Consider the following 115,343-nt stretch of genomic DNA (forward strand, 5'->3'; position numbering starts at 1 on the left):
GACAATTGCTGGAATTGCGAAAAAAAAGCGATAAAATGTCGCTGTTTAGCGAGTGCTCACAAAACCCTAACATTGTTAATAGACCTTGCAGCAAAATATTAGCGAAAAGCCGATTGTGAGGTTAGGACAAATGACAGATAAAAAAACTGTTCTTGTCGTCGAGGACGAGGAAGATATCCTGGCGCTGCTGCATTTCAACCTGGTGAAAGCAGGCTACCAGGTCGAGTGCGCGTCTGACGGCGAAGAGGGCCTGCGCAAGATTGCCGAGAAGCAGCCGGACCTGATACTGCTCGATCTGATGCTGCCCGGTATTGGCGGTCTCGACATCTGCCGGCAGTTGCGCCTGGAGGAGGCGACCGCCAAGTTGCCGATTATCATGCTGACTGCGCGCGGTGAAGAGGCCGACGTGGTGCAGGGGCTGGAGCTTGGTGCTGATGATTACATGACCAAGCCGTTCAGCATCAAGGTGCTGCTGGCACGGATTCAAACGGTTCTTCGCCGCAACAGTGAAGAAGATATCGTCAAACCGGGAGAAGAGATCGTCTGTGGTGAGCTGCAGATCCACCCTGGCCGCAACACGGTGAAAGTTGCTGGCGACAACGTCGATCTGACCTATACCGAGTTCCGCGTTCTGGTCGCCCTGGCCAGCCGGCCCGGCTGGGTTTTCACCCGCTACCAGATTGTCAACGCCGTGCGCGGTGAAGATTATGCCGTTACCGATCGTGCCGTTGATGTGCAGATCGCCGGTTTGCGTAAAAAGCTGGGCGTTTGTGGGTCCTACATAGAAACCGTCCGTGGTGTCGGTTACCGCTTCAGGGAAGCTGCAATATGAAGTTAAGGCGCCGTCGTCTTGTCTGGCAACTTTATCCAAGTTTTCTTTTTCTCATTCTGCTGCTGATTCTGACCGTCAGCTGGTTTGTGCTGGAGGAGGTGCGTGATTTCCACTACCACCAGACCAGTAAAGACCTGCGGGCCCGTACCGCTTTGGTTTCTGAACAGCTGATCGGTGATATCAAGGAAGAGCAACAGCTCTGGTTGATGAACATGGTGGCCCGGTTGAGCGAAAGTTCCGCAACCCGGATCACTATTGTGCTGGCCGATGGCCGGGTCCTCGCTGATTCCGATGAGGATCCGCGCTACATGGATAATCATGGTCAGCGGCCGGAAATTTTGCAGGCTTTTGCCGGTGAGACAGGGGTTTCGACCCGTTTCAGCAACACCCTTGGTCAGACCCTGATGTATGTTGCCTTGCCGATCTATCAAGACGATCAGTTGGCCGGCTGCGTCCGCTCCGCCATGCCGCTTTCCGATATCGACCGCACTTTTCAGGGGATTTACTGGGAACTGCTCGGCGGCGGTGTGTTGATCGCTCTGCTGACGGCGCCGCTTTGCTGGTACCTGGCGCGGCGTATCAGCCGACCGCTGGAACAGATGACCGTTGGAGCACAGCGGTTTGCCCAGGGTGATTTCGCTGTCACCTTGGAAGAGGCCGGCTCGGAAGAGAGTTGCCGTCTGGCGGCGGCGATGAACCGGATGGCTGTACAGCTGTCAGGGCTGATCGAGCGTGAGACTGGTCAGCGTGCCGAGATTGAGGCGATCCTCGGTTGTATGGTGGAAGGTTTGGTTGCCGTCGACAACGATGAACAGGTGATCCGTATGAACAAGGCGGCTGCCGACCTGTTCGAGGTTGCCGTCGATAGCCAGCCTGAGCGGCCGATTCAAGAGGTGATCCGCCAATCGGAGCTGCAGCACTTTGTTCAGCGAGCCCTGGCGCATGAGAAGCCGATTGAAGAAGAGTTGATTCTGCCAGGGCCGAAACAACGCTACCTGCATGCCCAGGCTGCGCCTTTGACCGGTGTGGGCATTGAGCGGATCGGTGTGTTGATTGTTCTGCATGATTTGACCCGTTTGCGCCAGCTCGAGTCGGTGCGGCGTGATTTTGTCGCCAACGTCTCGCACGAGTTGAAAACGCCGATTACCGCCATCCGTGGAGCGGTGGAGACCCTCATTGATGACGATAGCTCCGACCCGGCACTAAAGCGCTTCCTCGAAATTATCTTCAAACAGAACAACCGCCTCAATGCCCTGGTCGAAGATCTGCTCGATCTCTCCAGGATCGAACAGGGCGTCATCGGCAACAGCTGGGAGCTGCAGTGTGTTTCCCTGCTACCGGTCCTGGAGAGCGCCCGAACCGCCTGTGAAAGCCTGCTGGCGGAGAAGAAGATCGAGCTTAAGCTTTTCTGCTCGGCCGATCTCAAGGCACGCATCAATGCGCCTTTGCTGGAGCAGGCTGTGATCAATCTGCTGACCAACGCGATCAAGTACAGCGATGAAGCTGGGCGAATTGTCATTGAAGTGGCGCAGCTGGAAGAGCAGGTCCGTATCCGGGTGCGGGATTTCGGTTGCGGCATTGAGGAAGAGCATCTGCCGCGCTTGTTTGAACGCTTCTACCGGGTCGATCGCGCCCGCAGCCGGAACCTTGGCGGGACCGGTCTTGGTCTGGCCATCGTTAAGCATGTTGCCCATGCGCATCGCGGTGAAGTGACGGTTGCCAGCACGCCGGGCGAGGGCAGCTCATTTACCATTCTGTTACCACGTCGCGGCGAGTAAAGAGTTCCCTCATGTTTTTTTGTTAGAAGAACATGAGGGAGCTTTTCCACTCTTTTAGCGAACTCCTTACTTTGTCCTAACACAAACCTAACATTGTAAAGCCATTCTCCTTCACATCGTTACGAACGAATCAAATCAATTTTAAGGAGAACTACCAAGATGAAAACTGCACTCAAATGTCTGAGCCTGACACTGCTGGCTCTGGTTGTTGCTACCACCGCAATGGCAAGCCCGCTCAAGGTCGATGTCAATATTTCTGATTATGTCAAGGTTCAAGGCGTTGCCGGCAACCTCAACAGTGTCGGTTCCGACACCCTGAACAACATGATGACCTTCTGGGCTGAAGGTTTCCGTAAGCAGTACCCGAACGTCAATGTTCAGATCGAAGGTAAGGGGTCCTCGACTGCTCCTCCAGCGCTGATCGAAGGCACCAGCCAGCTCGGTCCCATGTCCCGCAAGATGAAATCCAAAGAGTCCCAGAAGTTTGAAGCCAAGTACGGTTTCAAGCCCACCACCATCGGTGTTGCTCTCGACTCTCTGGCTGTTTTTATCAATAAGGACAATCCGGTCAACGGCCTCTCCCTGGAAGAAGTTGATGCAATCTTCTCCAAGACTCACAAAGGCGGCATGGCGGATGTTACCACCTGGGGCCAGCTCGGCCTGTCGGGTGAGTGGGCGAACAAGCCGATCAGCCTCTACGGCCGTAACTCCGCGTCCGGCACCTATGGCTACTTCAAGAGCAAGGCCCTGTTCAAAGGCGACTACAAGGACAGCGTCAAAGAGCAGCCGGGCAGTGCTTCGGTTGTCCTCGGAGTAACCGAAGACAAGGCTGGCATCGGTTACTCCGGTATCGGTTACAAGACCTCCGGTGTTAAAGCAATCTCTCTCGGTAAGAAAAAGGGTGATACCCAGTACGAGCCGACTTATGCCAACGTTATGAACGGAAAATACCCGCTCGGTCGTATGCTCTACATCAACGTCGTCAAAGAGCCGAACAAGCCGCTGCCGACTCTGGTCAAGGAGTTCCTGAAGTTCGCCCTGTCGAAAGAGGGCCAGGAAATCGTTATCAAGGACGGTTACCTGCCGCTGACCGCTGACCTGGTCAAAAAAGAACTGGCAAAGCTTGACTGATAGCTGCTCCACAGCCTGATAAATGAAAAGGCTCTGCCCCGGTTGTATGGGGCAGAGCCTGTTTGCATGTCTGGAAGAGAAAAAATATGAACCCAGCGTTCCGCAAAAAAATAAAACGCAACGACCGCATCGCTTACTGGGTGATCACGCTAGGCGGTATGGCGATTATCTTCAGCGTTATCTTCATCCTGATCCTGATTGCAGAAGTTTCTCTGCCGCTGTTTTTGTCTCCCGATGCCGAACTGCATGCCAGCAACCGGATAGAGAACGCCGAAAAAATGATGGCCGTGGGGATGGACGAGTACATGGAGACGGGTTACACCATCGATGAGGACGGGGAAATTCATTTCTTCAACATCGTCGACGGCTCCGAACTCGATCGCAGTCAGCTGGCCCGCGAAGCGGGGAGAAAGAAGCTGATCGACGTCGACAGCTATGGGCGTTTGAACCACTCCCTGCTGTGGGAAGATGGCTCCCTCACCATCGAGCAGGTTGTTTTCAGGCCCTTCTTCGATGAAGCGAATGACAATAAACGCAGCATCCTGCATCAGGTCGATCGGCTTGCCGAGTTCCCGGCACCGCCTGTTTTGCCGCAGCAGTCACTGGCGCGCGCAGATGATGAGGGCCGCAAGGTCCGGGTCGATCTTTTTGCGGATAACCGGTTGCAACTGCAGCTGCTTGAAGTCACGGAAGACTTTCTCGGCAACGAGGAAGTGACCGAAGCGGAACATCTGCTGGAAGTTCATTTTAAAGGGAAAATTTCTGCCCTCGAGCTGAGCAACAACGGGCGCATGCTCTATGCCGGTTCAGACCAAGGGGAGCTGTGTCGTTGGGATTTGTCCGATGCCGAGGAGCCGGTCCTGCTGGAGACCTTGCAGGGCTTCGCCGACCAGCGGGCGATCAGTTCGCTCGGGTTGGTGTTTGGTGATGTTTCTCTCGCTGTTGGCGATGTTACCGGGCAAGTGACAACCTGGTTTCCGGTTCGCAACGATTCCGGCACCCGCGTTCTGACCCGCATTCACGATTTGTCGCAGCACAGCGGGCCGGTTCAGGCGCTTTCCCCGTCACCGCATGATAAAAGCGTTATCAGCTTCAGTGACGATGGCTTGCACCTCGACCACATGACCAGCGAGCGTTTTCTGTTGGCGCTGGGAGAAAAAGACAGCTTGACCAGCTACGCCATGACGACACGTGGTAACGCCATGATCGGCCTGGCGAAAGATGGTCGACTGATCAGCTGGAAGCTTGATATCCCTCACCCGGAAATCAGCTTCGGCACCCTGTTCGGCAAGGTCTGGTACGAAGGTTACGACGAGCCGACCTACGCCTGGCAGTCGTCGGCGGCGACCGACGACTATGAGCCGAAGCTGAGCCTGACGCCGCTGATCTTCGGTACCCTGAAGGGTACCTTCTACGCCATGCTGTTCGCAGTGCCGCTGGCGATTCTCGGCGCGATTTACACCAGCCAGTTTGCCCGGCCGCGATTACGCGAGTTGATCAAACCGGCGGTCGAGGTCATGGCGGCGATACCGACCGTTATCATCGGTTTCCTCGCCGCGCTCTGGCTGGCCCCGCTGATCGAGCGCTCTCTCGGCTCGATGTTCCTCAGCCTGATTATGGTTCCTGCCGCGCTGATGATCAGCATTGCAATCTGGCAGGCCGCGCGAAAGGTTGAACCGCTCAAGCGGGTCGAGCGCGGGTTTGAATTTCTCGCCATCGCTCCGATTGCGATCATGGCCGTCGCTTTTGCCGCCGTGCTCGGCCCCGGGCTGGAGAACTGGCTGTTCGCCGGCGATCTGAAGCAGTGGCTGTTTACCGAGATGGACACCCGCTACGATCCGCGAAACTGTATCATCATCGCTTTCGCCATGGGCTTTGCCGTCATCCCAATTATCTTCACCATCGCCGAGGATTCACTGTCGAATGTCCCGAACAGTCTCAAAGCGGCGTCTCTGGCGCTGGGTGCCAGCCGCTGGCAGACGGTCTGGCGGGTCATTCTGCCATCAGCGTCGCCCGGTATCTTTGCCGGCACCATGATCGGTTTCGGCCGCGCTGTCGGTGAAACCATGATCGTGCTGATGGCAACCGGTAACACGGCAATCATGGACCTGAGTATCTTCAACGGCATGCGGCCGCTCTCGGCCAACATCGCTGTCGAGATCCCCGAAGCACCGGTAGACGGTTCGCTTTATCGGACCTTGTTCCTTTCGGCGGTCATCCTTTTTGTCATGACTTTTGTCGTCAACACCGTCGCTGAGATCGTCCGTCAACGATTGCGTGCGAAATATGGCCGCTTCTAGAGGTAGTGCAGAGATATGAAAAAAGCATCCAAAGAGATGAACAAATACTGGCGTATCGGTGAGCCGATGGTCTGGCTGTCGGGAGCGGCCTTGTCGCTGACTCTGCTCTCCGCCATCACCCTGCTGATCGTCATCATGGTCAATGGCCTCGGTGTTTTCTGGCCATCAAATATCGAGGAAGTGCACCTGAAAGACGGTGGCAAAATCTTCGGCCAGTTGATCAAGACAGAGGAAAACTACGAAAAAACAGGTCTTCGCCGGCAGTACAAGATTGCCAACCGCGATCTGTACGGGCTTGATTTTCGCTGGATCGACGAAGCGAAGATCGAGGAGTCGGTCTACCCGGATGAACTGATCGTCCTGGAGCGGATCGAGCATGGTGATTTCTATGGCCGGATTAAAGCGATCAATACCGGCCGCACAGATTCTCCGACCGCAAACCTGGCTAACCTGCTGACCGAACTGGATCGGGCCACCATCGCCCTGGACCATTTGTCAGAGCTTGAAGACAAGTTGAATGATGCGAGCTATCGCATGGAACAGATGCGGCTTGAGCAGCTCAAGCTTGATTACAACCAGGTGCCGGCCGATTCGCCCAAACAGGTGCAGCTGAACCTGGAGAAGGCCGAGCTGGATAAAGAGTTCGCCGGGCTGATCGAACTGCAGACCCGCCGCCTGGCCGACGCCCGCAAAGCGAAAGCGATCTTTGTCGATGCCGCCGGACAGGAAAAAGAGATCGCTCTGGTCGATATCTTCCAGGCTTACTCGCCCAACATCATGGGAACCAGCGATAAAATTACCTTCTACTTTTTCAAACTGGTTGAGTTGTTCGTTGGCGAGCCGCGCGAGTCGAACACCGAGGGGGGCCTGTTCCCGGCGATCTTCGGTACCGTCATGCTGATCTTCGTCATGAGCCTGTTCTCCTTTCCGCTTGGCGTTATCGCTGCCATCTACCTGCGCGAGTACGCCAAGGAAGGGCCGCTGGTGCGGGTGGTGCGGATTGCCGTCAACAACCTGGCCGGTATCCCCTCGATCGTCTACGGTATCTTCGGTCTCGGCTTTTTTATCTACGGTATCGGTCACACCATCGACAGCATTTTCTTCCCCGAGCGACTGCCAACCCCGACCTTCGGCACCGGCGGCCTGCTCTGGGCCAGCCTGACATTGGCGCTGTTGACCGTGCCGGTGGTTATCGTCGCCACCGAGGAAGCCCTGGGCGCCATCCCGCGCGAGATGCGCGAAGGGTCCTACGCCCTTGGCGCGACCAAGTTCCAGACCCTCTACCGGGTGCTGTTGCCGATGGCGTCGCCCGGCATCATGACCGGTCTGATCCTGGCGATGGCACGTGCCGCCGGCGAGGTTGCACCGCTGATGATCACCGGCGTGGTCAAGCTGGCGCCGGCGCTTCCGATTGACGGCAACTTTCCGTTTTTCCATCTCGACCGCAAGTTCATGCACCTCGGTTTCCACATCTACGACATCGGTTTCCAGTCGCCGAACGTCGAGGCGGCCAAGCCGATGGTTTTTGTCACCACCTTACTGCTGGTGCTGATCGTGCTGACCATGAGCAGCGTGGCGATCCGTTTGCGCAACAAGATGAAAAAGCGCTACACTTTCGGTACTTTCTAGGAGATAGAGATAAAAAATGAGTGGATTGAAGATTGATAATCCGGTTCTTTCGGTGAAAGACCTGCGTTTTTTCTACGGCGACTCCCGTGCCCTGCATGGCATCGACCTCGATTTTCCGGAAAAGCAGGTCACCGCCTTGATCGGTCCTTCCGGCTGTGGCAAGTCAACACTGTTGCGCTGCTTTAACCGGATGAACGACCTGATCGACATCAGCCGGGTTGAGGGCGAAGTCATCCTCGAGGGCGAGAATATTTACGACAAGAGCACCGACATCATTGAGCTGCGGCGCAAGGTCGGCATGGTGTTTCAGAAGTCGAACCCCTTCCCCAAGTCGATCTATGAGAACGTTATTTACGGTCTGCGCATCGCTGGTGAAAACGAGAAAAGCCTGCTCGACGAGCGGGTCGAGACCAGTTTGAAGGGTGCCGCCCTCTGGGATGAGGTTAAGGACCGATTGCATGATAGTGCATTGGGACTGTCCGGTGGCCAGATGCAGCGTCTCTGTATCGCCCGGGCGATTGCAGTTAACCCGAAGGTCATTCTGATGGACGAGCCCTGCTCCGCCCTCGACCCCAAGTCAACGGCTCGGGTTGAGGAACTGATCGGCGAGCTGCGCGAGAATTTCACCATCATCATCGTCACCCACAACATGCAGCAGGCGGCGCGGGTGTCCGACAATACTGCGTTCCTGTTCGAGGGTAACCTGATTGAGTACGGTCTGACCGACCAGCTGTTCGTCAAGCCGCAGAACAAGCAGACGGAAGATTACATCACTGGCCGTTTTGGCTAAGAAAGGATAAATGCAAATGGCAGTTTTAATGCAGCAGGAACTGGATGTTCTGAAGAAGCAGCTTCTGGCTTTGAGCGCCGAAGTCGAGGGGCGGGTCAAGCAGGCCGTTCAGGCGCTGCTGACCGGTGACCGGGTGCTGGCCGATAAGGTTAAGCGGGGGGACGCGCAAATCGATAACATGGAGATCGAACTGGAGGAGGAATGCCTCAAGGTGCTGGCCCTGCACCAGCCGGTGGCGACCGATCTGCGCTTTATCGTATCGATCCTGAAAATCAACAACGACCTGGAGCGGGTCGCTGATTTTGCCGTAAATATTGCGGAGCGTGCTCTCGATTTAAGTGGTGCCATCAAGATTGATAGCCCCTACGATATCGCGGCCATGGCTGAAAAGGTCGAGAAGATGCTGAAGATGGCTCTCGACGCGTTGGTGGAAAAAGATACCGTGCTGGCACGCAGATGCATCGAACTGGACGAAGAGGTCGACGAGATGCACAAAGGGAACTTCGACAAAGTCAAGGACGCGATCAAGCACGACCCGACCTTTATCGATGGCCTGGTCTACTACCTGTCGATCTCCCGCTACCTCGAGCGGATGGGGGATTTGGCAACCAATATTGCCGAGGACGTTGTTTACCAGGTCGATGGCGAGATCATCCGGCATGGCGGTATCCAGAAAGACTGAGCAGAGCGCCAGCCAGCAACTGACTGCAGGGCCCCTTGAGCTTCACTGATCAAGGGGCCCTGTTTCTTATGGAAAAATAAAGGGCCGCAGTTCGAGCCTAGAGGTAGCTCCTGCCACCGACATAGGCGCGCTTCCAGTAGCGGCTGCCCAGGCTGGCAAAGCGGACCGTTTTACCGGTGCGTGGTGCATGAATAAACTGGTTGTTGCCGGCGTACATGCCGACATGAGTGACCCGCGTTCCGCCTTTGGTAGCAAAGAACACCAGGTCGCCTTTTTGTAGTTTTTGCTTGGCAACCGGTTTTCCGGCTTTGAACTGCATGCGCGAGTTTCGTGGCAGATCAAGGCCGTTGAGCCGGTAGCTGACCATCGTCAAGCCGCTACAGTCGAAACCGTTTTTACGATCCTCACCACCCCAGCGGTAAGGCACACCAAGAAAGCGTTGCGCGGTTTTCACAAGTTCGTGGCGCAGGTTGCCCTTGCCGCTTCTGGCGATCTGGGCGGCCGTGTAGTTCTCCGGGATGACGATAAAGAAGCGGTCGATAATGTCCATCGCCTGCAGTCGTTCAGCCTCATTACGAGCGGCGGCGTATTCATTGTGATTGCCGAAACGGACCTTATACAACCCCTCTTCATGCAGGAAATAATAGGCATCAACCCCCTGCTCTTTCAGCTTTGCTTCCAGCCGCACGGCGTTATCCAGCTGACCGAATGCGCCAACCTGTACCGAAAAGCCCATTTTTTTCAATTGCTCCGCAGGTTCTTTAACCAAAGGGGGGGCTTCTTGCAGAATACTGACGATCGGGTCGTTCTCTGTCTGCGTTGGGCCGCTTGCCTGCTGCGGTGATTTCGACGAGCAGGAGCAGAGCAGCAGGAGCAGTAAACAGGGGAGGAGGCGCTGTAAATTCATGGCGGCAAGCATAGCAGATTGATCAACTCACTGAGAATCGCTTTGTTTGCGGCGCATACTTCGCGTGAAGAAGAGCAGCAGCGCAAAAAGGCAGCAGGCGAAATAGCCGGAGAACCAGGGCAGCGATTCGACGAAGACCAGGTTTTTGATTCCTTCTTCACCCAGTTGCGGCAGTTGGTCACTCAAGGAGCCACGCAGGTTGGCAAGAAGCAGCGCATAAAAGAAACCGATCAGGCCGTATCCCAGATTAAGGAACAGTCCTTTGAAACTGAGGACAGTTGCCCGCTGCTCGGAGCTGGTTGCCTCGTTGAGGTAGTGACTGAGAAAAAAGCCGATCAGAAACATACTGCTGAACAGGAGCAGAGCCGGGACAATACCGACCCAAGGCCAGACGAAACACATGCCGATCAGGCCAAGAAAGATCAGCGCTGCAGTGAACAGCAGGTTGGTCAGCGGGGTATGTTTCTCACTCAAACGACGGGCGAGACCTGGCATGACGAAACCGAACAGCGACAGAGCTGAGCCGAGAATGCCGAGCATCCCCTCTGGAATTCCGATGATGCGGTAGTACTGGCTAGCCATGGTCAGCAGCATCCGTACGACACTGTCGTAGAGCAGGCCGAACAGGATCAGGCCGAGCACAAAGGGGGTGCGGAAAATCCAGCAGCCTGCCTGCCAGACCAAACGGAAGGCCGCGCCGGTGGTCGACTTTTCTGTTGCGGCAACGCCTTCGTCTATTTGCACTTCACGCATTTTCAGGGTTGTCAGCAGGGTGCAGATGGCCGTTGCCAGGGTCAGATAGATCGGGAGCCGTAAGGTGCTGTCGCGGCTGAACTCTAAACTGCTGCCGAGTGTTCCTGCAATCTTCTCCAGCAGAGCCGGATCGTACAGGACGCCACCCAGGGTCATGGCGATGACGAAGCCGGCTGCCTGAAACTGCCCCTGTCGTTCCAGCACATGTGGCCAGTGTTTGGCCAGTCCGGCCGCCTTCATGCTGTCGTAAGCAAGCGCTTCATCGGCGCCACTGGCCGCTGCCTCGGCCATGCCGCTGAGAATCCGGTTCAGCACGAATACCCAGAACAGCAGGGTCAGGTTGTCGGCTGGGACGAAAGACCAGAGACCGATTTCGATCACCATCAAGCTGCCGGCAAACACCAGCAGGTTGCGCCGCCCGATGGTATCAGCCAGCGCACCGGAGGGCACTTCGCAAAGCACGATTGTTGCTGCCCAGACGGCATTGAGTATGGCAAACTGGGACAGTGTCAGGCCGAAATCGAGGAACAGGATAGAGAAGATCGGGTAATAGAAGCGGCAATTGAACAGCACCCGGAAAATAATGAACAGGCGGACGTTGCTGATCTGGTAGGGAGAGCTGGTTGCTGACATTCCTTATCCGTTCATAACTGGTGGTGAAATGAAACCTTACAAGATATTTGCTAAAGATATCGAGAATTCCGCGCTGGAGCAATTTTACTCTGCCATGCGACAGGATTTTGTTGTCCGCGGCGCGCTGATGCCGGATGCCCATACTGGCTACTCGCTACCGATCGGTGCCGTGGTGGCGACTGACAGCTTCGTGCTGCCGTCCTGGGTTGGCTACGATATCGGCTGCGGCATGTGCGCTGTGCCGACCTCCTTTGCCAAAAACGAGATCGAATAACACGCAGAAACTGTCTTTAATCGCATCTATCGTGCAATTCCGGTCGGGTTTAGTCACAATAAAACGGATTCACAGTGGGATTATCAACGGCTGCCGAAGACCGGAGCGCTTGATGCAATCTTCCAGAAAAATGGATTGAAGCAGCTTGGCTCTCTCGGCAGTGGAAATCATTTTATCGAGATCGGCGCTGATGAGAGTGAACAGGTCTGGATTATTATCCATTCCGGCTCGCGCAATATCGGTCATTCGGTGGCGACCCACTACATGAAACTGGCTGCGGGAGGAAAGGCACGCGAGGGGCATTTCGGCTTTTCCACCCGCAGCAAGGAAGGCCGCGATTACCTGAAAGATCTGGCCTTCTGTCTCGAATTTGCGCTGGCCAACCGTTTCGAGATGATCGGCCGGGTGGTACGGGAAATCCAGCATACGTGCGATGGAGAGGCCGATTGGGAGCGTTTGATCAACCGCAACCACAATCACGCTGATGAAAAGGACGGCCTGCTGATCCACCGCAAAGGCGCCACTCACGCCGAAGCCGGCATGCAGGGGGTGATCCCCGGCAACATGCGCGACGGTTCGTTCATCGTCGAAGGCAAGGGCAACAAGGAAGCTCTCTGGTCAAGTTCCCACGGGGCCGGCCGGGTGATGGGCCGAAAAGCGGCGAAACGAAGCATCAAGCTGAAGCAGTTTGTTGACAGCATGTATGGCATCGTCGCCAAAGTCGATCGCCACACCCTCGATGAAGCGCCCTTTGCTTACAAGGATATTGAGCAGGTCATGCGCCTGCAAAAAGATTTAGTCAAGGTGTTGCATCGGGTTAAACCGATTATCAATATCAAAGGCTGAGGAAGTTTTTCAGCCCAGTGAAGAAGATTTGTGCTGCCAGGGCAGAAACGAACAGGCCGGTCAATTTGGTCAGAATGGTCAAACCCTGCTGACCGATGATCTTCTCCAGTCGACCAGCGACAAACAGCAGGCCGCCGACCGCCAGCACGGCACAGAGCAGAGCTGCACTGGCAATGACCTTTTCTGTCAGGTTGTTGTAGTTGGCTCCCATGACCAGCAGGGCGCCGATGGTCCCGGGCCCGACAGTGATCGGAATCGCCAGCGGCACGACGGCAATATCTTCTTTACCGGCTTGCGCTGAAACCGCCGCTTTACCCTGAATCATCGATACAGCAGAAAGGAAAAGAATCGCCCCGGCACCGATGCGAAAAGCATCCAGCGTGATGCCGAACAGGCTGAAAATGTAACTGCCGAAAAGAAACAGAGTAAAACAGATCACCACAACCGCCAGGGTGACTTTGCGGGCAATTTTTTGCCGGTCACTCTGGCTTTCATCTTTGGTCAGCGAAAGAAAGGCCGAAAGAACGAAGAACGGTGTCAGAATGATGAAAATTTTCAGAAAGATGTTAACAAACAGGGGAAGCAATTCTGTCATCTGCAAGCCTTTAGAGAAAAAGAATCGCAGTTATTAATAGCCCTGATAAGGTAAAAGGCCAAGCCGAAATTTATTCTCTTGCCGTATACTTTTTACAGTTTTTGCAACTGCCGATCATGGGCTTTTGCCAGGAAGAGAAGGGCCGCGATCGCGCCGATGAGGGCCAGCAGCATATCGGATTGGGTATCCCAGATATATCCCTGGGTGCCAAGAAAGGCTTCGGCGCCGGTGCCGCTGAGCACCGCGACCCACCATTCGATCAGTTCGTAAAAGGCGCTGAATGCAAGGCAGAAGCAGCAGATGAAAAAATTTCTCCATCCGGCGGCAGTGATCACCCGTTTTCGAATCACAATTTCCCGCGCGATGATGGCCGGGACAAAGCCTTGAGCAAAGTGGCCGACCTTGTCGTAATTGTTGCGTTGCAGCTCGAAGCTGTCTCGAATCCAGTCAAACAGCGGAACCTCGGCGTACGTGTAATGGCCACCGACCATCAGGATGACGCAGTGAAGCAGAATCAGAAAGTAGCACAGAGGGGTCAGCGGAAACTTTTTGCGGCTCAGCGCCAAGATAACGATACCGATCAGCGCCGGCAGTACTTCCAGAAACCAGGTCGGATAATCTTTCGGCGCAATGGCTGACCAGATGAAGGTCGCAGAAAAAATGGTCAGCCAGAGGATCTTAAGCATCACAAGCTATTCTTTCGGCAGGCTTTTTTTCAGGACCAGAAAACCGACCACGCCTGAAAGTAATGAACCGATGATAATCCCGAGCCGTTCGTCGAACAGCTGGTTGGTGCCAGTTTCCTCAAATGCGAGGGAGCCAATAAACAGGCTCATGGTGAAGCCGATACCGCAGAGAATGGCGGTGCCGTAAAGGGTCGACTGGTTCATTCCGTTAGGCAGACGGGTCAGGCCGAGCTTGATGCCGGCCCAGCAGAAGGCAAAGATGCCGAGCTGCTTGCCGAGGAACAGGCCGACCGCGATGCCGACCGGAACCCCGTGCAGCAGAAAGTCGAAACCGATGCCACGGAGATTAATCCCGGAGTTGGCGAAAGCAAAAAGGGGCAGGATGGCATATGCCACCAGCCCGTGAAGTTCGTGCTCCAGTTCGTAGAGCAGTGAAACGCCGCTTTCAGGGTTCTCGCGGATTGGGATGAACAGCGCCAGTAACACGCCTGCCAGGGTCGCATGTACCCCCGACTTAAGCAGCGCAATCCACATGATCAGGCCGAGCATAAAGTAGGGGGAACGGAACTGGACACCGAAACGATTGATAAAGAACAGGCCGACCAGGCAGAGGCCGGCAACAATCAGCATCCCGAGGGAAATGTTGGAGGTGTAAAACAGGGCGATAATCAGGATTGCTCCGATGTCATCGAAGATCGCCAGCGAGGTCAGGAAAACTTTGACGCTGGTCGGGACGCGGGAGCCGAGCAGTGAAAGTACGCCGAGAGCGAAGGCGATATCGGTTGCCGCAGGAACCGCCCAGCCCTGGCGGGCGGCAGGGTCCTGCCAGTTGAAGATCAGGTAGAAAAGAGCCGGAACCAGCATGCCGCCGACAGCTCCAAGTCCGGGCAAAACCATGTTGCTCAGCTGTGAAAGTTCGCCGCGGAGAACCTCCCGTTTAAGCTCCAGCCCCACCAGCAGAAAGAAGATGGCCATCATGCCATCGTTGACCCAGAGCAGCAGGGGTTTTGCAATATCCAGGGCACCAACGCGAACTTGAACCGGGGTGCTGATAAGCAGGTTGTAGTAATGTTCTAATGGTGAGTTGGCGAGAATGATGGCAGCCAGAGCCGAGATGATCAGCAGAATGCCACCAGTCGACTCCCGTTTGAAAAAATCAGCGAATTGTTTTTGTAAAGAGTCCATGGTCCTTAATCTTTCGTTTCATGAATGAGCGGCGAATCGATTTGATTCTAGCACAAATTTTCGTAAAATTTCTGTTTGGCTCGATGCCATCTTAGCAGGCTGCATATAAAGTTTTGGCCAAAATCACCAGCACCGTGACGAAATGGAATCATACTCAATCCTTTACCGGCACCGGAGAGTTGCATGGAAATGGAATATTTTTACCGCTTGTACGAACAGCTGGAGCGTTGCGCTCCGAGCAGTGATGAAGAAACCCTCAAGGCACTGAAGTCATTACCCCAGCTGCCGAAGCAGCCGCGGGTACTCGATATTGGCTGCGGTAACGGTGCACAGACCTTGGCGCTGGCGGGACAACTGGGCGGTGAGATAGTCGCCATCGATAATTATCAGCCGTTTATCGATCGCCTGGCTGCCGAAGCAAAATCCCGCCTATTAAAGGCCGATATTTTCCCGCAGTGCGTTTCGATGTTCGAATTGCCCTTTGCCGCGCAGAGCTTCGACCTGATCTGGTCTGAAGGGGCGATTTATATCATCGGTTTCAGTGAAGGTTTGCGACAGTGGAAACCTTTGCTCAAGCCGGGAGGCTATATCGTGCTGACCGACATGGTCTGGCTGCAGGAAGATCCGCCGCAGGAGATTGCCGACTACTGGGGGGAGAACAACCCGAATATGACCGACACGAAGGAGCGTCTGGCGCAGGCCGAAGCGGCCGGCTATCAACTGATCGATCATTTTACTTTATCGCCCGAAGCCTGGACCGAGGGTTATTACCGGCCACTGCGGGAACGGATTGCATTGATGCGACAGGAACTGGCCGGCAATGAAACAGCGGAAAAGGTCTTCAGCATGACCGAGGAGGAGGCCGATATGTACGACCGCTTCGGTGAGTGGTATGGCTATGAGTTCATCCTGCTGCAGAAAAAAGCTTAACGCCGCAGCATCTGCAACTGGAAGTGTGAACTCAGCGATCCCTGGAAGGACTGCACCACTTCCAGCGCCACTTTCAGGCGGCCACGCTCGACCCGATTGAGGGAGGAGGGAGCCAGGTAATTATCGGGGTCGCGTCCAGAGGCGGCCGAGGCAATCTGGCTGCGCAGCCGGAAGAACGTCAGCAGGTTGAAGGCGGCTTCCAGGTCCCCAACCTGTTTCGCGTTCAGCACCTCTTGTTTCAGCAGCACCTGAAGTTTTTCAGTTGTACTCCCTTCCAGGATCCCGGCCTCCAGTGCCAGCGTCTTGACACCTTCGGTGATAGCAAAAATCCCGCTCTTTTTCAGATCGATTTTGCCGACGTGTGGGCCACTTTTTTCCGGCTTTATACGACCGAAAAGCCCTAGAGGAGGTGGGAAAAGACAGACATTGGCTGCCATGTGGGCGAGGAAGATGCCGTTTTCACTGGCACGCTGGATGACATGCTTACGCAGCTCCTGCTCAAGTGAAGTGTCACCCCAGAGAGTGCGCATGTCAGAGAACATGCTGAAATTCAGAATATTCTCGCCACTCGGTGTCGCGATCCAGCCGTCGATAGCATCTTTCCAGTCGCTGATGTTGCGACGCCAGAACTCGTTTTTTGCCATGATGCCGCCCGGGCATTCCGGCACACCAATCTCGATCAGCGAGTCGATCAGAACCTGAGAAAAGTTTTTCAGCTTGGCAATATCGGTCGCTGACAAGTCATCGGCGTAGATGATGGCGTTGTCCTGATCGGTTTTCAGCGTCTGCTCGCGCCGCCCTTCACTGCCAAGCACCAGGTAGGCACATTTTTCCGGCAAATCCGGGAATTGCGAGTTCTGCAGGATTTCAATAAGACGCAACGCCATCTGGTCGTTCAAAAGCGAAATCAGGCGCACCAAGTCACGGGTGGAGACACCGTTGCCACGCAGAAAAGCGATCAGCTCTTTCATGTGGTCGTGGATCTCTTTCAGTGCGGGGATATCCTCCGCTTCATCGATGGAGCGCAGCAGCTTCTGGGGGGAACGGTTCTGCAGGCGGATGATGTCAGATTCATTGATGATGCCGATCAGCCGATTTTTTTCATCCACCACGCCGAGGCGATGAATCCGGTGGCGCGACATCTGGTAGAGCACTTCAAACAGGGTGTCTTCTTCTTTGACCGAGAGGACCGGCGAGGTCATGACTTCCCGCACCACCGATTTTTCCGGATCAACTCGACCGGCAACGACTTTGATGCGCAGGTCACGGTCGGTCATGATGCCGACCGGCTCACCCTTGTCGTCACAGGCGATGATGCTGGAAATACTTTTCTCGCGCATGACAATGGCTGCATCGACAATTCGATCTTCGATATGACAGGTGATCAGGTCACGATGGCAGTAATCTTTGACCGCGAGGAAAAATGTATTCTCTTCGGGCATGTTTGGCTCCCGGGAAGAAGGCTCTGCTGAGAGTGTTACTCGAACTTGCCCGACTGTCAATCTTTAGCGGGAAAATAAAGATTTGCCCGGTTGAGGGAACCCTATTGAATCAGACGCTGATATTCTCGGTAAAAATCTTCGCTGTGTACTTGCCCATCAATGCGCACCCATTTGCCGCTTTCCGTCGAACGCAGCAGCAGCGAGGAGTCGAGGGTGATCATGTCTGAGGGCTTGATCCCGAAGGCGTTCATCACCAGCTTGATATCTTTTTTGCTGCCGGTCAAAAACTCCCAACCGGGTTGTGCCTGGTATTGCTTCAGGTAGTGAAGAAGAACTTCGGGGGTATCGGTTTCCGGGTCGACGGTTATCGACACCAAACGAACCTGTTCGGTATCTGGTGCCAATCGTTTCTGGAAGTTTGAGAACTTGACCGATTGGTTCGGGCAGAGGGTGGTGCAGGAGGTAAAGATAAATTCCAGCATCAGCGGTTTGTCCGGTGCCAGAAAAGTCCGCAATGGGACCGGCTGGTTGTGCTGGTTGACCAGGGTCACATCCGGGACCTGATAGCTGGTATAGGTGCGCTGATAGCTGTTTTTTTCCCGCGTCAGGCCGAAAAACAGCAGGGCCAGGAGGATACAGCCAATCAGCGGTAGGATGGTTTTGCTTTTACGCATCAGTAACTCAGCAGAATGAATGGGCTGAACAGAATCGGCCAGGCGACAATCGCCAGAAAAACCACTATAGCGAAAAATGCCAGCAGCAACCAGTGTCGTTCACGTTTTTCGATTTCCCGCTTCAAACTGGGATTTTTCTTCAACGGCTGGCAGAGGCCGGGCAGCAGGCCGAAAAAACAGCCGCCAAACAAGGCAATATAGAGCGGGTAGCCAATGTAGCCGTAGTTTTGTTGCAGCATGTCGAAGGGGCAATGGTGAGTCGGCATCTGGTAAATGTAAAGCGAGATAAAGGAAATGATCGACAGCAGCGAGATGAAAAAAAACAGGACAGAGGCGAAAAAAAGCAGGTAGCGGAAGATCGCCTGCCTGGAACCGAGGCTGAGCACCAGGGTGATCAGGAACAGGCCGCCACAGATGAAAAACGCAATCATCGTCGGTGCCGGCGGCAATCCGGCGATATCGCTGGCGACGCTGTCGTTGCCGAGGCTGAACAGAGATCCGCAGCAGGAAGTGATGATCTCTGGCTGCAGACCGCTGAAGTAGCTGTATTGCAACAACAGATCGAGTCCGACCAGTGGCGTGAGCAGCAGCAGACCGATATACTTGGGCCGTACCAGGGGGGTGTCTTCGGTGCACTGGTCGAGCCGGTTCAAACTGACCCAGAGGGCGGCGGCGAAAAACAGGATAATTTTCACCAGCAGCACCAGCCAGCCGATTTCGTTGGCGTTCAGGGCCCCGGTCGCGCACATGGCGCCGATGAACAGACGGTGAATATCCTCCACCGTGTAGATGAACAGCAGCCCGGAGAGAACCACGAAGCCGAAGGCGTAATTGACAATCGTCGAAACCAGCCAGGTTTTGCGCTCCAGTAGCAGTTGCTGCTCCGAGCTGCTCTGTGGATCCCAGGCGGAAAGGATTTTCAGCCCCAGCCCGGCGGCGTAAAGCAGCATGAGAAAGGCGATGCTGCTGCCGAGCAGCAGGGCGAGAATGCCGGGATTCAGAATCACAGCCGCTCAACCTCCAGCAGGTTTCCGTCATGCATCAGGTAAGATCGGTCAATCAGCTCCTGCTGCTGATAAATAGCTGGGTCGTGAGTGGCGATGATGATGGTCTTCCCGTTTTGTTTCAGCCGCGCCAGAATCGTCAGCAACTCTTCCGTCAGCGCCCTGTCCAGGTGCGCTGTCGGTTCATCGGCGATAATGATTTCCGGCTGGTTGATCAGCGCCCGGGCGATCGCCACCCGTTGCTGTTCGCCACCGGAGAGCTGTTTCACTTTCTGTTGTTTGCGATCGCCCAGCTCCAGCTGGCGGAGAATTTCATCGGCGCGGGACTTCATCTCTTTACCGGATATTTCGGTCGGGTAGAGCGGCAGCAGGATGTTGTCGAACAGGCTCAGCTCACGCATCAGGTTGAACTGCTGGAAGATAAAACCGAACAGGTCGCGGCGCAGCTCAGCGAGAAAGCGCTCCGGCAGTTTGGCGACATCTTTATCAGCCAGGCGGATGCTGCCGGAGGTCGGCCGTGCCATGCAGCCGATCAGGCTGAGCAGCGATGTTTTGCCAGAACCACTCGGTCCTTTCAGTACCGCGACCTGCCCCTGATCGATGGAGAAGGCGACATCGCTCAACGCTTGCAGCTCGTCCGGTTTGTGACGGTTGTAGATTTTGCAGAGGTCTTTTGTCTCGATCAAGGTCGGCATCGCTCAGCTCCTCATCACGCTGTCCGGGTCAGTGACCGCGGTTTTCCAGGCTGGAACGATGGTGCAGGCGATATAAGGCACGATGGTCAAAAGTGCCAGCACGAACAGCTGATAAAGATCGATGGCCGGGGTCAGGTTGAACTGCGGAAACAGCACCGACCAGCCCTGCAGGACCGGCGCCAGCAAACCGGCACCGTAAAAAAAGACGTGCAGGTAAGCGATGATCGCGCCGAGCAGGAAAGCGGTCAGTGAAATTGCCAGCCCCTCCCAGAATTTCAGCAGCAGCACGTCATTGGTGTCCCAGCCGATCGCTTTGAGAATGCCGATCTCCCGTTTTTCGTCGGCGCTGATTCCGGTCGCCTTGTCCCAGGCGAGGATACAGAAGGCGATCAGAGCCGAGGCGAACAGGGTCAGCATGATGCCGCTGCGCCAGTTGAAGACAGTGTCGTAGGTGTGCAGGATTTCCGTTTTGCCGATCGGGCGACTGTCAGGTAGAGCCAGCTTGATCTTTTTGGCTAGAGTCGCAACTTCGCGCTGGTTGTAAACCTCCACCGCAAGATCGGTGGCGCGTCCATCGGGAAGCTTGAAGAAGCGGCGCAGTTCGGCTTCTTGCAGCAGGATCAGGTCGTTGGTGAGCAGCTCCGAATCGGCGATAAAAAGCCCGCTGACCTGGTAAAGCTTGCTGCTGTTGCTACTGTCGACCAGCACCAGGCTGTCGCCGATGGTGACGCCGTAGGCCTCGGCAATCCCTTTGCCAAGGGTGCATTGCTCGTTATTTGCGGGGAAAGTTCCCTGCAGTAGCGGCAGGTTTGTCGGAGAATCCTTCACCCCCATCAAGGTAAAGTTGACCTTTTTCAGGCTGTCGTAATAGTAGCCCCAGACCCGTGGTTCGACTTTGCCGACACCCGGCATCCGCCGGATCTGCTCGGCGTCGGCGATCGGAATCAGGTCATGCCGTCCGGCTGCAAGCCGCTGCACCACGATATCGGGCGCGGCAGCAAGCACGTTGACCGCTTCGCTGCGCAATGACTGGGTGAGGAAAAGCACCGAGGCAATGGTGGCAACGGTCAGGGTGTAGACGACGATGATCGCCAGGTTCTTCTGTTTGCGTCGCAGCAGGGACGAGAGCGCATGCTCAAGAATATTCAGTCGACGTGCCATCACTGCTCTCCCCGTTGCTTAAAGCTGAGGGTCGTTTGTGGTTTCGGTTGGCCGGGGGCGATGATCGACCCGGCCGGGAAGTGATCGAAGGCACCGGGGTAGTCCTGAAAGGGTGTGAACAGGTCGGCTTGAGACGGATGCCGGGTGTAGCGGGCTTCACTCCAGATGGACAGATCAGTCAGCCCGAGCGTTGCGACCAGCGCTTTTTTCTCAGCCCTCTGGCTGAATGAAGGGTTTGCCGCCTGTCGTATTCCCTGTGCCAGCAGCACCGCAAGCAGCAGTGTCAAAGCCGTGATAAAGAGAACAAACAGCCGCGTGCGGGGCATTAGTCTTCCGGCAGCAGCTGGGGCGTGAGCTGCTCGAAACGGATGATTTTTGTTCCGCCGTGGTCTTTGGCGAAACTTTTGGCGATCTCTTCGCCGGCAACCGGGACCAGTTCGTGCCCCATCGGTCCGTAGACGTCGCTGCCGAGGACCAGGTAAAGATCATCGATCGGCAGCAGCCGGGTGCTGTAATATTCGGTCAGGTAAATTTGCGCGATATCCTCGCGGGTGCGCGAATCGTTAGTGTTCGGCAGCGAGAAATAATAACGGAACAGATCCTTGGCACCGTCAAAAAACAGCTGCGAATTGTCCCGGAACTGGATGGTGGCGATCCAGTCCGGGTAGGGCGCGACAAACATGCCGCAGACCGGACAGCGATCCCGCTTGCTCGGCATCTGTGGCTCCAGCGCCAGAGCTGGCAAAGCCAGCCCCAGCAGCAGAAACAGGATGATTGCGCGACGCAGATGGTTCATTTACATCTCGCCTTTTTTCATCTGCTGTATCTTCATCTTCTTCATTTGGCGCTTTTTGCGGATCATGGTGGTGTCTTTGTACATATCCTCGTAAGCGGCACGCATGGCGTGATCGAAGTCGATGATGATGCCGCCGTTTTCAGCAACGAACGCTTCAGCCGCTTTTTTATCAGCGAAGGCCCACTTGGCGCGCATGGTCATAACGCCCTTCTTTTTCCCGCCGACCACCCAGTGGGCGCTCTCAGCGTCGATCAGCTGGTGGCTGTTGTAATCCGCAACCTGGATCTTTTTAGGCGTTTTTTCAATACCGACGGCCAGGTCGATGGCGCTGCAGTGAATGCTGCAGGTGGCAACCGGATCGGCCTTTTCGTACTCGATCAGCATGCGGCTGTGGGCGAACTTGACCCGGTTCATGCCGCAGTAGCTGCAGGATTTGTGTTCATGCTGATCTGCAAACTGTTCGGCGATAGCCGGCAGGACAGCAAGCATCAACAGGGAGAAAAGAACAAGCAGCTTTTTCATCATCAGACCTCTTTATCTCAGGGGTTGTTAGTTATGTGTTGAAAATAACAAATCCTGACGAAAAGTGTTAAGCCGATAATTGTTAGAAATTATTCTTTAGCGGAATAATCGTCAGTTCCCCTGTGCGCCTTCAGCAGCTTTTTCAGTCAATAACGTCAAAATTATAGTAATTTGCCGACCGGATCAGGGATCCTTCGATTCTGCTGAGAATGTACCTCAAACTGAGGGTGCATTTTCTGCAACGTTGTTGGAGGAGCAGCTATGCAGCTATCTTTTAACAATGAGATGACTTTTACAGCCCCACATCGGAACGTACGCGCAAGAAACTAGGGAACTTGGGAATACCGGATTTATAGGTTCCATAGTATTTGAACGTAATGATGGCGCCGAGTGGCGGTGGCGATTCCCGTTCGGCGTCGCTGAAGCCACTGCCGATTTTGAACCTGGTTCCTTCCCCGAGTTCGACCAGCAGGGCGCCCAGTCGATTCTGGTTTCGTCCTTTCCCAGGCAGGTGGGCGACAACCGTTGCTTCAGCATCGCGGTAGTTTTTCACCTTGAGGATCTCCGCGCTGCGTCCGGCGCTATAAAGAGCTGCGGGGTTGCGCACAATCAGTCCTTCGCCACCAAGCTGCTCGATACGTTGTAACTCGTCCAGCAGATGCTCCTGGCTGCGTACCGGAGTTTGCGCAATGACGAAGGCGTGCTCCGAGGGATGGGATCGGAACCACTCTATGGCCCGTTCGATCCGGGCGCTGAATCCGCCGTCGGCTTCGGGGACATCGAAGATAGCGAATTTGAGATGCAACCAGCCGTCGGATTGTTGCCGTTTGACAATGGAAACAGTGCGTTGAAAACGACCCCGCCCACCCCAAAGTTCTCCCTCCAGTGCAAAGGGGGGCAGGTCGCGGATAAATTCAGCCGGCGGGGAAAAGGCTATCCCGTTTTTCGACAACAGCTGTTTGCCGTTCCAATAGCCACGCACCCCATCCAGCTTTTCACTCATCAGCCAGCCCGAAACCGGCTGGGCAGATTGCAGGTTGTAGCTCTGTGGCAGCATCAGCTCCAGAGCAAATCCCGGAGAGATCGCAAGGAATAAAAGGCAGGACAGTAAAACAGCCAGCAATGCTGTTGTTGATTTCAACGCGGTTCGAGTGCTCACCCTGTTTCCTTGTCGTGAGTTTGCCCTTCGGGTCAAACCATCTTACGGTCGAAACCGCGATACTGGATCGCCTCGGCCAGATGCTCTCTTTTTATCCTTTTCTCGTCGGCGAGATCAGCGATGGTTCGGGCGAGCTTGAGAATGCGTGTGTAACTGCGCGCGGACAAGCCAAGGCGGCAGGTGACCTGTTCCAACAGCATCTCTCCGGCCGGGTCGAGCTGGCAGAATTTGCCGATGTGACGGGTCTGCATCTGGGCGTTGGTGTGCAAGCCGAATTCACACAGCCGCTCACGTTGAACCTGGCGCGTCCGGGTGACCCGCTGGCGGATGTCGGCACTGCTCTCGGCCGGTTCGACCTCAGTCAGGTCTTTGTGCGGCACGCGCGGAACCTCGATGTGCAGGTCGATACGATCGAGCAGCGGGCCGGACAACTTGCTGCGGTAGCGCTGAATCATTGCCGGAGTACAGCTGCAGGGGTTTTGCTGATGCGGATCACCCAGGTAGCCGCAGGGGCAAGGATTCATTGCCGCAATCAGCATGAAGTTGGCCGGGTAGGTCAAACTCAGCGCTGCCCGACTGATGCTGACCTGACCATCCTCTAGCGGTTGCCGCAGCATTTCCAGCACGTTTTTTTTGAATTCTGGCAATTCGTCAAGAAAAAGGACGCCGTTGGTGGCCAAGCTCACTTCGCCAGGGCGCGGATAGCTGCTGTCGGTTTTAATAGTTAGCGCTACAAATGAAAATATCTAGAAAGAATATTTGTAACTGTATTTTCAATAAATTAACTGTTTTTTGCCCTCACTTTTTAGAATATTGTAATTTCAGTAGTTAGTGCTACAATCACAAAAGTTGCTGCTACAGCCCCGAAGGTTTCAAAACTTAATGCTACAAAATTGACAGAGATATATGCCCGTCAGAAAAATCCCCAAAAGTTTCCGTGCTGTTACCGGTCGATTCCCTAGTGTCGTTAATGGCCGTTGTATTGGTTATGAATCAAAGCTTGAGTACGATTATTTTTTACGGCTTGAGTTTGACCCTACGGTCAAAAGCTATGAAGAGCAGCCGGTTCAAATCCCTGGTGTTGTAAATGGGCGGGAGGTTACCTACGTTTTGGATTGTCTTGTCTTTTTCAACACAGACAGGTGCCCTCTTCTAGTAGAAGTGAAAAGTGAAGAAGAATTGGAAGAGAAAGCCGAAACCCTTGAGAAAAAATTTTCTCATGCTCATGCCTATGCACAAAAAAATAATTTTGATTTTACTGTTGTGACAGAAAGGCAGATTTACGATACAGCATTGGAAAACTACAAGTTGCTCTATAGATTTGCTCGCCCGCCAGTGCAATTAGCGGAAAAGCGACAACAAATCATCGAGCTACTAAGAAGCTATGATCAGATAGCTTTAGGTCAGCTTCTTTATCTCATCAGCGATCAAAAGCAAATTCAGGCAGCATATCAACCCATCGTGTGGCACATGATCTTCTCAAGAGAAATTGAAACCGATCTGACAGTGAAGATGGAATACAGCAGTGAATTGAGGTTGTCGCATGGCGGTTAAAATATCCCTTAAGCCAGGAGATAAGGTTTTTTGCGAAGGGGTTGAGTATGAAATCTCTGGGCCAGCAGGGTTGACGAAAATAGATGCGATAAACCTGAACACTGGAGGTAAATGCACGCTCGATATAGGCAGTGTTTCGGGGCAAACTGCTGAAAACAATTGCGACTCTTTTGATTCTCTTGAGAATCTTACCGATGAAGAGCAAAACCTGGCACTGCAAAGGTTTCAGATCATAAAACCTGCGTTGCTGAGAGATTTGACACGTGCAGAAATTGAAGAACTGGCTGAAGAGCACGGTGTTCATTTCACGACAGTTTATCGCTTGATGAGGGAGTTTCGCAAAACCAGGAGTCCTGCTTCCTTGGTTCCTAAAACCGGACTTCGAGGTGGGCGGGGAAAAGCGCGTATCGATGAATCTGTCGATCTTCTGATTCAAAACCATTTCGAGGATATCTACCGAGAAAAGTTGGTTGATATTACCAAGCTTAACGTCAAAACTTTGCAAAAAGAGATTCAAAGAAAATGTGTCTCACGTAGTTTAAAAGCCCCTTCCTGGGGAACCGTCAATGACAGGCTTGGCAAATTCATTGATGACAAAAAGCTGGAGAAAAAGCGAAAACGAAAAGGTGGACGCCCCAGAACGATGGCGGGCCGAGTTTTTCCAGATGCTGATAGCCCTCTTGCAGTTGTCCAGATTGACCATACTCCTTTAGATCTTATTGTTGTTGATGATGAGCATAGAGAGCCGATTGGAAGACCTATTCTTTCACTGGCAATCGACGTATATAGCCGGATGGTGGTTGGCTTTAGTTTAAGTTTAGATCACCCCGGCATCTTCTCGGTTGGGCGTCTAATAGCTCATTGTATTTTGCCTAAAGAGCAATTTTTAGCAGAAATGGGTGTTGATGCTGCTTGGGATATTTATGGCGTTATGGGCATGATCCATATGGATAATGCCGGTGAGTTTAGAACTGAAGATTTTATCCCTTTCCAGGAAGAATATTTGGTTGATGTTCGCTGGAGACCGGTTGCATCCCCTGAGTATGGTGGTCACATCGAGCGGTTGGCTAAAACGTTGAATGATCATATTCATCAAGAGCCTGGTGCAACGATGAGTAATATCTTTGAACGTTCTGGTTACGATTCTGAAGGAAAAGCCTGCTATACACTGAGCGAAATTGAAAAGTGGCTGACGGTTCTCATCACTAAAATTTACCATCACGAGAAGCATTCCAGTCTTAAAAATAGTCGCGGGGAAAAGCTGAGTCCATTAGAGAAATACTCAATCGGAATACTGGGCGATGGCAAAACGCCTGGGACTGGCTTGCCAGATATCGTTGAAAATCAAGAGCGGTTGAAGATTTTTCTTTTGCCATCTTTCCAGAGAACTGTTCAGCGGGAAGGGATTGAACTTGATGATATTCACTATTTTCACGACATTTTGCGCAACCTGTATGGGAAGAAAGATGAAAAAGGGAGGGGTAAAAAGTATCTGATCAAAAGAGACCCTAGGTGCATTACTCCGATCTATATTTACGATCCAACACTGAAGAAATACTTCGCTGTCCCATATCGGGACCAGACCCGCCCTCCCATGAACCTTTGGGAGCTCAAAGCTGCAAAAAAACGCTGTAAGGAAAAGGGGCTCAAGAGGACCGAGCCTGAGATCTTCAAAGCTTATGATGAGCTTCGTCAGATGCGTGAAGAATCAGTAGTTAAAACCAAAAAAGCCAAGCGAGAGCGACAGGCTGAAAAGCGTCGAAAAAAAGCACCGACACTTCCCCAGCAAAAAGTAGAGGCCCCTGCCCCTCCAGAAGAGCTAGAGACTACAATTACCGATGAAATCGAAAATTTCTATGATGACCCCGCCCTGCTTGAAGGCGTTACCGTGAAGGGGAATGAGGATAAAGGTGCCACCAGTGACTGATGAACAGCACATTGCCAAACTGTTCCCAGATGCTCGGAACATGTTGAATAAAAGTACCGAAGAAAAGATTCGTTTTGTCCGGGAGGATCGTTGGCTTCCATATGCTGAAGCGGAACGACTTTTGGAGAGGATGGACGCTTTATACAACATGCCTGAGAAGATAAGGGCTCCAAGCATGCTTGTTGTTGGTGACTCTCACTGCGGCAAAAGCAGTTTAGTCCGCAGGTTCTGCGACATGCATCCGAAAACAAATGGAATGTATGAAGCTGCCTGCCCTGTTTTCTATCTGCACTCGTGTCCTCCAGAGCCGGATGAGCATCGACTCTATGAGGTGATCCTGCAGGATTTGAAAATTCCTTTCCGCTATAGCGACCGGCCATCGAAAAAGCTGGATGAGGTTCGATATCAGTTTGAGCAAATCGGCGTCAAAATGATCATTTTGGATGAGATGAGTAATGCGCTGAGCGGTTCGACAAATAAGCAAAGGGTTTTTATGAATGCGATTAAGAACCTGCATAATGCGGTGCAACGCCCTGTTGTCTTGGTTGGTACGCATGAAGCTGAATTTGTGACTATCAGCGATCCGCAGTTCCAAAGTCGTTTTAAGATCGAGTCGTTGGGGCGCTGGAATTACGGGATTGAATTTCAGCGCTTTCTTGCCAAGCTTGAACTGACCTTACCCTTTGAACAACCATCATTGCTGGCTACGTCTAAATTGTCGCGGCAGATTTTTGATAGGGCAAAAAGTGGCTGCATTGGGGACTTTGTTGACCTTGTGGCAGAGGCTGCCGTGTCTGCCGTTTCTGCTGGTGCGAAAAAAATTACATCTGAAGAAATCTTGGGATGCGACTTTTCCCCATCGTCTGAAAGGCAGGACTCGAAAAGGGAGATCTAGTGTCTCGGCTTGTCTTCAAAGTTCGTTCTGAAGCAAGGTATGCAACGTCAAGCTTCCCCCTGAAACTACGCCCTCTAGAAGACGAGTTGCTTAGCTCCTGGCTAATCCGGTTAGCCTTGTTGCACCGGACTGTGCCATCGACTTTTGCCAACCTGTATTTACCTGAAACAAAAAACAAGCTTTGGGCTGCCGATATCGACCTCCAGGCTTGTCCTGATTTTCTTGCCGCACTATCTCAAAAAAGTGGAATCCCCATAGAGCACTTTCAAGCAATGACTTTGAAGAGCTATGAAGGTTATTTGTTTGAGAAGGCTCGTACTAAAACTGGAGGAACGCCTTTTGTTAACCCGCTTGGAATGAGAGGGAGGCGCAATAAGCTTCCGGGAGTGCGATTTTGTCCACTCTGTTTGCGAGAGGGTCCACTGCCATATTTTCGCAAAAAATGGCGCCTCTCTTTTTATGTGGCTTGTTCGGACCACCATAGTTTCCTGTTGGACCGATGCCAAGAATGTGGTGTTCCAATCACACCTTATGTCGCATGCACAAACGGGCATTTTGGAACCTGCCATGCTTGTGGTAAAGGCATCACCGGGCAAGGCGATGGTGACCCTGCATCAACGGAAATTTTGGCTGTAGTGCGAAAACTTCAGGCCATTCTTTCTGCTGGCTATGTCCTGATAGCCGGTGCTCCAATTTACTCACATCTCTATTTCATTGTTCTCCACCAGATGTTGAAGCTTTTGATGAGCCGGAAGTATGGGGAAAGTCTGTGTGCGGCTTTGGGAATTGCCTGCCCTTCAGTGGATGGGAAAAGGTCCTTTGAAGCAGTTGCTATCAATAGCCAGGCTCAGTTGCTTATAGGGGCGGCCCGACTTTTGGAGGATTGGCCGACTAGGTTTGTCCATATTTGTGGGCAGCAAGGGATCTTGAGTTCCAGGCTGTTCAAAGATTTAAGGACCATCCCTTTTTGGTATTGGAAGGTCGTTGTGGAAAATCTCTATCGACCTGATCGGGTGGTGACGGACGAGGAGATATGTGCAGCGCTTCGGTATATGGAGTGTGAGGGGATGGCTGTTTCAGAATTGGCTTTGTCGCGATTGTTGGGAGTTAGGCAAGTATTTCGGAAAAGAAAGCAGTTCTGATAGGTATGGGGTTTTGGCTCGTTAGAGGCGTAGTGGTCAGGGGCAGCAACGGGTTTAGTTGCTGAGGCTTAGGTCTTATGCTCAGGGCTTAAAAAGATCTGGCAATAGGTTTTGCTTGATTTCGTTCAAATTTGCAGCCAGAGGTGCAAAACCTCTATCTGGCTGGCAGAGCCAGAATCTCCTGGCCACTCAAATTCCCTTCTGTGATTTGAACTGTAGATTGAAAGCTTAGGTACAGGAGAGTGGCGAATTGTTTTCAGATTGATACTTTCATTATTTCCATCAAGTGCTGAAGCGAGATGCTTGAATGAGTAAGGCTTTTTTACATATCCAACCATTAGCGCATTTTGCATGGCCCAAGCATAATCACCATTCACGAACCGAATCAGACCCTTTTTGCAGTAGCACGAAAAAGCCGTATGTTTACTATCGACGGGCTTGCACTCAACAAAAAGCCCATCCTGGTCACTTAAGATTGCTAGCTGATCCCGTCTTAAATCAAAATGGATATCCGGCATTTTGTCGGGGTGCTTCTTGTTGTAATTTGAAATTTTAGGTTCGCGGGTTACCCTGCCAAAGAGGGCACAGTTAAATCCATCGACAGTTCCGTTTTTCCTTAGGACCCTTTCAATGATTTCATCAACTAGTATCTGAGTAATGGTGTCTTCATCAGCGGTTTCTAGGTCAAAACCAGAAGGTGGATTTTCCTTGAGGGCCTGCCAAGCTTTTTGGATTACCCTGCAAAGAAGAAGAAGAGTGCGTGGGGAGATTTTAGGGTGTGGCAGCTCAAAATCAACCCCACATGTAAAAAAGCCTACCTGCATCAGTTTGCACCGATTGGGAATGTGCTGAAATGGTGGCGCTGAATATCCATGGCACATATTCTGGCCCGGCTCAATGTCCAATATCGATACTGCCCTATAACTCCAACTAGCAGACCTCCATCCCCACTGACAATGACTCTGCTGCAGCCAGTTCTGTTCGCCTCTTTGGAAATCTGCAAAAGAAGTTGCTTTTGGGTTTCAGCACCTAAGTTGCTGGGGGTAGATGATGACACGATAGAAAAAAAATGCCATGGTGATGTGGGGTTTGGACGCCCCACCCTTGCTTCTTTGACGGTTACTGTCTCATCAGTAATGCTAAAAAATGGGGCTAATAGATTCTGCAACTCAGAATAGAAAATTTCACGCTCAGCCTGTGTTGGATTGCTGTTAGCGCGCCTCCGATGCTCTTTGAACGGTGGAGCAGTTTCAAGGGTGTCTCTTACAGTCTGCCGATCATATTCATCCAAACCATAGAGCTCAAAAATAAATTTATTGATCTCCTCCCATGGCTTATTTTTTGCGGTTTCAAGTCGTTGGGACAATTCAATTGCCCGCTTTTTTTGTTGTCGAGATAATATGTCAATTGGAGGAAATGGAAATTTTTCTACATTTTGCTTTAGAAAAGTTCTTCTCTCCACTCCCATCCTAGAGCTAGTCATTAATACATTGTGCCTAAATAATTCTGAATGAGTAATCAGATGGAGGAGCGATATTGGGGTAATGTCAGAAGATTTATGGGTCGAAAAACCATAAAAAGACTGATTGAAAACAGTGGCTTCATGAAGTACATAAGATTTAGGAATAGAAAGAGAATCGCCAGGGGCTTGGGGCACAATAAGTAGTGGAGGAGTGTATAGCTCTATCTGTCTTGGTCTTTGGGCTTCTGAATAATTGAACTTGGGCAGTAATTGAGTGTCAACAGAAAATTCATTGTTCGCTGGCCTAGAAAAATCCGGTAGCCCGAGCATGAATGACGCATCTTTTTGCTTTAAGCTTGGAGAAAGATTATATCCTAAGCCAGAGTAGAATTTTTTACTATTCCAGTATGTTTCAACATTAGGCCAGTCCAAACTATCAAGCTTACGGCACACTTCCAGATCAAGAGTAGAGCCAATCGACAACGCCTTTAATAGGCGAGAGTCTTTAATGGTGTCAGAATTAGGTATTGGTCTAGCGGATTGATAATCAATACGAATACGCCCCTTGCTGTTCAGCTTTTCCTCAAAAGAAGGCGTGACAAAATGAAAATGGTGATTTGCTTTGGGTACATTGTTTCGTGCGAAAAAAAGCATGAACGCTTGCCCCATCTTGGGCCATACTTTTGTGTCGGATAGATTAGACCCGTTCAAGATCCCCATAATCTCAATCCCCTGCAAAATCGCTTTGAATGCAATGCTGCCAGCCTCTGACTGCTTTAGGAATATTCGTCCAGGGAGGACCATGGCGATAATGCCCCCCGGTTTAACCCACTGTGTGGATTTCCATAAAAAAGGCAGGTCAGGGTTGTTGTCAGGGTTGCTGTATGTTTTTGCGATATCCTCAAGTCCGCGATTAGTCAAGATCTGACGTGTCAATTTCGTAAAAGCTGCATTGTGGAGCCTGATTGTTTCCTTGTCTTCTTCATTGTCTCTTTTCAATCTGCTCCAGGGAGGATTGCCGATAACCATGTCAAAGGAGGCATCAAAGGCCTCTGCAATGTCGGGCCGTAAACTACCAAAAATAAAACCTTTTTCGTTTTTTTCTTCTGGCTTCCTGTGGTTGTACAGCGCAATGTTTTTAAGAGGTTTGGGAAATTTCAAGCTTTTAGGTGGCCGCGTTGTGCCATTTAGTTCAATTGCTGTTATATAGAGAGACAGCGCCGCTAGGCGCAGAGCAGACTCACTTACATCAAAGCCGCAGATTTGTTCATATAAGATGGACTGAATTACTTTGGTGTTGGGTCTTTTCCCATCCCGCTTCCAGCGAGCAGCTACGAGCTTTCTAAAGGCAAGAACAAGAAAAATTCCGGCGCCGCAGCTCGGGTCGAGGATTCGCATTTCTTTTTTGTTAGTAGCTCCTGCAAAGGCATCGTCCACTAAATATTGAGCAATATTTTTGGGGGTGTAATAAACACTTGTTTGTTCCGCCTGTTGCGAATCCCAGACTCGACTGAAATCTTCATATACTTGGCTTAGTACGCCAATGGGAATGTGGGCAAAGTCAAGATCACCCCAGTCAATAGTTAATTGAAAAGTTTCATCCCCTACATGCTCCCACCCTTCCATAATCGCTTGGAGGTGGTCGTAGATTCTACCGTTGGTTTGCGACTCTGCCTGTTTAAATACCGAAGCATAATCAGCAGAAAGAGGAAGGAGGTCTCCATTAAAGGTTTCATCAAGCCACTGACAAGTCGCTATAGAGTTTGCGTTGTCAAGAAAACATTCCCTCAGAGATTTTGCGCCTGGGCATAGCGAGTGGAGCTCATTCGACTGAATGATTTCTCGATCCCACAGAAAACGCAAAAATAGTGCACGGCCAAGGAATGAAAGAACATCCAGAGGGTTAAGGTTGTGTTTTTCAATAAGAACTTTTGACGAATTACTCAATAGATTATGGATTGTGTCAAAAACATAGTCGGAATCCTCAGGTTGTCCCTCCATGGTGAAAGCACCACTTACTATGCTTTGGAAAAACAATGGTGCAGCTACAGACTCTTGGGCTATTGTTCTTTTGTGCCTTTTCTCCAATACAGAACAATCCAAAGTTATCGGATATACACTTAGCTCACCTGGCCGTAGAATTCCAAGATAAGCTCCCTCTCCTCGGTTTGCTAAAAGCCGTTGAAGATCAAGTACTTGCTGGTCACCGCAGCCCTGCGCTTGGTTCTCGGAAACAATATAAAGCAAAGGGCGAGACTGAAATTCTGCTATCGCATCAACCTTTAGTTTTTCGCCGCTTTGCAGTTTCAGCAGGTCGAGATAGTCCAAATGCTTGGGAGATGGTTTGTCGTCAAGCAGCAAGACGTCATGACAGCCGAAAGCTTTTACACTGTTTGCAATATTCATGAGTAATACCGCTTTCTTTCAGCCCGAATAATACCTTGATAGCGCCCAAGGATACAGATGGCCGACCTACTTTCGTTAGTATACTTGAGATCATCAAAGGTAGGGTTTTCTGATTTGAGAACAAGGGAGTTCGCCGATGTATAAACACGCTTCAGGGTAGCTTCCTGATCAATAAGTACAGCTGCGATTTCACCATTCTCAACCTGAGATTGTTTTTGGATAACTGCGATATCATCGTTCCTAATGCCAACCCCTGCCATGCTGTCACCAGACACCCTAAGAGCAAACAGATCTCCGTCACCAAATATGGAGGGAGGAATTGGCAGGCAGTCCTCAAAGTTTTCCTCAGCCCATATTGGTACACCGGCCGCAATATGTCCGAGCAGCGGAATAGAATTGTCACCCTGCTGATGGTTTATCAATGGCGGCGTTGTTAATTGTATCCCCCGAGCTTTCCCGCTGCTTAAATGGATGTAGCCTTTTCTTTCGATTAGCAGTAGATGGCTACGTACAGCATTCAAACTACCAAACTGGAAATGTTCGCGTATCTCCGCCTGAGAAGGTGGGTACCCATTGCTCTTCAGCCAATCTGCTATGAAGTTATAGATTCGAGATTGCTTGCTTGTCAGGCTTTTCACGACGCTCTCGTGTTTTATTTAATACTGATAAAATATCCACTAGTATAATAAACACTGCTTGAAAAAGCAGTATAAAAGTGTGGCAGAATGCATATTTTCTTTTTCTTCTGCCTAAAGGCCGCGGAGACAACAAATGGGCTCGGTATCGGCAGAAAGGTGCTTGTCGCACAAACTCAACAAGCAAAGGTTGTCCTGGGTTCTGTATGAAGAGCATGATCACCAGCAAAGCAGTTCAAGCCTCCTTGAACTATTTAGCCATTGACCTCTTTGGTGCCTTGGCCGAAATACACAAAAGCCAAGGGGCAATCCATCTCGCCTCGGATCGAAACATGGTGGGAGCAACGTCCAGAAACTAATTTATAGGCCTCACGGGTGTTGCGGTGTGGAGCTTTTTGAGTAGACCCAGTCGCCATTTCTCTTTTGCCTTCTCAGCGTTTTCTTTAGGGTGGTTTTGACAGAAGAGCCTAATGCTGGACTGTTTGAGTTCTTCTTTTTGCGTTTCCAATGAGAGCCCAAAAACATAGTCTCGCACACAGATTTCAGCTGAATGCACCGAGATCTTATGGCCAGAAATCAAGACTCGTGTTGAACACCTAGCATTCCCAATTCCTGCTTGGTCAATCTCAACGATACAAACATGCCACTTTCGGGAGGTGAAAGAGATGTACGCACATTGTCTCCTGCTTGCTGCTGTTTTGTCATAACTTTCTTTAAGAGACAATTTGTCCCTGCCCTCATGTTTCAGGGGAGCCACTGACCGCACGACAGAAAAGTTTTGAATTTCCGCAACGATCTTTTCCCCGTTCACATTTACATAGTGAGGCTGGTCTCGTAAGGCAGTGATCATTTCAACAAACAAGTCGATAGAAAATTCGAATTTTTCTTGATCTTCTTCATCCTGATTTTGGATGTGCCCTTGTGCAACCATGGCGTCGCTCGGTTCGCAAGATTGAGCACTTAAATCTGCCTGGGCGATAGAGGTAAGCGGTTCGGGTGTGGGCTGCTCGGTTTCAGGTTCATTTGGAGTTGGGGTATGGATAATCTCTATGGTGTTGAGGTTGTTATTTTCGGCAATCGAACTATTTGCTAATAAATGCCTGAGGAGGCCGGAAGACGGAGCTTGGCGTGTCATTTTTCCGCTATGCTCAACCTGTGAAGCAGGGAATGTCCTTCTCCCTGTGCCTGTCTCTATTTTTTCTTGACTAGGATAGAGCACTTCAAGAGAGCTAAAAGGGTAAAGGCTCCCCTCTTTCTCAATTTGGAAAACTATAAAAGCTTGTCTCCCATCATCGTCTTTTCCATAAACTCCACGTGCAGTTACTGGGATAGCTTGCTGGACAGGTAAATCTACAAGTATTCGACTGTATGAATTTTTGCTGGTTGCGTAATGGTGATTAGCGCATACGTTTAGTCGATCAAAAGAAAATGGGTCCAATAAGAACCTAGCAATGTCCTGAGCATCTTTTTGGTTGGCTCGTGACGTCAGGTGAATCTCAGCATGCCCTTTCACCTGGTCGAGTGTGCATGAACGGCTTAGGGCCCGTACTCTCCTTGCTAAAATAGCTTCTCTGAGTGAGGTTGACTTGAAGTAATAAGTCGATGCAATGACGAAACATGGAATAATGATTTTGGTTGCACCAACCTGTTGAGAAAAACAAAGTTGTTTCCGGCAGACATTTGAATAAGTCTGAAAGTATTTGTTGAGATGCAGTGGATAGTCTTGATCGGTAAAAAGGGCTTCTGCTTCAGTAAATGTGTTTTGCTCCGTGGACTCGATAGTGAAATTCACAGAACTACCATCAGGTTTTCTGGGCAGCTTTTTCCCATTCCGAAAATAAGTCCCAACAGTACAGTAGGAAAGGAGTTCCGGGGGGATGGAGTCAACCAAGATGTAATTGGTTCGGATGTTTTGAAAAACCAGATTGATATAAGTTTTAGAAGAGCCTGAGAAAAGATCCAGAACCCAAACCAGTCGAAACACATACCCTTTGTTGCTGGAGTCACGCATTTTGGGGAGGATCGATATTTGATCAAGGTCGCTTATCACTCAAATAAACCTGTTGATGGTCTAGATCGGTTAAGTTTGCCTGGTATCTGGGACGATACCAGGCAAACTGTAATCAGGAGTTAACAGTCTGGAAGGTCATCCAGGTTGTTTTTGGTTGTGGAATCTCGGTCGGTTCGGAGATATTTCCCTGTTGGCCCGTTTACGACATGGATCTCTGTCCGTTTCTCGGGCCATTGAACATAATATGTGTGTAGCTTGCTTTCGATGTCGCGGATTACATCATTCTTTGCTCTGGGACTCCATGGGGTTCCTGGATTACAGAGCGCAAGGATGATGCCAACACGATCTTTGCGGGTATGGGTTACTCGTCTGTCTGCCATTTCATAATCCTTTCTGTTGTCGTTGATCTACTTTTCTTTGCGAACGCCTTTGAAGGGTCTGTTGTCCGCTTTTTGGTCCATAAATTTTCCGGTTTCACTGTCACGCTTGACCCATCGCCCATTTTGCGGGTTGTAGGTTTGAGACCGGCCACGCACTGCCCCAATACGATGTCCGTCTCCAATTGGAGGGTTTTTTGCCATTTTTTAATCTCCTTTCAAGAAAGTAATGTTATTTTTTAGTGCCGGGCTGGTTTCCAGATTTGCCACGGAATACATATTTTTTTGAAACAGCCTGAATACCATCGGTGGTAATTGACCTAAGTTGTGATTTTTGCCAAGCTGTCTCTAATTTCAATTGCCGACCTCATGCAAAAAATATCCGTGGAAGGCAATTTTTTCTGTTTGAACGGCATTAAAAAGGGAGAAGGGGGTTCATGGCTGAGATTTCAGATGAAGCTTTAGAATTGCTTAGCGAGCATTCTTGGGATGAAACTATTCCTCGACTTGCTCATTATGCACTTTGGAAGCTTAAGAAGCGCTATTGGCTTGGAGTTTTGGGGGGACCGACGCCAGCTGGTATTGAAGCTAAAGATATCGTTATGAAAAGCATAGAAAAAGTACTCAATGGAAAGAGGGTTTGGGACCCACAGGGACAGCCAGACCTTTTTTTGTTTTTAAAGGGTGTTGTGGATAGTGAGATCAGTCACCTCGTTCAAGGCTGGGAGAACACTCATGTCTTAAGGGACGCCGTTTTGTCAGGCCGTTCTGCTGATGAAGAAAATCAGACAGGTTTTTGGGAGACTGTCCCCGATCCGGGTTTAGATGCAGAGACTGAGATAATCGACAAGGAGCTAGAGAGGCAAAGTGAAAAATTTTTCTGGGATTTTTATGAGTATCTAGAAGAGACACCGAAGCTACAAAAAATTCTTGAAAGCATTTCTGAGGGGAATATCAAGCGAGCTGAAATAGCAAAAGATGTTGGGATCAAAGTGAAAGAGTTCGATAACCTCAAAAAGCAACTGCAGCGACGCTTAAAGTTGTTTCAAGAGAAGACTTCAGGAGGGACGCAATGAGTACTGGAACCCCTGAAAAATATACGGATATTCTTAGATTCCTTCATGGCCTGCTGGAAGGTGAAGGAGCAGAATATAAGGAGCCTTCTCCCGATCAAATAAGTAAAGATTTGCATAAGGAAGGCATAGATGTGTCTTCAATGATTTCAGATGTAAATCAGATGATTGGGAAAAAGAGAACTGAGAAAAGGTTGAATGCGGCTAACGCTAAGAGAATTGCTTTGAGCCGCCTAACTGAATTGCGGGACAGCCCAGATAAGAGTGGAGTTAAAGAAAAGCTGATCTCAATATTTAGAGATTTAAATAGCTCTCAGCCACAACTCGCCTCTGCCTATTTTAGAAAGCTAGAAGAGACCAACGAAGAGGATATGTTTGCAATGCTGGAGGATTTACTATTGCTTGAAGAAGATGATGAACAAGAATAGCCCCCCAAAAGCAAATGAGATGAGAGCTCGGCGGTCTGCAAATGACTTAATAAAGCATTATGCAATCTCGTCACCCTGTGAAATACGGCTTGAAGATATTGCTATGGACCGGAAGGTTTTTGTCAGGGAGGGAGAGCTTAAAAATACAGATGCCTATTTGCTTAGGAAGGGGAACAAAGGAATTATCAGAGTTAGAGACAGTATCCCGGAGGTTGGGAGGAAGCGTTTTGCAATAGCGCATGAACTTGGGCACTGGGAAATGCATGAAAATGATACTCAGCTCAATTTTTGTACAGAAGAAAATCTTTCCGACTATCAAGGTAGTCCGATGGAGGTAGAAGCAAACATTTTTGCTTCAGAACTGCTTGTTCCGACACTCGTTGCAAGGACTATTTTGGGTTCCGTTTCCCCGTCTATCGCGGCCGCAAGAGAAATTGCGAACACATTTACTATTTCTTTGACTGCAGCTGCTATTCGGCTTGTGCAGTTATCAAGAGAGGACTGCATGGCGGTTTTTTCCTCTGGTGGAATTGTGAAGTGGTGGCGCAAAGGAAAAGAGTTTTCCGACCTTCCGGGAATCTCCAAGAATCATATTTTGCACCCTGAAAGCGAAGCAAGCGAAATATTGTGTGGCAGGAAACCGTCACCCAAAATGGTTAGAGTGCCAAATGAAACCTGGTTTCCTTGGGCAAAAAATAGGACGGAGTTTGAGGTTTATGAAGAGTCGATCCAACTTGGTCGCTATTCAACCATTCTTACGATTCTCTGGATAATTTCGGACTGAAAATATTTTCGCCGTAAGGCGAATTGTATCTGCATAAGATAAAGGTGGGGGAAATGGATACAGGAAGTCTTTTTGCTTTTGGCGGAATTTTAGTAGCAGTTTTTGCGATAGCAAACCCTGTGCAAAGATTTTCCTTTCGCATGTTTGTGTCTGCTGAAGAGCTTTTTCAATGTTTTCTTCTGACTTTTGTCCTTATTCAACTCCCTGAGTTTGCTGAACTTGTCATGAAGAAATCGATCCCCGCAGCAGGGCAATGGGGGATTGATATAGCGTCCTTTTTAGTTCCTGTGGTAGCAGTTTTTTGTTGGCTTGAACGCTGGTGGAAGGCTGAGCTTTCGACTGAAAACGAAAAACTTTTGCCGGAATTGATACAGGTGGGCCTCAGGGAAGGCATGATGGATGAGATCGGGAGGGTGTTGTCGAGAAATAAAAGTAATTTTAAGTTGATGACTGCTGATACTGTGCGATCAATTTTTGACCCAAAGGTTGTTCAGCGTCTTACCAGATCGAATTCCTATATTCATTTGGAACTCTTATCGCAGGATGAATTTTTAACGACAATTCAAGATGTTTTTGGGCCTACCGATATAGTGATCCGTGATTGTATCAACTCGCAAGAGTCCCCTCTTAGGTCTGTGATAATAAGGAGTTATGGTGGGTATGAAAATCACAAGATACAAGAGTGGGAATCAGGGCTCATGCAGAAAACTGTACTGTGCCCACAGTGGTACCTTAAGGTTAGGTGTGACTATCCCCTTCTTTTTAGTGCTACGGAAGCAATTGGCTCAGGGGAATTTGATGACCGCTATAATTTGTCCAGTGATAGATACGCTTCCGACCAAGGAATAAGTCCACGAATTAATTGCCCAGTTTATTTGTCGGTTAAGGCTCAGGTTCTAGCCATTGAGAGTGGGATCTCAGAGGGTGTCGATGGCGATTATTTTGTTGATAATTTCATGCACATGTTTAGGGATATCAGGTGCAAGTCTAGGGGCCTCGACAGTGTATGGGACAATCCAAGATACAATCTGGAGTTTCCATCTGTATTTTCATTTCTACTGTATGAAATCCTGAAAGATATGCAGTTTTTGCTTGCTTCAATTTTGCGGAGAGCTTGCGATGAGCAAGAACTTGGCATGCCATTACTCACTGGAAAAATAGCTTCAATTTGGGTTGCTTGTGTTGTGGACCTCGCACGCACAAAGGGGCATGTCAGTGATGGCTTTGTCTTGACCGCAGTGAATGCGTATATGGTTTTTGTTTTGCAATTGAAGCATGCTCCAAGAGAGCTTCTTTTTAAAAGGAACTTGAGTGGAAATGCGATAAACAGTGCTCTCAATCGTTTGACTTCAGAAATGAGAAATGCCTGTAAATATAGTCAGAATGAAAATTTAGGTACCGCTATTCAGATTGCATTTGATCAGCTTGATACTGGTAAAGAATATGTGTTTAAACAAAAAGATTGGTTTGCTGAGCAGCTGGAGCTTTAAATTAGGTCAAGGTGTCCGTATGAAAGTGTTTGTCCAGAGTTTCTTTGTTGTCCTAATGGTTATGCTGCCATCCTTTTCTTTTGGTCTCGACACTATATCGATCTGCTCATTCAATATTCAGTTTCTTGGCAATTCCAAAGAGCGCCACAATTCTGCTCTCGCAGAACTTGTTAAAAACCACGATATTGTTGTTGTGCAGGAGTTAGTTGCTCCGCCCTATCCTGGTATCTACCCAGATGGAGAACCATATAAAGCTGACATCGAAGCTGCTCGGTTTTTTGATGAAATGAAATCCAGAGGTTTTGAGTATGTCCTCTCTGAGGAAGATACGGGTACCGGATCAAAAATTCACAAGAACAGTTCTGCGACAGAGTGGTGGGTGGCGTTTTACAAACCAAAGGTGGTTGAGGTAGCGAACGATCTGCCTCACGGCTTCATCGATGGTGAGCATGCAGACAATCCAAACTTTGAGCGGGTACCCTATGCTTTTGCATTTCGAACCAAAGAGGGTGGCCTGGATTTTGTACTGATTTCCGTCCACCTCCAGCCCAACTCAGGGCAGCGGTATGAACTTCGCCGGTTGCATGAGCTGGATGCGATTGCCAGATGGATCGATCTGAAAGATAGGACTGAAAAAGATTTCATCATTTTGGGAGACATGAATATTCAGGATTGTGACGAACTACGAAGTGCGATGCCGCAAGGGTTTGCCTCGCTGAATGATGACTGCTTGGCAACCAATACGAATATCAAAAAAGCTAAACCATACGACCATGTAATGTATCGGCCTGAATATACCGAGGCTGATATTGATTTGGACTATCGATTTGAGGTGGTCAATCTGGTTGAAGAGATGCGTGATGGGTGGAATGAATTGAAATGGGGCCCCTACCCTGGAACCCCATATCACCACAACGGTTTCAAGAAGTATTTTTCCGACCATAATCCTGTTGTTTTTCGAATGGTAAATAATAGAGATACAGATTGAGTTTTTACAGCCCTGAATTAAGTATGATGTAAGATAAACAGAATTTTCTCGCCCCACATGCAACCGCCTATTTAGGCACGTTTTACTCTACTTTTTAGAGGGGCTACCGCCCTTCTTTTGGTCCCGCAAAAATTTTTTATTGACAAAGCACTGTGATTTTATAGGATACCTGAGATTTTAATGAGTTTCGGAGGGCTGTGCATGGTGGGGGGAGATTGTACTATTTTTTCAGAAGCTTGTGTTTGTACGGGTGAAAACCTGAAACAGACGCAGGCTTTTTGTGTTTGTAGCGGCTCCCTGCAGGGGAGCTGCTTTTGTTTAGTTTTTTAAAGGAGGGGTTGTGATGATGTTTATGCAAGGCTGTTTGCGGGCTGTTGCTCTTGTACTTCTGATGGTGTTTCCGCTGCAAGCTGCTGAAGTTGTAACTTTTTATCATGTGGATCCGGTCGGAACGCCGCTGGTTATTACTGATGCCAGTGGGCAAAAGGTGTGGGAAGCGGATTACAAGCCGTTCGGCGAAGAATATCGTACCCAAGGCACACAGGAGAACAGCAGGCGCTTTGTTGGTAAGGAAAGAGATGCTGAGACTGGACTCGATTATTTCGGGGCGCGTTATATGGCAACCTTTAGCGGTCGTTTTCTGGCGGTCGATGCCGTAAGGGTTGTAGGAGAAAACTCGGGAGCTGTCAACAGTGTATTGCTAAATAACCCCCAGCGGCTAAATGTTTATTCGTATTCGTTGAATAATCCCTACCGTTTCTTGGACCCTGACGGCAATTATGTGGAGTCTGCTTGGGACGCCGCAAGTTTGGCCGCTGGTGTTTATTCAATATCGCAATGGAATAAAAGTACTTCCTTTGGCGATATGTTTATGGATGTCGCTGGGGTGGCTGTGGATGGTTTGGCTTTGGCTTTGCCAATTCCAGGTGGTGCAGGTTTAGCACTTAAGGCAGGTAGAGGCTTAGGACAATTGTCCCATGCAGGGAAGTACGGTGTCAAGTCTTATGGGGAGCTAAGAAAGGCAATAAAAGGGACGGGTTTAGAGGCTCACCACTTAATTGAAAAGCGTTTTGCAAGAGTGCTGGGGACAGCGCCTGGAGATATGGCCTCTGTAGCAGTGACAAGGGCGGAACACCAAGTGTTTACTAACGCTTGGAGGAAGGCAATTCCATATGGAGAAGGCACTGCAGCAGCGACTAAAGATCAAATAATGTCTGCTGCAACTCAAATATATAAAAATCACCCCAAGCTGTTAGATGCGATCAAGAAGGAGAAATGATGAAAATCATTCATAGAATCTCTCTTACTGTGACCCCCGAAATTCAAAAAGAACTTAAAAAGATGAATATCGATGTGGAGCAGGGATTTGATGCCTTTGAAATAGATGAGACGAATTCATGCTGGTTAGATTTAGAGGAGAAAGTCGAGAGTTGGAAGGCCGTTGATACTGTTAGCACTAAGTTTACTAAAGAAGAAATGGCAGGAGCCAAATGGCTGCGGATGATTTCTGAATGGCACCATGGCTACCCCCAGCCTAACGAGAATGAGTTTGGTTATTTGAAAGTTACCTACGACTCAGAGAAAATGTGTGAAAAGTGTGGGATAGGTGCTTTTCAAAAGTCACCTTTTGTTTTTAAGAAAGATCCAACCTGGGGGAAGAGAAGTATTCTTCAGGTCAACTGGGTCTTTGATGAGTTTTTTGCTAAGCCAGAACTGTGGGATGAAATATTTAAAGAGTTTGGGGTTGGGCATAGAGAAGTCTTTGACCGTAATAACAAGAAGCTTAGCTCTGTTTTACAGTTAGAAATAAAGGATAAGATAGATATAAGGATTGATAATGGCGGGGAGATTTGCTGCCAGTGTGGACAGCTTAGACTCCCTCCGACAATTAAAGGTTTTTTCCCCGCAGCCTGTGGCGATTTTGACACCCACATAGCAAAAACAAATATTTATTTTGGAAGCGGTGCAAGCTCATATAGGGCTGTTGTTGTGTCCTCTGATCTCTACAAAGCAATTAGCTCAAAAAAAGTAAAGGGTGTAAAGTTTCATCCATTAGGCTGATTTTTATTCAACTATTTTATTTTTTATAGCTTCTTTAGTTTCAAATTGTCCTCAGGAGGGGTGCTGTGAAGTTCATCAAGATACTTCTATTTGCCGTCGTTTGCTTTTTTCCACTCGCAACATTTGCTGAAACTGTCGATACCAGCAATGATCCACCACGCGACCCCTTTTACAGCCAAGGTGTCGAGCTTGATAGTGGCCCGTCAATGCAGGTACCACTAGAGAGGGTAGATCCTTTCTCTGGAAACCTGTCAATTGTGCATACCGATATTGAACTGCCGGGTAACGGTGGTTTGGACCTTAAGATCATGCGCTATTACGATAGTGCAATCTGGGGGCGCCGGGATCAGCCAATCAAAACAATCACCGCAGGTCGAGAAGAAAGCCCACTGGGCCTCGGCTGGTATATGCACATGGGTATCATCAAGAATCCGCGTGGAACCGGTAGTAGTAATCGCTATCTGGCCGACAATCCGATTTTCGAACTACCTGATGGTTCGCGGCATATCTTTTATAAAGACAAGAACAACCCCGACCAGTTTATCTCGAACGATCTATGGATCATGAAACGGGTTGGGTTGAACATTACAGTACCCACCTCTGAAACCACTTGGGAAGTTATTTCTCCTGAAGGGATGATCTATACCGCAAAGTACAGCATTGATGGTACCGGCTATGAGGTATCAGGCGATCCTGTTGCCCAAGTAACCAAGATTGAAAACCCATCGCAAACCGCTTCAATCAGCATTGAATATACACAACGAGCGATAAATGGTCTGCTTGAAGGTAACTACGGCCTGATCACACGGATTATCGACAGTACCGGACGGATAGTCAATTTCACTTATGACTCCAACTATCACCAACTGAAAAACATTTCAGTGGCAGGCCTTTCTATCGACTACATCTATGAAGTCGAGACCCTTGCAGTTAACGCGTATCGTAGTTTCCTGCGAGAAGTACACCCTACAGAGGGAACCCCTTGGCTATACGAATATGACATGAGTGATCCGACCAGCCCGTTAATGGGTGATGAATATGGTCATGAGCTGATTCGTATGACTTATCCGACTGGCGGCCAGATTGAATACGATTATAGTGACGTGATGTTTGATACTGGCATGGTTGATGTCGGTTTCAGTGTTATCACGGAACGTTCACAGTATGATCGTGGTGGTGCACTGCTGGGTAACTGGTATTACAGCTACAATTCCGGTTCGAGCTCTGGGGCGACTACAACAGTGAGCGCTCCTAACGGAGTGAGCGAACGACACACTTATTACGGCTGGGGAAGTTGCCCTGGCGACGATTGTAACGGAACCGTCTGGAAAATCGGCAAGCCGTTAAAAACCGAGGTTATTCAAGGTTCCCTGTCAGAGGTGACAGAGTATGTTTGGACTCAAGGGGCCACCATCTCGAATGATACGACAGGGAATCCAAGCTGGAACAATAAAGGTGGCTGGATCTACGATCCGCAAATTTCGCTTCCGCAATTAGCGCAGAAAAAGATTACCCGTAACGGCTTCAGCTATACCACTAATTACAGCGATTTCGACAACTATGCAAACCCAAGAGAGATTGTCGAAAGTGGACATCTAGACCGTACCCGCAATCTGACCTATTGGTACAACACGGCAAAGAACATTGTTGCTGGAAAAATCGACTACGAAACAATCACCGGGAGTCTGTCGGGTAGCTTTTCCATCGATAATCAATTTTTGACCGATGGTCGCCTTGACTACTCAATCCGTTTCGGTGTGAGAACCGATTACGGTTATGACAGCAATGGCAACATCAACAGCATCACCGATGCCAATCAGAATACCACGACCTACGTTTGGGACAAAGGGCGAGTAAGAACGATTACCAAACCGATTAGCGGCTATTCGATTAGCCGAACCATTAATGACAACGGCACCATTGCCAGTGAAACGAATGGTCGAGGATACGCCACAGCTTATCTGTATGATGGGAATCTGCGACTGACCCGGATTACACCTCCTTCTAGTAGTTCTGATCCATCAAATCTGACAACAATCAGTTATGAGCCGGACAGCTCAAAGAAGACAGTTCTTAAAGGCGGTTTTTCCACAGAATATAACTATGATGGTTTCGGACGACAAACAAGTAGCAGTAACACTGCTGCAGTGACTACCAGCACTGAATATGCGGCCTATGGTTACAAGCTGTCAGATGATTCCAATATCGGTGACAAGGTCGATTACGACTTCTTTGGACGCCCCACACGAGTGACGCATCTTGGATCTGAGGGGTATTACATCGGCTATGCATATTCAGCAGATGTTGCCGGTTCGCTCGTGACAGTAACCGATGAGGCAGGTAAAAAGACAGTCTATACCTATCATTCATTCGGCAGCCCGGATGAACAGCTGCTGAAGAAAGTTGTTGATGCCAAGAACTACAGCACCAGTTACGACTACAATATTCTTGGTAGCTTGACTGACATTGCCCAGCCGGGACTGGCACGCAGCTATACCTACTACCCAACCACCGGTTTTTTGTGGACCGAAACCCACCCAGAGACCGGCACTATTACATACACGCGCGATAGTGTCGGTAACATCGACACCAAAAGGGATTCCAGTAATATCACTTGGGATTACACTTTTGATGCGATCAATCGTCTGAAATCAATTGAAAATCTATCGACTGGTAGCACTCTTAATTACGATTATGATCTCGCGGACAACCGTACGTCAGTGGTGTCACCGAGTGCGAATATCACTATAGGTTTCGACCCGGTAAACCGGCCGACAAGTAAAACCGAGACAATTAGTGGTCGAGCCTATTCAATGGGTTTCGATTATGATGGCAACGACAACCTGACGGCCATCACTTACCCAAATGGGCGTGTTGTTGATTATACCTACAACACGAAAAATCAAATCAATACAGTTCCAGGCTATATCGATTCTCCGATCACCCATACTTTGGCTGGGCAGCCGGAAATCTTTACCTATAACAACGGTGTACAGAACGACTATAGCTACAATGCGCGTTTTGTCACTGACAGAATTCAAGCAGGTTCGTTGCTGGACTTGCAGTACCAGTACGACAGTCGTGGCAATACCAATCTTATTATGGACAATCTTGATGGAAGCAAAAGTCAGGATTTTTCTTACGATGAGTTGAATCGTTTAATGACTTTCAACGGAGCTTGGGGGGCTGGAGCATACGGCTATGATCCTCTTGGCAACCGGACCTCGAAAACCATCAATGGCAATACCTCTTCTTATACTGTTAATTCAGGCACCAATTATCGTTTGACCTCAATAGCTGGTCCAGAAGCTGCTAGCTACGGCTATGACAACACAGGAAAAGCCACCAGTGGGAGTTGGGGGGGCGACAATTATCTTCTCGGATACGATGACCATAGCAATTTGAACTCAGTGCAAAAGAACGGTTTGTCGGCTGGCAGCTATGCCTATGATGCTGATGGACAGCGGGTCGTTAAAACAGCCGAAGGTGAAACGACCGTTTATCACTATGGGTTGGACGGCAATGTGCTGGCAGAAACAGCACCGGATGGCACGCTTTTGGCTGACTATGTTTATCTGTACGGTAAATTGATGGCCAAGATCATGCCGGATACCGATGGTGATGGCGTGGGTGACAGTATTGACAACTGCGTGAGTCTGGCAAATGCCGATCAGCTTAATGCTGATGATGATGCGTTGGGCGATCTTTGCGATAGCGATGATGACAACGATGGTATCGAGGATCAACTTGATCCATATCCGTTTGATGATGGAATGGTGGTGCGCCCAACACCGGAAAGTATCACTGCCTCAGAGCAAACCTCGATCAGCATTTTGATCGATGATTTGGCATCGGCAGGTGAAGAGGTGTTGTTTGAACAGATCTTCGATACCAACGAAAACGGAGCGGTTGATTTCGGCGAGCCGGTTGTTCGGTCGTTCCGGATAACCGATGGTGCTGCTACTTCTGCTGGTGTCGTTGGTGATACCGATGGCGTTGTCGATGGCCGTATCAGTCTGGTCTTGCCAAGTTATGATGCTCTTGATCGCTCCAACGCACCGGGGAGCTATCTGCTGCAAACGACCACTGGAACAGAGGTTGCGGTCTACTCATTTACGGTAGATCCGGAGGTTCAGGCACAAACTTTGGCTGGGACCTTAAATGATGGTAGCAGCCCTGTGGTTGGCGCCTATGTTCAGCTGCTCGATAAGTGGCAAAAGCCAGTTGCTTACGCATTGACAGACAAGTTGGGGAACTACCTGTTCAATGTGGAAGAGCCTGGTGACTATCTGGTCGCTCCCATGGCTTTCGGATATACACGTGATTTGAAGGCTTTAAACACCGTTGCCGTTGGTGTTGGCGAACAGGTGGCCAGTCATGATTTAAGTGTATTGTCTGGTGGATATCAGCTCAGCGGGTCGGTTACGGTTCAAGATGCAGGTGTCTCTGGTCTGCTGGTTGTTGCGGAGAGTGAGCGTTATGTCGGTTACGCTCTGACAGATGCTGATGGCAATTACTCAATGCAGCTCCCTGTTGGGGGCTATAGCGTTAGGGTCGCAGTTGAGGGGAGTAGTGCGCCTGCTCTCCAAGGTTATCTGGTGCCAGCAACGTCACAGGTTGCTGTAAATCTGTCGGCTGATTACTCAGGAGCGGATATTGCGCTTGAAGCTGCAATACCAACAGTGAGCGGGTACGTGCTTGACCAATCCAGCAATCCGGTTGTGGGCATTGCAGTTTATGCTACGCAGGTAGGAGATGACGAACCGCAAGCTTGGGCTGTGACCGATGCCTCCGGTGCATACAGTTTTGGTTTAGTAGATGGTGACTGGAAGCTAGCACTGGGCAACGAATACAGCCAAGTACTTGGCTATGTCAGTGATGGTTTGGATGTGACCATTGCTGGTGGCAATCTGACTGATCAGATCATTGTCGCAACAGATGCCGATGCTGCAATTGAAGGTGTGGTGCAGTATGTAGATGGTCGTATGGGTGAGTATTTGCCTGTGATCATCAGCGAGTCCGCCGGTCCCAAGAGTTGCACCGTTAAAACGGCGGTCGATGGATCATATCGTGCTGTGGTTTCCGCTGGTGATTGGGCTGTCAAGGTTGTTGGTATTGAACAGTCGGTGTCGGTCACGACAGGTCAGATTGCAATTGCCGACATCACCGGCCCTTCGGTATTGTTGGAATCTCCGAATGGTGGTGAACTGCTTGTTTCCGGCGAAATCCAAACAATCTCGTGGTTTGCCTCTGGAGAAGCAGATAACTCCTTACTTGAGTATCGTCTGACACCGGCTGCGCCTTGGAAAGAAATTGCCGCCGGAGTAACCGAAACTTCCTATTCCTGGACCGTTCCACCAGTCAATTGCTCAGTTCCACAATCTGAGGTTCGAGTCACAGTTTTTGATGCGAATGGAGTTGAGCTGGTGAGTGATATCAGTGATGACTATTTCGTCATCATGGAGAGCTCGTGTCCCGCCCCCTATGAGTATGAGCCAACGACTGGACAATGTGAGTCTCCACTGGATTATGCAAGTCCACCTTGCTCTGATGGCGGTACGCTGAACGTTGCAGGTGATATGTGCGAAATCACTACGCCTGAGTGCCCGGCCGGTTACAGCTATAATTTTTCTCGCAATCAGTGTGAAAAGGACCCTGATTGTGGTTCAGGAACTTATGATTCAGGGGTAAATCAATGTGTATCAGTTACCCAGGAAAGCATTGGTGCGACAGCTAATTGGACATGCACGGGGAAGGCGAATATTGGTTCGTACTTTTCAGCAGAATGCACAACGGGAACCTCTGGGAGTTGTCGAGCAACCATTGACGAAAATACTGTTGGACTGGGAGGGAGAACTTGGGAAAGTGGTCCGATTTATGTTGATTTTGAATTTGATGGTCAGTGTGAGGTCACATGGTATCGAGCAGAATGGCCTGGGTCTGTTTATGGATCGAGAGAGTCAGAAGAAAGTAATCCATATCTCACCTATCCTCCTTTAGGCAGTTTTGTACAGATCAATTACCAGTATAGCTATTTCTCTTCTTATTACTATGCGGAAGATTGGCTGAATTTATTTAATGAATCGGAAGTTCAATATAGTTGTCCATCGGCTGAGTATGTGCTTTCGGGGACAACCTGCACAAGGGATGTCGATAATTATTATGCACCATCATGCACAATGGACTACAGCGTTGATAAGTGTTATGCGGATCCTTCTTGCCCTGGTGATTATGACCTGGTTTTGGCGAATGACCTCTGCCAGGATGTCCCGATAATTGCCAGCCCTCCCTGCTCGAACGGTGGTGTTGTCGGCACCTCTGGTGAATGCGAGCTTGTCTGCTCGGGTGAGAATAATATCCCTCCAATAATAACCGGCCAGAATGTATTGGAGACCGATGAAAACGTTTCACTAGCGATTTCTTTGAGTAATTTGCAAGTGGACGATCCTGAGGGGAGCTATCCATTTGGATTTACTCTTAGCTTGCTGCCGGGCAGCAACTATACAATCGCAGGTCTCACTATCATTCCAGATTTGAATTTCAATGGAACCTTGACAGTTCCTGTGACTGTAAATGATGGGTTTGACGAAAGTAGCATTTTTGACCTGTCGATAATTGTAAATGGTGTGAATAATTCTCCCGCTATATCTGGAACACCAACCGGAATCGCCAATCCAGATACTGCATATGCTTTTTCGCCAATTGCAACGGATTTAGATGGGGACACGCTTAGTTTCACAATTGTCAACAAACCATATTGGGCGAACTTTGATTCGGGAAGCGGAACCTTGTCGGGGCTACCTGTCCTAGAAGATTCCGGGATTTACGCTGGCATTGTAATCAGTGTAACTGATGGGTTGGAGACTGTGTCACTGCCAGCTTTCGATCTCGAAGTGCGATTGCCTGAAGCTGGCGACATGGACGCCAGCTTTGGAGTAGATGGTGTTGTCGCTGGTGCTGTGCAGCATGATTCGGTTATCGAGACATTGGCGTTGTCCGGCGACCAGGTTCTTGTTCTTTCGAAAAGCGATGAGGGCGTGGACCAAGGGGTTTATTTGGTTCGCTACAATTCGGATGGATCGCTGGATAGCACCTTTGGAAGTACAGGGAAAGTTGCTGTCGCTTTAGGAGGGATGACACTCCTGAATTCGATGACCCTGCAGCCTGATGGAAAGATATTGGTTGTTGGTGAGTCGTATAGTGCGGTGACTAAAAACGATATTCTTTTGATCCGTTTTACTGCCGATGGAAGCTTGGACAGTAGCTTTGGCGGTGCTGGCTATGTTGCAACCGATCTTGGGGCTTATGAAACGGGTTCCGGTGTTGTGTGTCGTTCAGACGGAAAGATTTATGTGTCTGGGGATAGTAAACCAGATGACCTTAGTGCTAACGATGCGCTGTTGGTTATTGCATACAACAGTGACGGCTCTTTGGATACACAGTTTGGAGGCAGTAGCGGCTATGTTCTGACTCCATTGGATGGTTTTGTTTCTGCAGCGGCTAACAGCTTACTCTTGGATGATGAGGGGAAGATTATTGTCGCGGGAACCAGTGAGGATGCGTCTGTAGATAGCTTTACACTGGTACGATATGGTTCTGATGGCAACTTGGACACCTCTTTTGGCTCTGGAGGCATTGTAAAAACCAGCCTAAGCGGACCAAGTGACCTTGTATGTGCAATGCCTGCTGGTAACGGAAAAACCAATCTTGTCGGCGAAGTTTATCCAGATAGCGGAACGGACCTTTTGGTTGGACTTTCTCGGATAAATAACGATGGTAGCCTTGATATTGACTTCGGCAGTAACGGACAAGTTTTAACTCAGGTATGGACGAGGGAAAACGAACGTTTCAGGGTCAGGGATTGTGCCGTTCAAAGAGATGGCAAGCTAGTTGTTGCAGGCCTTGATACCTACGAGCCGACTGGTGAAACAGCCGCCGGTCTTGTCCGTTATGATCAGTCTGGTGCGTTAGATAGCTCTTTCGGCACAAATGGTATTTTGCTGTCGCAGGCAGAGTTTGCGGATACTGTTGTGCCTATGTCTGATGGAAGTCTCTTTGTTGCTGGGGGGATGAGCTCAGAAGAGACACCAGCCTACAGTTTAACGTGTTACCTGGCAGGGACTCTTGGTTCGTTGCTGATTGAAGGGGGTAGTGCAACAACCGAAAGTACGAACACGCAATTGGACTTATGGTGTTCCAGTAACGGGAATAATTGTTCTGAAATGCGTTTCAGTCCAGATGGTGGAGCATGGTCTGTTTGGGAGCCGTACAGCGCTACAAAAACATGGCAGCTCTCGGATGGCGGCGGCCTAAAAACAGCTTATGTCCAATACCGTGACGGGTATGGGACAACAACTCCAGCTTACAGCGATAGCATCACCATGCTGGGCAATATTCCTCCGGTTATTGTTGGGCAGAACAATATCACGATTGCTGAAGACTCAAGTTACACTGTCGTTTTTGATGATTTGACGGTCGAAGATACTGATAGCAGCTATCCTGCCGATTTTGTCATGACCATTGCTGATGGAAGCAATTATGCCCTGAATGGGAATGAAATTGTTCCAGCTGATGATTATTACGGCGAACTGATCGTTCCTGTTTATGTAAATGACGGTTTTGATAACAGTAATGTTTATAATTTCTCAGTGTCAGTTACTGCAGTAAACGATGCGCCAAAGATTGCAGATACCTCGTTTAGTACTTTTGAAGAAACTTTATACAGTGGAACCTTGCCGGTAGCGACAGATACTGAGGGTAGTGCTTTAACCTATGCCCTTGTCAGCGCTGCAACTGGCGGTAGTGTCGTGGTTAATGCTGATGGGAGTTTCGAGTACACCCCGCATGATAATTTCAGCGGTTCAGATAGTTTTATTTACAGTGCTACGGACGATGGTGGCTTGAGTGGAGAAGGCCTTGCGTCAATTACCGTCACAGGCGTTAACGATGCTCCAACGTCGGCAACAGCAAATATTGTTACAAACGAGGATACCGTAAGTGCAGGTACCGCTCCGCTCGTTATTGATTCTGATTCTGGAGATACTCATACCTTTATCATCGAAACTCAACCAGCAAGTGGTTTCGCATCCGTTATTGATAGCAAGCTGACCTACTCCCCGAATGAGAATTTTAATGGCGCTGATAGCTTCACGTTCAGGGCAACTGATGCTGGAGGATTGTTTGTTGTCGGAACCGCTGCAGTTACCGTTACAGCCGTTAATGATCAGCCGGTAGCTAGTATCGACAGCATTACTGCCCAAGAAGATACCCTGTTCAACGGAACACTTCCGGCCGGAAGTGATGTTGACGGTGATCCTTTAACTTACTCACTGGTCATGGATGCTACTTCCGGTACCGTTACTATGAGCCCAGATGGTAGCTACAGCTATGATCCGCTGGATGATTTCAGTGGAAGTGACAGTTTCAGCTATCTGGTCAACGATGGTCTTCTCGATTCATCCGCAGCTGTTGTCACTATCACTGTAAATGCAATCAACGATGCTCCGATTGCTGTAGGTGGAAGCGTTTCTACCGACGAAGATGTTGTTTTGGTTGGAACCCTGCCTGTTGGCTCAGATACCGATGGAGACAGCCTTACCTACCAATTGGCTACTGATGCTGCTAACGGCACTGTCATAGTAAATGCTGATGGTAGCTACAGCTACACACCGATTGCTGATTTCAACGGTTCGGATAGTTTTACCTACACTGTAAATGACGCTGTCCTCGATTCTGCAGCGGCGACAATGACAGTGTCAGTTGTGGCGGTCAATGATGCCCCTGCAAGCAGCCCAGATACAATTGAGACCACAGAAGATGTTGGAGGCGCCGGAACACTGTCTGCCAGTGATGTAGACGCAGATACTTTGACCTTTATTCTGGTGGATTTACCAACGAACGGTACTGTCGATCTGGATGCGTTAACTGGTGCCTATACCTATACTCCGAATGACGATTTCTCTGGAGCCGATAGCTTTACCTACAAAGTCAATGACGGTGTTGTTGATTCGGCGGTTTCGACGGTCAGCATCACAGTCACCAATGTCAACGACGCCCCTTTCGCTTCGGCTGGTATTGCGTCAACTCCAGAGGACTCAACTCTTAACGGAACTCTACCCGTCGGTTCAGATGCCGATGGTGACAGCTTGACCTATCTACTGGTGGCTGGTGCCACCAACGGTAGCGTCACGGTGAATCTGGATGGAAGTTACAGCTATACACCGACTGCTGATTTCAATGGATCGGACAGCTTTACCTATAAAGTTAATGATGGTGCTATAGATTCAGCTGCGGCACAGATCGATCTGACCATCACTTCGGTTAACGATATACCTACCTCTGTAACAGCAAGCATTACCACCAACGAGGATGTTGTAAGCGCAGGAGTTACTCCGGCAGTTGTCGATCCTGACCTTGGGGACACCCATACTTTCACAATCGAAACCCAACCGACTAACGGCCTGGCATCGGTTGTTGACGGCAAGTTGGTTTATGATCCAAGCACTGACTTCAGCGGTGGTGACAGTTTTACCTTTAAGGCGACAGATAGTGGTGGACTGTTTGCTGTTGGAACCGCTGCCGTCACCGTTGTAGCGGTCAACGATCAGCCAGTTGCAAGCACTGACAGCGTTTCCGTCCAAGAAGATACCCTGCTCAACGGAACACTTCCGACGGGGACTGATGTTGACGGAGATTCTTTAACCTATTCACTAGTCACAGATGCTGCGTTTGGCACCGTTACAGTGAATTCCGATGGTAGCTACACCTATGCTCCGCTGGATGATTTCAATGGAAGTGACAGCTTCAGCTATCTGGTCAATGATGGCTTCCTCGATTCTGCCGATGCTGTTGTCACCATTACTGTAAATGCAATCAACGATGCCCCTGCTGCTGCAGATGGAAGTGTTTTTACCGACGAAGATGTCACTTTGGCAGGCACCTTGCCTGCTGGTTCTGATGTTGACGGTGATGCTTTGACCTATCAGTTGTTTACTGATGCAGCAAACGGCACAGTCATTGTGAACACCGATGGTAGTTACGACTACACACCGCTTCCTGATTTCAACGGTTCGGATAGCTTTATCTACACTGTAAATGACGGCGTTCTCGATTCTTCGGTAGCGACTATCACAGTAACTGTTGCTGCAATCAACGATGCACCGGCAAGTAGCCCGGATACGGTTGAGACAACGGAAGAGGTCGGTGGCGGCGGTACCTTGCCTGCCAGCGACGTGGACGCAGACACCCTGACCTTTATCCTAGTCGATCTTCCGACAAACGGTACTGTCGATTTGGATGCGTTGACCGGTGCCTACACCTACACTCCGAATTTCGATTTCTACGGAGCAGACAGCTTTACCTATAAAGTCAACGACGGTGTTGTCGATTCGGCGGTTTCGACTGTCAGTATCACGGTCACCAATGTCAACGATGCGCCTGTCGCTTCGGCCGGGAATGCATCAATTCAAGAAGATACTACTCTGAACGGAACCCTGCCGGTCGGTTCGGATGCCGATGGAGATAGTTTGACCTATCTACTGGTGACTGGTGCCACCAACGGTAGCGTCACGGTGAATCTGGATGGAAGTTACAGCTATACACCGACAGCTGATTTCAATGGGGCGGACAGCTTTGCCTATAAGGTTAGTGACGGTGTTGTTGACTCTGCTGCAGCACAGATCGATCTGACCATTACTTCGGTCAATGATGCGCCGATCAGTGCTGACGGCACATTGGTCACCAGTCAGGATGTTGCAAACAGCAATATGCTAACCGGTAGTGACATCGATGGAGATAGCCTGACATTCTCAGTGGTGGCTCAGGCGACCTCAGGTGCTGTTGTCATTGATAATGCAGCAACTGGAGCTTATACCTACACCCCGAATACTGGGTATGTCGGCTCCGACAGTTTCAGTTTCAAAGTCAATGACGGAACAGTCGATTCCAGTACTTCTGTAGTCACAATCACAGTGACTGGCGTTAATAGTGCCCCGACATCTACCAGCGCTACGATCAATACTGTTGAAGATGTTGTCAGCGCAGGGGTAACACCAGTTGTTATGGATGCAGATGCTGGTGATACACATACCTTTACTATTGAAACCCAACCGCTGGGCGGGACCGCGAACGTAATCGGTAATCAACTGATCTACGATCCGACTTCTGATTTCAACGGTGCCGACAGCTTTACTTTCCGAGCAACTGATAGTGGCGGTCTGTTTGTTATCGGCACTGCTAGTGTTACGGTTACGCCTGTCAATGATGCTCCACAGGCATTTATTGACAGTGTAACGACTTCGGAAGGTGTCACGTTCAATAGCAACCTGCCTGAGGCAACGGATGTTGATGGTGATAGCTTAGGTTACTCATTAGTGACCGCTGCCGAATACGGTTCTGTTGTTGTGAATGTAGATGGCAGTTACAGCTACGTCCCGAATGTGGATTTTAATGGCAGCGATAGTTTCAGCTACTTGGCGAATGACGGAACTGTCGATTCCAATATCGCTGTTGTGACGGTTACTGTGACACCGGTGAACGATGCTCCTGTCAGTGCTGGAGACAGTATTGTGACCGATATGGATGTTGCATTCGATGGTCAACTGATTGCGACTGATATCGATGTGGATCCATTGACTTACACTATTGTGATCCCGCCTGCGAACGGCAGCGTGACTCTGGATGCGGGGACAGGAAGCTACACCTTTACGCCTGATCCTGGTTTTGTCGGTAGTGATAGTTTCAGTTTTGTTGCAAACGATGGAGTGGTCGATTCGAATGTTTCGGCAATCGATGTCACTGTCAATGAAGTTGGAACGGCATTTTCGACTCTGTGGACGGTACAAGATGGCTCTGTCGGTGACGACTTGGCTTCCGCCGTCACCGTCGATGATCTCGGTACCATCTACGCTGCAGTCAATAGCAACGACAGTTTGCATGGCTTGGCAAATAGTGGTGCCGTGGACGGGTATTTAGTTGCTTATGATGCTACCGGGAACTACCAGCATGCGGTTGTGGTTGGAACTATCAACGATGACCATATTCAGGATCTTGTAACTGATACAGCGGGCAACGTCGTTGTTGTGGGTACCAACGAAGGTGGGCTTGCAGGAACCAGCGATGGCGTTGGCCAGGATATCTTCGTTGCCAAGTATGCAGCCGATGGTTCAAGTGTTTGGCCTGTGGCTCAGTATAGTGCCGGTGGCGATGAAGAAGCTATTGCCGTTAGTGTTGATGCAAGCAGGAACATCCAAGTTGCTGGTAGCACTGTTGTGGAGATCGTCAAAAGAAGTGGCAGAATCGAAACCACCAATTCAATCCTACTGATTCAGTATGATCAAGATGGTGTTTTGAACTGGGAGAGTAATCATACTATCGGTCTCAGTGATACGGTCGTTGATATGGTTACTGATCAGTATGGCAACATTTATGTTGTTGGCTCGACGGTGGAAGCTCTGGATGCGCAAATCAATAATGGATTATCCGATGCATACATTGTGAAATTCGACAGTTCAGGAAATCGGCTCTGGACCAAACTGTTTGGGACTTCGATGGAGGATTTCACTCAGGCAGTCACAGTTGATAGTAGCGGTAATATTTATCTTGCTGGGGAAACATACGGTAGTGTCGATGGGCAACCGAATGCAGGGGCGAGTGATTTCTTTGTTGCCAAGTTCGACAGCAGTGGGACTTCGCTTGGTCTGCAACTACAGGGTGGGACTGCTGACTTTGAAGCAGTCAGCGACGTTGCTGTAGATTCCAACGGAAACATTTTTGTCTTTGGTAGTACCAAGGGCCGGTTCGATGGTGGTGCAACAGATCCTGCTATCGATAATGCGTTCTTTGGCAAATACGACAAGGATGGTGTTGCGGTTTCGGTTCTGCAGTACACCAATCAGACCGATAATAGCGACTTGACTGGTTCTGCGATGGCAGTTGAGGGTTCAGGGGATATTGTCCTGCTGGGCTCAACGGCTGGAATGGTTGATCAGGCGGCTAACGCTGGTGGTTTTGATTACTACTTCAAAAAGCTCAAAGGGGAAGAGCAGGTTGAACCACCACCAGTTGCTTTGAGTATTACGATTGATCAGGTTGCAACTCCAACTACAGAATCTAGTCAGCTTGTAACTGGTATTATGACCGAAGGTGCGACAGTGTCGGTTTCTGTCGATACGGCGGCAGTGGTTGGAGCGGTAAATTATCCGTCTTTGGCTAGCTGGGAGTGTTTAATTAGCGACCTTGCTGAAGGGACAAATACAATCACTGCTACAGCCGAAGATGGTGTGTCAGAGCCTGTAACAGATATAGCTGTGATTGATTATGCTCCGGTAGTAAACAACACCATCAAGATAATCAAGGCGGAATACTATGCCTTCAAAAGCTCTCTGACGGTTTATGCCTCAAGTGCTCTAGGTATTGATGCGAGCCTGGTTTTGGATGGATACGGGAATATGGTGTGGGATGGCTCACAGTCGCGTTGGGAAATGGTTATTTTAGATGTCCCTGCTGCTCCTTCGTCAGTAACCGTGTCCGGGCCTGAGGGTAGTGTTTCTGGAACTGTGAGTGTTAAATAGTTACTAATGTATCAAACTGAAAAAGGGGGGTGGTCTTTTGAGACCAACCCTCTTCTTCAGTTGTTTGTTTGGAGAGGGAAAATGAAAGCTATAAAATTCTATTTACGCGCTGTTGCCTTGTTGCTGATGTTGGTGTTGCCAGCACAGGCCGCTGATGTAATTACCTTTTACCACACGGACCCGATAGGGACCCCGTTGGCAATAAGCGATTCCAGCGGAAAGAAGGTGTGGGGGGCGGATTACAAACCGTTTGGTGAAGAGTACAGCATCAACGGCACACAAAAGAGCGATAAACGTTTTGCTGGAAAGGAAAAAGACACCGAGACAGGACTCAATTATTTCGTTGCGCGTTACATGGCAGTCGAACCAGGAAGATTCCTGGCGGTTGAACCGGTTCGAGGAGTGGATGAGTTTTCTGGGCAGATCAATGCTTTGCTGATTGCTTCTCCGCAAGCAATGAATGTTTATGCGTATTCTTTGAATAACCCTTACAAATATGTGGATTCAGACGGTAATAGTCCTCTTATTTCTGATGGCCCACAGCATTCTGTTCATAAATGGAATGCTGGAATCATAAGGCAAGGGGCAGGGGGCACACAAAGTGGCAATTTGAATGCAAATGCTTCAAGGTTGCCAGGTTTGCAGAAGGTAAACGGAAGAACTCCAATTAACTCTAAATATGCGGGAAAAACGCACCCTTCAGGGGTCCGTTTCAAAGAAACGGGGTATCCTGATTTCAAGCCATATGCTAAAGCAGAAGTAAAAATAAGAAATTTAACTGGTGATGTTAAAAGAGACAGTGCCATGGCGAATAAAGCCATTGGCCGAAGCCAAACTCCCAAGGACCATACTTGGCATCATGTGGAAGATGGTATAACAATGCAATTAGTGCCTAGGAAAATTCACCAGAGCGTACGCCACACAGGTGGTTCGGCTGTTCTTAGGGAAATCAATAAAAATATGAAGCCTTAGTGTTAAGGCCAGGGGCATTTACTGTGAATATTGCAATTGAAAAAGTTTTTCCCGAGTTGAGTGATTCAGAAGTCCATAAATTCGAAAATATTTATGGTGTGGACTTTCCCAGAGAGTATAAAGCTTTTGTTAAGTCCTATGGTGGCTCTGTCCCCGAAGCAAATATTTTTGATATTCCAACGATAGAAAGTTTTTCAGGTATTGAAAGATTTTTAGGACTAAATGAGCTGGTTGAGCAAAAATTGATTTTTAGCGGAAGGTTACCTGAGGGCCTTTGGCCCGTAGCTTTTGCAGATGGTGGAAATTTAATTTTTATTTCCGTCGATAACAGTAGTCCGGGGATTTACTATTTTGACCATGAGCTAGAAGAAGACCCCCCTTCCGCTGGATGCCTTTTTTTTATTTCGAATAGTTTTAGTGATTTTATAGAGTGCCTAAGACCCTTCGATCTTAACAATATAGGCCAAGAAGAGCCTGATATTATTAGTGTCTGGGTTGATCCTAGCCTTGATGATGAGGACTGATGGTGTGGGACAATTTACAACTATCCTTTAGATCTCTAGGATCATCATGAACCCTCTCTCGAATAGCTTTTTTCAACAGAACTAAGACCATGTAACGTTATCGGTCTGAATTATATCGGGGATATTTGTTTGGTTATCCATTTTCGGGGGAAAGTACCTGATATCTGGAGTGAGAAATTGCTGTAAGATCTCATATTATCTCCTCGACACTTTAAGGGAGGTTATGCAAAGATTTTGCTGAGCCATGCAATGAAAATTACATATCCCAAAAGTGACATTAATATGATGAGTGCACTTAGGCTTTGCTGCCTAAATGCGAACATTATTTTTACAGCCCCCCTTATCACTGACCATTCTCTTGGTTCAATCACGCTAAACCATATTAGAGCAGAAAGGATTAAACCGGCAACAACTCCAATGGTTTCTATGGTATGGGAAATCATATGCGATGTCATGAATAATAAAAAGCCAGAGGTTTCTTCAGGCGGTTTAATTCTGGCCACTTGAGAAAGGCCTATTGTTGACAAAATTAGACCTATGCCCCCTACTAACCAATTTAGAATAGATTCTTTCTCTGCCGAACTTGAAAGTGATTTTCTTTTATTTGTCTGCTGTGCTGCCAATATGGCACTTTCAAGAATTTCCATATCTATTTCAGGGTGGATGGTTTTCTCAGTTTCTTTTTTTGAAATTTTTAGAAAGTACTTGAGGTATGGGATTAAGCCCATGGAATCATTGAATATTTTTTCAGAATTGCATTTTTTGTACAATAGAAGCTTCCTGAGAAGCTCTATAGTTGTTTCACACCTCCAGCTATAGTCATCATTTCCATCAAAAGGGTATAATCTTACAATATTATCATCTGTACTTTCATGGTGAATGTGATGATGAGAAATGTCCCTAAGGAAAAAAAACATTTGTGACGTTATGTAATGTATGTCACTTTGTCGTTCCTTTGGGTTGTTTGGCAGATTGATTGCGTCCACAGAGGTTCCATGATTGGCTGTCGCTGAGTATGTTAAAGTAGCTACGCCGCTTCTTCTTAGTTCGAAATCAATAACAAAGCTTGAAAAACTTTTTATTTTTTCTTGTAGTAAGTTGTAATCCTCATCAAAATATTGTTTTATGCAGCCAGAAGAGTATTCTTCCAATTTTTCCTGAGCTTTTTTTACTAATTTCTCTGCAGGCCCTCTCCACATAGATTTTCTGTGAAAAAGGTAAATAGTACCCTGCATTCTTGCACTGCTCTTTTCGTACTTTATTGGTCTTTTGGCTAAACAAAGGAACCAAAAAGTACTGTCTAGACCAAATATCTTTTTTGTTAGGATCTGCTTAAGAGGGAGGACTACATCAGAGAGTTCTCTTTTTTGATATGTGATAACATACCTAAAATTATTGTCATGGACGTTTGACGATATTGAATCTGGGTTTTGGCATGCACCAAAGTTTGAAAAAGATAAACCGCCTCCTGAACAAGTAGGTATCCAGCCCTTAAAGCTTAAAGTTGTATACATTCTTCTGTCCTAGCATAAAAAAGCCCGCTACAAAGTAGCGGGCTTTCGTTTACCCTGGTGTCTAAATATAGGATTAGTCTACAATGATTTTGTTTATAGCTTCTTCAGAAAAGCTGCTCTGCCGGACAAGTCTATTGTTGCTATCTATGGCCATTCCCTGCTTTATTCTATAGTCAGGGCGGGTATTGATGCCTACAGACCCTTTTATTACTTTAAAGGGAGACTTTTCACATAAGCCCCTATTGTGCTTGAATGAGGCACTGTCTGCACTGAGCATTTTGATGCCAATCTTTAGTAGAAAGGTCAATGTTGGCAAGGCCAAAAGAATTATGACAGCGTTTAAAAAATCAGTAGCCATGGAATGTGATCCCCATAAAAAGGATATTTAGTGGTTCATTGTAATGGAAGCACAATATATTGTGGTGTCAAGTTTTTACACTCACCTGTCTAACATGAGGCAGGCCCGTTGGTCAACAAAAAAGCCAGATAAACAAGGGGTTAGGGGCGAGAGCGAAAGGCATAGCGTTTTTGCTTATTTTGCCTCTATAGCAAGATTTTATGTGTCATTTGATGCCCCTCAATGCCCTAGCATCATCAGGCGATGCTGCTGGTGGTCTGGCAGAGGAAGGGCGTAATTTTCAGACTTCTCGTTAGCCAGCATTTTTTCGAGAGTTCTCACCATGATTATTACTTCTTTTCCAATGTCTTCAATGTTCCGAAAACTCACGATAAACTGTGCAGCAAACCATGGAGAAGGAAAAGGATAGACGGTTATACTCAGGTTACAACAAGCCGAGTATAACTATTCCGGCAGCACTGCTCGCGGCAGGGTGAGCACGATAAACTAACAAACGGACAACACGATAAACTAGAAATGACACGGACAAAAAAGGTTATCTATTCCGCAAAGTCAGTGCAGCGGGTCTGACACCATCCACGGCTGTTGCCCTGCTGCGTACCAGGGCGACCGCATTTGTCGCAGATCACCCCTGATAGCAGCTGGGCAAACTGGATCGCCCCGGCCTGATAATCGTTGCACTCACCATCGATATCGAAGCGCATCCCGCCGAACTTTTCTTTGATTTGGAAGCAAGCAATTTGCGGATCTCCACACTGATCGGCAGAGTGCTGCAGGAAGTTGCAAAGCTGATAGACCAGATCAAACCAACCATCATCGATCATGATCGCCGGTTCGCCCGGAAAGAGTTTCGGGAATTCTTGAACTAACTTGTTTTCAATCTCAATCCTCATGGTTCCTTCTTTCCTGTCGAAACAAACTCTTCCAAGCTTGTCCAGATCGCCAGCACAGAGCAATGGCAATGCTCAACGCCAAGCCCTATTGCATGGCCGATAAACACATTCATTTTCTGGCAGTTTGCCTTTGTCGGTCTGGGGATCTCAAACAATGCGGAAAAGCCCCAATGCTCGTCATGCTGGACGATCTCCCCTACATGGTCTGCCAGCTGGTACAGCTGTTCGACCTGGCTTTTGCTGGTCGAGCGCACCAAGACTTGACGATTAAAAACAGGGGACATCTCTTTGATTTTATCTTGGATCATCTGATCTTCTTCGTCAGTGGTAGGGTAATAGTATTTTTCCAGATCACCCGGTGACTCTGCGACAAACCCAAAATCCAATTCAATGTGTTGCTCGGCTGGGCCTCGCGCTGCCTCTCCAAACACGGCAACAACAAGCTCGATGCCCTGCCGGTGGTGCAGAATGACCCTGTGCGACATTGATCGCGTCAGGTCAAAATACTGATCGAGAAAGCGATGGACTTCCGGCCACGACTCACCGAACTTTTCAAAGCAGGCTTTTTCGTACTGTTGTTGGTTCAAATCAAAAGCTCCAAAAACGGCTCAAAGCCGGGAACGGTCTCTTTCGCATAACCTGCTGAATTCATCACAACTTCAGTATTGCCGATTTCAAATCGGGTGGCTGTGTGGCTATGGCCGCAAATCCAATATTTGGCACCGCTCTGCTCGACCAGGCTATCCAAATCGCTTGCAAAGCCAGCACTGACCAAATCCTTTGTATAGCTCGGATGGATGCACTTTGACGATGGGCCGTGGTGCGTCACGACAACCAGTTTCTTTCCTTTGTGAATTTGAAATTGCTCCTGCAGCCATGATTTATGCTTTTGGTGCAGGCTCTGCGTTGCCAAGGTGCTGAGCATCCGCCGTGTACCTGGATCAAGTTTGATAACGTGATAATCCCTCAACCATTTTCCAACTAAAAAACGGCACTCTGGCTCTTTTTCTGGGCCGAACAATTCAAAATCAGTCCATAGCGTGCATCCAAGAAAAACAACGCCCTGAAGCTCAACGGAGTCGCATTGTAGAAAGTGGATTCCGTACTCTTTGCAGTCTTCGCGCAGCAGTTCATCCTCTTTTTTTAAAGCCGATCCGTAGTACTCATGATTGCCGGGAACATAAATAATTTCTGCGTTACCGAATATACGCCGCAACTCTTCCGGCCCCTTGGTTTTAACATGCATATCGCCTGCAGCAACGACAACATCAGGATTGCCACGATAGGTTGCCAGAGGTTTCCAAGAGCTTTCGATGTGCAAATCTGCAATGGGGAAAATCTTCATTTTTAACGTTTGTCTCTCACAATGGTTCTTTGCGCCCCTCAAAAACGAAAAGTTCCAGATTTGTCCAAGTTGCCAAAACCGAGCATTGATAATAATCCGCACCATGCTTTATTGCTTGAGTGATGAACTCGTTTGCTTCCCGACAGTTTTCTTTTGTCGGTCGTGGGATGTCAAAGTAAGCGGCGAAGCCCCAGTTATCACCACACTGGATGATTTCCCCGGTGTAGTTCGCATGTTTGAGCAAGGTCTCGATCACAGCGTTGTCAGTCGAACGCACCAAAACCATCTTGTTGAAAAACTCCTCCGGTTCTGACCTCCAATCATCGGGCAAACCAAAAAGAGCTTTTATCTGCTCTTTGACCAGCCGCTCTTCTTCCCAACTCGTCGGACAAAAATATTTATCCATATCCGCAGGGCCGTCAGGAATAAAGCCAAAGTCTAATTCAACGTGTTGCTCGGCTGGCCCTCTCGCTGCTTCCCCAAACTTTTCAACTACCAACTCAATGCCTTTACGATGGTGCAGGATGACCCGGTGCGTCATGCTGCGAGCCAAATCAAAGTACTGATCGAGGAAAGCATGCACTTCCGGCCACGGCTGGCCGAATTTTTCCTGACAAGCTTTTTCATGCTGCTCTTGATTCATGGTTTAGCCTGCCAAACCTGACCAGAGAGCACATCCATCGCTGTCAGCGGTCCATCGTAGGCCGCACCGGTATCGAGCATAATTAAATCATCAGCAATGAGCGGGGCACCATCAGGGCATGGTGTGTGCCCGATAATGACCGTTTTTCCTGACGGGGATGCTTCTAGGTCTCGATCCCAAAGCAGCGTATATTGCTGCTGTTCAAGAGGTAAGAGCGGATTGATACCGGCATGAACAAAAACAAAGTGCTCATGCTCAAAACACATCTGCGTTTGCTCCAGAAACTCGATATGATCTGACGGAATCTCTCCCAACAAGGTAAAGCCTGGAAAGTCCATCACCAGTTCAGCACCATAACTTTTTAAAGTTTGCTCACCGCCATTAAGCTTAAACATGGTGGCATCACTATATCTGCTGATCTCTTTAACCCATTTCGGTGACACATCAGACAGCCGTTCTCCTATACGGATACCGCAATCTATGAGGGCATCCAGAAACATCTGTTCATGGTTGCCGCGCAGAAAAATGGTCTGCGGGTAGAAAAGCTTGAAATCAATCAGGTCATCAATCACGCCTTTTGAATCTGGGCCTCGATCAATATAGTCACCCAAAAACACAATCAGATCCAGATCAGTCGGCTCGATCTGACTAAGTAGATCATCCAGCATGATCCGTTGGCCGTGAATATCTCCGATAGCGATTAGTCTGTTCATAATCGATCCTCGATCAACTTTTTCAGTTCATCCCAACTGACCGGTCGCAGATCCCACTGATCAACCCCAACATTGATATATCGCGGATCGTCCAACGATTTTGAGTGCAAGTGTCCGTGGAAATTGAAAGCAAATCTATGGAACTGTTGTGGATGGATCGGCAAGTGTGTGAGCAGTGCAACGCCCTTGAAAAAGACAGATCCATGGAGTTTCGCAAACAACTGCAGATAGTCTTGGCTGTCAAGAATGTCGTGATTGCCCAAGATCAATTTCTTGTAGCCGTTTAGCCTCCGAGCGGAATTAAAACCCTGGCGCTGAAATGAAACATCACCCAAATGCCAAACCGTGTCGCCCGGACGGACAACACTATTCCATCGCTCGATCAGATGTTCGTCATGTTCTTCGATGCTGGAAAAACGGCCACGTGTTTCCGGCTCGTATTCCAGGATCTTTGCATGCCCTAAATGGGTGTCTGCGGTAAAAAAGATATCAGCCATGTAGATATGGTAAACTACGAAACAGATTTGCGCTAGCCCTTAAGGTGTTGTTTTTGTTAGACAAAACATCCGACAAGTCTCGCTTTTGGGGGAACTGGATAATAATATTCAGGTTCTGGTAAGAGGCCATCGATATTCTGTTGGCTTAAAGTGGGCTTTTTTGTGAAAAACGGGGGGGGGGAGTATGTTAGGGCTATCGATTGAAATAATAGTTGAGGAAATTCCTACTTACATTAAAGAGGTTGTTTGGAGAAGAGACGGAGGGTTGTGCAGGCAGTGCTTGTCTGGAGGGCTTTTAGAGTTTTGCTTTGTTGAGCCGAGAGTAAGGGGGCGGAGATTGGAAGTAAAAAATATCTGTCTCTTATGCCATGAATGTATTGAGGGGTAGAAATGTTTGGGAAAGCAAGCTAGTGCAATTCAAAAGAAAAGGTCCAGCCAAGCGGAGGGGGTAGCGAGGCTGGACCTTTTAGTTCGGAGTTTGTTCCCCTCCTGAACCGAAGAGTATTCTAGTCGAATAGCCTGCTAAAGTAAAGGATCTGGGAGTTGAAATGATGAGCGGGGGTAAAGCAAGCCTAGACAGCGGCGAGTTTCTATTTCGCTTTAGGAGTGCCGAGGCACTTTTGGGTGACGACTTTGAAAATGGAGGATTTCAGGAACTTGAGAAACAGACAATTTATTTTGCTCGACCAGAGTCCCTTAACGATCCCATGGAGGGCTTAAGCGACACATTCTGGGATGGTGATCAAGTACTGTGGGAAAATCTTTTCCGGCACTATGCGCTCTCATTGATCTGGTATTGTGGCACATGGCTGATTTTGGAGCCTCATAAGATTGGTCAAGCCAAAGTGAGTGCATGGCTCACTGAAAAAGACCTTCCCACTAGCTCCTTTCGAGCACTCTACCGTGATTTCTGTTCAGCCTTCTGTGCCGAAATTGAGAGTACAGAACTTGCGGGCCTGCTTGCTAGTCAGTCAGTACCGTTACGTCGCGAACGTTTCACAGCCCTATTGTTTCATGTTCATCAAGCAGCATTGTCCCAATTGTTTCGCTTGCTCAAGGAAAATAATCTCAGCAAGTTTGAATTACCTATTGAAAGACACTGTGAGAACACTGCGAAGGCGATGGTAAGCTGTTGGGGAGAGATTCCTTTCAGGCCTCCAGCTGTCGACATACCGGTCGAGGATTACCTGGAGGACATGGCGAGTATTGGCAATAGGGTCAGCCGCCAACTTGAGCTAGGAATGCTTACCCGAAGTGATAATATCGCTTGGGCTCAAAAGACAATAGCGCTCATCGTGCGATTTCCTGAGATGTATGTCGATGCATTTCTCCAAGACTTGCATTTTGCCCCATGGCGAGTTGCATGCTTTAGCCGTAACTGTGTGAACGCCTCTATGTGGGGGACCTATGGCTCCGAACATCGGGGCGCAGCGTTGATTTTTCGGACTAAGCAGCGTGGAGATAAACGCTTTTTTCGTGTTAATGGGATGACAGGGACAGGTGCCCAGGGAATTGAGCTTGATGTGCATTCGATCAAATATCGCAAACAGCCCCCACCACTTGATTGTTTCCTAGAAATGGGAATGTTGCCAATGGGGAAACTAGTAGACACGTGGATGAAATCTGTATCAGGGGCAACCAGCGTACGTTTACGCGAAGTGACTGACGACATTGAGTCTTGGCGCACAAAGCACTGGAGGAATGGCCTTGAGCGTGCGACTTGGAAGCACACTGATTGGAAGCACGAGGACGAACAACGTCTGATTGCTTCAACCGCGCTTACCAATGACCCGGCACCAGAGCCACTAAACTATAACTTCTCCCAGCTTGAGGGCATTGTTTTTGGTATGCGCATGAGTAGTGAGGATAAAATGAGAATTTCGAATTTGATCGAAAAAAAGTGTCGTGCTGAGGGGCGCAGGGATTTTCGATTTTTTCAAGCCTACTACTCACCATCGAAAGGCGAAATGTGTCTAGCTGAACTTGGGTTGCTCAAATTTGGCATTGCTGACTGAGTAAGGGCCTAGCCGTTGGTTCGGCAATGCAAACCATCTTTTTTGAGAGCCAAGTCAGGGGTAGTGTCTCTTGAAGCAGTTCATTTTGCTTTCTTTTCAATTTGGGGGAATAGCAGGAGAGATGTATAGGTTGTAGCACTAACTTCTGAAACCTGTAGCAAGAACTATTGTGTTGTAGCATTAACTATTGAAACCGACAGCTGCCCCCCCCGATCAGTCCCGCATCAGAAATGGTGTGGTGTGGGCTGCGATAGGGCCGCTGGTCGACCAGCCCGTGACTGCGGCCTAACAGCCCGGCGACCGAGTGAACCTTTGTTGTTTCCAGGGCTTCCTCGAAGGAGAGCTGGGGCAGAATCGATGGCAGGCGGCGGGCGAGCATGGTTTTGCCACAACCGGGAGGGCCGCTTAACAGGACGTTGTGAGCACCAGCAGCTGCAACCTCCAATGCGCGTTTGACATGTTCCTGGCCGCGCACTTCGGCAAAATCTTCACAATCGGTCGGGGTTTCACAGCTTTTCTGCTCGTCGCAACTATAGGGTGGCAGTTGCTTTTCGCCGTTGAGCAGAGCGACGACTTCACCCAGATCCTGCACAGCGTAAACTGGTGGACCGTTGACCACAGCCCCTTCAGCCGCGTTGCCGGCAGGCAGAATCAGGGCTCGATCATTCCAATTGCGAGCGGCGACAGCGATCGGCAGGACGCCACGCACCGGTTTCACACGGCCATCAAGCGAGAGCTCACCGAGCAGGATAAAACGATCGAGCTGCTCTTCATCGATCAGCCCGCAGGCACTGAGCAGGCCGACTGCGATGGGAAGATCGAATGCGGCACCGTCTTTGCGGATATCGGCTGGAGCCAGGTTGATGGTAATGCGGCGGGCGGGAAAATCGTAACCGGAATTTTTGATCGCCGATTTGACGCGGTCTTTACTCTCTTTGACCGCGCCTTCCGGCAACCCGACGGTAGAAAATTGCGGCAGTCCCTGGGCGATATCGACCTCTACCTCGACCGGGTAGGCGTCGATACCGATCAAGGCACCGGACGTGACTCGTGCTAACATCTGTCCCCCTCCTGAACAGATGAAAGGGCTCAAAGCGAGCCCTTTGCATCAATTTTTAATGTTTAGCATAGCATGTTCTTGCGCTATTGGTGCGCCAGATCGTCAATATGTTTTTCTGCCATAATCGCAGCGACGGCGCCATCGCCGACAGCAGTGGACACCTGCTTCAGCACCGTGGTGCGGCAATCGCCGGCGGCGTAGATCCCCGGCACGTTGGTCTGGGTGTCCTCGCCCGACTTGATGTAGCCATCTTCGGTGAGGTCGAGAAGGTCTTTGACAAAACCAGTGGTCGGGGTGACGCCGATGGCGACGAACATGCCCTTGATTTCGATCTCTTTGCTCTCGTCGGTTTTGACATTACGCAGCACAGCAGCGGACAGGCCGCCGTCATCCGATTTCAACTCTTCGACGACAGAATCCCAGACCATCTCGATCTTTTCGTTCTCTTCGATCCGTGTGCGTAGAATCTTGGTGGCACGCAACTCGTCGCGCCGGTGCACCATGTAGACCTTGCTGGCGAAACGGGTCAGGAACAGGGCTTCTTCGGCGGCAGTGTCGCCGCCGCCGATAACGGCAATCGGCAGGTCGCGGAAGAAAGCACCGTCGCAGGTGGCACAGTAAGAAACGCCGCGGCCGACCAGACCTTGTTCGTTATTCAGGCCGAGCTTGCGCGGGATAACGCCGGTGGCAACGATGACGGCCTTGCAGGTTTTTTCCTCGCCGTCGACGATCAGGGTCTTATGATCACCGTTGTCGATGATTTTTTCCACTGCACCGTAGCCGGTTTCAAGACCGAATTCGACACAATGCTCCTGGAATTTCATCATCAGCTCAGGACCCTCGATGCCGCCGGGATAACCGGGCCAGTTTTCGACCAGCGTCGTGGTCATCATCTGCCCGCCCATGATCATCTTTTCCAGCATCAGCGATTTCAGCATGGCGCGAGAGGCGTACAGTCCTGCGGTCATGCCTGCTGGACCGCCGCCGATGATAATGACGTCGTAATCTGTTGCACTCATTTTGAGCTCCTTGGAGGTAATATATTCAAAGTTTCGTATTCTTGCACATTGAGGTGAAAAAGTGCAACCGTTAGCCGGGTGTTGAGTTTGTCCATTGGCAGGAGTACACTTGCCGGGTTGATTCGGTTTGGAGATGAGATGTTCAAGTTGCTGAAACTCTTTGGCTGGATGCTTTTTTTTCTGATTGCGGTGGTTGCTTTCGACCAGTTTCTGCTGCGGGTGCCCCTCGATTATCCGGGACTCAAACCGGCGCAAACCTTTTATGTCGATTTTCGCAGCCGCCTGCTGGATCTTGTCCTGCCGGAAAAAAGCACGCCGTTAAAAGCTGAATCGATCGAACAGGTGATCGAGCAGAATACCAGGCCTGCCCAGCAAACGACAAAGCCGCAACGTTACCTTTATGTTGATAAGTCGGGCGTGCTGCAGTTTGCTGACAGCTTGCAACAGGTGCCGGTGCAGTACCGGGAAAGCGCGCAACCGCTGGCGGATTAAAAAATGATCAAGGCATTGAAAAAAAACCTGCTTGGGGTCCTCTCAGGCGACGACAATCTCGACCGGGCCTGCAGCTCGATTCCAGCGGAAGCCTGCAAAGAGGTAAGCTGGAACCTGCGTGCCAACGTCTGTAACGGTGCTGCTTCGAAGCTGGCGGAACAGATTGCCGGGCCGAACCTGATCTTGCCCTGGCTGTTCCAGATACTCGGTGCTCCGGTCTGGATGTTCGGTTTTCTGCTGCCGATCAAGCAAAGCTTCTCGCTCCTGCCGCAGATGGTGGTGGCCGGGCAGATTCGCCGTCTAGCGGTGCGTAAGTGGGTCTGGGTCGGCTCCGGCTTGGTGCAGATGCTTTGTCTGCTACTGATGATTCCGGCGGCGCTCTGGTTTTCACCAACCGCTGCCGGTATCAGCTTGCTCCTATTGCTGGTCGTCTTCAGCAGTGCCAGCGGAACAGCTTCGGTTGCTTTTCAGGATGTTCTCGGCAAAACCGTTGGTAAAGGTCATCGCGGCAAGCTGCTCGCTCAACGCGCTTTTATCGGCGGTATCCTGACGACTCTGGCCGGGTTTATGCTCAACCGTGTGCAGGGTGATGCGCAGGGGCTCACGCCGGTTCTGTACCTGCTGTTTTTCGCTGCCCTGCTCTGGGCCCTGGCGGCTTTGTGCTTCGGCCTGATCCGCGAAACGCCGGGAGCTGTCAGCGGTGGGCGCAACGCTATTGCCGAGGCGCGCGAAGGCATCGGTTTTTATCGTCAATACCCCGGTTTCCGTCGATTTCTAACCGCCCGCGGGCTGCTGCTGACTGTCGAATTGGCGACCCCTTTCTTTGTTTTGCACGCCGGGCAACAGTTGCAGTTGAAGGTGCAGGATGTCGGCATGCTGGTTGTCGCCGTCGGTTTTTCCCAACTGATCAGCAGTCCTTTTTGGGGTAAAATGGCCGACAGCACCAGTCGGCAGGTGATGCTACGTTCAGTACAGATTGCCGCTGCAGCTACTTTTCTTGCGCTGCTGCTGACGATCATTCCTTTCTACCCTCTGCGCTACGCTGCCTACCTGCTGGTTTTTGTTCTTATCGGCCTGGCCGAATCAGGAGTCAGGTTGGGGCGTAAAACCTACCTTGTCGATGCTGTTCCGCAGGACGAACGGGCAACCTATACGGCATTCAGCAACAGCACCATCGGCCTGCTGGCAGTTGCCAGTGGTTTGGCGGGGTTGGTTGCCCAGTGGTTCGGTCCAACCTGGATGCTGGTTTGTCTGCTGCTGCTGATGCTGGTGGCGATCCGTGCCTGTCGACTGATGCCGGAAGCAGAAACAATGCTTGATTCCACCGAGTAGCTGTCCCGTTCAACTTTTCGTTTCAATAAATTCGTATTTAGTAAATCTCTTTTTTCGTTCGAGAGTAGCCTGATTTACCATGTTTTCGCCAAGCAACTGGTTTGACAAGGGCATATGATTGGACTATTCTAAGAAACTATGCTCTGCTGCCTGATCAAGACAGGCAAAACCCTGAAAAAAGCCTGCTCTGGCAGGGGAAAACATATTTCTTATGGCAATAGTCTCGATTGATAATCTGGCTGCGGGAATGGTCCTCGCCAGCGACCTGAAAGGGAGCGGTGGTCGTATGCTGCTGCCAGCCGGGGTGGAATTGCAGGACAACCATTTAAAAACCTTGAAAGCCTGGGGGGTGGCAGAGGTTGATGTTGTGCTGGAGGGGACAGAGTTCGAAGACGTTGCAGCGGACTCTGAAGCGTCGGAAGAGCTGCGCGCACAAGCGCTGGATTATCTACACCCCTTCTTTGCCAGCACCGATCCGAAGCAGGAAGCAATCGCCCAGCTACAGCAGATCGCTGCAAAGAGTCTTGCCCGCTCGCTGGCCAAGGGGAAAGATCTGCCGGTGCTGCCCTGGCTTGAGGCGGAAATCCAGGAACCTTCAGAGTTAGCGGCCGATTTCTGGCAGCGGCAACCGAAGCAACCGGAGACGTTACTGCGCGGCAAAATCGAGTTGGCGTCTCTGCCCGATGTTTATGCCCAGATTGTCGAAGTGATGAATTCGCCGCGCAGTTCCGCGTCCGATCTTGCCGAGATGGTCAGCAAAGACACCAGCCTTTCCAGCCGAATGTTGAAACTGGTCAACAGTGCTTTCTACGGATTCCCTTCGCGAATCGATTCAATTGCCCGCGCCGTCACCCTGATCGGCACCAGCGAACTGACCACCATGGCTCTCGGCATCTCAGTGGTTAACGCCTTTAAAGATATTCCATCGAACTTGATGAGCATGGAAGGTTTCTGGCGGCACTCGATTGCCTGTGGCGTTTTTGCGCGGTTGTTAGCCGGGCACAAGGTCGGTGTTTCCAGCGAACAGATGTTTATTGGTGGTTTGCTGCATGATATCGGTCGCATGGTGATGCTTAAACAGATTCCCCAAGCTTATGCGGAAGTGATCAAACAGGCCCGCTTGGGACAGGAAGCCCTGGTGACTGCCGAGAGACGAATCCTTGGTTACGACCACACGGAAGTCGGTGGGCTGCTCTGCCAGGAGTGGCGTTTCACCAAGGCGCTGGAAGAGATGATCCGATTTCATCATCTGCCGGGCGCAGGGCGTTACGGCCTGGGCTGTTGCATGATCCACCTGGCCGATATTCTGGCCAAAGTTCACTTTGTGGGCCAATCCGAATGCGGGTGCGTCATGATCTCGCCGTTGCAGCCGAGAGCCTGGGCCGCACTTGGCATCTCGGCTGATGTGCTGCCACAGATTTTCAGCCAGGCTGAGAGTCAGATCGAGGATGTCGTGACCTTGTTCCTGGGGGCGGACGAAGACTAGCTATGGCAAAGGATACGTCCAAAGCAACATATGCAGAGTTGGAAGAGCAGGTTCGTTTCCTGACTGAGGAACGACGCTTTGCCGTTAATGCTCTGCAGATGGCGGCCAGTCTCGGGCATTTCGAGTCGGGCGGAAAGGTATTGGACGATCCGCAGGATATTATGCGCGAAACAGCCGACAAGCTGGAAACCCTGATCGGCTTTCAGGCGCTCAGTTTCTGGCTGTTGGACGAAGCCAGTTTCAGCTTCGTCCCGAAATATAGCCGGCCGGAGCAGAAGAATGATCTTTTAGCGGAAGAGGTTGATCAGCTGATTGAAAATCAGCGCTTTGCCTGGGCCTTGCAACGCAGTCAGGCTTCAATTGTCGACACTGCTGATGGTAGTGGGCAGCTGCTTCTGCATCCGCTGGTCAGCTCGACGGGAGCACGTGGCATGTTCGTTGGCCTGCTGGAGCAGGCACAGCCAGAACTGTCCGATTCGTTGTCGATGTTGCTGACCATCGTCCTGGTGTCCTGCTCTGAAACATTGGAAAGCTGTGCTTTGAACCACCAGCTGGGGGATGTCAACCGTGACCTGCAGGAGAATGTGGCCAAGCTGGAAACCTCTGAGCGTGAGCTGATGCAGCATCGCCAGCATCTGGAGGAACTGGTCAGTCAGCGCACCGCCGAGCTGGAAAAAGCAAAAATCCAGGCAGAGGCCGCGAGTCAGGCAAAAAGTGAATTTCTTGCCAATATGAGCCACGAAATCCGCACGCCGATGAACGGGGTTATCGGCATGGCGAACCTGCTGCTCGACAGCCCACTGAATGGCGATCAGAATAATTATGCCCAGACGATCCAGAACAGCGCCGTTGCCCTGCTCGACATCATCAACGATATTCTCGATTTTTCCAAGATCGAGGCGGGTAAACTGGAGCTCGATCTGCAGGAGTTCGACCTCTGCCGCTTGCTGGAAGAGACCTGTGAGCCGCTGGCGATGCAGGCCGCCGCGAAAGGGATCGAGTTTTGCTACATGATCGAGCCGCATGTTCCGTTGCAGTTGATCGGTGATTCCGGACGGCTGCGGCAGATTCTGATCAACCTGACCGGTAATGCGATCAAGTTCACTCATGCGGGTGAAGTTGTCGTCAGCGTAGATCTGGAACGCCAGGGCGAAAAAGCGGTTGAGCTGAAAATTTCTGTGTGCGATACCGGTATCGGCCTTTCGCTGGATCAGCAGGCGCAAATTTTTGATCCATTTGTACAGGCCGACGGTAGCAGCCAGCGGGCGCTTGGCGGCACCGGACTGGGATTATCGATCACGCGAAAACTGGCAGAGTTGATGGGGGGCCGGCTCGGCGTCCAGAGCGAGGAAGGAGCCGGGTCGACTTTTTGGGCGACACTGACGTTCGAGCTGGGCAGCGGGGTGGACGATGAGAGTTGTGCAGCTCTCTCCAACTTGCGCCTGTTGCTGATCAATCCTTACCTGTCCAGTCGTCGTCGAGTTTGCAGCCTGCTGGAACGGGCAAAGATCTCTTTTGATGAGGTTTCCGGACTGGCGGTTCTGCCGGAGAATAGCGCGGGTTCCTGGGATGCTTTACTGCTTGATAGCCGCGAACTTGAATCGGCATCCCCCGAGTTGAGGACGCAGCTTAAACAATGGCTGGAGGCGACCTCTCTGCCACTGCTTCTGCTGGTGCCCTGGGATGGGGCCGAGGCTGAGCTGTTGCAGCGTTATCCCTGTGTGTCGGCTTGTTTGCGTCGTCCGGTGCGGCATCAGCTGCTGTTCGATAAGCTGCGTTTGTTTTGCCTTGGTCAAAAAGCAGCGGGATCCGAGGAGCGTTCGCGGGTGGATGGCCTGGAGGTGGCTTCCGTGGGCACAAGACGGTTGCTGCTTGTTGAAGACAACATGGTTAACCAGAAGGTTGCTATGGGGTTGTTGAAAAAACTCGGCCTGCAGGCCGATCTGGCAGAAAACGGCGAAGCCGCTTTGCTCAAGTTACAAAAGCAGGATTATGACCTGGTGCTGATGGATTGCCAGATGCCAGTTATGGACGGTTACCAGGCGACCCGGGCGATCCGGGCCACTGATTCGCCGGTGAAAAATCCGCAGGTTCCGGTTATTGCCCTGACTGCAAACGCACTGCAGGGAGATCGGGAAAAATGCCTGGCTGCGGGGATGAATGATCATGTCGCCAAGCCGATTGATCCCCACGCCCTTGCCGAGGCACTGCGGCGCTGGTTGCCAGAAAATCCGCTTTCCTCGGAGCCACAGGAGGTGCCTTCGCCGACGAGCGGGGCTGAGGTCTTTGACCGCAAGGAGTTGCTTGATCGTTTGCTGGGTGATGAAGATCTGGTAGAAATAATTTTGGCCGGGGCCCTCGAAGACCTGCCGAAACGGATCGCCTCGCTGGAGCAGGGGCTGGCACAGAAGGATGCGCCACTGGTGCGGAACCAGGCGCATGCTATTAAAGGGGCGGCAGCCAATATCAGTGCACCTGCAGTGAAAGCTGTTGCCTCTCTGTTGGAGAAGGCGGGCGAAGCGCAAGACCTGCTGACAGCTGCCGATCTGCTGGTTGATCTGCAGCGAGAGTTTGCCCGATTGCGGGAGCTACTGAAGAGGCTGTAGAGGCCATCTTCTGATTTTTACTGGGAGTGAAGAATGAAAGCTCTGATCGTGGATGATGAGTTCACCAGTCAATTGATTTTGCAGAAGCTGCTGATGGAGCATGGCGAGACCCGGGTTGTGTCGACCGGAAAAGAGGCAATCGACGCTTTCTCTGAGGCGTTGATGCTGGGCGATCGATTCGACCTGATCTGCCTTGACATTATGATGCCCGATATCGACGGTCAGCATGTTCTCAAAGAAATTCGTGCGCTGGAAGATATCGAGGGCTTGCACGGTGATGACGCGGCGAAAGTGATCATGATCTCCTCATTGAACGACAAAAAGAACATCATGGAGGCGTTCAAGTCGCAGTGCGAAGCCTACCTGGTGAAGCCGATCGATGGGGAGAAGCTGTATGAACACCTGGAAACATTCGGAATGATTTTAAAATAGGCACTCCATTACGGAGTGCCATAAATGTCGGCGCGGCGGTCAGCGAGAATATTGATCTGCTTGCGGTAGCTTTCCATCTCGCTGAAGTCGAAATCGGCAACCAGTTCGGCGTTCTCTTCTTCAGCGATCTTCAGGATATTGCCGAGCGGTGAGATCAGCTGGCTGAGGCCGAAGAAGTCGAGTTTGCCCTGCACGCCACAGCAGTTGGCAGCGATGACGAAGAGCTGGTTTTCGATGGCGCGGGCCCGCAGCAGGGTTTTCCAGTGTTCCTGGCGCGGTTTCGGCCATTCGGCAGGAAGGCAGATGATCTCTGCTCCTTCCAGAGCCAGTTTGCGGAACAGTTCGGGAAAGCGTAGGTCGTAACAGATGGCGATTCCCAGCCGTCCTATGGAAGTTTCCGCCACAATTGCCTGATTGCCAGGGCCGAGAAACTGGTCTTCGCGCATGGTGGAGAAGAGGTGCAGTTTGCGGTAGCTGCCGACCAGTTCGCCTTTATCGATAACGTATGCCGTGTTGTAGATCGTGCCGTTGTCAAGCTCCGGCAGGCTACCAACAGTGACCAGATTAAGTTTGCGGCACTCTTCCTGCATTTCAGAAAGCACGCGCGGGGTCTCTTCCGCCAGTTGGGCGAGGTTGCGATAGTCGTATCCGCAGCTCCACATTTCGGGCAGGACAGCCAGTTTTGCTCCCTGCTTGGCGATGCGTTGTAACGCGGCAAAAGCGGTGTCGAGGTTGGCGTCGATGTAGCCGAGAGAAATGTTGAACTGGATGGCGGCAGCACGAATCGATTTACTCATAAACGGACCTCTTTAAATATAGAACAACGTTATCGTTTTGAATAAAGACATGTATTTTATTAGTAAAAAACTTAACTATTATAATAGGATTCAGTGTTTTGTTGTTGTTGCAATCTGTTCCTGTTTTGCTTGACACCCAATTGCCAGAAATGGTAAAAATCATTTTCTTTTAATTTATAACTCAAATGTAACGCTATAATTTTTGTTTGCAGATTTGCCGGTTGTCGGCAGCTCTGCAGGAACGACTCTCACAAAAAAGAAGGTGACCCGTTGAAGAATCTACTCTTTCTCCCTGCATTGTTGCTGGCTGCGACTCCTGCGTTCGCCAGTGGTCCCGGCGTCGACATGACCAGCACCGGACTCGGTATCTTTGCCCTGATTCTGTTTGTTGCTGCCTACACGATGGTTATTTTCGAAGAACAGCTGCATATGCGCAAGAGCAAACCGGTTATTTTTGCCGCCGGTGTTATCTGGGTGCTGGTTGCCATCGCCTATGCTGGGATCGGCGACACCCACACCCCGCACGACGCGATCAAGCACAACCTGATCGAGTATGCTGAGCTGTTCCTGTTCCTGCTGGCAGCGATGACCTACATCAACGCCATGGACGAGCGGAATGTTTTCCAGGCTCTGCGCGGCTGGCTGGTCAGCCGTGGCTTCACCTTGCGGACCATCTTCTGGGTGACCGGCGTCCTCTCTTTCTTCATCTCTCCGCTGGCCGATAACCTGACCACTGCTCTTTTGATGGGCGCGGTGGCGATGGCGGTCGGTGGTAGCAATACCAAGTTTATGGTCGTTGCCTGTATCAATATTGTTGTTGCCGCCAATGCCGGTGGTGCGTTCTCGCCGTTCGGCGATATTACCACGTTGATGGTCTGGCAGAAGGGGAAAGTTGAGTTTGTTGAGTTCTTCGCCATCTTTATCCCGTCGTTGATCAACTGGCTGATTCCGGCCGCGATTATGTCTCTGGCGATCAAGAAAGAGCGCCCGGAGGCGATGGAAGTCGCTATCAAGATGAAGCTGGGTGCCAAACGGATCATCGTCCTGTTCCTTTGCACTATTACAACAGCTGTTTCCTTCCATAACTTTCTCCATTTGCCGCCAGCAACCGGCATGATGCTCGGTCTGGGCTATCTTGGTTTCTTCAGCTACTGGTTGAAGAAGACCGAACACCGACTGGGTACTGGTGACCAGCCGCTCGATATGACCGGCCACAACCCGGATCAGCATTGTGAAATACCTGAGGACCACCCTGTTCATGGCCATGGTCCCGGCTTCGACCTGTTCCGCAAAATTGCCCGTGCCGAGTGGGATACCCTGCTGTTCTTCTACGGCGTTATTCTCTGCGTTGGTGGTCTTGGCCAGTTCGGTTATCTGGCGGCGACCTCGGCGTTTATGTATCACGACCTCGGACCAACCACGGCTAACGTCCTGGTTGGTATCCTCTCGGCGATCGTTGACAATATCCCGGTCATGTTTGCCGTTCTGACCATGGATCCGGTGATGAGCCACGGGCAGTGGTTGTTGGTTACCCTGACCGCCGGGGTTGGCGGTAGCATGCTGTCGATCGGTTCGGCGGCCGGTGTCGCGCTGATGGGAACCGCACGCGGTATCTACACCTTCGGTAACCACCTCAAGTGGGCCTGGGCGATCGCACTCGGTTATGCCGCCAGTATCGTCGCGCACCTGTTTATCAACGCCAAATATTTCCATTGATCGTTCGTTTCTGTTAAAGGAGAAAGGGCGGAGCTTCGGCTCCGCCCTTTTTGCGTATGAGCAGCTTTTACCTGCATATCCCTTTTTGCCAGAGCAAATGTGATTACTGCGATTTCTACTCGCAGCCACTCGGTAGCCAGAAAGAGTTGCAGGATTATGTCGACCTGTTGCTGCTAGAAGTCGACCTGCTGGCCCATAAGTGGCCGGGCCGTGGCCCTCTTGAGACGATTTTTTTCGGAGGCGGTACGCCTTCGTTATTGTCGTCGCAGCAAGTCGGTTCGATTCTGCGCCGGCTGGAAGCGGCCTTCGGCTTGGCTGCGTCCTGTGAGATATCACTGGAGGCCAATCCAGGGACCGTTGATTACGACAAGCTGAGAGGGTACCGGCAGGCGGGGGTGAATCGTCTCTCTCTCGGCGTGCAGACGCTGGATGATCATCAGTTGCACCAACTCGGCCGTATTCATTCAGCGTCACAGGCGCGCCAGGCTGTTACTGCTGCCCGCCAAGCCGGCTTTGACAATCTCAGCCTTGATCTGATTTTCGCCCTGACGAACCAGGATTTGCTGCAACTGGAAGCTGATGTTGCCGGATTGCTGGCCATGCAGCCGGAGCATCTGGCGCTTTACGGTCTCAGCTTCGAACCGGGCACGCCGCTGCAGCAGAGATTGCAGCAGGGGGTTGTCAGTGAGCCGGATGATCAGTTCTATGCAGACAGCTACCTGTTGATTGATCGTCTGCTGAACGAGGCTGGTTTCGAACACTACGAGATCTCCAATTTTGCCCGCCACGGATATCGCTGTCAGCATAACCAGGCCTACTGGCAGCGGCGAACCTGCCTCGCTGCTGGTTGTGGGGCGCATAGCTTCATCGCTGATGGCTATGGAGAAAGATGGCTGAATCCGCCCTCTTTGAGCAATTACTGCCGCAGGCTGAAGTCGGGCGGCTTGCCACTGGAGCTGCTGGAGACGTTTGATCGAGATGCGGCCATGGCTGAATATGTCTACTTGGGGCTGCGTACGGCTAGTGGTGTATGCCGGGCAGAATTCCAGCAACGTTTCGGCACGACTGTTGACGCTGTCTTCGCTTCGGCGTTGGAGAAAAACGAAGGCTGCTTGCGGCTGCAAGAGGATCGATTTCGCTTCGATCTGCAAGGCTGGTTGATTTACGATCACCTGATCTCTGCTTTTCTTTGATATCCCATTTACGAGGTTCAGTTTTCTGCCCGCTTTTTTGCCCATTTTTGCCTGCTCTTTCCCCGCTATTCCGACTTGACAAACCTCTAGGCCATTGATAGTGTGTGTCGTTAGCACTCTTCTTTGATGAGTGCTAACAGCTTGGCGAGGCAGCCATCTTCCTGATGGCGCTTTTTTTTCGGAGTGAGGGTTATGGCTGAAGAGCTGAATGAGCGCAGCCAAAATATTCTGGAAGCGATTGTCGAGGATTATATTGCCTCGGCCGAACCAGTGGGCAGTCGGGCGATCACCAAGCGGCACAGTTTCAACCTGTCGCCTGCGTCGGTGCGTAACGTCATGTCGGATCTGGAGGACATGGGCTTTCTCTGTTCGCCGCACACTTCGGCCGGGCGGATCCCAACGGAAAAAGGCTTTCACTACTATATCGACTCGCTGCTGAAGGTGCGCCACCTGAGCAAGGACGAGGAACGGAAACTGCTGAAAAGTTACCGCTTCCAGGGCATGAAGATGGAAGATGTCATGCAGGAAGTGGGGCGGGTTATGTCCGGGCTGTCGAACTATACCGGGCTGGTGATGGCGCCAAAGTTTGCCTCAACGGTGTTCCGGCAGATCGAATTCATCCGCTTGTCGCACGGTCGTCTGCTGGTGATTTATGTTTCCGAAACCGGGCTGGTGCAGAACAAGGTGATTGAATGTCCGGACGATCTGAGTCAGCGCGAGCTGGAGCAGATCAATAATTATCTCAACCACGAACTGACCGGCCTGAACATTCATGATGTCCGGGAAAAAATTTCCAGTGAGCTCAAAGATGAGCGAAGTCGTTTCGACCAGCTGCGGCGTCAGGCGCTGAGCCTGTCGAGCAAAGCATTACAGGAAGAAGCGGACGACTTGGTTTATGTCTCCGGGACTTCGCTGATGTTGGAACAGCCGGAGTTCTCAACGCCGGAGAAGATGAAGCGGATCATTCAGGCGCTGGAGAGCAAGAAAACGTTGATCGATCTGCTCGATCGCGGTCAGGCTGCCGCTGGCGTGCAGATTTTTATCGGCAGCCAGAGCCAGTTGACCGAGTTGGAAGGTTGCAGTCTGGTGACGTCGACCTTCTCCAATCAGAAAGGCGCGATCGGCACCCTTGGTGTCATCGGCCCGATGCGCATGTCGTATTCACAGGTTATCCCGATTGTTGATTTTACCGCCCAGATGGTCAGTCGGATTCTGGAGCGGGAGATAGAGTAAGTCGTTAACAAGGAGTTGAAGGTGGGTAAAAAAGCACCGCAAGAAGAACCGGACACAGTCGAAAACACAGAGCAGGCGGAGCAGGAAGAGATTGCTGCTGAAACTGAAGAGGCAGAGCTCTCGCCAGAAGAGCAGCTGCTGGCCGAGGTGGATAAGGCACGCAGCGAAGCCAAGGCGCACCAGGAACAGTATCTGCGCACCCTGGCTGACATGGAGAATCTGCGCAAACGGACCCAGCGCGAAAAGGAAGAGCTGGCCAAGTTTGCCAATGAAAATATCCTGCGCGAAATCCTGCCGGTTATCGATAACCTTGAGCGGGCCATTGAGCACGCAGAGCAATCTGAAATGGGTGAAACCGGTGCCGGTCTGCTGGAAGGGGTGCAGATGACCCTGACCCAGTTCAGCCAGGTGCTCGATCGTTTCGGTGTCAAGCCGGTGGAATCCCTCGGACAGCCATTTGATCCCAACCTGCATCAGGCGATGGGGCAGATGGAATCCGAAGAGTACCCGGCCAACAGCGTCGCTCAGCAGATGCAGAAGGGCTATCAATTGAACGATCGCCTGCTGCGTCCGGCGATGGTCATGGTCGCCAAGGCGCCGGAAGTGAAAGAGCCGGAAGAAAACAACGAAGAGACAGACGAAAAGTAACCAGTCTGCTTATTTAAAGTATCCAACAAGGAGGATATAGAGATGGGTAAAGTTATCGGAATTGACCTGGGGACCACCAACTCCTGTGTCGCAGTTATGGAAGGTGGCGAGCCGGTTGTTATCGCCAACTCGGAAGGTTCGCGCACCACGCCGTCGATGGTTGCATTTGCTGAAAGCGGCGAGCGTCTGGTTGGCCAGCAGGCCAAACGTCAGGCCGTGACCAACCCGGAGAACACCCTGTTCGCCATCAAGCGCCTGATCGGTCGTAAGTTTAATACTCCGCCGGTGCAGAAGGATATCGAGATCAGCCCTTTTAAGATTGTCGAAGCTGACAATGGCGACGCCTGGGTTGAAGCGCGTGACAAGCAGTACAGCTCCCCGGAAATTTCGGCGATGATTCTGCAGAAGATGAAGCAGACCGCTGAGGACTATCTCGGCGAAACCGTCACCGATGCCGTTATCACCGTTCCAGCTTACTTTAACGACTCCCAGCGCCAGGCCACCAAGGATGCCGGTAAGATCTCCGGCCTCAACGTCCTGCGTATCATCAACGAGCCGACCGCCGCGTCCCTCGCTTACGGTCTCGACAAGAAGGACGAGATGACCATCGCTGTCTTTGACCTCGGTGGCGGTACCTTTGACGTTTCCATTCTCGATTTGGGCGATGGCGTCTTCGAGGTCAAGTCGACCAACGGTGATACCTTCCTCGGTGGTGAGGACTTCGACCAGAAGATCATCGATTACGTTGCCGACGAGTTCAAGAAGGATCAGGGTATCGACCTGCGTGGCGACAAGATGGCGTTGCAACGTCTGAAAGAAGCGGCTGAGAAGGCCAAGTGCGAGCTCTCCAGCTCGATGGAGACCGACGTCAACCTGCCGTTTATCACCGCTGACGCCTCCGGCCCGAAGCACCTCAACATCAAGCTCTCCCGTGCCAAGCTGGAAAGCATCTGCTCCGAGCTGATCGCCCGCCTGGTCGCTCCTTGCCAGACCGCGATGAAAGATGCTGGCCTTGCTGCCAACGAGATCAACGAAGTTATTCTGGTTGGTGGTATGACTCGCATGCCGGCTGTTCAGAACAAGGTCAAGGAAATCTTCGGCAAGGAGCCGAGCAAAGGTGTTAACCCGGACGAGGTTGTCGCTATCGGTGCTGCCATCCAGGGCGGTGTTTTGACCGGTGACGTCAAGGACGTGCTGTTGCTCGACGTGACCCCGCTCTCTCTCGGTATCGAGACCCTCGGTGGCGTCATGACCAAGCTGATCGAGAAAAACACCACCGTTCCCTGCAAGAAGAGCCAGGTGTTCTCGACCGCTGCCGACAATCAGCCGGCGGTTTCGGTGCACGTCCTGCAAGGTGAGCGCGAAATGGCCGCCGACAACAAGACCATCGGCAACTTCGAGCTGGTCGGCATTCCGGCAGCTCCGCGCGGCGTACCTCAGATCGAGGTTACCTTCGACATTGACGCCAACGGTATCCTGCACGTCGGCGCCAAGGATCTCGGCACCGGTAAAGAGCAGTCGATCCAGATCACGGCATCCTCCGGCCTCTCCGATGAAGAGATCGATCGCATGGTCAAGGACGCTGAAGCTCACGCCGGCGATGATAAGAAAAAGCGCGAGCTGATTGAGGCACGTAACCAGGCTGACGGCTTGGCTTACACCACCGAGAAATCACTCTCCGAACACAGCGAGAAGCTGGACGCTGACACCAAGAAGCAGATCGAAGACGCCCTGGCTGCGCTGAAGACTGCCATGGAAGGTGATGATCCGGATGAGATCAAAGCCAAGAGTGAGACCCTGGCTCAGGCGTCGCATAAGTTGGCCGAGATGATGTACGCTCAGGCACAGGCTGAAGGTGGCGAAGGCGAAGGTGCTGCAGATAGTGGCAGCGCTGATGACGATGTTGTTGATGCCGAGTTCGAAGACGTCGACGACAAAGACAAGAAGTAAGCATTATTGCTTGATGCGCCGCCGGCCCTTTGAAGCGGTCGGCGGCTCTCTTTTTGCGCAGGATAAAGATTTTGTCAAAACGCGACTACTACGAGGTTCTCGGGGTCAACAAGAACGCCAGCGAAGCCGAGATGAAAAAAGCCTATCGGAAGATGGCGATCAAGTATCATCCTGACAAGAACCCGGGCGATAAAGAAGCAGAAGCCAAGTTCAAGGAACTCTCTGAGGCGTACGCAGTTCTTTCCGATCCACAGAAGCGGGCGACCTATGATCAGTTCGGCCATGCCGGAATGAATGGTGGTGGCGGCTTCTCCGGCGGCGGGTTCGACTTCGGCGGCACGCCTTTCGAGGATATCTTCGGTGACATTTTCGGTGATATCTTCGGTGGTGGTTCGCGTCGTGGCGGCCGCGGGCAGCGTGGTGACGACCTGCGTTATAATCTGACCATCGATTTCGAGGAAGCAGCCTTCGGGGCGGAGAAGAAACTGCAGTTGCCGCGCAAACAGCGCTGTGAAACCTGCGGTGGTTCCGGTGCCCGGCCCGGTACCGAAGCTCAGACTTGCTCCACCTGCCGTGGTGCCGGACAGGTGCGCTACCAGCAGGGCTTCTTCACCATGACCCGCCCCTGCCCCGATTGTCGTGGCGAGGGTAAAATTATCACCGATCCCTGCCCCGATTGTCGCGGAACCGGGCTGGTGAAGCAGAAGCGTACTGTTTCTCTCAAGGTTCCGGCCGGGGTTGAAACCGGTACCCGCTTGAAGATGACCGGCGAAGGTGAGATGGGCGCCAACGGCGGTTCGCCCGGCGACCTTTACGTTGTTATCAGCGTAGAAGAACACCCGATCTTCAAGCGCGAAGGTCAGGATGTCATTTGTGAGGTACCGATCTCCTTTGTCCAGGCAGCGCTCGGTTGCGACCTGGAAGTGCCGACCCTGGAAGGCAAAGTCACCCTCAAGGTGCCAGCCGGAACCCAGACCGGGAAAGTGTTCAAACTCTCCGGCAAAGGGATTGTCTCTCTGCAGGGATATGGACGTGGAGACCAGCTGGTGGTGCTGCGGGTCGAGGTGCCGACCAAGCTGAACGCGCGGCAGAAAGAACTGCTGGAAGAGTTCGCTGCCGAGAGCGGTGAAGATATTCATCCCCAAGGGCGGGGATTCTTTGATAAGATGAAGGAATTGTTCGACTAGCCCTTTATCTCTCTAGAGAAACGAATGGATTGCGAATGAAGCGGATCGTCTGCCTGCTGCTTTTCTGTGCCCTGTCATCGGCTCTGCCGGTTTACTCCCTTACTTTCGCGCCAGCTGAAGAGACAGCTGCTGCCGTCGCTGACTTCGAGCGTGGACAGCAGCTTTTTCATTCCGGCAGCAAGGAGCGTGCGCTGGCGACCTTGCGCACCTCGGTTCAACGCGATCCTGGACATCCCAAAGCAAATCAAGCCTACACCCTGATCGGGCGAATTTTCATCGAACAGAAACGGTATCCCGACGCTCTGCTCTATCTGGAGCGGATTCCCGCTGTTATGCGCAGCCCGGAAGCAGATCTCCTGCGTGGCTACTGCCTGGTGCAGACAGGTGATTTCGCCGGCGGACAAGCCCAGCTGCTCCCGCTGTTGGGGCAGTCTTTCTCAGTTCAGGATACCGAGTTGCTGCTGCTGGCACTAACGGATGCTGCTGTCAATCTGCAACAGCCGCTGAATGCCCTGTTCTTTATACAGAAAGCTCTGCCTCTGGCAGAAAACCAGGCCAGCCTGCTGGAGCGTGCCCATCGTTTGCTGCAAGGGCATTTGAGTGATATCGAGCTGGAAGAGGCGGCCTTTATGTGGCAAGGAACCGCCATCGGTCAGGATGCTCGCTTGCAGTTGGCTCGGCGTGCGCTTGGGCAGCAACAGCAGCAAAAGGCGACGCATCTTCTGCAGATGGTCCTCGCTTCTGATGTGACCTTCCCTTATTGGCAGGAAGCAGAAATGCTCCTGCAGCGAAGCAGCATGGATAGCTGGTTCAACCGTGACAGTATCGGTGTGTTGCTGCCACTCAGCGGGCGTTACGCTTCCTACGGTGAGTTGGTGAAACGGGGCCTGGAACTGGCGGTCCGGGAGCATAATCGTACCCGCTTGCCGGTGCGGCTGGTTTACCGCGACACGGCGGTCGAAGGCGTCAGCACCAGTCAGCTGGTCAGCAGCCTGACCGATGATGCCAAGGTGATGGCGATCGTCGGCCCTTTGTTGGGGGCCGGAGCCGAAGAGGCTGCAACGCGGGCTCAACTGGAGATGGTTCCGCTGATCAGCCTGTCGCAGCGGGCGGGGTTGCCGCAACGGGGTGATTTTGTTTTCCGCGATTCGCTTACTGCCGAACAGCAGATACAGAGTCTGGTCCGTTATGCTATCGATACCCAGCATATTTCTTTTTCCGTGCTGCGCCCGGAAAACCGCCTCGGGGAAGAAATGACCCGCCTGTTTGTCGATGAGGTGCGCCGTTTTGGTGGCGAGATTGTCGATATCGTCAGCTACCCTGAAGAGGGCACCGATTTCCGCAAACAGATTCAGTCGCTGCTGTGGGAAGATTACGTGGTCGATATTCCGCCGAAGCCAGAGCTGCCAGAGTTCGATGAGTTTGGTTTGCCAATTGAGAAAAAAGAGGAAGATAAAAAAGAGCCCGAAGAGCTTGAGTACCCGCTGGCTCCTTTTCATGCCCTCTTTATGCCGGATTACGCCGAGCGGATCAGCGTGATTGCTCCGCAACTGAAATTCTACGGTATCAAGGATGTCACCCTGCTCGGTATCAACGGCTGGAACGCGCCCGAGCTGGTCGAGCGCGCCGGTCGCTTCCTCGATCAGGCGGTCTTTGTCGATGGCTTTTTCAGCGCCAGCAGCCAGCCGGAGGTCCAGCGATTTGTCGAGCTTTATCGGCAGGCGTACGAGGAAGAGCCGACCATCCTCAGTGCGCAGGCTTTTGATGCCGCCAACATGCTGCTGCTGGGGATGGATGATGCCACGGTGCGCAACCGGGATGATCTGCGTCAGCGCCTTGCGGCTCTGCGTGGCTTTCGTGGTGTTTCCGGAACGGTCGGTTTTGACGCCATGGGCGAAGCGATCAAGCAACCTTACCTGCTCGGTGTCAAGCGACGGCGGATCGTTGAGATCAACTGATCGTCTCCCTCAATTTTGCTGCTGAAAACTAGAGCCCGGCATATTCGAGAAAAGTGACCGGGGGTTTATAAACCGGCTGTTCGCTGAGCAGCCGGTTTATTTCATCCGGTCCGTAATATTTTGCTTCCAGCGCATTGCCGTTTTCCATCCAGAATCCAAATTGTGGAATAAATGTGTTGTGGCGGATCGATTGGTCAACCGTAAGCCCGGCCAGCACAAAAATATTCCTGCCCTGCCCTTCAAATTCGTCGGTTATAAAAGAAGCAAGCTGATGAAACTGTCTCCATGTATTGATGTTGCAAAGTCGGCGGTGGGGTAGCTGTGAGGTAACAATATCGGGCATAAAATCGTAAATGGATGCTTCGATCATGCTCTGCGGCTCATGGCTGTCATGATCCAGCCGTTTTCGGAAGCTGAAACATGTTGAACTCAGCATGTTGCCAATCGGCTCTGGTGTCTCTGTCAGGTTTTGCATCGCCCTCTGGTTGGCCGCAATAATGGCAGGGTGTAATCGGTAGATCTTTCCCAGGGTGCCCTCTCCCAGCGCGTCCCCTTCCGTCAACGAGCCGAGGTCGAGCTGAATGCGGACCTGTTCACTGATCGGTTTCTTGAACAAGTACTTGTAGGGAATTTCAATGCGCTTCTGCTGGTTGAGAGAAGAGATTTTTATCAGTTGAGTCGCCCGCCGGTAGACGGAGAGATAATCTCTCAAGATGCGAGCCAGCATTCCGCAACAGGGGGCTTGTTCGTCATCTGCTCTTTTGATGTAACCGTATCCGGAGGCTACGTCTGCGCCGATATGGCTGCCACCAAAAATGACCAGATCCCTGCCATGATGTGCCGCTGTCGCCAGCCGGGCGGGATCGAGCAGGGCACCGACCCGGCCCAGGTTGAATGAAGGGTAATTGTAAACATAGCCGAACAGGGCTTTTTTGATCGACTGGCTTTCATCGGAACACTGCCAGATAGCCGGCAGTGTTCCAGAGAATTTCGCCCGATCCGTCAGGCTGCGCATGCGGCCATAGGTTTCCATCAGGTTCTGAGGTGTTAGCTCGAGCAACTCTTCAGCAGGAGGGGCTAGCGGCATATATCACTCCCTGGAAACCGATAAAAAGCTAGATTGCTGGGTTAAGTCATTATTTTTGTTTTGCTGCTTGTGCCGTTTTTTCTGCCTCGTAAGGTTTGACTAAAATTTCAAATTCGCCGGTCAGCTGATTGTAGTAGCGCAACTGGCCTGTGCTCAGGTTGTAATACCAGCCGTGCAGGCTGAGTCTTCCCGTGGCGACCCGTTCATTTATCCAGGGGTAGGATGTAAGGTTTTTCAATGAAACCAGAATCGCCTCCTTTTCACAGGCGCGCGCCTGCTTTTCGGGAGGGAGATCGGACATCTCTTCGATGACCTTGTCGCGGGCTGAATCGGCGATACTGATCCATTTACTGATGAATTCTCCCGCATTCTTGCCTTTCGCAGAGTCAAGCAGGGCACCTATCCCGCCGCAATGAGAATGGCCAAGGACGATGATGTCGGAAACTTCTAGGTGGCGGACTGCATATTCGATCGCCGAGGAAACACCGTGGAAATCATCGCTTTTCGAATAGGGTGGCACCAGGTTGGCGATGTTGCGCTGGATGAACAGGTCTCCCTGAGAAGAGCCTGTCAGCAGGGCGGGATCAACGCGCGAATCGCAGCAGCCAATCAGCAACGCCTGAGGCTTCTGGCCGATAATCAGGTCGCTGGCGAGCTTGGGGTTCTCGCCAAAATGTTGCTGCTGAAAGTTGATGACACCTGAAATGAATTTTGACACGTCAGCCATAAAAACTCCTTTATGTGGGCGATCATACTAGCATAAGTCTGCTCGTCTGCAAGAAATGAAATTGTCCTCTTTGAGCGATCGTTCTGGGTTTTTCAAACGGGAGTATAAAAGTGTCGGGTAAAAAAATGGCGCCCCGTCGGGCAACAGGGCGCAAATTGGAGAGACATAAAGCGGAGCTGCAAGAAGCATTTTTTGTTTGTTTTCCGAGCATCTCCGAAGGGATATATACCGTTTCTGGCTCTGTTTGGTCAAGCTAAAATTTATTTGCAATAAAGTTTTTTACTTCTGGTAAAAATTACTTCAGAGTTTATCGGAAACGATGTTCTTCTGTCTTGATACTTATCTTCATAGCAGTGAAGCCCTCTTTCTGTTAAGATTCGGAGTTTCAAACTCAACTTTTATTTCAAACATTTTGCAGCGATAAGAGGCGATTCGATGTCGAGCAGTTTTGGTCGTTTTTTCAAGATTTCAACCTTTGGTGAGTCCCATTGCGCCGGTGTTGGTGTCGTGGTTGATGGCGTGCCACCGCGCATGCAGTTGAGCGAAGCCGATATCCAGGTTCAGCTCGACAGGCGCCGGCCGGGCGGTAACAAATTGGGTACCGAGCGTAACGAGGCTGATCAGGTGCAGATCCTCTCCGGTGTCGAGAACGGGCTGACACTTGGCAGCCCGATCGGTATGCTGGTGAAAAACAAGGACCAGCGTCCCGGTGATTACGGCTCGATGAGCCAGATACCACGCCCGTCTCACGCTGACTACACCTACCGCGCCAAATACGGTATTCACGCGTCGAGCGGCGGGGGGCGTTCCAGTGCACGGGAAACGATCGGCCGGGTTGCCGCCGGGGCGATTGCCGAGAAGTTCCTGTTAGAGCAGTACGGCATTGAAATTGTTGCCTGGGTCAGCGGGGTCGGCCTGCAGCAGACGGACGAGATCGATATGGCAACCGTGACCCGCGAGCAGGTCGATGCCAGTGATGTCCGCTGCCCCGATGCAGTCGCAGCAGAAAAAATGACCGAAGAGATCGTTGCCGCTCGTGCCGATAAAGATTCGATCGGCGGAGTTGTCACCTGCGTTTGCCGCAACCTGCCCGCCGGCCTTGGCGAACCGGCTTTCGACCGCCTGGAAGCCAAACTGGCTCACGCCATGCTTTCGCTTCCGGCGACCAAAGGTTTCGAGATCGGCTCCGGTTTTGCCGGCACTTGCCAGCGCGGTTCTGTGCATAACGACCCTTACGTGATGAAGGGCGAGCGACTGGGAACTCTCAGCAACCGCAGCGGCGGCGTGCAAGGGGGTATCTCCAACGGCGAAGACGCCTATTTCCGCGTCGCTTTCAAGCCGCCTGCGACCATCGGCCAGGAGCAGAAGACCGTCGATTACGAGGGGAATGAAACCATCCTCGCTGCGAAAGGCCGCCATGATCCCTGCGTGGTGCCGCGTGCGGTACCGATCGTCGAAAGCATGGCAGCTTTGGTCCTGGCTGATCTGGCTTTGATCCAGAAAATGCGTTCCTAACAAAAAGAGCCGCTCCGAACAGGAGCGGTTTTTTGTTTTCGCCACAGGCAAAAGGAGTAGATTTCAATGCACAAAGCGATCTTGCTGTTTCTCTTCATTCTTTTTATCGCCTCACCACTATTGGCCGCAAACGAGGTCGAGGTTCGTATGCTGCGGACTGTGAGTCTGGCTGAAACTCCGAAACAAGTGGTCTCGACTGCTGATGGCCAACGGATTTATGTCCTGAATGAAAAGGGCGAGGTCGCGCTGTATTCAAGCAATGGTGACCTGATGGGAACCTTCGATGCCGGCCCGGACGTCACAGGGATCGCCCCGCAGGGGAGCAATCGGCTGGTTCTTGAAATGGCTGATCAGAAACAGTTGATACTGGCTGCACTGGAGCCGGTTGTGCATATTTCTACTAAAGATGCGCCGGTCCTCGGGCCGGAAAATGCGCCTGTCACCATAGCCGTGTTCGACGATTTCGAGTGCCCTTACTGCGCCAAGGCGGTCCCCCTGATCAAGCAGGTGGTGAACGCCTACAAAGACAAGGTGAAGCTGGTTTACAAGCACTTCCCTCTCGGCATGCATAAAAACGCCAGGGCAGCGGCCATCGCTTCCATGGCAGCGCAGGAGCAAGGCAAGTTCTGGCCCTATCATGACCTGTTATTTGCCAACTACAATAAGCTGAACAGCAAGAAATTCACCGAACTGGCAAAAGACGCCGGGCTTGACTTGGTCAAGTTTGCTGCCGATCGCAAGGACCCGCGTTTACAGCAGCGGCTGCAACTCGACCAGGAAGAAGGCCGCAGGATAGGGGTGCGTGGCACACCGACCATTTTTGTTAACGGACGACGTTTGCCGCAGCGCAGTCGCCAAGCGTTCGATCAGATGATTCAGGAAGAACTGGCAAAGGCGCAACCGGGTCGGTCATGAAAACTGCCGAGCTTCGCTGTGTCGGTACCGGCGATGCCTTTGGCAGCGGCGGCCGTCTTAATAGCTGCTACCATTTGCATTACGGTCAGGAGCAGCTATTGCTTGACTGCGGTTGCTCCAGCCTGATCGGCCTGCAACGTTGCGGTCTTGATCCGGCCGGGATCGATGCCATTGTCATCAGCCATCTTCATGGTGACCATTTCGGAGGTATTCCCTTTCTTCTGCTCGAAGCCAAGTTCGTCAGCCAGCGTCAGCGGCCTTTGACCCTGATCGGCCCACCGAAGCTGGAATCGCAAGTCAGGGCAGCTGTTGATGCTCTCTATCCCGGAACTGTCGATGATGGTTTTGCGTTTCCGCTGGTCTACAAAACATTGCAGCCGGGCGAGATTCTGACTCAAGGCTGTTTTGAGATTGGCAGCTATGCGGTCAAGCATGGCAGCAGCGCTGATGTTTTCGCACTACAGGTGGCTGTCGGCGGAAAAAAAATCGCTTATACCGGAGACAGCGAGTGGGTGGACAGCCTGATCGACCTGGCTGCAGGCAGTGAGATTATGCTGACCGAGTGCTTCGCTTATGCGCACCCGGTGCCTTCGCACCTCGATTATCAAACGTTGCTGCAGAAGCGGGATTCGCTGTGCAGCAAACGCCTGCTACTGACCCACATGGGGCCAGAAATGCTGGCTAAAATTGATGAGCTGGAATTCGAAACGGTTTCTGACGGAGACCTGATTCAGCTTTGACTCTTGACATTGACGCTTGAATCGATAATATGTAACTATATTGGTAAGCTAATCCCTTAAGGAGGAACTTATGAGCGATAACAATTGCGTCGATCCTGATCAGCATCATCTCCATGTTTGTGAGTTGAAGGCGAAAGAAATGAACGAAGAAGTCCGCAAACTGTTTGAAGCACCACCTCATGTTGCTTGCACCAATTGCGGAGTCAAGGTGGCCAAGCCGGAGAATGTTTGCTCACCTAAGGATTTGTAGACGGATTTATAAAAATAGCTGATGAAGAAACGGAGCTGCGCTTGTAGCTCCGTTTTTTTTGTTTTTCAAGCGTGGAATCAAAGCCAGAGCATCGACTTTCACGCTTTTGCTGATGATAAATCATGCCAGACAATCTTTTCCCCGAATCTTGCGAATTTTTCAGGAATAGAGGAGCATGTCTTTATGTCAGTAAATGATACACAGAGAAATTATGCCGCGCTGAAGGTGCTGATCGGTGGCATGCTCGGGATGGTGGTGGCGATGGGAATCGGCCGCTTCGTCTACACACCGATCTTGCCCTTGATGCAGCGCGATCTTGGCATCAGCAATAGCTTGGCGGGCGGGCTGGCGACCCTCAACTATCTTGGCTACCTGCTCGGAGCGTTGCTCTGCTCATTTTCGCCGCAACTTCTGCGCAACAAAATCATCACTGCAGGGGCTCTTTTTACCAGTATTGCCACGACATTCTGCATGGGCTTGACCCTGTCGGTTTTCTGGTGGTCGACGATGCGACTTGCGGGTGGCGTCGCCAGTGCCATCCTTTTCATTGTTATTTCCGCGGAAGTTGCCGAAGCCTTGTCCCGTCGCGGTTTCGGCCACTGGCTGGGTGCGCTCTATGGTGGCATCGGGGCTGGCATCGCCATCAGTGGGCTGATCGTTCCTCAGTTGGACCGCCTCGGGGGCTGGAGTATCTCCTGGCTTGGTTCGGGAGCATTAGCAGTAGTTTTGGCCGTGCTCGGCATCAGCATTGGCAGACGGCAGCACTATACAACTCCGCTGGCAGGTTCACCGCCACAAACGAGCGGTTTGCTGAAAAGCCTCTGGTTGCTGGCAAGTGCCTACTTTTTTCAGGGCCTCGGATACATCACAACGGCCACCTTTATTGTTGCGATTATTGCCACCACCCCCGGTCTGGAAAGCTTTGCTGCCTATAGCTGGGTTGCTGTCGGTGTTGCCGCACTGCCTTCGACCATCGTCTGGCCGCTGCTGGCGAAACGGTTTGGCTACAAGTCCGCCTTGCTGGCGGCATATGGTCTACAGATGACCGGTATTCTGGTCAGTATAAAAGCAGCCTCAATCCCGACCGTCTTGTTCGCTGCCGTCAGTTTCGGCGGCACTTTTCTCGGTGTTGTCGCCATGACCCTGGCAGAAGGGAACCGGCGGCTTCCTGCTGATAGCCGCAGGGCTGCTGCCGTTCTCACCACCTGTTTCAGTCTTGGGCAGATGCTCGGGCCACTGTTTTCCGGAGTGCTGGCCGACATTCAGCAGGGCTTCGAACTGCCGCTGCTGTTAGCCGCAGGATTTGTCGCAGTCGGCGGGGCGTTGATTGCCTTCGACCGACGTTTTTAATCCCATCTTAAGAGGAGAGCACCATGCCGTATGTTAATTTCCGTATTACCAAAGAAGGCGCAACGAAAGAGCAGAAAGCAGCTTTGATCAAAGGAGCAACGCAACTTCTGGTTGATGTTCTGGGCAAGAATCCGGCAACGACTGTCGTGACTATTGATGAGCTGGATACTGATAACTGGGGGATTGGCGGTGAAACCGTCACCGTGATCCGGCAGGCAAAATCATGAATCACCGGGGTGACTGGAATCAGTCGCCCCGATTTTTTCTGCTATGGTGGCTAAAGGGTGAGCGAAGGGAGTTCCTTTGGTCTGGCAGAACCGACGCTTCAGACATCTACCACTTCACGCCCCAGCGGGAGATCAGCTTGAACTTCTCTTCCTGCTCCAGCCAGTCAGCGTTGATCATGCGCATGCTGCTGTTTCTGCTGTTGCTCCGAAGGCAGCCGATCAGGAAAAAAGCAACAGCACAAAAAATGAAAAAACTCAAAGTTAACATTATAGCCTCCCCGAAAAATCGAGTTTAAGTGTCAATTTTGCTCAGGATAAGCTATAAAAAAGGATAGATAAAATTAATCCTTTTAGGCTATAGGCAAAGTTTAAATTATGCTTCCTGATTTTAATCGACTCAAAGTTTTCTATTATATCTACACCGAGAACAGTATCGTTGCGGCGAGCAGGCTCCTGCACCTGACGCAACCAGCGGTCAGCCAGCAGCTGCAGAAACTGGAGAGTGAACTGCAGACGCGGCTTTTCATCCGCCTGCACAAAAAGCTGGTGCCGACGGAAGCAGCGCAGCGTCTGTTTGCCCTGGTTCAACCCTTCGTCGATAGCCTGCAGGATGGGCTTGAGGATATCGCCCAGCCGCTCGATCGCCCGGCCGGCCTGTTGCGGATCGGTGCTCCGCGCGAATTCGGCAAAGAGTACCTGCCCTTTTTGGGGCACTCGTTCCGACAGAGCTATCCCGAAGTGCGGTTTCGTTTCAGTTTCGATGAAAACGTGCCATTGCTGGAGATGCTGAAGAACGGAGATCTCGACTTTGTTCTGGTCGATGTTTTCATGTCGAAAGGGCAGTTTGTCGAAACCCCGCACCTGTTCAACATTGATCCGCTGGTGGATGAAGAGCTGATACTGGCTTGTTCGAAAGATTATTATCAGCGGGAAATCCAGCGCGACCATTCCTTCGCCAACCTAGTTGCCAAAGATTATATCAGCGACGAAGATGAGCTGATGTTCCTTAACCACTGGTTCCGCCATCATTTCAAAAAGGTGCCTGCCAAGCTGAACCTGGTGATGACCACGGACAGCCACGAGGCGCTGATTTCCGGTATTCGACTCGGCATGGGGTTGGGCCAGACCTCGACCCACCTGGTTTACGAAGAGCTCACCTGCGGCGAGATTGTTCCGATCACGACCAGCAAGAAAAATGCGCTCAGCTGGACGTCTCTGGTCCAGCTGCAGGATAAAGTGCCTAGCCTGACGGAGAAAACCTTTATTACCCATTTGAAGCAGGGCATCCGCCAGGAGGAGGTGATGAAGCGATTCGTGAAGAGTTCTCCCTGACTTGATTTCGATGATTTTGTGCTGCTAGTATCGCTGCTCGATGTTTCTGGTTGTTTCGATGAGCGAGGTGTTTCCCATGATGGCAATCTTGACCGGCCCCTTGGCATTACTCTGTTTCTACCTGGCCGTTATCTGTTTTCGCAGAAACTTTAAAAAGCAGGCTTATGTGATTGGCGGATTTGCCGTTTTCTTTTTTGCCCTCACACTGATTATGGTCGGGGCAGGATATTACACCTGGGCATCGCTGGATGCAGGGGCAATTTGAGTCGGTACTATTTTCAGTTTTTTGACGAATCGGCGCGTCGCGATCGCAGTACCACGGAAAAGCCGTACATCACGAAACAGAGCGAAACCAGCTGCTGCCCGGCTAACAGATACTTATCCTGCAGCAGCATCAACGATCCGGTGCTGATATTCATCAGCATGAAAAACAGCCAGCCTTTCGAATTCTTTTTTGCCAGCAGGTAGCTGCCAACGAGAAAGCCGATCACCACGCCGATCTCCAGCAGCTGCGAAAGTGAGGTCAGGCCGCCGTAATCGTACAGGCTGTAGCTGATCCCCAAGGCCAGAAAGCTGTAGGTAAAAAAGGAGATGATGCGGTCGAAGCGGCGACTCGGTGCAAGCTCTCCCCGGTAGGCGTTGATCAGGCCGAACAGCATCGCCGGAGCCCCTCCCGCCTCGATCGCTGCCGCCATCCAGTCATGTTTGCCGATCAGAATGATCACCCAGGCTGGCAGACCGAGCAGGTAAACCGCCCAGCCTGCAATACGCAGTTTGCGCTTGTTCTGTTCGTTGCTCCCTTCGGCAAAAGCGAAAAAAATTTTATTCAGCAGGTAAAACCCGCCGCCCCAGGCTTGTAAAATCAGATCCATGACCGTTAACTTTGAATTGGTTGATGTCGGCAGCAATATAGCGAATTGTTTCTGCTTGCAACAGGCTCATTTTGCCCATCTTCGCCTGGGTACACTTTTTCGCCAGGGTATTTCTTGGACAGTCGTACAATCAGCTGCTACTCTTCCTGCCGATTCATTTCTAAAGCAACAGGACCAATAGATGCTCGACGCCTTTTATTTCGCCATTAAAACGACTGCCCCGATCTTCTGTATCATCGCCCTTGGCATTTTGTTCAAGCGGATTGGCTGGGTCACCGACGAGTTCGCCCGCATCGGCTCTGACTTGGTGTTCAAAGTCACCCTGCCCTGTCTGCTGTTCGTCAAAATTGTGCAGACCGATTTTGCCCAGGGTCTGCCGACCGGTTTGGTGCTCTATGCGCTCTGCGCCACGATCGCCGTGTTTTTGCTGCTTGACCGCCTGATCGCGCCACGGTTGCAGGAGGTGTTTGATCGCGGGGTTTTTGTTCAGGGGGCCTTTCGCGGCAACATGGGGATTATCGGCTTGGCTTACTGCCTGAGCGCCTTCGGCGAGGCGGTCGTCGCCAAGGCATCGATTTACCTGGCAATCATGACGATTCTTTTCAACGTCCTTGCGGTGATTACCCTGACCCGGCATCAGGGCGCCAGCGAACAGCGCGATTTCAGCCGCATTTTTTTGAATATCGCGAAAAACCCGCTGATCCTTTCGATCTGCGCGGCGATGATTCTCTCCCTCGGCAAAGTGCCGGTCTCGGAAATCCTGCTCGAGACCGGTGGCTACTTTGGTCGCATGACCCTGCCTCTGGCGTTGCTCTGCGCCGGGGCTTCGATCCGGCTGCATGAGTTTCAAAGCTCCAGGCCGCTCTATTGGGCGACCTCCGGCAAGCTGTTTTTTGTGCCGTTGCTGATTACTCTCGGCGGTATCCTCGTTGGCCTGCGCGGCGACAGCCTCGGTGTGCTGTTCCTGATGAGCGCCTCCCCTGCCGCCGCCGCCAGCTACCCGATGGCTCAGGCGATGGGGACCAACCACCATCTGGCCGCTGCCATCATTGCCGCCACATCTCTCGGTTCGGTCGTCTCGACCACGCTGGGGATTTTCCTGCTGCGCAGCTTCGGGTTGATTTAAACTGATTTATCAGCCGGTATTGCGCAGCCCGGCGGCAATGCCGCTGACGGTTGCGGCCAGCACATAATCAAGCTCTTCCGACCCTTCGCCAGTATACTTACGCCGCATCAGTTCAATCTGAATCAAGCTCAGCGGATCGACATAAGGGTTGCGCAGGCGCAGCGAACTGGCCAGGTCGGGGTGTTTCTCCAGGAGTTCCTGCTGACCGGTGACACGCAGAATCATTGTCCTGGTCAAGAGGAATTCCTTTTCGAACATGCTGAACAGCCGCTCGCGCAGATCGGCATCTGCAATCAATTCGGCATAACGACGCGCCAGCGGCAGATCGACCTTCGCCAGAGCCATTTCGACGTTGCGAATCATGTCGAAGAAGAAGGGGAACTGCTTCATCATGCTGCACAGAAGTTGCTCGTTCTGCGTCCCCTCCGCGATAAACCTGGAAAAGGCTGTGCCGACACCGAACCAGGCGGGGATCAGCAGGCGGCTCTGGATCCAACCGAATCCCCAGGGGATGGCTCGCAGATCATCAAGAGAGCGGCTCTTTTTCCGCTTGGCGGGGCGGGAGCCGATGCGCGCCAGTTCAAATTCACGCGCCGGGGTGCCTTGCTCGAAATAGCTGAAGATGTCCGGGTTGTGATAAATGTTCTCCCGGTAGCAATCGAAGGCTGTTGCCGACATGGTTTCGAGCGCTTGCTCCCAAGCCGAATCGATGGTGTTGGTAACCAGACCGGCACTGGTCAGGGCTTCGAGCCCTGCGGCCACCATCGATTCCAGGTTTCGCAGTGTCAGTGTGGCATCGGCATATTTGAAGTTGATCACCTCGCCCTGCTCGGTCAGCTTCAAGGCACCGCTGAAAGCTCCCGGCGGCTGCGCAACGATGGCACGATGGGTCGGACCACCGCCACGCCCCACAGTGCCGCCGCGGCCATGGAACAGGCGCAGTTTGACGTCACATTCGCAGGCAACCTGATGCAACGCGCGGTGTGTTTTGTAGATCTCCCAGCTGCTTGTCAACATGCCTCCGTCCTTGTTTGAATCGGAGTAGCCGAGCATCACTTCCTGCCAGCGCCCCCAGCTGTCGAGATAAGAGGCGTAATCCGCACTTTGCCAGAGGTCGCGGCAGATTTGCGGGGCGTTGTGCAGATCCTCGATCGATTCGAACAGCGGCACCGGCATCAGGCCCGGATCGTTTCGTTCGCATGAGCCTTTGACAGCGATGCCGCTCAGCTCCATCAACCAGATCAGGGCATGGATATCTTCGACCCCGCTGGCCCCGCTGATGACGTAACTCTGCAGTGCTTGCGGCGGATAGGTTTTTTTCAATTCAGCAACGGCCTGAAGTGTCTCCAGCAGTTCGATCGTCTGCGGTGACGGGGGCGTTGCCAACCCGACCGAGGCTCCAGCAGCCAGCTCCTTGACGGCCAGAGCATGAACTTTTGCATGTTGACGCAGATCGAGGCTGTGCAGGTGAAAACCAAAAGTGCGAACCTGGCGCATCATCGGCACAACGTAACTGTCGGCCAGGCGTTCGCCGGCGTTGCGATGCAGGCTCTGTTTGAGTACCTCCAGGTCCTCCAGTAGAGAGCCTGAATCCGGGTAGGATTCCAGGTCTTCCGGAGCCGTCAGCGACAGGCGCAGGCGGAAGCGGATAAAGCCGACCAGTCGGCGACAAAGCTCCCCATGGGGCAAATCGGCGACTTCTTCAGCAGCCCGTGGGAATTGGCCGGCCAGTGTTTCCAGATGATGCTCAAGGTGCGGGTCTGCTCCGGTTAGGGCCGTGGTCGGGGTGAGAATGCGGCGGAGCTGTTCGACTTGCTCAAGATAAGCACCGAGAATCAGCTCGCGAGAACTTTGCAGGGCGGTTTCAGTCGCTTCCGGGGTGACGAAGGGATTGCCGTCACGGTCACCGCCGACCCATGAGCCGAAACGGACCAGGGTCGGCAGGCTGTCACGCCGGATCTCCCGGTTATAAACCTCGGTAAAAGCTGCTGTGATTTCACGGTAGAGTTGTGGCACCGGCGGTAACAATGAGAGCGGATAATGATCAAGTCCCATGGCGATTTCGTCTGCCACGCGTGGCTTGCGGCGGCGAACTTCATCCGATTGCCAAAGGGCCGTGATCTCTGCCAGAATCGCCTCCTGCACCCTGTCGATTTCGGCATCAACCAGTGGCAAACGGTCGAGTTGCTCCAGTAGCTGGGCTATCCTCCTCCGCTTAAAGCGCATCACCCGGCGTGCGACTTCTGTCGGGTGGGCGGTGAAGACCGGCACTATCTCGATTTTCTGCAGTTGCTCGAAAGCCTGCTCTGCCGAAAGCCCGCACTTCTTCATGCGGCGCAGGGTCGCCCGCAGCAGTCCAGGTTTCTCCTGATGTCCTTCAAGTAGTTCGGCACGGTTGCGGCGACGACGATGGTTTGCCTCGGCCAGGTTGGTGAGTTCAAAAAATGCCGAAAATGCTTTGACGATGCGATGGGTGGTGGCTAAGTCCAGGCCACGCACCAGTTCGGCCATTTCATCAAGCAGCGCCTGGTCCTGGGGAGTGCCGGTGAGACTGTCGTTGCTTGCGGTCAGAAGTTCGCGGTGGCGGATTGCCAGTTTGCGCAGTTTTTCTTCGGTTGCAAAAAGCTGACACCCGGCCTGTTCGCGAATAACAATCCCAAGCAACAAGCCAAGGGAACGAACGTCCCGCCGCAGAGGCAGTTCTTTTGTGACGGCATCGTTACTGCAAATTTCCGCCAGGCGTGCCTGCTGACTTTCGCTATGCCATAACCGCTCAATTTTTTCCATATTCGCCCCCTTCTGCTTTTTCAATTATGACCGCAGAAATGCAAAGCTCAATGAGTGTGCGAAGGTTCTTCCCTTTGTGGGAGCAAAAAAGCAGTAAGCCGATTCTTAATGTGCATCGGTCGGAGAAATGGACTATAGTCCTGACGTCTTCAGCAACGGACTTTTCACGGTGAAAGAGCAATCCCTCAACAAGCAGATTTTCAACCTGGCGGTGCCGACCATCATCGGTTTCCTCGGCATCATCCTGTTCGAGGCAATCGACATCTTCTGGATCGGCAAGCTGGGTCCGAAGGCGGTGGCAGCGGTCGGCGGGGCGTCCTTTATCCTCTGGACTCTGTACGCGCTGATGAACCTGACCAATACCGGTACGGCGACGCTGATCGCCCAGTTCTGGGGCGCAGGTGACCGTGAGGCGCGGCACCAGGTGGCGCGCGAAGCTTTCTGGTACGTGCAGCTGTTTTCCCTGATCGCCATCCTCATCCTGCATTTCAGTATCGACGACCTGCTGCGCCTGATGGGACTGGATGCGGCCACCCAGCAGCTGGCTCTCGATTATTTCCGTGTTTACCTCTACGGCCTGCCGATGATCTACCTGTTCAACCTGCAGGGGCAGATTCTCAATGCGCAAGGGGCGGTGCGGCTGCGGACCATCATCATGCTGCTTTCCCTTGGCCTGAACATCCTGCTTGATCCGCTGTTGATCTTCGGCTATTGGGGATTCCCGGAACTCGGCATCAGGGGCGCATCGATCGCGACCCTGATCAGCGAATCGATCGGCGTGCTGATCGGTCTTTACGCCATGCGCTACTGGGATTACATCGGCCGTTTACGCACCCTGCGACAGATTTCCGGCAAATATTTCAAACGCCTGCTGCTGATCGGTATCCCCTCGGCGGCGACCAACATGACCTGGACTATCGTTTTCCCTTTGCTGACTGTGGTCATCACCCGCTTCGGCATGGAGCCGCTGGCCGGGCTGAACATCGCCAACCGCTGGGAGGGGTTCCCTTACTTTTTTGGTGTCGGCATGTCAGTGGCAATAAGCACTCTGGTCGGTCACAGTATCGGTCGTGGAGAATCGGGACAGGTGCAGCGGATCGCCATGCGCGGCGTCTGGCTGACGAGCCTGATTCTGCTGCCGATGGCGCTGCTGTTCATCCTGATTCCGCAGCAGTTGATCGGCCTGCTTAATAACGATGCCGAAGTGATCCGCCATGGTGCCGAGTATTTGCGCATCGTCGGTTACTTCGAACTCTTCCTCGGCTGGGAGCTGGTGCTGGAAGGGGCTTATAACGGTATCGGTAAAACCGCGCCTTACATGTGGGTGCGGGTGCCGCTGACGCTTGGCCGTATTCCGCTGGCCTGGCTGTTGGCGGTCAATTTCGGCATGGGCATCAGCGGCGTCTGGTGGGCGATCAGTGTGACGACCTTGCTCAAAGGCGTGGTGCTTATGGCGGTCTTCCGACTGCAGGAGAGGCGCGGAACTCTGCAGCCACAGTAACAACAGGACTTCTCTGGTGTCTCCGGATGCGACTCGAACGAAAAAATAATCATTGCCTCTTCACCCTGCCCGGCGTTACAAAGTCCCGTTATGAAAAAGTCCGCAATCTTTTTTCTGCTTGTTCTGCTTTCCGCGTTCCCGCCGCTGTCGACCGATATGTATTTACCGGCGATCCCGCTGCTGCAGAAAACCTGGCAGCAGCCGTTGACGGTAGTCAACCTGACTCTGGTCTGTTTTTTTGTCAGTTACTGCCTGTTTCTTCTGGTTTACGGGCCGATCTCCGATCGGTGCGGGCGTAAACCGCCATTGCTGGTGGGCCTCGTCCTGTTTATCGTCGCGTCATTGCTCTGTGCCCTGTCTACAAATGTCGGCAGCCTGATTCTGTTCCGTGTGCTGCAGGCCGCTGGAGCGGCCGCAGCGGCGGCGCTTGCCATGGCCATGACCAAGGACCTTTATCGTAGTGAAGAGCGGGTGCGGATTCTTGCCTGGATCGGTGTCATCATGGCGCTCGCTCCGGCGGTTGCCCCGATTCTCGGTAGCTGGTTGATGGTCTGGGCATCGTGGCGCTGGATCTTTGTTTGCCAGGCGGCGGTGGCGGCGGTGGCTCTGATCGGTGTGCTGCGGATGGAGGAAACGCTGCAAGAGAAATCGAACACCAGCGCGCTGGAAACGGCGACCATCTACCTGCAGCTGTTTCGAAACCGGCGTTACATGGCCTACGCGTTGATGATCAGCCTGGTGGTGCTGCCCCACTTCGGCTACATCGCCGGGGCGGCCGATATTTATATCACCAGGTTCGGACTGTCGGAACAGACCTTTGGTTACCTGTTTGCCATCAACGCCCTCTCTTTTATGTCGGGCTCCCTGCTCTGTACCCGCCTGTTGCGCTGGATGTCTCCCGGTAAGGTGATGTCGCTCGGCTTCGCTGGTTTTCTGCTCGGGGGCATCATCATGCTGTTGCGGTTGTTTCCCGATCCCTGGTCGCTGGTCCTGCCGATGATACCGATTACTTTCTCCCTCGGCCTGAGCCGGCCGCCGAGCAACAACCTGGTGCTGGAACAGGTCGACCGCAATGCCGGTGCCGCCTCCTCGCTGCTGGTGTTTATTTTCTTTATTATTGGCGCCTTCGCCATGTGGCTGATCTCCCTCGACTGGAGCGACAAGGTTCAGGTGATCGGACTGCTGGCGACCGGTGTCGGCGTGGTGACTTTAAGTTGTTGGACTTTTCTGGCGCGACGGGAGGCAAGAAACTGAAGGGCTGGAGGCGAGATCAGTTCCAGAAATCTCTCAGCAACAGCTCTTTGTTCGATTCGCTGAATTGATTGTTGAACCTCAGGGTATTGCTGCTGACCTGGTCGACCTCTTCGGTGAACATGCCGATCTGTATTCCGCTTGGATTTAATCCCTCGAGCAGCTGGTAAACCTGGGCGTTGACTTCCTCGGGGGTTAAGTGTCGGTTGTCGGCTTCGGCGAGCATATTCCGTGCATACTGCGAGCTTTCACTCGGATTGATGGCGAGCAGGGTCAGATAGGTGATCTCGATGTTGTGCAGCAGTTCGATCGACCCGGCAACGTGCGCATCCGACAACTTCAGGCCGCCGACCCCAGGCATCATCATCGCCGAGACCTCGATTTCTGCTTCGGCCAGCCTACGTGCCGCTTCGATCATATCGGCGCGTGTGCAGTCCTTGCAGACATAGTTCAAGACTTCATCCGAGCCGCTCTCCAATCCCCAGTAGATCAAAGAAAAACCTGCTTCTTTCAGGCGCTTCAGGTCATCAACCGATTTCTGCAGAATTGAGCTGGTCCTGCCGTAAAGGGAGATTCTCTGTGGTTCGAAGATACTCGCCGCGTAGTTGAGTGACTTCAGCAGAAGTTCGGTTTCTACCGCCAGGGTATTGCCGCTGCCGATGAACAGTCGCTCGATTCGCGACTTCTCGGAACCGATCGATTCAGTCACGCGATCAACATGCTCTTTGAACTGCTCAAAGCTTTTGGTCACCGGTTTCATACCGGCGTACTCGGTGCAGAAGGTGCAACGGTTGTAATCGCAGCCGGTGGTCAGCTCCAGCCGCAGGACATGAGGTTTGCGCTCCGAAGGGGGTGACGACAGGCTGTGCGAACTGAACAGCTCTTCGTTGCGATAGGTGGCGTCCAGCCTGGGCGCAAGGACGGAGAAATTTTTGCTCGGTACGCTTATCAGTTGGTCGCCCTCGCGCTTCAAAAAGCCTTCAGCGACGAGATATTCAATCGCGGTCCGGGCGGCAAAGGTGTAAACGGACGAATCGATCTGCGATTTCATTGCCCGCAGCATGGAATCGTTGAAAAAGTACTGCGCGATGCCGGTGAAATCCTGGTGCCTCTGCAACAGCTCATCAATGCCTAAAACTTCAAGATCTTCGTCGGGAATTTCCATCGTAAACATCTCGACGCCATAGCGCCCGGTGATGGAATAGAACTTGACTTTTGCAGCGTCCTCCAGCTTTTCAACGATAAAGCCCTCGCTCCCCGGTTTGGCATAGCTGGCACTGGAATCGAGCTTGACCCTGACCCGGGCTCCTGTTTCCAGTGTGGAGCTAGCCTCCTTTTTCAAGGTTTCGGCAACGATAGGCAGCAAAGAACTTGCAAGCCTGGAGTACGAGATGTCCTCAAGGTTGTTTTCGGGGAGGTTTATTTCACGGTTGATTCTTGTCTGCAGAGCTTGAATCGTTTTGGCTGCAATTCTGCTTTTATCATCAGATTTTTCAAAAAGGGATTCTATGCCGTCGAAACAGGGCAGCAGGCTGAACAGGCTGTGGTTGGAAAATTTGCGCAGCAGTTTTTCCTGGGCGATTCTTTGCCCGTCAAACTGCCTTAACATCCAGACTAATTCATTGTGACTGACGTACATCCACCTGCCTGTATCCGCGGTAATTTTTCGATAAATATATTCAGAAAACAAAAGATCAGTATACAGCATTATCCTCATTAAATGAAGGGGAATGGTTGGCCGGCATTGCTCGGCTGAACTGCTGTTTTCTCGAGAAATCAGTAATTGACTCGCAGGCCCGGTCAGGCAACAATCGCCGCCATGAGAAAGTTGACTCTCGAACAGATCGAAACCGTGATTCTCGATTTCTGGCAGGGATCGCCGCTTAACAGTCTTCACATGCAGGGCGGTGAAAAAGCCTGGAAACAGCCGCACATTGCTGTGGCGGCAGCCAGTGATCCACTTTTTGTCGAGATAAAAAAGATGATCGGTCCTTTTTACTGGACCCCGGAAGAGGCTTTTGCTCTCGGCAGGCCCGGTCTTCAGGCAAGTGCTGAGGAGCTGAGCGTGATCAGCTACGTTCTCCCGCAGACAGAAGCGACGCGGAGCGATCAGCGTGCGATGAACGAGTTGCCGGCGGAACGCTGGGCGCGCTCGCGCTATCATGGGGAGGAGTTCAACTGCGGGCTGAGATCTCATCTGGCAGGAAGGCTCAGTGCGGCAGGTTACCCTGCCGTCGCGCCGGAGAGGTTACTCGACTTTGATTACCGGACCTCGGAAAAGTTCGGCATTGCTTCTAACTGGTCGGAGAGGCATGTTGCTTTTGTCGCCGGTCACGGAACTTTTGGCCTTTCCGATGGTTTGATCACTCGTTTCGGCAAGGCGGTTCGTTTCGGCTCGGTTGTTGTCAAAGCCGACCTGCCGGTGACATCACGTATGTACGGCGAAGATCATCAGGCCTGGTGTCTCTGGTATGCCAAAGGTAAGTGCGGCGCCTGTGTCCACCGCTGCCCGATCGATGCCATCGCGAAAGATGTCGGTCATGATAAGCCTGCCTGCTTCAAGTATATTCGCGGTGTCACTGCTCCCTATGTGGCGAAAAACTTCGGCCTTGGTGATACTCCCTGTGGGCTCTGCCAGGTCAAAATTCCCTGCGAAGCACAGATCCCGTCAGCCTTGCAGGCAAACGGTTAAGAAAAGCCCCGGTCTATTTGACCGGGGCTTTGGTTTTTCAGTATTTACCGAAGTCGGAATCATCTAGCGCAATTTTGACGCTGTTAGGATCCTGCCTTGGCGCACTCAGTTGCGCCCAGCCATGGCTCTCTGCCGAAGGTTCTTGCGGAGGGACTGGAGCCGCTGCAGGTGAAATCATCGGCATAGCACCACCCTGCTTGAGGGTAAAGCGCTGTAGCATCTGACGCATCTGTGCCGCTTGTGCCGACAGCTCTTCAGCGACTGAGGCACTGGTCTCGGCAGTTGCAGTATTTTGCTGGGTCACATTGTCGAGCTGACTGATCCCTTGGTTGATCTGGGAAATTCCCTGGGCCTGCTCGTTGCTGGCGGCGGAAATTTCCGCAACCAGATCGCTCACTTTGGAGATGCCATCGACGATCTCTTGCAGGGATTCCGCAGTCTGGTGGGCGATGGCAGTACCGTTGGCTGTTTTTTCGACTGACCCTTCGATCAGGTCGGCGGTTTCCTGTGCTGCCTTGGCGCTGCGGGCTGCCAAGTTGCGAACTTCTTCAGCGACCACGGCAAAGCCCTTGCCGTGCTGACCTGCGCGAGCGGCCTCGACCGCTGCGTTGAGTGCCAGCAGGTTGGTCTGGAAAGCGATCTCGTCGATGACTTTGATAATTTTGCTGATGTTTTCTCCTGCAGTGTTGATTTCTGCCATGGCGGAGACCATGTTTTCCATCTGCTGATTGCCTGATGCTGCAGATTGACTTGCCTGGGCCGCAAGGGTTCTTGCCTGGTTGGCATTGTCTGCATTCAGCGACGTTTGTGAAGACATCTCGTCGAGGGAGGCAGAGATCTCTTCCAGACTGCTGGCCTGCTCTGTGGCGCCTTGGGCCAGGGACTGGCTGGAATCTGCAACTTCGCTGCTGCTGGAAGCAATCTGCACTCCATTCTGCTGAATCCGGGCCATGACTTCGGAGAGCGACTGGTTGGCGCGCTGCAACGGCTCGCGGATGACGCCATGTGCTTCAAAAGTCAAATCTCCGGCAGCAAGCTTCTCGAAAGCTGCCAGAACCTCATCCCGCAGGTTATCGGCAAACTTGTTGAGGGAACGATTCAGCTCGGCAATTTCATCTTTGCCGGCACTTTCCAGGCGGACATCGAGATTTCCCGCCTCCATCTGGTCGAGCATATCAACCGCTGACTGGGTCGCGTTGCTGATCCGCCGTGCCAGGAAATAACCGATAGTACCAAGGGTGAGAATAGCGGCTGCCAGTAGTAGAATGGTGGTGATAAGAGCTGCATTGCTCTGGTCGTCGCCTGCTTTTCGTGTTGCGGCGATTTGTGCATTCCAGTTTCTGAGGTCTTCAGTCAACACCAGCATGCCGATTGGTTTGCCAGAGAAATCGACCACTTGCTTGGTATAAACGCTGTGATTTTCAGTTTCGAATTGGTAATCAGGTTGACGATAGGCACTGGCGAATTGATCCGACCGATAAACTTGCGGCAGGATATCGTTTTCGGAGCTGCAGACCTGGACCCAACTGTTATCGATTACTGGGTACTTGGCTTGATCATTGAGGCGTTTGGCAATTTTCAACTTCTCTGCAGGCATGATCAGGCTGATGCTCATGTCACTAGCGAGCTCGATCCCCTGCACAAGCTTGCCGTAGGAGGAATAGATTTCGATCGAACCGGCCGCCTCTCCTTCAAGGTCGGTTATCGGTACGATACCGCGGATAACGAAACCACCGATGCCCAGTTCAAGCCCTGCGAGCGGTTTTCCACTTTTGTTGATTTCGACCACCATCTCACGGAAGCTGGAGAGGTCATCCGAAATGTCCAGCTTTTGATTGTTACGCTTAACCTGCCAGCCGTTTCGCCAGACGCGTGCGAAAGAGCGGCTGTTTGACAGGTGGAAATGGGCACGCATGTCGGGGCTTCCGGTCAACCGGATAAAGCTATCTTCGATCTGCTGGAAATTATCTTTCAGGTAATTTCTTGCTTGCGTGACCTGTTCATCGTTTTCATTGTTAATGTTGCCCTGACCCGCAGCGCTGTAAGCCCGCTTGACGAAATCAAGAGATGAGATAACAGCCGCCTGCTCTTTATGCAGTTTTGCGCTGATGGCAGAGCTTTGCACAATTTTTGAGAGCTTCTCTTTGGCCAGGTCGCTATGGCTTTCTTTGCGCAAGGCGATTTCGCGTGTGATTCCACTTTCGACCAGTTGATCTGTTTTCTGGTAGGTTGTGTAGCCGATAATGAGCGAGACAATCAGCAGGGAAATGAATATTGGCAGAAAAATTTTTCCAAAAAGCCGCATATGTCGTCTCCTTCGGCGCAGGCTTGAAAATCCCCTCACAAGATTAGCAGAAGCAAATTATAAAGAGATAATTTTTAAAATCAACGTAAAAAGACGAAAACGGTTAGATTTTTTCTTCTGCTCTAAATTATGAGTATTCATGTTGCCGAAATAACTCGGTAAACGAGAGGCAGCATCCGGTATGCAGGTTCGCCGCTAAAAGTTATGGCGGGCTGCAAAATTTGCACATTTGCTGGAAAACGGCTATCTTTTCAGGATATGGGGGATAGGCGGAGGAGTTTATGGCGGAACAGTTCCAGAATATTTTGATTATCGACGATGAGAAAGCGATGCGTCACATGCTGCGCCTGGTACTGGAGCCTCATCAGTACCGGGTGACAGAAGCTGCCAACGGTGTGGAAGCGTTGACGGCCATCGAGCGGGAGAGGTTCGACGTCATCCTCTCCGATATCCGTATGCCCGATATGGACGGCCTCAGCTTCCTCGATCAGCCGCAGGTGCGCAACCTCGATAGCACCATCATCATGATGAGCGCCTATGGCAGTGTCGATACCGCTCTCGATTGCATGAAGCGGGGTGCCTACGACTATATTTCCAAACCATTCAAGCCGGATGAAGTTCTGCTGACGCTGCGCAAGGCGGAAGAGCGACAACAGCTGCGGATGGAAAACCAGCAGCTGAAGACCGAACTGTCGAAACAGGGGCAAAGCTTCACCACTGACAGGATCGTCCATTCCGGTACAGAGATGCAGCAGATCCTGCAGCTGGTCAAGGCTGCGGCAAACGCTGATTCGCCGGTTTTGATCAGCGGTGAAACCGGTACCGGCAAAGAGTTGATTGCTCGTGCTCTGCATGGCGAAAGTGACCGCACAGGAGAGTTTCTGGCGATCAACTGCAGTGCCATCGCTTCCGGTTTGCTCGAGAGCGAACTCTTCGGTCACATGAAAGGCGCCTTCACCGGGGCCGACCGGGAAAAGCAGGGATTGTTCAGTATTGCCAGTGGCGGCACCCTGTTTCTCGACGAGATCGCAGAGTTGCCCCTGGATCTGCAACCGAAGCTGCTGCGGGTGTTGCAGGAGGGAGAGGTACGGAAAGTCGGCGCGACCAAGGCGGAAAAGGTCAATACCCGCGTCGTTGCTGCAGCCGGGCGTGACCTGCACGAAGCGGTGGAGAAAAACCAGTTTCGCAGCGATCTCTATTACCGGCTTGCGGTGGTCGATATCAACTTGCCGCCTCTGCGGCAACGGCCTGAAGACATCATCCTGTTGGCGGAATATTTTCTCGGCGAGTTGTGCCGTAAAGAGGGGCGACAGATGTTGCGACTGTCTGAGCAGGACAAGCGGCAGCTGACCAGTTACCAATGGCCCGGCAATATCCGCGAGCTGCAGAACTATCTGGAGAAAGCTCTCATTTTCAGCTCTGGTGAAACCCTCGAGTTGCCGCCACTGCGATTGCGGCAGGATGTCTCTTTAAGTGACAACCTGGCAGATTTTTCGCTGAAGGAAGCAGCGCAGCGACTTGAGAAGGAGTACATTCGCAAAGCCCTCGATCGTACTGGGGGCAATCGAACTAAGGCTGCGCAAATACTGGAGATAAGTTTGCGCTCTTTGATGTACAAGGTTAAAGAGTATGGGATTGACTGACTCTCTTTTCTTTTTAAGACATCAATTTCAGATAGAAGAAATTAATTAATTTATGACTCGCATTCCCCTTCTTTTTTGCTATCTTTGAGAGAGCTGAGGAAGGGCCCTCCTTGCATTAAATTCCGTAGCATCACATTTAACGAGCGAACAGATATTGTGTCTCGTGCAGAGACAGCTGTATCTGTCTAATCAAGGGGGAAAAATGCGAAAGTTGTTATTATGTACGACTGCGTTTTGGCTGGTATTTATGCTCAGCTCAGCAGTTGCTATCACTCTCAGTACTGAAGAAAAAATTGGTCGTCACCTCTATCAGGATACCAACCTCTCTTTAAATGGTACCCAGTCCTGCGCAACCTGCCACCATCGCTCAGCCGGCTTCGCCGATCCGAGCAACAGGCAGGATCCGGTTAACAGCATGGTTTCTCTGGGAGATGACGGGGTCTCACTTGGTGGGCGGAATGCGCCTACATCCGCTTACTGCGGTTACAGCCCAATTTTGCAGGAAGTTGATGGCGAATGGTTCGGTGGAATGTTCTGGGACGGCCGGGCAACCGGTTATACTCTCGGTGACCCGCTGGCAGAACAGGCCCAGGGACCGCCGCTGAACCCGGTTGAAATGAACCTGCCTTCCATCGAGGTCTTTGTCGAACGTGTCGAGGCGTCTGATTACGCCCATTTACTCTTGGATTATTACGGGCGTAATTTCTTTTCCAAGCCGGAAAAGGCCTACGATGAAATGGCGCACTTGATTGCTGCATATGAGAGGTCAGCCGAACTCAATGCTTTTACTTCACGCTACGATCGTGGAGAGCTGACGGCCAATGAAGCCAATGGTTTGGCAGCTTTCCAAAAGGCTCGATGCGACGCTTGCCATTCACTGGATGTGCCGCAGGGTGCTCCCGGAGCAGTTTTTACCAGCTATGGTTACGCCAATATCGGGGTGCCGAATAACTATACTGTGAACCCGAGTAAAGACTATGGCCTCGGTTATACCGTTGGGCCAGAGCAGAACGGCAAGTTCAAAATTCCGACTCTGCGCAATATCACCAGAACCCCTCCCTATTCGCACAATGGTTACTTTGCCACCTTGGAAGAGATGGTGCGTTTTCACCTCGACAGAGGCGGGTTGGTGCCGGATGTTGAGGACAATCTGGTCGATCCGGTGACGGTTGAGTTGGCCGAGCAGGAGATCAGTGACCTGCTTAGCTTCCTTGACGCTTTGACCGACGAAGGATTGTAATTGTATCTCGCCGGGGAGCGGAATCCGCTCCCCGGTTTGTCTCACAAGATTCCTCGGTCCGCCAAGCTGACATAATCTCCGTTGCCGATGATGATGTGATCAAGTATGCGCACGCCCATCAATTCACCGACCTGTTTCAGCCGTTCAGTAATTTCAATATCCTCCCGACTCGGGGTCGGGTCGCCGGAGGGGTGATTATGGACGAACAGCACCGCCGAGGCCGATTCACGCAGCACCGGGGCGAAGACTTCGCGGGGGTGAACAATGCTGGCATTCAGGCTGCCTTCGGAGATCTGCACTTCCCGGATCAGCCGGTTCTTACTGTCGAGCAGCAGGGCGAGGAACAGCTCTTTGCGGTAGTCGCAGAGACGTTCGTGGAAGTGGGAAAAAGCGTCTTTTGATGAGCGATAAGCCTGTCCCGGTTGCAAGCGGTTATCGCCAAAACGCCGGGCAATCTGGAACAGGGCCTGGATTTCAGCCGCCTTTGCCGGGCCGATGCCCGGTTGGCTGCAAAGTTCACTGATTCCGGCAGTGGAGAGCTGCCGCAGCGAGCCGAAGCGGCTCAACAGGCCGCGTGCCAGGTCGACGGCGCTCTGTTTGCTGGATGAATCTCCAGTGCGGATAATCAGTGCCAGAAGTTCAGCATCGGTGAGCTGCTCCGCCCCTAAAGCGAGCAGTTTTTCGCGCGGCCGCTCGTCTGCCGGCCACTCTTTGATCGGTCGCATCTCCCCCTCCTGGATAGCGATAAAATAAAAAGAGGCCACCGCGAGGGTGGCCCGGTAAATCTATTCCGGCTGGACTTTCAAGGGTTCGCCCCAGAATGTTCCCAGCACCTTTTTGTCTGCCGGGGTGATGATGGCTCCCCGTTTTCTCATATCCTCGATGATCCCTTCGATCGAACGGCCTTCGGCAAGCGCTTTTTCCACGATCGCCAGCGAATGGCAGCCTGTACAGCGCTGTTGCAGTACCGCCCGGTATTCGCGGAGCGGATCCTGGGGGCTTGCAGGCTCGGCTGTAGTTTGTGGTTTGTTGTCAGCATTCCAGAACACGCCCATCACTTCTTGCTCCTGCTCACTCAGGCGCGCACCGAAACGGATCATCTTGGCAATGATCGTATCTATGTCGGCACCGCGCAGCATGGCATCTTCGATCCGTAGCTGGGTGTGGCACTGACTACATTTCTGGTCGAGAATACGTTGGAAGTCAGCGTAATCAAACTCGGCGGCAAACAGGCTTCCACTGCCGGCAAGAAGCAGCAGAAGCCCACAGATCATGCTTTTCATAAATTCCTCGTTACTCCCTGACAAAGGTATTGATGTCTGTCTCATGCGGCATGCGCATCATTCGAGCGTATTCCGATTCGACGATTTCATAGTGGTGCTGACTCGCTTTGGCCATCTGTTCAAAGATTTCGCGAACCCCTGGATCGATAATATTTTTCGCTTTACTGCGCAGGGTTTTCTCCAAATTTTGTTCCTTTGCCATGGCGATCTCACGTGCCCGGCGCTCTTTAACGCTGACATCTTCCAGCCCGTTCAGCTCTTTCATTGCCTCAGCGTTAAAGGTGCAGGAGCTGTTGATGTATTCGTCGAGGGAACCGTACTCTGTGCCTTTATAAAAGCGGAAAAGTTTTCCAGCTTGCTCCTCTTTTTCCTTGGCCAGACGGCTGAAGAACTGTTTGGCTCCGTCGTCGGCAACCAGCTCTGCGGCACGACGGTAAAAGCAGATCAGACCCTTTTCCGTTTCAACAGCAATCTTGAGTGCTTCCTGATGCTTCATCTCCTGTGGCATAGGCACCTCCTCTCCGGGTTCCGCCATGATTGGCCTTGTTTAGAAAAGATAGCCGAGGGGCGCCTTTTGTCAAATTGTCGACAGTATGCAATGGATCAAATCGCTCGCAAATCCACCAGCTTTTCAGCAACCGCTTCCGCCAGCTTGCGGTAACCGGCAGCGTTCAGGTGGACGTGATCGCTCTTCAATTCGCGCTTGCTCAGCAGATCACCAAGGATGTCATCGACCAGCGGGATGTTCAGCTCTTTGGCCAAGTCTTCATAAACATCAGCATCGCTAAGTAAAAGACCTGGACGTGGTACGGCAATCATGATCATCGGGATGCCGCGCTGGTTGACTGCTTCGAACATCCGGCGCAGGTTGTTTTTGAGCTGTTGCTTGTCCAGTTTGCGCAGCATGTCGTTGCCACCGTGGCAGAGGATGACCAGGTCCGGCTCGACTTCATCCAGAACCGTCGGCAGGCGGCGCGCCCCCTCAGCGCTGACTTCACCGGGGACCCCGGCGTTGTGGACGTTGCGGGCGGTCAAATGCTGCAGCTGCACAGGGTAGCTATTGCCCTCTTCGGCGCCGGTGCCGTAGGTCAGGCTGTCACCAAAAGCAAGGATGACGGAGCTTGGGCGCAGTTTGTGAAAAATCTGTCCGCTGTCGCAGGCGATCAGCGACAGAAGAATCAGGACGATCGATAACCATTTCAGAATTCTGAACATAAAAGCTCCCATTAAATGGAAAAAAAGTTTCTGATTTCAGTAAACACCTGTTCACTGTCGCCATTGACCACTCGGGCTGGCGGCAGTGAACGCAAAAACATCCGGCCGTAGCCGCGGCGCACCACCCGGGTGTCGAGGATCAGCACTACACCACGATCTTTGCGGTGCCGGATCAAGCGGCCAAAGCCCTGCTTGAAGCGGATCACAGCCTGCGGCACGGTGTACTCCATAAAGGAGTCACCGCCACGCGCTTCGATTGCCTGGGCGCGGGCTTCGAGCACTGGCTCGGTCGGCACTTTGAACGGCAACCGGGCGATGATCACCTGTTCCAGCGAGCGGCCCGGGACATCGACCCCTTCCCAGAAAGAGTCGGTGCCGAAGAGGATGCTCGACTCATCTTCGGCAAAGCGCTTCAGCAGGCGGTGACGATTTTCACTCCCCTGGCGCAGGCAACGCAGGCGTTGCGCTTCCAAAACCGGTGACAGCTCTTCATGCACCTGCCGTAACAGGGCATAGGAGGTGAAAAGAACGAAGCTGCGACCGCCGCTGGCCAGCACCGCTTTCTCCACCGCATCGCGGACTGCTTCGGCAAAGCCCGGTTTGCCCGGTTCCGGTAGATCTTTCGGAATGGCCACCAGTGCCTGCTGCTGGTAATCGAAGGGGGAATCGAGGGTCAGTTCAAGCAACCGGCCCGGTTCGACCCGGTCGAGGCCAACACGGGAATGAAAATAGCCGAAAGCACCAGCCACGGTCAAAGTCGCGCTGGTCATCACCAAGGTGCGAAAGCGTTCGTAGAGTGCCTTGTTGAGGCTGTCGGCAACCTCCAGCGGGGCTTGGCAGAGGCTGGTGATCAAGCCTTTGCCTCGGCCGATACGTCCTTCGCGCACTTCCAGCCAGATACAGGCGTTATCTGCAGCTGCCTGGAAAGATGCCAGGTCGGCGGCAAGCCCTTCCAGCCGACCGGCGATGCCGCGCAGGTCGACCAGTGAGGAATTCAGCTTGTCGCCCACCTCTTCCGGTAGCGCGTCGCTGCTTTTCAGCAGACCGAGGATGCCGTCGGCCATCTCGTGGGCACCGGTGCGCAGTTTTTCCACCCGCTGATAAATCTGCTGCCAGACCGGGGTTTGTAAAAAATCGGGGAGTACCCGGTGCTTTAGCTCGAATTTACTGGAGACTTGCTTGCCGAGGGCCGCAGGCAGTTCTTCGCCGACCGACTGCAGCTCTTCCAGTGCTGTTTCCAGTAATTGCTGTCGCTTGCTGATCAGGGTTTCGATCTGTCCATGCAGGGCGCGGTAAAGCTCATCCTCGCTTTCCGGCAGCTTCTGCGACAGTTGATCGAGAAATCGTGGCAGCAAGCCCTGATTCGGTTTGCGCGGGTGACGTAGCCGGTTGAGTACGCGGGAGAAGGTAAAGCGGGTGATCTGCGAAGAAAAATAGCTGGTGGCGACATCTTCCAGGTGATGGGCCTCGTCCAGAACCACTCGTTCAAAGGGAGGTAAAACCGCTGTTGCCGAGTAGTTACTGGTTTGCAGGCGCAAACTCAGGTCGGAGAGCAGCAGGGCATGGTTGACCACTAGGACATCGGCCCGAGCAGCCTGGCGACGAGCCTTATGAAAGAAGCAGCGGCTGTAGTGCTGACAGCGCACCCGCGCGCACTGGTCCGCCTCGCAGCAAACTTCTTCCCAGGCTTGATAGCTGGGGATAAAAGAGAGGTCTTCTTTTGAGCCGTCGCTGGTTGTTTCCGCCCATTTGAGAATCTGCTGGATTTCATCGACCTGTTCCTGATCGAACAGGCCGAGGTCGCGGCCGGCGGTTTCGCTGCGTCGCCAGCAGAGGTAGTTGCTCCGTCCTTTCACCAGTACGGCGCGGAATTCGATTTTCGTCGCGCGCTCTAGAAACGGCAGGTCTTTACGGATCAGTTGCTCTTGCAGGTTGATGGTACGGGTCGAAATGACCACCCGCTCGTTGTTGCTGCGCGCCCAAAGCAGCGCCGGAACCAGGTAGGCGAGACTTTTCCCTGTGCCGGTACCCGCTTCAACCACGGCCAGCTTGCCGCTGTTGAACGCCTCGGCAACGGTAAAAGCCATGCGCAGCTGCTCCGGCCGCTCTTCGAAATCTGGCAGGTTTTCGGCGATCACCCCTTCGGGGCCGAGCAGTTCGCCGATCTGTTCCGGGGAGATCTTCTGCTCGTCTTTGGCGGCAAAAGCTTCAACAACCCTGTACAGGTTATCCACAGCGTTGTTGACAATGTAAAAGCCGACGCCCAAAGAACCGAATTGTGAGGCCACCTCGATATCGGCGCCGGATGGGCGCAGGTCACCGGATGGGTGGTTGTGGATAACGACATCGCCGTATCCACAGGTTTGCAGGATCGCAGTAACGGACGTTTCGCCGCCACGCGCCAGCACTTCGATCTGGACGATGCGTTTATCGGCATCAGTCTGGGCGAGGACAAAGATTTCGTTGTCGTTTGCGTCCCTGATGGCGTAGCGGAGCTGGTCGATACTGTCGGGGGTGAAATAATCGAGCATGGGGTGGGATTATAGAGGAATGTTCTGCCGAATGGGAAATTAAAGTCAAAAGCTTGAAGCCGTGGGCTTGCGCGCCCGAAACCCCGCGATATTGATCTTGATTTTACTGCTTTGCACCTCTAAAAAAACAAAAAGGCCCCCGGAAACAGGAGCCTTTTTAACAATCAGCGGGAATATGCCTTAGCTGAAGAAACGCTTCAGCAGCCCAGCAAATGCCTGGCCGTGACGCGCTTCATCTTTGCACATCTCATGCACAGTATCATGGATCGCATCCAGGTTCTGCTGCTTGGCCTTGGTGGCCAAGTCTTTTTTGCCCTGGCAGGCGCCGTGCTCCGCGTCAACGCGCATTTGCAGGTTGGTCTTGGTGTCGGCAACGACAACTTCGCCCAGCAGTTCAGCGAACTTGGCTGCATGCTCCGCTTCTTCAAAAGCGATACGTTTGTAGGCTTCGGCAACTTCCGGGTAGCCTTCGCGGTCGGCCTGACGGCTCATCGCCAGGTACATGCCGACTTCTGTGCACTCGCCGGTAAAGTTCATGCGCAAAGCTTCGATAATTTCCGGGTCAACGTCTTTGGCAACGCCGATACGGTGCTCGTCAGCAAAAGCCAGATCGCCGGATTGTTCAACGAACTTATCAGCCGGAGCTTTACAGGTCGGGCACTCGGCTGGCGGGCAATCTCCTTCGTGGACGTAACCACAGATAACACAGACAAACTTTTTCATCGGATCCTCTCCTTAAATGCGTGATAATTACCAAAACGGTCGTGATTTTACAGGTCTGATGGACACTGTCAAGGGATGTTTTTTACCGGAAATATTGTGGCAAAGACCCGCAGGGAGTAGGATACTGCGGATTCACGGCTTTGCAGGTTTACCGAAGGACGAGAAAGACGTTTAGATGTCAAAAGTTGGGCTGGTATATTTACTGATAATTTCGACAGTTTACCTTTTCCTGGCGGCGAGG

At 51.6% G+C, this 115,343-nt stretch carries 96 protein-coding genes and 1 pseudogene (1 of these 97 only partly in view); 52 read left to right on the forward strand and 45 right to left on the reverse strand.

All coding sequences use genetic code 11. The annotated features are described in order from the left end of the window. The first annotated feature begins 130 nt into the window (after positions 1-130). The 7 genes from BUB13_RS08395 (at position 131) to phoU (ending at position 9,142) form a co-directional block, all read left to right on the forward strand. Entirely contained in the window at positions 131-832 is a 702-nt protein-coding gene (locus BUB13_RS08395; protein WP_072907838.1) for a response regulator, read from the forward strand. Next, a complete protein-coding gene (locus BUB13_RS08400) occupies positions 829-2,610 on the forward strand; it encodes an ATP-binding protein (protein ID WP_072907840.1) in 1,782 nt (593 codons plus the stop codon). The genes BUB13_RS08395 and BUB13_RS08400 overlap by 4 nt, the downstream gene beginning before the upstream one ends. Positions 2,611-2,769: 159 nt before the next feature. After that, positions 2,770-3,741: a PstS family phosphate ABC transporter substrate-binding protein gene (locus BUB13_RS08405; RefSeq protein ID WP_072907842.1), complete on the forward strand. Its 972-nt coding sequence runs from the start codon at positions 2,770-2,772 to the stop codon at positions 3,739-3,741. 86 nt (positions 3,742-3,827) lie between these two features. Next, positions 3,828-6,041 (forward strand): ABC transporter permease subunit, encoded by a 2,214-nt coding sequence (locus BUB13_RS08410; protein WP_072907844.1) that lies wholly within the window; start codon positions 3,828-3,830, stop codon positions 6,039-6,041. A 15-nt stretch (positions 6,042-6,056) separates the two neighbouring features. Next, entirely contained in the window at positions 6,057-7,670 is a 1,614-nt protein-coding gene (gene pstA / locus BUB13_RS08415) for a phosphate ABC transporter permease PstA (protein ID WP_072907846.1), read from the forward strand. A 16-nt stretch (positions 7,671-7,686) separates the two neighbouring features. After that, positions 7,687-8,460: a phosphate ABC transporter ATP-binding protein PstB gene (gene pstB, locus BUB13_RS08420; protein WP_072907848.1), complete on the forward strand. Its 774-nt coding sequence runs from the start codon at positions 7,687-7,689 to the stop codon at positions 8,458-8,460. Positions 8,461-8,476: 16 nt separating this feature from the next. Further along, on the forward strand, positions 8,477-9,142 hold the full coding sequence (gene phoU / locus BUB13_RS08425; RefSeq protein WP_072907850.1) for a phosphate signaling complex protein PhoU: 666 nt from the start codon (positions 8,477-8,479) through the stop codon (positions 9,140-9,142). Between the two features lie 97 nt (positions 9,143-9,239). Here the strand turns inward: phoU and BUB13_RS08430 are convergent, their stop codons facing one another. After that, the gene (locus tag BUB13_RS08430) at positions 9,240-10,049 is read right to left on the reverse strand and encodes a C40 family peptidase (RefSeq protein WP_244151855.1); all 810 of its coding nucleotides are present in this window, start codon (positions 10,047-10,049) and stop codon (positions 9,240-9,242) included. Positions 10,050-10,076: 27 nt separating this feature from the next. Further along, a complete protein-coding gene (locus tag BUB13_RS08435) occupies positions 10,077-11,435 on the reverse strand; it encodes an MFS transporter (protein ID WP_072907853.1) in 1,359 nt (452 codons plus the stop codon). Positions 11,436-11,463: 28 nt separating this feature from the next. Between BUB13_RS08435 and BUB13_RS19135 the strand changes: the two genes are divergently transcribed. Then, positions 11,464-11,709 carry an RtcB family protein gene (locus BUB13_RS19135; RefSeq protein ID WP_208610143.1) on the forward strand — a complete coding sequence of 82 codons (246 nt, stop codon included), beginning with the start codon at positions 11,464-11,466 and terminating at the stop codon, positions 11,707-11,709. Between the two features lie 135 nt (positions 11,710-11,844). Continuing rightward, positions 11,845-12,555: an RtcB family protein gene (locus BUB13_RS08440; RefSeq protein WP_208610144.1), complete on the forward strand. Its 711-nt coding sequence runs from the start codon at positions 11,845-11,847 to the stop codon at positions 12,553-12,555. On the opposite strand, the gene BUB13_RS08445 is transcribed toward BUB13_RS08440, so the two are convergent. The 3 genes from BUB13_RS08445 to nhaA all read right to left on the reverse strand — a co-directional run bounded on the left by BUB13_RS08445 (position 12,545) and on the right by nhaA (position 15,021). Continuing rightward, complete coding sequence (locus BUB13_RS08445; protein ID WP_072907855.1) at positions 12,545-13,150, reverse strand: MarC family protein; 606 nt, start codon at positions 13,148-13,150, stop codon at positions 12,545-12,547. The genes BUB13_RS08440 and BUB13_RS08445 overlap by 11 nt on opposite strands. 92 nt (positions 13,151-13,242) lie before the next feature. Then, the gene (locus tag BUB13_RS08450) at positions 13,243-13,836 is read right to left on the reverse strand and encodes a DUF2238 domain-containing protein (RefSeq protein ID WP_072907857.1); all 594 of its coding nucleotides are present in this window, start codon (positions 13,834-13,836) and stop codon (positions 13,243-13,245) included. Between the two features lie 6 nt (positions 13,837-13,842). Next, positions 13,843-15,021, reverse strand: coding sequence for a Na+/H+ antiporter NhaA (gene nhaA / locus BUB13_RS08455; RefSeq protein WP_072907860.1), 1,179 nt, complete (start codon positions 15,019-15,021; stop codon positions 13,843-13,845). A gap of 183 nt (positions 15,022-15,204) precedes the next feature. Between nhaA and BUB13_RS08460 the strand changes: the two genes are divergently transcribed. After that, positions 15,205-15,951: a class I SAM-dependent methyltransferase gene (locus BUB13_RS08460; RefSeq protein ID WP_072907862.1), complete on the forward strand. Its 747-nt coding sequence runs from the start codon at positions 15,205-15,207 to the stop codon at positions 15,949-15,951. Here BUB13_RS08460 and BUB13_RS08465 read toward each other — a convergent pair. The 10 genes and pseudogenes from BUB13_RS08465 to BUB13_RS08510 form a co-directional block, all read right to left on the reverse strand. Beyond that, positions 15,948-17,393 carry a putative nucleotidyltransferase substrate binding domain-containing protein gene (locus BUB13_RS08465; RefSeq protein WP_072907864.1) on the reverse strand — a complete coding sequence of 482 codons (1,446 nt, stop codon included), beginning with the start codon at positions 17,391-17,393 and terminating at the stop codon, positions 15,948-15,950. The two genes, BUB13_RS08460 and BUB13_RS08465, sit on opposite strands and share 4 nt — an antisense overlap. Positions 17,394-17,494: 101 nt before the next feature. After that, positions 17,495-18,067 carry an SCO family protein gene (locus BUB13_RS08470; protein ID WP_072907866.1) on the reverse strand — a complete coding sequence of 191 codons (573 nt, stop codon included), beginning with the start codon at positions 18,065-18,067 and terminating at the stop codon, positions 17,495-17,497. Next, complete coding sequence (locus BUB13_RS08475) at positions 18,067-19,074, reverse strand: hypothetical protein (protein ID WP_072907868.1); 1,008 nt, start codon at positions 19,072-19,074, stop codon at positions 18,067-18,069. The genes BUB13_RS08470 and BUB13_RS08475 overlap by 1 nt, the downstream gene beginning before the upstream one ends. After that, a complete protein-coding gene (locus BUB13_RS08480; protein ID WP_208610146.1) occupies positions 19,071-19,766 on the reverse strand; it encodes an ABC transporter ATP-binding protein in 696 nt (231 codons plus the stop codon). The genes BUB13_RS08475 and BUB13_RS08480 overlap by 4 nt, the downstream gene beginning before the upstream one ends. A 3-nt stretch (positions 19,767-19,769) precedes the next feature. Further along, a complete protein-coding gene (locus BUB13_RS08485) occupies positions 19,770-20,927 on the reverse strand; it encodes an ABC transporter permease (protein ID WP_072907870.1) in 1,158 nt (385 codons plus the stop codon). Next, positions 20,927-21,253, reverse strand: coding sequence for a hypothetical protein (locus BUB13_RS08490; RefSeq protein ID WP_072907872.1), 327 nt, complete (start codon positions 21,251-21,253; stop codon positions 20,927-20,929). Before BUB13_RS08490 ends, BUB13_RS08485 begins: the two co-directional genes overlap by 1 nt. Continuing rightward, positions 21,253-21,723 carry a nitrous oxide reductase accessory protein NosL gene (locus tag BUB13_RS08495; RefSeq protein WP_072907874.1) on the reverse strand — a complete coding sequence of 157 codons (471 nt, stop codon included), beginning with the start codon at positions 21,721-21,723 and terminating at the stop codon, positions 21,253-21,255. Before BUB13_RS08495 ends, BUB13_RS08490 begins: the two co-directional genes overlap by 1 nt. Beyond that, complete coding sequence (locus BUB13_RS08500; protein WP_072907876.1) at positions 21,724-22,248, reverse strand: nitrous oxide reductase accessory protein NosL; 525 nt, start codon at positions 22,246-22,248, stop codon at positions 21,724-21,726. Between the two features lie 289 nt (positions 22,249-22,537). Further along, complete coding sequence (locus BUB13_RS08505) at positions 22,538-23,404, reverse strand: DNA ligase (RefSeq protein ID WP_208610147.1); 867 nt, start codon at positions 23,402-23,404, stop codon at positions 22,538-22,540. Between the two features lie 32 nt (positions 23,405-23,436). Then, positions 23,437-24,108: pseudogene (locus tag BUB13_RS08510) on the reverse strand (YifB family Mg chelatase-like AAA ATPase); the annotation flags it as partial. Positions 24,109-24,310: 202 nt separating this feature from the next. Between BUB13_RS08510 and BUB13_RS08515 the strand changes: the two are divergent. Genes BUB13_RS08515 through BUB13_RS08530 form a run of 4 tightly spaced genes read left to right on the forward strand, consistent with a single transcriptional unit; the run spans position 24,311 to position 28,922 of the window. Beyond that, positions 24,311-24,958, forward strand: a complete 648-nt coding sequence (locus BUB13_RS08515) for a TnsA endonuclease N-terminal domain-containing protein (RefSeq protein WP_072907880.1) — start codon at positions 24,311-24,313, stop codon at positions 24,956-24,958. Next, positions 24,948-26,885, forward strand: a complete 1,938-nt coding sequence (locus tag BUB13_RS08520; protein WP_072907882.1) for a Mu transposase C-terminal domain-containing protein — start codon at positions 24,948-24,950, stop codon at positions 26,883-26,885. The genes BUB13_RS08515 and BUB13_RS08520 overlap by 11 nt, the downstream gene beginning before the upstream one ends. Then, positions 26,878-27,780: a TniB family NTP-binding protein gene (locus BUB13_RS08525; protein WP_244151857.1), complete on the forward strand. Its 903-nt coding sequence runs from the start codon at positions 26,878-26,880 to the stop codon at positions 27,778-27,780. Before BUB13_RS08520 ends, BUB13_RS08525 begins: the two co-directional genes overlap by 8 nt. Then, positions 27,780-28,922, forward strand: a complete 1,143-nt coding sequence (locus BUB13_RS08530) for a TniQ family protein (protein WP_072907886.1) — start codon at positions 27,780-27,782, stop codon at positions 28,920-28,922. The genes BUB13_RS08525 and BUB13_RS08530 overlap by 1 nt, the downstream gene beginning before the upstream one ends. Before the next feature lie 125 nt (positions 28,923-29,047). Here the strand turns inward: BUB13_RS08530 and BUB13_RS08535 are convergent, their stop codons facing one another. The 6 genes from BUB13_RS08535 to BUB13_RS19050 all read right to left on the reverse strand — a co-directional run bounded on the left by BUB13_RS08535 (position 29,048) and on the right by BUB13_RS19050 (position 36,017). Continuing rightward, on the reverse strand, positions 29,048-29,746 hold the full coding sequence (locus tag BUB13_RS08535) for a hypothetical protein (RefSeq protein ID WP_072907888.1): 699 nt from the start codon (positions 29,744-29,746) through the stop codon (positions 29,048-29,050). Beyond that, positions 29,746-32,790: an HsdM family class I SAM-dependent methyltransferase gene (locus BUB13_RS08540; RefSeq protein ID WP_072907890.1), complete on the reverse strand. Its 3,045-nt coding sequence runs from the start codon at positions 32,788-32,790 to the stop codon at positions 29,746-29,748. The genes BUB13_RS08535 and BUB13_RS08540 overlap by 1 nt, the downstream gene beginning before the upstream one ends. After that, a complete protein-coding gene (lexA, locus tag BUB13_RS08545) occupies positions 32,787-33,428 on the reverse strand; it encodes a transcriptional repressor LexA (RefSeq protein ID WP_072907892.1) in 642 nt (213 codons plus the stop codon). Before lexA ends, BUB13_RS08540 begins: the two co-directional genes overlap by 4 nt. 352 nt (positions 33,429-33,780) lie before the next feature. After that, the gene (locus BUB13_RS08555) at positions 33,781-35,475 is read right to left on the reverse strand and encodes a hypothetical protein (protein WP_072907896.1); all 1,695 of its coding nucleotides are present in this window, start codon (positions 35,473-35,475) and stop codon (positions 33,781-33,783) included. An 80-nt stretch (positions 35,476-35,555) separates the two neighbouring features. Then, complete coding sequence (locus tag BUB13_RS19515) at positions 35,556-35,816, reverse strand: DUF3892 domain-containing protein (protein ID WP_072907898.1); 261 nt, start codon at positions 35,814-35,816, stop codon at positions 35,556-35,558. A 27-nt stretch (positions 35,817-35,843) separates the two neighbouring features. After that, the gene (locus tag BUB13_RS19050; protein WP_167366810.1) at positions 35,844-36,017 is read right to left on the reverse strand and encodes a hypothetical protein; all 174 of its coding nucleotides are present in this window, start codon (positions 36,015-36,017) and stop codon (positions 35,844-35,846) included. 233 nt (positions 36,018-36,250) lie between these two features. Between BUB13_RS19050 and BUB13_RS08565 the strand changes: the two genes are divergently transcribed. The 10 genes from BUB13_RS08565 (at position 36,251) to BUB13_RS08610 (ending at position 58,703) form a co-directional block, all read left to right on the forward strand. After that, positions 36,251-36,889 (forward strand): ATP-binding protein, encoded by a 639-nt coding sequence (locus BUB13_RS08565; protein WP_072907900.1) that lies wholly within the window; start codon positions 36,251-36,253, stop codon positions 36,887-36,889. Beyond that, entirely contained in the window at positions 36,886-37,314 is a 429-nt protein-coding gene (locus tag BUB13_RS08570; protein ID WP_072907902.1) for a hypothetical protein, read from the forward strand. The genes BUB13_RS08565 and BUB13_RS08570 overlap by 4 nt, the downstream gene beginning before the upstream one ends. Positions 37,315-37,417: 103 nt before the next feature. Beyond that, entirely contained in the window at positions 37,418-38,098 is a 681-nt protein-coding gene (locus BUB13_RS08575; protein WP_161947632.1) for an ImmA/IrrE family metallo-endopeptidase, read from the forward strand. A 53-nt stretch (positions 38,099-38,151) separates the two neighbouring features. Continuing rightward, positions 38,152-39,588: a hypothetical protein gene (locus BUB13_RS08580; RefSeq protein WP_072907906.1), complete on the forward strand. Its 1,437-nt coding sequence runs from the start codon at positions 38,152-38,154 to the stop codon at positions 39,586-39,588. Between the two features lie 19 nt (positions 39,589-39,607). Next, complete coding sequence (locus BUB13_RS08585; protein ID WP_072907908.1) at positions 39,608-40,576, forward strand: endonuclease/exonuclease/phosphatase family protein; 969 nt, start codon at positions 39,608-39,610, stop codon at positions 40,574-40,576. Positions 40,577-40,919: 343 nt separating this feature from the next. Beyond that, positions 40,920-41,855, forward strand: a complete 936-nt coding sequence (locus BUB13_RS08590) for an RHS repeat domain-containing protein (RefSeq protein WP_072907910.1) — start codon at positions 40,920-40,922, stop codon at positions 41,853-41,855. Continuing rightward, a complete protein-coding gene (locus tag BUB13_RS08595) occupies positions 41,855-42,637 on the forward strand; it encodes a hypothetical protein (protein WP_072907912.1) in 783 nt (260 codons plus the stop codon). The genes BUB13_RS08590 and BUB13_RS08595 overlap by 1 nt, the downstream gene beginning before the upstream one ends. 65 nt (positions 42,638-42,702) lie before the next feature. Next, positions 42,703-57,207 carry a tandem-95 repeat protein gene (locus BUB13_RS18775; RefSeq protein ID WP_072907914.1) on the forward strand — a complete coding sequence of 4,835 codons (14,505 nt, stop codon included), beginning with the start codon at positions 42,703-42,705 and terminating at the stop codon, positions 57,205-57,207. An 81-nt stretch (positions 57,208-57,288) separates the two neighbouring features. Beyond that, positions 57,289-58,179, forward strand: a complete 891-nt coding sequence (locus BUB13_RS08605; RefSeq protein ID WP_161947633.1) for an HNH endonuclease — start codon at positions 57,289-57,291, stop codon at positions 58,177-58,179. 23 nt (positions 58,180-58,202) lie between these two features. After that, the gene (locus tag BUB13_RS08610; protein ID WP_072907918.1) at positions 58,203-58,703 is read left to right on the forward strand and encodes an SMI1/KNR4 family protein; all 501 of its coding nucleotides are present in this window, start codon (positions 58,203-58,205) and stop codon (positions 58,701-58,703) included. A gap of 221 nt (positions 58,704-58,924) precedes the next feature. On the opposite strand, the gene BUB13_RS08615 is transcribed toward BUB13_RS08610, so the two are convergent. The 8 genes from BUB13_RS08615 to BUB13_RS08650 form a co-directional block, all read right to left on the reverse strand. Continuing rightward, the gene (locus tag BUB13_RS08615; RefSeq protein WP_139249338.1) at positions 58,925-60,217 is read right to left on the reverse strand and encodes a hypothetical protein; all 1,293 of its coding nucleotides are present in this window, start codon (positions 60,215-60,217) and stop codon (positions 58,925-58,927) included. A 73-nt stretch (positions 60,218-60,290) separates the two neighbouring features. Then, positions 60,291-60,575 carry a hypothetical protein gene (locus BUB13_RS08620; RefSeq protein WP_072907921.1) on the reverse strand — a complete coding sequence of 95 codons (285 nt, stop codon included), beginning with the start codon at positions 60,573-60,575 and terminating at the stop codon, positions 60,291-60,293. A gap of 539 nt (positions 60,576-61,114) precedes the next feature. Then, entirely contained in the window at positions 61,115-61,468 is a 354-nt protein-coding gene (locus tag BUB13_RS08625; RefSeq protein WP_072907923.1) for a hypothetical protein, read from the reverse strand. Then, a complete protein-coding gene (locus BUB13_RS08630) occupies positions 61,465-62,055 on the reverse strand; it encodes a DUF6915 family protein (RefSeq protein ID WP_072907925.1) in 591 nt (196 codons plus the stop codon). The genes BUB13_RS08625 and BUB13_RS08630 overlap by 4 nt, the downstream gene beginning before the upstream one ends. Beyond that, the gene (locus BUB13_RS08635; RefSeq protein ID WP_072907927.1) at positions 62,052-62,813 is read right to left on the reverse strand and encodes a metallophosphoesterase; all 762 of its coding nucleotides are present in this window, start codon (positions 62,811-62,813) and stop codon (positions 62,052-62,054) included. Before BUB13_RS08635 ends, BUB13_RS08630 begins: the two co-directional genes overlap by 4 nt. Before the next feature lie 16 nt (positions 62,814-62,829). Continuing rightward, positions 62,830-63,456, reverse strand: coding sequence for a DUF6915 family protein (locus BUB13_RS08640; protein WP_072907929.1), 627 nt, complete (start codon positions 63,454-63,456; stop codon positions 62,830-62,832). After that, complete coding sequence (locus BUB13_RS08645; RefSeq protein ID WP_072907931.1) at positions 63,453-64,169, reverse strand: metallophosphoesterase family protein; 717 nt, start codon at positions 64,167-64,169, stop codon at positions 63,453-63,455. Before BUB13_RS08645 ends, BUB13_RS08640 begins: the two co-directional genes overlap by 4 nt. Next, a complete protein-coding gene (locus tag BUB13_RS08650) occupies positions 64,166-64,666 on the reverse strand; it encodes a hypothetical protein (protein ID WP_072907933.1) in 501 nt (166 codons plus the stop codon). The genes BUB13_RS08645 and BUB13_RS08650 overlap by 4 nt, the downstream gene beginning before the upstream one ends. 551 nt (positions 64,667-65,217) lie before the next feature. Between BUB13_RS08650 and BUB13_RS08655 the strand changes: the two genes are divergently transcribed. After that, positions 65,218-66,681, forward strand: a complete 1,464-nt coding sequence (locus BUB13_RS08655; RefSeq protein WP_161947634.1) for a hypothetical protein — start codon at positions 65,218-65,220, stop codon at positions 66,679-66,681. Between the two features lie 184 nt (positions 66,682-66,865). Here the strand turns inward: BUB13_RS08655 and BUB13_RS08660 are convergent, their stop codons facing one another. Beyond that, entirely contained in the window at positions 66,866-67,741 is an 876-nt protein-coding gene (locus BUB13_RS08660) for a YifB family Mg chelatase-like AAA ATPase (RefSeq protein ID WP_072907936.1), read from the reverse strand. Positions 67,742-67,824: 83 nt separating this feature from the next. Then, positions 67,825-68,760 carry a thioredoxin-disulfide reductase gene (gene trxB, locus BUB13_RS08665; RefSeq protein ID WP_072907939.1) on the reverse strand — a complete coding sequence of 312 codons (936 nt, stop codon included), beginning with the start codon at positions 68,758-68,760 and terminating at the stop codon, positions 67,825-67,827. Between the two features lie 138 nt (positions 68,761-68,898). Between trxB and BUB13_RS08670 the strand changes: the two genes are divergently transcribed. The 5 genes from BUB13_RS08670 to BUB13_RS08690 all read left to right on the forward strand — a co-directional run bounded on the left by BUB13_RS08670 (position 68,899) and on the right by BUB13_RS08690 (position 75,108). Then, positions 68,899-69,252 (forward strand): hypothetical protein, encoded by a 354-nt coding sequence (locus BUB13_RS08670; protein ID WP_072907941.1) that lies wholly within the window; start codon positions 68,899-68,901, stop codon positions 69,250-69,252. Positions 69,253-69,255: 3 nt separating this feature from the next. Then, positions 69,256-70,584 carry an MFS transporter gene (locus tag BUB13_RS08675; RefSeq protein WP_072907943.1) on the forward strand — a complete coding sequence of 443 codons (1,329 nt, stop codon included), beginning with the start codon at positions 69,256-69,258 and terminating at the stop codon, positions 70,582-70,584. A gap of 211 nt (positions 70,585-70,795) precedes the next feature. Beyond that, a complete protein-coding gene (locus tag BUB13_RS08680) occupies positions 70,796-72,070 on the forward strand; it encodes an HDOD domain-containing protein (protein ID WP_072907945.1) in 1,275 nt (424 codons plus the stop codon). A gap of 2 nt (positions 72,071-72,072) precedes the next feature. Next, on the forward strand, positions 72,073-74,676 hold the full coding sequence (locus BUB13_RS08685) for an ATP-binding protein (RefSeq protein WP_072907947.1): 2,604 nt from the start codon (positions 72,073-72,075) through the stop codon (positions 74,674-74,676). 33 nt (positions 74,677-74,709) lie between these two features. Next, on the forward strand, positions 74,710-75,108 hold the full coding sequence (locus tag BUB13_RS08690; protein WP_072907949.1) for a response regulator: 399 nt from the start codon (positions 74,710-74,712) through the stop codon (positions 75,106-75,108). 8 nt (positions 75,109-75,116) lie between these two features. On the opposite strand, the gene BUB13_RS08695 is transcribed toward BUB13_RS08690, so the two are convergent. Continuing rightward, on the reverse strand, positions 75,117-75,905 hold the full coding sequence (locus BUB13_RS08695; protein WP_072907951.1) for a carbon-nitrogen family hydrolase: 789 nt from the start codon (positions 75,903-75,905) through the stop codon (positions 75,117-75,119). Between the two features lie 270 nt (positions 75,906-76,175). Between BUB13_RS08695 and nhaD the strand changes: the two genes are divergently transcribed. The 7 genes from nhaD (at position 76,176) to BUB13_RS08730 (ending at position 85,790) form a co-directional block, all read left to right on the forward strand. Next, positions 76,176-77,621 carry a sodium:proton antiporter NhaD gene (gene nhaD, locus BUB13_RS08700; protein ID WP_072907953.1) on the forward strand — a complete coding sequence of 482 codons (1,446 nt, stop codon included), beginning with the start codon at positions 76,176-76,178 and terminating at the stop codon, positions 77,619-77,621. A 56-nt stretch (positions 77,622-77,677) separates the two neighbouring features. Beyond that, on the forward strand, positions 77,678-78,814 hold the full coding sequence (gene hemW, locus BUB13_RS08705) for a radical SAM family heme chaperone HemW (RefSeq protein ID WP_072907955.1): 1,137 nt from the start codon (positions 77,678-77,680) through the stop codon (positions 78,812-78,814). Between the two features lie 192 nt (positions 78,815-79,006). Beyond that, positions 79,007-80,047 carry a heat-inducible transcriptional repressor HrcA gene (hrcA, locus tag BUB13_RS08710; RefSeq protein WP_072907957.1) on the forward strand — a complete coding sequence of 347 codons (1,041 nt, stop codon included), beginning with the start codon at positions 79,007-79,009 and terminating at the stop codon, positions 80,045-80,047. 21 nt (positions 80,048-80,068) lie between these two features. Beyond that, complete coding sequence (gene grpE, locus BUB13_RS08715; RefSeq protein WP_072907959.1) at positions 80,069-80,695, forward strand: nucleotide exchange factor GrpE; 627 nt, start codon at positions 80,069-80,071, stop codon at positions 80,693-80,695. 42 nt (positions 80,696-80,737) lie between these two features. Continuing rightward, positions 80,738-82,645, forward strand: a complete 1,908-nt coding sequence (gene dnaK / locus BUB13_RS08720; RefSeq protein ID WP_072907961.1) for a molecular chaperone DnaK — start codon at positions 80,738-80,740, stop codon at positions 82,643-82,645. 71 nt (positions 82,646-82,716) lie between these two features. Continuing rightward, positions 82,717-83,832: a molecular chaperone DnaJ gene (gene dnaJ, locus BUB13_RS08725; protein WP_072907963.1), complete on the forward strand. Its 1,116-nt coding sequence runs from the start codon at positions 82,717-82,719 to the stop codon at positions 83,830-83,832. Positions 83,833-83,867: 35 nt separating this feature from the next. Continuing rightward, positions 83,868-85,790 (forward strand): penicillin-binding protein activator, encoded by a 1,923-nt coding sequence (locus BUB13_RS08730; protein ID WP_072907965.1) that lies wholly within the window; start codon positions 83,868-83,870, stop codon positions 85,788-85,790. A gap of 28 nt (positions 85,791-85,818) precedes the next feature. Here the strand turns inward: BUB13_RS08730 and BUB13_RS08735 are convergent, their stop codons facing one another. Both BUB13_RS08735 and BUB13_RS08740 read right to left on the reverse strand, forming a co-directional pair. Further along, on the reverse strand, positions 85,819-86,877 hold the full coding sequence (locus tag BUB13_RS08735; RefSeq protein WP_072907967.1) for a hypothetical protein: 1,059 nt from the start codon (positions 86,875-86,877) through the stop codon (positions 85,819-85,821). A 49-nt stretch (positions 86,878-86,926) separates the two neighbouring features. Beyond that, the gene (locus tag BUB13_RS08740; protein ID WP_072907969.1) at positions 86,927-87,604 is read right to left on the reverse strand and encodes a carbonic anhydrase; all 678 of its coding nucleotides are present in this window, start codon (positions 87,602-87,604) and stop codon (positions 86,927-86,929) included. 435 nt (positions 87,605-88,039) lie between these two features. Here BUB13_RS08740 and aroC point away from each other — a divergent pair, with 435 nt between their 5' ends. The 6 genes from aroC (at position 88,040) to BUB13_RS08770 (ending at position 92,601) form a co-directional block, all read left to right on the forward strand. Beyond that, complete coding sequence (aroC, locus tag BUB13_RS08745; protein ID WP_072907971.1) at positions 88,040-89,119, forward strand: chorismate synthase; 1,080 nt, start codon at positions 88,040-88,042, stop codon at positions 89,117-89,119. 66 nt (positions 89,120-89,185) lie between these two features. Further along, entirely contained in the window at positions 89,186-90,034 is an 849-nt protein-coding gene (locus tag BUB13_RS08750) for a DsbA family protein (RefSeq protein ID WP_072907985.1), read from the forward strand. Beyond that, positions 90,031-90,774, forward strand: coding sequence for an MBL fold metallo-hydrolase (locus BUB13_RS08755; protein WP_072907987.1), 744 nt, complete (start codon positions 90,031-90,033; stop codon positions 90,772-90,774). Before BUB13_RS08750 ends, BUB13_RS08755 begins: the two co-directional genes overlap by 4 nt. A 70-nt stretch (positions 90,775-90,844) precedes the next feature. Further along, positions 90,845-91,024 carry a hypothetical protein gene (locus BUB13_RS08760; protein ID WP_072907989.1) on the forward strand — a complete coding sequence of 60 codons (180 nt, stop codon included), beginning with the start codon at positions 90,845-90,847 and terminating at the stop codon, positions 91,022-91,024. Between the two features lie 183 nt (positions 91,025-91,207). After that, complete coding sequence (locus BUB13_RS08765; RefSeq protein ID WP_072907991.1) at positions 91,208-92,374, forward strand: YbfB/YjiJ family MFS transporter; 1,167 nt, start codon at positions 91,208-91,210, stop codon at positions 92,372-92,374. A gap of 23 nt (positions 92,375-92,397) precedes the next feature. Then, positions 92,398-92,601, forward strand: coding sequence for a 2-hydroxymuconate tautomerase family protein (locus tag BUB13_RS08770; protein ID WP_072907993.1), 204 nt, complete (start codon positions 92,398-92,400; stop codon positions 92,599-92,601). A 106-nt stretch (positions 92,602-92,707) separates the two neighbouring features. On the opposite strand, the gene BUB13_RS18940 is transcribed toward BUB13_RS08770, so the two are convergent. After that, complete coding sequence (locus BUB13_RS18940; RefSeq protein WP_153305038.1) at positions 92,708-92,869, reverse strand: hypothetical protein; 162 nt, start codon at positions 92,867-92,869, stop codon at positions 92,708-92,710. 107 nt (positions 92,870-92,976) lie between these two features. Between BUB13_RS18940 and BUB13_RS08775 the strand changes: the two genes are divergently transcribed. Both BUB13_RS08775 and BUB13_RS08780 read left to right on the forward strand, forming a co-directional pair. After that, entirely contained in the window at positions 92,977-93,933 is a 957-nt protein-coding gene (locus BUB13_RS08775; RefSeq protein ID WP_072907995.1) for a LysR family transcriptional regulator, read from the forward strand. A gap of 76 nt (positions 93,934-94,009) precedes the next feature. Continuing rightward, positions 94,010-94,198: a hypothetical protein gene (locus BUB13_RS08780; RefSeq protein ID WP_072907997.1), complete on the forward strand. Its 189-nt coding sequence runs from the start codon at positions 94,010-94,012 to the stop codon at positions 94,196-94,198. A gap of 13 nt (positions 94,199-94,211) precedes the next feature. Here the strand turns inward: BUB13_RS08780 and BUB13_RS08785 are convergent, their stop codons facing one another. Further along, the gene (locus tag BUB13_RS08785; protein WP_072907999.1) at positions 94,212-94,805 is read right to left on the reverse strand and encodes a nicotinamide mononucleotide transporter; all 594 of its coding nucleotides are present in this window, start codon (positions 94,803-94,805) and stop codon (positions 94,212-94,214) included. Positions 94,806-94,986: 181 nt separating this feature from the next. On the opposite strand from BUB13_RS08785, the gene BUB13_RS08790 reads away from it, so the two are divergent. Then, the gene (locus BUB13_RS08790; protein ID WP_072908001.1) at positions 94,987-95,931 is read left to right on the forward strand and encodes an AEC family transporter; all 945 of its coding nucleotides are present in this window, start codon (positions 94,987-94,989) and stop codon (positions 95,929-95,931) included. Between the two features lie 9 nt (positions 95,932-95,940). Here the strand turns inward: BUB13_RS08790 and BUB13_RS08795 are convergent, their stop codons facing one another. Further along, positions 95,941-98,718, reverse strand: a complete 2,778-nt coding sequence (locus BUB13_RS08795) for a phosphoenolpyruvate carboxylase (RefSeq protein ID WP_072908003.1) — start codon at positions 98,716-98,718, stop codon at positions 95,941-95,943. 127 nt (positions 98,719-98,845) lie between these two features. On the opposite strand from BUB13_RS08795, the gene BUB13_RS08800 reads away from it, so the two are divergent. Together BUB13_RS08800 and BUB13_RS08805 are read left to right on the forward strand one after the other, a co-directional pair. Then, positions 98,846-100,219 (forward strand): MATE family efflux transporter, encoded by a 1,374-nt coding sequence (locus tag BUB13_RS08800; protein ID WP_072908005.1) that lies wholly within the window; start codon positions 98,846-98,848, stop codon positions 100,217-100,219. A 90-nt stretch (positions 100,220-100,309) separates the two neighbouring features. Further along, entirely contained in the window at positions 100,310-101,473 is a 1,164-nt protein-coding gene (locus BUB13_RS08805) for a multidrug effflux MFS transporter (protein ID WP_072908007.1), read from the forward strand. Positions 101,474-101,489: 16 nt separating this feature from the next. Here BUB13_RS08805 and BUB13_RS08810 read toward each other — a convergent pair whose 3' ends face one another. After that, entirely contained in the window at positions 101,490-103,079 is a 1,590-nt protein-coding gene (locus BUB13_RS08810; RefSeq protein ID WP_161947635.1) for a radical SAM protein, read from the reverse strand. A gap of 210 nt (positions 103,080-103,289) precedes the next feature. Between BUB13_RS08810 and BUB13_RS08815 the strand changes: the two genes are divergently transcribed. Further along, a complete protein-coding gene (locus BUB13_RS08815) occupies positions 103,290-104,162 on the forward strand; it encodes a 4Fe-4S ferredoxin (RefSeq protein WP_072908011.1) in 873 nt (290 codons plus the stop codon). A gap of 37 nt (positions 104,163-104,199) precedes the next feature. On the opposite strand, the gene BUB13_RS18600 is transcribed toward BUB13_RS08815, so the two are convergent. After that, positions 104,200-106,467 (reverse strand): methyl-accepting chemotaxis protein, encoded by a 2,268-nt coding sequence (locus BUB13_RS18600; RefSeq protein ID WP_072908013.1) that lies wholly within the window; start codon positions 106,465-106,467, stop codon positions 104,200-104,202. Between the two features lie 281 nt (positions 106,468-106,748). Between BUB13_RS18600 and BUB13_RS08825 the strand changes: the two genes are divergently transcribed. After that, positions 106,749-108,110 carry a sigma-54-dependent transcriptional regulator gene (locus BUB13_RS08825; RefSeq protein WP_072908015.1) on the forward strand — a complete coding sequence of 454 codons (1,362 nt, stop codon included), beginning with the start codon at positions 106,749-106,751 and terminating at the stop codon, positions 108,108-108,110. 202 nt (positions 108,111-108,312) lie between these two features. Then, positions 108,313-109,350, forward strand: a complete 1,038-nt coding sequence (locus tag BUB13_RS08830) for a cytochrome-c peroxidase (protein WP_072908017.1) — start codon at positions 108,313-108,315, stop codon at positions 109,348-109,350. A gap of 41 nt (positions 109,351-109,391) precedes the next feature. On the opposite strand, the gene radC is transcribed toward BUB13_RS08830, so the two are convergent. From radC to BUB13_RS08860, 6 genes are all read right to left on the reverse strand, one after another. Then, positions 109,392-110,075: a RadC family protein gene (gene radC, locus BUB13_RS08835; RefSeq protein ID WP_072908019.1), complete on the reverse strand. Its 684-nt coding sequence runs from the start codon at positions 110,073-110,075 to the stop codon at positions 109,392-109,394. Positions 110,076-110,135: 60 nt separating this feature from the next. Further along, a complete protein-coding gene (locus BUB13_RS08840) occupies positions 110,136-110,633 on the reverse strand; it encodes a hypothetical protein (RefSeq protein WP_072908021.1) in 498 nt (165 codons plus the stop codon). Positions 110,634-110,643: 10 nt separating this feature from the next. Beyond that, positions 110,644-111,141, reverse strand: coding sequence for a ferritin-like domain-containing protein (locus BUB13_RS08845; RefSeq protein ID WP_161947636.1), 498 nt, complete (start codon positions 111,139-111,141; stop codon positions 110,644-110,646). Between the two features lie 95 nt (positions 111,142-111,236). Further along, the gene (locus BUB13_RS08850; protein ID WP_072908023.1) at positions 111,237-111,848 is read right to left on the reverse strand and encodes an arylesterase; all 612 of its coding nucleotides are present in this window, start codon (positions 111,846-111,848) and stop codon (positions 111,237-111,239) included. Between the two features lie 11 nt (positions 111,849-111,859). Next, positions 111,860-114,379, reverse strand: a complete 2,520-nt coding sequence (locus BUB13_RS08855; RefSeq protein WP_072908025.1) for a helicase C-terminal domain-containing protein — start codon at positions 114,377-114,379, stop codon at positions 111,860-111,862. 180 nt (positions 114,380-114,559) lie between these two features. After that, positions 114,560-115,102, reverse strand: a complete 543-nt coding sequence (locus BUB13_RS08860; protein WP_072908027.1) for an NADH peroxidase — start codon at positions 115,100-115,102, stop codon at positions 114,560-114,562. Positions 115,103-115,277: 175 nt separating this feature from the next. Here BUB13_RS08860 and BUB13_RS08865 point away from each other — a divergent pair, with 175 nt between their 5' ends. Further along, positions 115,278-115,343: the beginning of a permease gene (locus BUB13_RS08865; protein WP_072908029.1), read on the forward strand. It continues 417 nt past the right edge of the window; 66 of the gene's 483 nt are visible here — the first part of the coding sequence; its start codon is at positions 115,278-115,280; the stop codon falls past the right edge of the window.

It is taken from the genome of Malonomonas rubra DSM 5091 (genome assembly GCF_900142125.1).
GTDB lineage: Bacteria > Desulfobacterota > Desulfuromonadia > Desulfuromonadales > Geopsychrobacteraceae > Malonomonas > Malonomonas rubra.

Coding starts and splice junctions, on each gene's coding strand:
- hrcA (WP_072907957.1), top strand. CDS start 79,007: ATGGCTGAAGAGCTGAATGAGCGCAGCCAAAATATTCTGGAAGCGATT.
- hemW (WP_072907955.1), top strand. CDS start 77,678: ATGAGCAGCTTTTACCTGCATATCCCTTTTTGCCAGAGCAAATGTGAT.
- BUB13_RS08625 (WP_072907923.1), bottom strand. CDS start 61,468: ATGAGGATTGAGATTGAAAACAAGTTAGTTCAAGAATTCCCGAAACTC.
- BUB13_RS08735 (WP_072907967.1), bottom strand. CDS start 86,877: ATGCCGCTAGCCCCTCCTGCTGAAGAGTTGCTCGAGCTAACACCTCAG.
- nhaA (WP_072907860.1), bottom strand. CDS start 15,021: ATGGACTCTTTACAAAAACAATTCGCTGATTTTTTCAAACGGGAGTCG.
- BUB13_RS08770 (WP_072907993.1), top strand. CDS start 92,398: ATGCCGTATGTTAATTTCCGTATTACCAAAGAAGGCGCAACGAAAGAG.
- BUB13_RS19135 (WP_208610143.1), top strand. CDS start 11,464: ATGAAACCTTACAAGATATTTGCTAAAGATATCGAGAATTCCGCGCTG.
- BUB13_RS08785 (WP_072907999.1), bottom strand. CDS start 94,805: ATGGATCTGATTTTACAAGCCTGGGGCGGCGGGTTTTACCTGCTGAAT.
- BUB13_RS08430 (WP_244151855.1), bottom strand. CDS start 10,049: ATGAATTTACAGCGCCTCCTCCCCTGTTTACTGCTCCTGCTGCTCTGC.
- BUB13_RS08405 (WP_072907842.1), top strand. CDS start 2,770: ATGAAAACTGCACTCAAATGTCTGAGCCTGACACTGCTGGCTCTGGTT.
- BUB13_RS08670 (WP_072907941.1), top strand. CDS start 68,899: ATGTTCAAGTTGCTGAAACTCTTTGGCTGGATGCTTTTTTTTCTGATT.
- BUB13_RS19515 (WP_072907898.1), bottom strand. CDS start 35,816: ATGGCAGACAGACGAGTAACCCATACCCGCAAAGATCGTGTTGGCATC.
- BUB13_RS08585 (WP_072907908.1), top strand. CDS start 39,608: ATGAAAGTGTTTGTCCAGAGTTTCTTTGTTGTCCTAATGGTTATGCTG.
- BUB13_RS08460 (WP_072907862.1), top strand. CDS start 15,205: ATGGAAATGGAATATTTTTACCGCTTGTACGAACAGCTGGAGCGTTGC.
- BUB13_RS18600 (WP_072908013.1), bottom strand. CDS start 106,467: ATGCGGCTTTTTGGAAAAATTTTTCTGCCAATATTCATTTCCCTGCTG.
- BUB13_RS18940 (WP_153305038.1), bottom strand. CDS start 92,869: ATGTTAACTTTGAGTTTTTTCATTTTTTGTGCTGTTGCTTTTTTCCTG.
- BUB13_RS08760 (WP_072907989.1), top strand. CDS start 90,845: ATGAGCGATAACAATTGCGTCGATCCTGATCAGCATCATCTCCATGTT.
- BUB13_RS08575 (WP_161947632.1), top strand. CDS start 37,418: ATGGACCGGAAGGTTTTTGTCAGGGAGGGAGAGCTTAAAAATACAGAT.
- BUB13_RS08520 (WP_072907882.1), top strand. CDS start 24,948: ATGGCGGTTAAAATATCCCTTAAGCCAGGAGATAAGGTTTTTTGCGAA.
- BUB13_RS08855 (WP_072908025.1), bottom strand. CDS start 114,379: ATGCTCGATTATTTCACCCCCGACAGTATCGACCAGCTCCGCTACGCC.
- BUB13_RS08850 (WP_072908023.1), bottom strand. CDS start 111,848: ATGTTCAGAATTCTGAAATGGTTATCGATCGTCCTGATTCTTCTGTCG.
- BUB13_RS08645 (WP_072907931.1), bottom strand. CDS start 64,169: ATGAACAGACTAATCGCTATCGGAGATATTCACGGCCAACGGATCATG.
- BUB13_RS08590 (WP_072907910.1), top strand. CDS start 40,920: ATGATGTTTATGCAAGGCTGTTTGCGGGCTGTTGCTCTTGTACTTCTG.
- BUB13_RS08480 (WP_208610146.1), bottom strand. CDS start 19,766: ATGCCGACCTTGATCGAGACAAAAGACCTCTGCAAAATCTACAACCGT.
- BUB13_RS08515 (WP_072907880.1), top strand. CDS start 24,311: ATGCCCGTCAGAAAAATCCCCAAAAGTTTCCGTGCTGTTACCGGTCGA.
- aroC (WP_072907971.1), top strand. CDS start 88,040: ATGTCGAGCAGTTTTGGTCGTTTTTTCAAGATTTCAACCTTTGGTGAG.
- BUB13_RS08730 (WP_072907965.1), top strand. CDS start 83,868: ATGAAGCGGATCGTCTGCCTGCTGCTTTTCTGTGCCCTGTCATCGGCT.
- BUB13_RS08840 (WP_072908021.1), bottom strand. CDS start 110,633: ATGAAAAGCATGATCTGTGGGCTTCTGCTGCTTCTTGCCGGCAGTGGA.
- BUB13_RS08500 (WP_072907876.1), bottom strand. CDS start 22,248: ATGATGAAAAAGCTGCTTGTTCTTTTCTCCCTGTTGATGCTTGCTGTC.
- BUB13_RS08490 (WP_072907872.1), bottom strand. CDS start 21,253: ATGCCCCGCACGCGGCTGTTTGTTCTCTTTATCACGGCTTTGACACTG.
- BUB13_RS08540 (WP_072907890.1), bottom strand. CDS start 32,790: ATGAATATTGCAAACAGTGTAAAAGCTTTCGGCTGTCATGACGTCTTG.
- BUB13_RS08830 (WP_072908017.1), top strand. CDS start 108,313: ATGCGAAAGTTGTTATTATGTACGACTGCGTTTTGGCTGGTATTTATG.
- BUB13_RS08805 (WP_072908007.1), top strand. CDS start 100,310: ATGAAAAAGTCCGCAATCTTTTTTCTGCTTGTTCTGCTTTCCGCGTTC.
- BUB13_RS08660 (WP_072907936.1), bottom strand. CDS start 67,741: ATGTTAGCACGAGTCACGTCCGGTGCCTTGATCGGTATCGACGCCTAC.
- BUB13_RS08450 (WP_072907857.1), bottom strand. CDS start 13,836: ATGCTTAAGATCCTCTGGCTGACCATTTTTTCTGCGACCTTCATCTGG.
- BUB13_RS08580 (WP_072907906.1), top strand. CDS start 38,152: ATGGATACAGGAAGTCTTTTTGCTTTTGGCGGAATTTTAGTAGCAGTT.
- BUB13_RS08445 (WP_072907855.1), bottom strand. CDS start 13,150: ATGACAGAATTGCTTCCCCTGTTTGTTAACATCTTTCTGAAAATTTTC.
- BUB13_RS08605 (WP_161947633.1), top strand. CDS start 57,289: ATGAAAGCTATAAAATTCTATTTACGCGCTGTTGCCTTGTTGCTGATG.
- pstB (WP_072907848.1), top strand. CDS start 7,687: ATGAGTGGATTGAAGATTGATAATCCGGTTCTTTCGGTGAAAGACCTG.
- radC (WP_072908019.1), bottom strand. CDS start 110,075: ATGCGACCGATCAAAGAGTGGCCGGCAGACGAGCGGCCGCGCGAAAAA.
- BUB13_RS08685 (WP_072907947.1), top strand. CDS start 72,073: ATGGCAAAGGATACGTCCAAAGCAACATATGCAGAGTTGGAAGAGCAG.
- BUB13_RS19050 (WP_167366810.1), bottom strand. CDS start 36,017: ATGGCAAAAAACCCTCCAATTGGAGACGGACATCGTATTGGGGCAGTG.
- BUB13_RS08810 (WP_161947635.1), bottom strand. CDS start 103,079: ATGTTAAGGCAGTTTGACGGGCAAAGAATCGCCCAGGAAAAACTGCTG.
- BUB13_RS08795 (WP_072908003.1), bottom strand. CDS start 98,718: ATGGAAAAAATTGAGCGGTTATGGCATAGCGAAAGTCAGCAGGCACGC.
- BUB13_RS08470 (WP_072907866.1), bottom strand. CDS start 18,067: ATGCGTAAAAGCAAAACCATCCTACCGCTGATTGGCTGTATCCTCCTG.
- BUB13_RS08690 (WP_072907949.1), top strand. CDS start 74,710: ATGAAAGCTCTGATCGTGGATGATGAGTTCACCAGTCAATTGATTTTG.
- BUB13_RS08635 (WP_072907927.1), bottom strand. CDS start 62,813: ATGAAGATTTTCCCCATTGCAGATTTGCACATCGAAAGCTCTTGGAAA.
- BUB13_RS08410 (WP_072907844.1), top strand. CDS start 3,828: ATGAACCCAGCGTTCCGCAAAAAAATAAAACGCAACGACCGCATCGCT.
- BUB13_RS08675 (WP_072907943.1), top strand. CDS start 69,256: ATGATCAAGGCATTGAAAAAAAACCTGCTTGGGGTCCTCTCAGGCGAC.
- BUB13_RS08845 (WP_161947636.1), bottom strand. CDS start 111,141: ATGCCACAGGAGATGAAGCATCAGGAAGCACTCAAGATTGCTGTTGAA.
- BUB13_RS08615 (WP_139249338.1), bottom strand. CDS start 60,217: ATGTATACAACTTTAAGCTTTAAGGGCTGGATACCTACTTGTTCAGGA.
- BUB13_RS08570 (WP_072907902.1), top strand. CDS start 36,886: ATGAGTACTGGAACCCCTGAAAAATATACGGATATTCTTAGATTCCTT.
- BUB13_RS08395 (WP_072907838.1), top strand. CDS start 131: ATGACAGATAAAAAAACTGTTCTTGTCGTCGAGGACGAGGAAGATATC.
- BUB13_RS08595 (WP_072907912.1), top strand. CDS start 41,855: ATGAAAATCATTCATAGAATCTCTCTTACTGTGACCCCCGAAATTCAA.
- BUB13_RS08755 (WP_072907987.1), top strand. CDS start 90,031: ATGAAAACTGCCGAGCTTCGCTGTGTCGGTACCGGCGATGCCTTTGGC.
- phoU (WP_072907850.1), top strand. CDS start 8,477: ATGGCAGTTTTAATGCAGCAGGAACTGGATGTTCTGAAGAAGCAGCTT.
- BUB13_RS08680 (WP_072907945.1), top strand. CDS start 70,796: ATGGCAATAGTCTCGATTGATAATCTGGCTGCGGGAATGGTCCTCGCC.
- BUB13_RS08400 (WP_072907840.1), top strand. CDS start 829: ATGAAGTTAAGGCGCCGTCGTCTTGTCTGGCAACTTTATCCAAGTTTT.
- BUB13_RS08800 (WP_072908005.1), top strand. CDS start 98,846: ATGGACTATAGTCCTGACGTCTTCAGCAACGGACTTTTCACGGTGAAA.
- BUB13_RS08860 (WP_072908027.1), bottom strand. CDS start 115,102: ATGAAAAAGTTTGTCTGTGTTATCTGTGGTTACGTCCACGAAGGAGAT.
- BUB13_RS08740 (WP_072907969.1), bottom strand. CDS start 87,604: ATGGCTGACGTGTCAAAATTCATTTCAGGTGTCATCAACTTTCAGCAG.
- BUB13_RS08640 (WP_072907929.1), bottom strand. CDS start 63,456: ATGAATCAAGAGCAGCATGAAAAAGCTTGTCAGGAAAAATTCGGCCAG.
- BUB13_RS08750 (WP_072907985.1), top strand. CDS start 89,186: ATGCACAAAGCGATCTTGCTGTTTCTCTTCATTCTTTTTATCGCCTCA.
- BUB13_RS08435 (WP_072907853.1), bottom strand. CDS start 11,435: ATGTCAGCAACCAGCTCTCCCTACCAGATCAGCAACGTCCGCCTGTTC.
- BUB13_RS08825 (WP_072908015.1), top strand. CDS start 106,749: ATGGCGGAACAGTTCCAGAATATTTTGATTATCGACGATGAGAAAGCG.
- trxB (WP_072907939.1), bottom strand. CDS start 68,760: ATGAGTGCAACAGATTACGACGTCATTATCATCGGCGGCGGTCCAGCA.
- BUB13_RS08655 (WP_161947634.1), top strand. CDS start 65,218: ATGAGCGGGGGTAAAGCAAGCCTAGACAGCGGCGAGTTTCTATTTCGC.
- BUB13_RS08620 (WP_072907921.1), bottom strand. CDS start 60,575: ATGGCTACTGATTTTTTAAACGCTGTCATAATTCTTTTGGCCTTGCCA.
- BUB13_RS08535 (WP_072907888.1), bottom strand. CDS start 29,746: ATGCAGGTAGGCTTTTTTACATGTGGGGTTGATTTTGAGCTGCCACAC.
- BUB13_RS08465 (WP_072907864.1), bottom strand. CDS start 17,393: ATGCCCGAAGAGAATACATTTTTCCTCGCGGTCAAAGATTACTGCCAT.
- BUB13_RS08495 (WP_072907874.1), bottom strand. CDS start 21,723: ATGAACCATCTGCGTCGCGCAATCATCCTGTTTCTGCTGCTGGGGCTG.
- BUB13_RS08815 (WP_072908011.1), top strand. CDS start 103,290: ATGAGAAAGTTGACTCTCGAACAGATCGAAACCGTGATTCTCGATTTC.
- BUB13_RS08765 (WP_072907991.1), top strand. CDS start 91,208: ATGTCAGTAAATGATACACAGAGAAATTATGCCGCGCTGAAGGTGCTG.
- BUB13_RS08775 (WP_072907995.1), top strand. CDS start 92,977: ATGCTTCCTGATTTTAATCGACTCAAAGTTTTCTATTATATCTACACC.
- BUB13_RS08695 (WP_072907951.1), bottom strand. CDS start 75,905: ATGAGTAAATCGATTCGTGCTGCCGCCATCCAGTTCAACATTTCTCTC.
- pstA (WP_072907846.1), top strand. CDS start 6,057: ATGAAAAAAGCATCCAAAGAGATGAACAAATACTGGCGTATCGGTGAG.
- BUB13_RS08565 (WP_072907900.1), top strand. CDS start 36,251: ATGGCTGAGATTTCAGATGAAGCTTTAGAATTGCTTAGCGAGCATTCT.
- dnaK (WP_072907961.1), top strand. CDS start 80,738: ATGGGTAAAGTTATCGGAATTGACCTGGGGACCACCAACTCCTGTGTC.
- BUB13_RS08790 (WP_072908001.1), top strand. CDS start 94,987: ATGCTCGACGCCTTTTATTTCGCCATTAAAACGACTGCCCCGATCTTC.
- BUB13_RS08485 (WP_072907870.1), bottom strand. CDS start 20,927: ATGGCACGTCGACTGAATATTCTTGAGCATGCGCTCTCGTCCCTGCTG.
- BUB13_RS08780 (WP_072907997.1), top strand. CDS start 94,010: ATGATGGCAATCTTGACCGGCCCCTTGGCATTACTCTGTTTCTACCTG.
- BUB13_RS08650 (WP_072907933.1), bottom strand. CDS start 64,666: ATGGCTGATATCTTTTTTACCGCAGACACCCATTTAGGGCATGCAAAG.